Origin of the sequence: Rhizobium sp. BK112 (assembly GCF_014193215.1) — a bacterium.
In the GTDB taxonomy this organism is placed as follows: Bacteria; Pseudomonadota; Alphaproteobacteria; order Rhizobiales; family Rhizobiaceae; genus Rhizobium; species Rhizobium anhuiense.
Genome location: NZ_JACHYZ010000008.1, coordinates 111,085 through 225,331, shown reverse-complemented (window position 1 = coordinate 225,331; position 114,247 = coordinate 111,085). Strand labels below are relative to the sequence as shown.

107 protein-coding genes, 1 tRNA gene and 2 pseudogenes (2 of these 110 running past the window's edge) are annotated in these 114,247 nt (G+C 61.7%); 59 read left to right on the top strand and 51 right to left on the bottom strand.

Annotated elements, in window-relative coordinates; translation table 11 throughout:
- A protein-coding gene (locus FHT75_RS22295) for a DUF982 domain-containing protein (RefSeq protein WP_047616438.1) crosses the window boundary here: on the top strand, positions 1–161 show its 3' portion. The gene continues 73 nt to the left of window position 1, outside the view; only the last 161 of its 234 coding nucleotides appear in the window; its start codon lies beyond the left edge, outside the window; it ends in the stop codon at positions 159–161.
- A 6-nt stretch (positions 162–167) separates the two neighbouring features.
- On the opposite strand, the gene FHT75_RS22290 is transcribed toward FHT75_RS22295, so the two are convergent.
- Positions 168–383 carry a hypothetical protein gene (locus FHT75_RS22290; RefSeq protein ID WP_047616437.1) on the bottom strand — a complete coding sequence of 72 codons (216 nt, stop codon included), beginning with the start codon at positions 381–383 and terminating at the stop codon, positions 168–170.
- Positions 384–882: 499 nt separating this feature from the next.
- Between FHT75_RS22290 and FHT75_RS22285 the strand changes: the two genes are divergently transcribed.
- Positions 883–1,515 (top strand): class I SAM-dependent methyltransferase, encoded by a 633-nt coding sequence (locus FHT75_RS22285; RefSeq protein ID WP_063474285.1) that lies wholly within the window; start codon positions 883–885, stop codon positions 1,513–1,515.
- Positions 1,516–1,711: 196 nt separating this feature from the next.
- Here FHT75_RS22285 and FHT75_RS22280 read toward each other — a convergent pair.
- The 7 genes from FHT75_RS22280 to bcsN all read right to left on the bottom strand — a co-directional run bounded on the left by FHT75_RS22280 (position 1,712) and on the right by bcsN (position 11,750).
- Positions 1,712–1,788, bottom strand: a tRNA-Pro gene (locus FHT75_RS22280).
- Positions 1,789–1,886: 98 nt separating this feature from the next.
- The gene (locus FHT75_RS22275) at positions 1,887–2,555 is read right to left on the bottom strand and encodes an HAD family hydrolase (RefSeq protein WP_063474284.1); all 669 of its coding nucleotides are present in this window, start codon (positions 2,553–2,555) and stop codon (positions 1,887–1,889) included.
- Positions 2,556–2,645: 90 nt separating this feature from the next.
- Positions 2,646–5,021: a hypothetical protein gene (locus tag FHT75_RS22270; protein ID WP_063474283.1), complete on the bottom strand. Its 2,376-nt coding sequence runs from the start codon at positions 5,019–5,021 to the stop codon at positions 2,646–2,648.
- Positions 5,018–6,064: a glycosyl hydrolase family 8 gene (locus tag FHT75_RS22265; protein WP_063474282.1), complete on the bottom strand. Its 1,047-nt coding sequence runs from the start codon at positions 6,062–6,064 to the stop codon at positions 5,018–5,020. Before FHT75_RS22265 ends, FHT75_RS22270 begins: the two co-directional genes overlap by 4 nt.
- A complete protein-coding gene (locus FHT75_RS22260) occupies positions 6,061–8,523 on the bottom strand; it encodes a cellulose biosynthesis cyclic di-GMP-binding regulatory protein BcsB (protein ID WP_063474281.1) in 2,463 nt (820 codons plus the stop codon). Before FHT75_RS22260 ends, FHT75_RS22265 begins: the two co-directional genes overlap by 4 nt.
- Positions 8,520–10,712, bottom strand: coding sequence for a UDP-forming cellulose synthase catalytic subunit (bcsA, locus tag FHT75_RS22255; protein ID WP_047616634.1), 2,193 nt, complete (start codon positions 10,710–10,712; stop codon positions 8,520–8,522). The genes FHT75_RS22260 and bcsA overlap by 4 nt, the downstream gene beginning before the upstream one ends.
- 57 nt (positions 10,713–10,769) lie before the next feature.
- The gene (gene bcsN / locus FHT75_RS22250) at positions 10,770–11,750 is read right to left on the bottom strand and encodes a cellulose biosynthesis protein BcsN (RefSeq protein ID WP_063474334.1); all 981 of its coding nucleotides are present in this window, start codon (positions 11,748–11,750) and stop codon (positions 10,770–10,772) included.
- Positions 11,751–12,064: 314 nt separating this feature from the next.
- Here bcsN and FHT75_RS22245 point away from each other — a divergent pair, with 314 nt between their 5' ends.
- A complete protein-coding gene (locus tag FHT75_RS22245) occupies positions 12,065–12,379 on the top strand; it encodes a DUF1236 domain-containing protein (RefSeq protein ID WP_063474280.1) in 315 nt (104 codons plus the stop codon).
- A 149-nt stretch (positions 12,380–12,528) separates the two neighbouring features.
- On the opposite strand, the gene FHT75_RS22240 is transcribed toward FHT75_RS22245, so the two are convergent.
- Positions 12,529–14,175, bottom strand: a complete 1,647-nt coding sequence (locus FHT75_RS22240; RefSeq protein ID WP_183845215.1) for an ATP-binding protein — start codon at positions 14,173–14,175, stop codon at positions 12,529–12,531.
- Positions 14,176–14,559: 384 nt separating this feature from the next.
- On the opposite strand from FHT75_RS22240, the gene FHT75_RS22235 reads away from it, so the two are divergent.
- Positions 14,560–14,907 (top strand): response regulator, encoded by a 348-nt coding sequence (locus FHT75_RS22235; protein ID WP_018447482.1) that lies wholly within the window; start codon positions 14,560–14,562, stop codon positions 14,905–14,907.
- A 6-nt stretch (positions 14,908–14,913) separates the two neighbouring features.
- Here FHT75_RS22235 and FHT75_RS22230 read toward each other — a convergent pair whose 3' ends face one another.
- The 6 genes from FHT75_RS22230 to FHT75_RS22205 form a co-directional block, all read right to left on the bottom strand.
- Positions 14,914–15,453, bottom strand: coding sequence for a MerR family transcriptional regulator (locus FHT75_RS22230; RefSeq protein WP_047616421.1), 540 nt, complete (start codon positions 15,451–15,453; stop codon positions 14,914–14,916).
- 149 nt (positions 15,454–15,602) lie between these two features.
- Positions 15,603–15,941, bottom strand: a complete 339-nt coding sequence (locus FHT75_RS22225; RefSeq protein WP_047616420.1) for an integration host factor subunit alpha — start codon at positions 15,939–15,941, stop codon at positions 15,603–15,605.
- Between the two features lie 106 nt (positions 15,942–16,047).
- On the bottom strand, positions 16,048–17,019 hold the full coding sequence (locus tag FHT75_RS22220; RefSeq protein ID WP_047616630.1) for a beta-ketoacyl-ACP synthase III: 972 nt from the start codon (positions 17,017–17,019) through the stop codon (positions 16,048–16,050).
- Between the two features lie 20 nt (positions 17,020–17,039).
- On the bottom strand, positions 17,040–18,086 hold the full coding sequence (gene plsX, locus FHT75_RS22215; protein ID WP_047616628.1) for a phosphate acyltransferase PlsX: 1,047 nt from the start codon (positions 18,084–18,086) through the stop codon (positions 17,040–17,042).
- 99 nt (positions 18,087–18,185) lie between these two features.
- Positions 18,186–18,740: a YceD family protein gene (locus FHT75_RS22210; protein WP_047616418.1), complete on the bottom strand. Its 555-nt coding sequence runs from the start codon at positions 18,738–18,740 to the stop codon at positions 18,186–18,188.
- 11 nt (positions 18,741–18,751) lie between these two features.
- Positions 18,752–19,357 carry a ubiquinol-cytochrome C chaperone family protein gene (locus FHT75_RS22205; RefSeq protein WP_052213390.1) on the bottom strand — a complete coding sequence of 202 codons (606 nt, stop codon included), beginning with the start codon at positions 19,355–19,357 and terminating at the stop codon, positions 18,752–18,754.
- A 187-nt stretch (positions 19,358–19,544) separates the two neighbouring features.
- Here FHT75_RS22205 and FHT75_RS22200 point away from each other — a divergent pair, with 187 nt between their 5' ends.
- On the top strand, positions 19,545–20,078 hold the full coding sequence (locus tag FHT75_RS22200) for an outer membrane protein assembly factor BamE (RefSeq protein WP_047616416.1): 534 nt from the start codon (positions 19,545–19,547) through the stop codon (positions 20,076–20,078).
- A 68-nt stretch (positions 20,079–20,146) separates the two neighbouring features.
- On the opposite strand, the gene FHT75_RS22195 is transcribed toward FHT75_RS22200, so the two are convergent.
- From FHT75_RS22195 to ribH, 3 genes are all read right to left on the bottom strand, one after another.
- Positions 20,147–22,285: a sodium-translocating pyrophosphatase gene (locus FHT75_RS22195; protein ID WP_047616414.1), complete on the bottom strand. Its 2,139-nt coding sequence runs from the start codon at positions 22,283–22,285 to the stop codon at positions 20,147–20,149.
- Between the two features lie 198 nt (positions 22,286–22,483).
- Entirely contained in the window at positions 22,484–22,966 is a 483-nt protein-coding gene (gene nusB, locus FHT75_RS22190; protein ID WP_018241520.1) for a transcription antitermination factor NusB, read from the bottom strand.
- A gap of 3 nt (positions 22,967–22,969) precedes the next feature.
- Positions 22,970–23,425 (bottom strand): 6,7-dimethyl-8-ribityllumazine synthase, encoded by a 456-nt coding sequence (ribH, locus tag FHT75_RS22185; protein WP_004674116.1) that lies wholly within the window; start codon positions 23,423–23,425, stop codon positions 22,970–22,972.
- A gap of 345 nt (positions 23,426–23,770) precedes the next feature.
- Between ribH and FHT75_RS22180 the strand changes: the two genes are divergently transcribed.
- The 3 genes from FHT75_RS22180 (at position 23,771) to FHT75_RS22170 (ending at position 25,385) form a co-directional block, all read left to right on the top strand.
- A complete protein-coding gene (locus FHT75_RS22180; RefSeq protein WP_047616410.1) occupies positions 23,771–24,130 on the top strand; it encodes a hypothetical protein in 360 nt (119 codons plus the stop codon).
- Positions 24,131–24,339: 209 nt separating this feature from the next.
- Positions 24,340–24,843 (top strand): cupin domain-containing protein, encoded by a 504-nt coding sequence (locus tag FHT75_RS22175; RefSeq protein WP_183845216.1) that lies wholly within the window; start codon positions 24,340–24,342, stop codon positions 24,841–24,843.
- Between the two features lie 26 nt (positions 24,844–24,869).
- A complete protein-coding gene (locus FHT75_RS22170) occupies positions 24,870–25,385 on the top strand; it encodes a GNAT family N-acetyltransferase (protein WP_063474277.1) in 516 nt (171 codons plus the stop codon).
- A 183-nt stretch (positions 25,386–25,568) separates the two neighbouring features.
- Here FHT75_RS22170 and FHT75_RS22165 read toward each other — a convergent pair whose 3' ends face one another.
- From FHT75_RS22165 to FHT75_RS22135, 7 genes are all read right to left on the bottom strand, one after another.
- Positions 25,569–26,186, bottom strand: a complete 618-nt coding sequence (locus FHT75_RS22165) for a riboflavin synthase (protein ID WP_063474276.1) — start codon at positions 26,184–26,186, stop codon at positions 25,569–25,571.
- On the bottom strand, positions 26,186–27,424 hold the full coding sequence (ribD, locus tag FHT75_RS22160; protein WP_063474275.1) for a bifunctional diaminohydroxyphosphoribosylaminopyrimidine deaminase/5-amino-6-(5-phosphoribosylamino)uracil reductase RibD: 1,239 nt from the start codon (positions 27,422–27,424) through the stop codon (positions 26,186–26,188). Before ribD ends, FHT75_RS22165 begins: the two co-directional genes overlap by 1 nt.
- A 3-nt stretch (positions 27,425–27,427) precedes the next feature.
- Positions 27,428–27,904 (bottom strand): transcriptional regulator NrdR, encoded by a 477-nt coding sequence (nrdR, locus tag FHT75_RS22155; RefSeq protein WP_003547190.1) that lies wholly within the window; start codon positions 27,902–27,904, stop codon positions 27,428–27,430.
- Positions 27,905–27,913: 9 nt separating this feature from the next.
- The gene (gene glyA, locus FHT75_RS22150; protein ID WP_018447470.1) at positions 27,914–29,212 is read right to left on the bottom strand and encodes a serine hydroxymethyltransferase; all 1,299 of its coding nucleotides are present in this window, start codon (positions 29,210–29,212) and stop codon (positions 27,914–27,916) included.
- A gap of 216 nt (positions 29,213–29,428) precedes the next feature.
- Positions 29,429–30,730 (bottom strand): murein L,D-transpeptidase, encoded by a 1,302-nt coding sequence (locus tag FHT75_RS22145; RefSeq protein WP_047616400.1) that lies wholly within the window; start codon positions 30,728–30,730, stop codon positions 29,429–29,431.
- Positions 30,731–31,169: 439 nt separating this feature from the next.
- Positions 31,170–31,685 (bottom strand): transcriptional regulator LdtR, encoded by a 516-nt coding sequence (gene ldtR / locus FHT75_RS22140; protein ID WP_003547156.1) that lies wholly within the window; start codon positions 31,683–31,685, stop codon positions 31,170–31,172.
- A 128-nt stretch (positions 31,686–31,813) separates the two neighbouring features.
- Entirely contained in the window at positions 31,814–32,251 is a 438-nt protein-coding gene (locus FHT75_RS22135) for a DUF6163 family protein (protein ID WP_063474274.1), read from the bottom strand.
- Between the two features lie 230 nt (positions 32,252–32,481).
- Between FHT75_RS22135 and hemB the strand changes: the two genes are divergently transcribed.
- From hemB to FHT75_RS22105, 6 genes and pseudogenes are all read left to right on the top strand, one after another.
- Entirely contained in the window at positions 32,482–33,495 is a 1,014-nt protein-coding gene (gene hemB, locus FHT75_RS22130) for a porphobilinogen synthase (RefSeq protein WP_063474273.1), read from the top strand.
- Positions 33,496–33,586: 91 nt separating this feature from the next.
- Positions 33,587–34,045 carry an RDD family protein gene (locus FHT75_RS22125; RefSeq protein WP_047616624.1) on the top strand — a complete coding sequence of 153 codons (459 nt, stop codon included), beginning with the start codon at positions 33,587–33,589 and terminating at the stop codon, positions 34,043–34,045.
- A 218-nt stretch (positions 34,046–34,263) separates the two neighbouring features.
- Positions 34,264–35,040: an arginyltransferase gene (locus FHT75_RS22120; protein ID WP_063474272.1), complete on the top strand. Its 777-nt coding sequence runs from the start codon at positions 34,264–34,266 to the stop codon at positions 35,038–35,040.
- Positions 35,041–35,925, top strand: a complete 885-nt coding sequence (locus FHT75_RS22115; RefSeq protein WP_063474271.1) for a DMT family transporter — start codon at positions 35,041–35,043, stop codon at positions 35,923–35,925.
- A 57-nt stretch (positions 35,926–35,982) separates the two neighbouring features.
- A pseudogene (locus FHT75_RS22110) lies at positions 35,983–36,201 on the top strand (AbrB/MazE/SpoVT family DNA-binding domain-containing protein); the annotation flags it as partial.
- Between the two features lie 11 nt (positions 36,202–36,212).
- A pseudogene (locus tag FHT75_RS22105) lies at positions 36,213–36,567 on the top strand (type II toxin-antitoxin system death-on-curing family toxin).
- On the opposite strand, the gene FHT75_RS22100 reads toward FHT75_RS22105, so the two are convergent.
- The gene (locus tag FHT75_RS22100; protein ID WP_063474270.1) at positions 36,551–37,009 is read right to left on the bottom strand and encodes an SRPBCC domain-containing protein; all 459 of its coding nucleotides are present in this window, start codon (positions 37,007–37,009) and stop codon (positions 36,551–36,553) included. The pseudogene FHT75_RS22105 and the gene FHT75_RS22100 sit on opposite strands and share 17 nt — an antisense overlap.
- A 152-nt stretch (positions 37,010–37,161) precedes the next feature.
- On the bottom strand, positions 37,162–39,417 hold the full coding sequence (gene parC / locus FHT75_RS22095) for a DNA topoisomerase IV subunit A (protein WP_063474269.1): 2,256 nt from the start codon (positions 39,415–39,417) through the stop codon (positions 37,162–37,164).
- Between the two features lie 234 nt (positions 39,418–39,651).
- Between parC and FHT75_RS22090 the strand changes: the two genes are divergently transcribed.
- On the top strand, positions 39,652–40,839 hold the full coding sequence (locus tag FHT75_RS22090; protein ID WP_063474268.1) for a hypothetical protein: 1,188 nt from the start codon (positions 39,652–39,654) through the stop codon (positions 40,837–40,839).
- 57 nt (positions 40,840–40,896) lie between these two features.
- Here FHT75_RS22090 and FHT75_RS22085 read toward each other — a convergent pair whose 3' ends face one another.
- A complete protein-coding gene (locus FHT75_RS22085) occupies positions 40,897–41,538 on the bottom strand; it encodes a TetR/AcrR family transcriptional regulator (RefSeq protein ID WP_082849681.1) in 642 nt (213 codons plus the stop codon).
- A gap of 66 nt (positions 41,539–41,604) precedes the next feature.
- Here FHT75_RS22085 and FHT75_RS22080 point away from each other — a divergent pair, with 66 nt between their 5' ends.
- Entirely contained in the window at positions 41,605–42,774 is a 1,170-nt protein-coding gene (locus tag FHT75_RS22080) for a serine hydrolase domain-containing protein (protein WP_063474267.1), read from the top strand.
- Between the two features lie 69 nt (positions 42,775–42,843).
- Here the strand turns inward: FHT75_RS22080 and aspS are convergent, their stop codons facing one another.
- Entirely contained in the window at positions 42,844–44,634 is a 1,791-nt protein-coding gene (gene aspS / locus FHT75_RS22075) for an aspartate--tRNA ligase (RefSeq protein ID WP_063474332.1), read from the bottom strand.
- A 252-nt stretch (positions 44,635–44,886) separates the two neighbouring features.
- On the opposite strand from aspS, the gene FHT75_RS22070 reads away from it, so the two are divergent.
- From FHT75_RS22070 to FHT75_RS22055, 4 genes are all read left to right on the top strand, one after another.
- Positions 44,887–46,278 (top strand): multicopper oxidase family protein, encoded by a 1,392-nt coding sequence (locus tag FHT75_RS22070; protein WP_063474266.1) that lies wholly within the window; start codon positions 44,887–44,889, stop codon positions 46,276–46,278.
- Positions 46,279–46,448: 170 nt separating this feature from the next.
- Positions 46,449–47,594 (top strand): ribonuclease D, encoded by a 1,146-nt coding sequence (gene rnd / locus FHT75_RS22065; RefSeq protein WP_063474265.1) that lies wholly within the window; start codon positions 46,449–46,451, stop codon positions 47,592–47,594.
- Between the two features lie 144 nt (positions 47,595–47,738).
- Positions 47,739–48,800: an adenylate/guanylate cyclase domain-containing protein gene (locus FHT75_RS22060; protein WP_025570680.1), complete on the top strand. Its 1,062-nt coding sequence runs from the start codon at positions 47,739–47,741 to the stop codon at positions 48,798–48,800.
- Positions 48,801–48,905: 105 nt separating this feature from the next.
- A complete protein-coding gene (locus FHT75_RS22055) occupies positions 48,906–50,264 on the top strand; it encodes an esterase-like activity of phytase family protein (RefSeq protein ID WP_063474264.1) in 1,359 nt (452 codons plus the stop codon).
- A 267-nt stretch (positions 50,265–50,531) separates the two neighbouring features.
- On the opposite strand, the gene ppx is transcribed toward FHT75_RS22055, so the two are convergent.
- The 4 genes from ppx to FHT75_RS22035 form a co-directional block, all read right to left on the bottom strand.
- Positions 50,532–52,052 carry an exopolyphosphatase gene (gene ppx / locus FHT75_RS22050; protein ID WP_063474263.1) on the bottom strand — a complete coding sequence of 507 codons (1,521 nt, stop codon included), beginning with the start codon at positions 52,050–52,052 and terminating at the stop codon, positions 50,532–50,534.
- A gap of 12 nt (positions 52,053–52,064) precedes the next feature.
- Positions 52,065–54,269 (bottom strand): RNA degradosome polyphosphate kinase, encoded by a 2,205-nt coding sequence (locus FHT75_RS22045; RefSeq protein ID WP_047616369.1) that lies wholly within the window; start codon positions 54,267–54,269, stop codon positions 52,065–52,067.
- A 66-nt stretch (positions 54,270–54,335) separates the two neighbouring features.
- A complete protein-coding gene (gene hdaA / locus FHT75_RS22040) occupies positions 54,336–55,049 on the bottom strand; it encodes a DnaA regulatory inactivator HdaA (protein WP_025570229.1) in 714 nt (237 codons plus the stop codon).
- On the bottom strand, positions 55,042–56,166 hold the full coding sequence (locus FHT75_RS22035; RefSeq protein WP_025570227.1) for an AI-2E family transporter: 1,125 nt from the start codon (positions 56,164–56,166) through the stop codon (positions 55,042–55,044). The genes hdaA and FHT75_RS22035 overlap by 8 nt, the downstream gene beginning before the upstream one ends.
- 245 nt (positions 56,167–56,411) lie before the next feature.
- Here FHT75_RS22035 and purM point away from each other — a divergent pair, with 245 nt between their 5' ends.
- Together purM and purN are read left to right on the top strand one after the other, a co-directional pair.
- On the top strand, positions 56,412–57,485 hold the full coding sequence (gene purM, locus FHT75_RS22030; protein ID WP_025570225.1) for a phosphoribosylformylglycinamidine cyclo-ligase: 1,074 nt from the start codon (positions 56,412–56,414) through the stop codon (positions 57,483–57,485).
- Positions 57,482–58,153 carry a phosphoribosylglycinamide formyltransferase gene (purN, locus tag FHT75_RS22025; protein WP_025570223.1) on the top strand — a complete coding sequence of 224 codons (672 nt, stop codon included), beginning with the start codon at positions 57,482–57,484 and terminating at the stop codon, positions 58,151–58,153. Before purM ends, purN begins: the two co-directional genes overlap by 4 nt.
- A 788-nt stretch (positions 58,154–58,941) precedes the next feature.
- Here the strand turns inward: purN and FHT75_RS22020 are convergent.
- Positions 58,942–60,111, bottom strand: coding sequence for an alpha-D-ribose 1-methylphosphonate 5-triphosphate diphosphatase (locus tag FHT75_RS22020; protein ID WP_025570221.1), 1,170 nt, complete (start codon positions 60,109–60,111; stop codon positions 58,942–58,944).
- Between the two features lie 237 nt (positions 60,112–60,348).
- On the opposite strand from FHT75_RS22020, the gene FHT75_RS22015 reads away from it, so the two are divergent.
- Together FHT75_RS22015 and FHT75_RS22010 are read left to right on the top strand one after the other, a co-directional pair.
- Positions 60,349–60,963: a PadR family transcriptional regulator gene (locus tag FHT75_RS22015; RefSeq protein WP_025570219.1), complete on the top strand. Its 615-nt coding sequence runs from the start codon at positions 60,349–60,351 to the stop codon at positions 60,961–60,963.
- A gap of 10 nt (positions 60,964–60,973) precedes the next feature.
- Positions 60,974–62,272 carry an FAD-dependent oxidoreductase gene (locus FHT75_RS22010; protein WP_025570218.1) on the top strand — a complete coding sequence of 433 codons (1,299 nt, stop codon included), beginning with the start codon at positions 60,974–60,976 and terminating at the stop codon, positions 62,270–62,272.
- A 67-nt stretch (positions 62,273–62,339) separates the two neighbouring features.
- On the opposite strand, the gene FHT75_RS22005 is transcribed toward FHT75_RS22010, so the two are convergent.
- Both FHT75_RS22005 and FHT75_RS22000 read right to left on the bottom strand, forming a co-directional pair.
- Positions 62,340–62,930 (bottom strand): NUDIX domain-containing protein, encoded by a 591-nt coding sequence (locus FHT75_RS22005; protein WP_025570217.1) that lies wholly within the window; start codon positions 62,928–62,930, stop codon positions 62,340–62,342.
- Positions 62,927–65,131 carry a molybdopterin oxidoreductase family protein gene (locus tag FHT75_RS22000; RefSeq protein ID WP_025570215.1) on the bottom strand — a complete coding sequence of 735 codons (2,205 nt, stop codon included), beginning with the start codon at positions 65,129–65,131 and terminating at the stop codon, positions 62,927–62,929. The genes FHT75_RS22005 and FHT75_RS22000 overlap by 4 nt, the downstream gene beginning before the upstream one ends.
- A gap of 16 nt (positions 65,132–65,147) precedes the next feature.
- On the opposite strand from FHT75_RS22000, the gene FHT75_RS21995 reads away from it, so the two are divergent.
- Positions 65,148–66,020, top strand: coding sequence for a 23S rRNA (adenine(2030)-N(6))-methyltransferase RlmJ (locus FHT75_RS21995; RefSeq protein ID WP_025570213.1), 873 nt, complete (start codon positions 65,148–65,150; stop codon positions 66,018–66,020).
- A 153-nt stretch (positions 66,021–66,173) separates the two neighbouring features.
- Positions 66,174–66,770, top strand: a complete 597-nt coding sequence (locus FHT75_RS21990) for a glutathione S-transferase (protein ID WP_063474261.1) — start codon at positions 66,174–66,176, stop codon at positions 66,768–66,770.
- A 99-nt stretch (positions 66,771–66,869) separates the two neighbouring features.
- Here the strand turns inward: FHT75_RS21990 and FHT75_RS21985 are convergent, their stop codons facing one another.
- Complete coding sequence (locus FHT75_RS21985; protein ID WP_025570209.1) at positions 66,870–67,505, bottom strand: outer membrane protein; 636 nt, start codon at positions 67,503–67,505, stop codon at positions 66,870–66,872.
- Positions 67,506–67,870: 365 nt separating this feature from the next.
- Between FHT75_RS21985 and FHT75_RS21980 the strand changes: the two genes are divergently transcribed.
- The 5 genes from FHT75_RS21980 (at position 67,871) to FHT75_RS21960 (ending at position 72,280) form a co-directional block, all read left to right on the top strand.
- Positions 67,871–68,638, top strand: a complete 768-nt coding sequence (locus FHT75_RS21980) for an SDR family oxidoreductase (protein WP_028758703.1) — start codon at positions 67,871–67,873, stop codon at positions 68,636–68,638.
- Positions 68,635–70,677 (top strand): excinuclease ABC subunit UvrC, encoded by a 2,043-nt coding sequence (gene uvrC, locus FHT75_RS21975; RefSeq protein ID WP_025570206.1) that lies wholly within the window; start codon positions 68,635–68,637, stop codon positions 70,675–70,677. The genes FHT75_RS21980 and uvrC overlap by 4 nt, the downstream gene beginning before the upstream one ends.
- 215 nt (positions 70,678–70,892) lie before the next feature.
- Positions 70,893–71,483, top strand: a complete 591-nt coding sequence (pgsA, locus tag FHT75_RS21970; RefSeq protein WP_003574129.1) for a CDP-diacylglycerol--glycerol-3-phosphate 3-phosphatidyltransferase — start codon at positions 70,893–70,895, stop codon at positions 71,481–71,483.
- Positions 71,480–71,734, top strand: coding sequence for a molybdopterin converting factor subunit 1 (moaD, locus tag FHT75_RS21965; RefSeq protein WP_025570203.1), 255 nt, complete (start codon positions 71,480–71,482; stop codon positions 71,732–71,734). The genes pgsA and moaD overlap by 4 nt, the downstream gene beginning before the upstream one ends.
- 84 nt (positions 71,735–71,818) lie before the next feature.
- The gene (locus FHT75_RS21960) at positions 71,819–72,280 is read left to right on the top strand and encodes a molybdenum cofactor biosynthesis protein MoaE (protein WP_025570201.1); all 462 of its coding nucleotides are present in this window, start codon (positions 71,819–71,821) and stop codon (positions 72,278–72,280) included.
- Here FHT75_RS21960 and FHT75_RS21955 read toward each other — a convergent pair whose 3' ends face one another.
- Entirely contained in the window at positions 72,281–73,177 is an 897-nt protein-coding gene (locus FHT75_RS21955) for a branched-chain amino acid ABC transporter permease (protein ID WP_025570200.1), read from the bottom strand. It lies immediately after the preceding gene.
- 65 nt (positions 73,178–73,242) lie between these two features.
- Between FHT75_RS21955 and FHT75_RS21950 the strand changes: the two genes are divergently transcribed.
- Both FHT75_RS21950 and FHT75_RS21945 read left to right on the top strand, forming a co-directional pair.
- Positions 73,243–73,788, top strand: a complete 546-nt coding sequence (locus FHT75_RS21950) for a CGNR zinc finger domain-containing protein (protein WP_025570198.1) — start codon at positions 73,243–73,245, stop codon at positions 73,786–73,788.
- A complete protein-coding gene (locus FHT75_RS21945; protein ID WP_025570196.1) occupies positions 73,785–74,285 on the top strand; it encodes a hypothetical protein in 501 nt (166 codons plus the stop codon). Before FHT75_RS21950 ends, FHT75_RS21945 begins: the two co-directional genes overlap by 4 nt.
- An 89-nt stretch (positions 74,286–74,374) precedes the next feature.
- On the opposite strand, the gene ndk is transcribed toward FHT75_RS21945, so the two are convergent.
- On the bottom strand, positions 74,375–74,797 hold the full coding sequence (ndk, locus tag FHT75_RS21940) for a nucleoside-diphosphate kinase (RefSeq protein ID WP_004680549.1): 423 nt from the start codon (positions 74,795–74,797) through the stop codon (positions 74,375–74,377).
- Between the two features lie 81 nt (positions 74,798–74,878).
- Complete coding sequence (locus tag FHT75_RS21935; RefSeq protein ID WP_025570192.1) at positions 74,879–75,568, bottom strand: glutathione S-transferase family protein; 690 nt, start codon at positions 75,566–75,568, stop codon at positions 74,879–74,881.
- 139 nt (positions 75,569–75,707) lie between these two features.
- On the opposite strand from FHT75_RS21935, the gene FHT75_RS21930 reads away from it, so the two are divergent.
- The 13 genes from FHT75_RS21930 to FHT75_RS21870 all read left to right on the top strand — a co-directional run bounded on the left by FHT75_RS21930 (position 75,708) and on the right by FHT75_RS21870 (position 90,546).
- Entirely contained in the window at positions 75,708–76,217 is a 510-nt protein-coding gene (locus FHT75_RS21930) for a DinB family protein (RefSeq protein ID WP_025570190.1), read from the top strand.
- A gap of 207 nt (positions 76,218–76,424) precedes the next feature.
- Positions 76,425–77,474, top strand: coding sequence for a GGDEF domain-containing protein (locus FHT75_RS21925; protein ID WP_029875843.1), 1,050 nt, complete (start codon positions 76,425–76,427; stop codon positions 77,472–77,474).
- 70 nt (positions 77,475–77,544) lie between these two features.
- Positions 77,545–79,428: an ABC-F family ATP-binding cassette domain-containing protein gene (locus FHT75_RS21920; protein WP_025570187.1), complete on the top strand. Its 1,884-nt coding sequence runs from the start codon at positions 77,545–77,547 to the stop codon at positions 79,426–79,428.
- A 178-nt stretch (positions 79,429–79,606) separates the two neighbouring features.
- Positions 79,607–80,452, top strand: a complete 846-nt coding sequence (locus FHT75_RS21915; protein WP_025570186.1) for a polysaccharide deacetylase family protein — start codon at positions 79,607–79,609, stop codon at positions 80,450–80,452.
- Between the two features lie 466 nt (positions 80,453–80,918).
- Positions 80,919–81,749 (top strand): transporter substrate-binding domain-containing protein, encoded by an 831-nt coding sequence (locus FHT75_RS21910; protein ID WP_047616335.1) that lies wholly within the window; start codon positions 80,919–80,921, stop codon positions 81,747–81,749.
- A gap of 24 nt (positions 81,750–81,773) precedes the next feature.
- On the top strand, positions 81,774–82,520 hold the full coding sequence (locus tag FHT75_RS21905; RefSeq protein ID WP_025570181.1) for an amino acid ABC transporter permease: 747 nt from the start codon (positions 81,774–81,776) through the stop codon (positions 82,518–82,520).
- The gene (locus FHT75_RS21900; protein ID WP_025570179.1) at positions 82,517–83,299 is read left to right on the top strand and encodes an amino acid ABC transporter permease; all 783 of its coding nucleotides are present in this window, start codon (positions 82,517–82,519) and stop codon (positions 83,297–83,299) included. Before FHT75_RS21905 ends, FHT75_RS21900 begins: the two co-directional genes overlap by 4 nt.
- An 11-nt stretch (positions 83,300–83,310) precedes the next feature.
- Complete coding sequence (locus FHT75_RS21895; protein WP_028758454.1) at positions 83,311–84,093, top strand: amino acid ABC transporter ATP-binding protein; 783 nt, start codon at positions 83,311–83,313, stop codon at positions 84,091–84,093.
- A 9-nt stretch (positions 84,094–84,102) separates the two neighbouring features.
- Complete coding sequence (locus FHT75_RS21890) at positions 84,103–85,461, top strand: MmgE/PrpD family protein (RefSeq protein ID WP_028758453.1); 1,359 nt, start codon at positions 84,103–84,105, stop codon at positions 85,459–85,461.
- 14 nt (positions 85,462–85,475) lie between these two features.
- Positions 85,476–86,780 carry an LLM class flavin-dependent oxidoreductase gene (locus FHT75_RS21885; RefSeq protein ID WP_028758452.1) on the top strand — a complete coding sequence of 435 codons (1,305 nt, stop codon included), beginning with the start codon at positions 85,476–85,478 and terminating at the stop codon, positions 86,778–86,780.
- A 54-nt stretch (positions 86,781–86,834) separates the two neighbouring features.
- The gene (locus FHT75_RS21880) at positions 86,835–88,877 is read left to right on the top strand and encodes a prolyl oligopeptidase family serine peptidase (protein ID WP_028758451.1); all 2,043 of its coding nucleotides are present in this window, start codon (positions 86,835–86,837) and stop codon (positions 88,875–88,877) included.
- Between the two features lie 165 nt (positions 88,878–89,042).
- Positions 89,043–89,969 carry a Gfo/Idh/MocA family protein gene (locus FHT75_RS21875; RefSeq protein WP_028758450.1) on the top strand — a complete coding sequence of 309 codons (927 nt, stop codon included), beginning with the start codon at positions 89,043–89,045 and terminating at the stop codon, positions 89,967–89,969.
- A 73-nt stretch (positions 89,970–90,042) separates the two neighbouring features.
- A complete protein-coding gene (locus FHT75_RS21870; RefSeq protein ID WP_028758449.1) occupies positions 90,043–90,546 on the top strand; it encodes a hypothetical protein in 504 nt (167 codons plus the stop codon).
- A 66-nt stretch (positions 90,547–90,612) separates the two neighbouring features.
- Here the strand turns inward: FHT75_RS21870 and FHT75_RS21865 are convergent, their stop codons facing one another.
- Together FHT75_RS21865 and FHT75_RS21860 are read right to left on the bottom strand one after the other, a co-directional pair.
- On the bottom strand, positions 90,613–91,062 hold the full coding sequence (locus FHT75_RS21865; RefSeq protein WP_028758448.1) for a DNA polymerase III subunit chi: 450 nt from the start codon (positions 91,060–91,062) through the stop codon (positions 90,613–90,615).
- Positions 91,062–92,552, bottom strand: coding sequence for a leucyl aminopeptidase (locus FHT75_RS21860; protein WP_028758447.1), 1,491 nt, complete (start codon positions 92,550–92,552; stop codon positions 91,062–91,064). Before FHT75_RS21860 ends, FHT75_RS21865 begins: the two co-directional genes overlap by 1 nt.
- A 144-nt stretch (positions 92,553–92,696) precedes the next feature.
- Here FHT75_RS21860 and FHT75_RS21855 point away from each other — a divergent pair, with 144 nt between their 5' ends.
- From FHT75_RS21855 to rsmA, 7 genes are all read left to right on the top strand, one after another.
- Positions 92,697–93,470, top strand: a complete 774-nt coding sequence (locus FHT75_RS21855; RefSeq protein ID WP_028758446.1) for a phosphatase PAP2 family protein — start codon at positions 92,697–92,699, stop codon at positions 93,468–93,470.
- 100 nt (positions 93,471–93,570) lie between these two features.
- Positions 93,571–94,752 carry an LPS export ABC transporter permease LptF gene (gene lptF / locus FHT75_RS21850; RefSeq protein ID WP_028758445.1) on the top strand — a complete coding sequence of 394 codons (1,182 nt, stop codon included), beginning with the start codon at positions 93,571–93,573 and terminating at the stop codon, positions 94,750–94,752.
- On the top strand, positions 94,749–95,837 hold the full coding sequence (gene lptG, locus FHT75_RS21845) for an LPS export ABC transporter permease LptG (protein ID WP_028756981.1): 1,089 nt from the start codon (positions 94,749–94,751) through the stop codon (positions 95,835–95,837). The genes lptF and lptG overlap by 4 nt, the downstream gene beginning before the upstream one ends.
- Entirely contained in the window at positions 95,837–98,164 is a 2,328-nt protein-coding gene (locus FHT75_RS21840; RefSeq protein WP_028756980.1) for an LPS-assembly protein LptD, read from the top strand. The genes lptG and FHT75_RS21840 overlap by 1 nt, the downstream gene beginning before the upstream one ends.
- 183 nt (positions 98,165–98,347) lie before the next feature.
- Entirely contained in the window at positions 98,348–99,295 is a 948-nt protein-coding gene (locus FHT75_RS21835; RefSeq protein ID WP_047616325.1) for a peptidylprolyl isomerase, read from the top strand.
- 6 nt (positions 99,296–99,301) lie between these two features.
- Positions 99,302–100,330 carry a 4-hydroxythreonine-4-phosphate dehydrogenase PdxA gene (gene pdxA, locus FHT75_RS21830; protein WP_063474259.1) on the top strand — a complete coding sequence of 343 codons (1,029 nt, stop codon included), beginning with the start codon at positions 99,302–99,304 and terminating at the stop codon, positions 100,328–100,330.
- On the top strand, positions 100,330–101,184 hold the full coding sequence (gene rsmA, locus FHT75_RS21825; RefSeq protein WP_028756977.1) for a 16S rRNA (adenine(1518)-N(6)/adenine(1519)-N(6))-dimethyltransferase RsmA: 855 nt from the start codon (positions 100,330–100,332) through the stop codon (positions 101,182–101,184). Before pdxA ends, rsmA begins: the two co-directional genes overlap by 1 nt.
- A 98-nt stretch (positions 101,185–101,282) precedes the next feature.
- On the opposite strand, the gene gmk is transcribed toward rsmA, so the two are convergent.
- The 7 genes from gmk to fabD all read right to left on the bottom strand — a co-directional run bounded on the left by gmk (position 101,283) and on the right by fabD (position 107,867).
- Positions 101,283–101,945, bottom strand: coding sequence for a guanylate kinase (gene gmk / locus FHT75_RS21820; RefSeq protein WP_028756976.1), 663 nt, complete (start codon positions 101,943–101,945; stop codon positions 101,283–101,285).
- 3 nt (positions 101,946–101,948) lie between these two features.
- Positions 101,949–102,836, bottom strand: a complete 888-nt coding sequence (locus FHT75_RS21815; protein ID WP_028756975.1) for a YicC/YloC family endoribonuclease — start codon at positions 102,834–102,836, stop codon at positions 101,949–101,951.
- An 18-nt stretch (positions 102,837–102,854) separates the two neighbouring features.
- On the bottom strand, positions 102,855–104,093 hold the full coding sequence (mltG, locus tag FHT75_RS21810) for an endolytic transglycosylase MltG (protein ID WP_028756974.1): 1,239 nt from the start codon (positions 104,091–104,093) through the stop codon (positions 102,855–102,857).
- 182 nt (positions 104,094–104,275) lie between these two features.
- Entirely contained in the window at positions 104,276–105,538 is a 1,263-nt protein-coding gene (gene fabF / locus FHT75_RS21805) for a beta-ketoacyl-ACP synthase II (RefSeq protein WP_028756973.1), read from the bottom strand.
- A gap of 93 nt (positions 105,539–105,631) precedes the next feature.
- Positions 105,632–105,868: an acyl carrier protein gene (locus FHT75_RS21800; protein WP_003547058.1), complete on the bottom strand. Its 237-nt coding sequence runs from the start codon at positions 105,866–105,868 to the stop codon at positions 105,632–105,634.
- 286 nt (positions 105,869–106,154) lie between these two features.
- The gene (gene fabG / locus FHT75_RS21795; RefSeq protein ID WP_028756972.1) at positions 106,155–106,892 is read right to left on the bottom strand and encodes a 3-oxoacyl-[acyl-carrier-protein] reductase; all 738 of its coding nucleotides are present in this window, start codon (positions 106,890–106,892) and stop codon (positions 106,155–106,157) included.
- A gap of 30 nt (positions 106,893–106,922) precedes the next feature.
- Positions 106,923–107,867 carry an ACP S-malonyltransferase gene (gene fabD / locus FHT75_RS21790; protein WP_097595056.1) on the bottom strand — a complete coding sequence of 315 codons (945 nt, stop codon included), beginning with the start codon at positions 107,865–107,867 and terminating at the stop codon, positions 106,923–106,925.
- Positions 107,868–108,068: 201 nt separating this feature from the next.
- Between fabD and FHT75_RS21785 the strand changes: the two genes are divergently transcribed.
- From FHT75_RS21785 to FHT75_RS21760, 6 genes are all read left to right on the top strand, one after another.
- A complete protein-coding gene (locus FHT75_RS21785; RefSeq protein ID WP_028756969.1) occupies positions 108,069–109,112 on the top strand; it encodes an aldo/keto reductase in 1,044 nt (347 codons plus the stop codon).
- 306 nt (positions 109,113–109,418) lie between these two features.
- Complete coding sequence (gene rpsF / locus FHT75_RS21780; RefSeq protein WP_003547040.1) at positions 109,419–109,886, top strand: 30S ribosomal protein S6; 468 nt, start codon at positions 109,419–109,421, stop codon at positions 109,884–109,886.
- Positions 109,887–109,900: 14 nt separating this feature from the next.
- Positions 109,901–110,149: a 30S ribosomal protein S18 gene (gene rpsR / locus FHT75_RS21775; RefSeq protein ID WP_003547038.1), complete on the top strand. Its 249-nt coding sequence runs from the start codon at positions 109,901–109,903 to the stop codon at positions 110,147–110,149.
- A gap of 156 nt (positions 110,150–110,305) precedes the next feature.
- Complete coding sequence (locus FHT75_RS21770) at positions 110,306–111,292, top strand: DUF2232 domain-containing protein (protein ID WP_047616315.1); 987 nt, start codon at positions 110,306–110,308, stop codon at positions 111,290–111,292.
- 22 nt (positions 111,293–111,314) lie between these two features.
- Positions 111,315–111,893, top strand: a complete 579-nt coding sequence (gene rplI / locus FHT75_RS21765; protein ID WP_028756952.1) for a 50S ribosomal protein L9 — start codon at positions 111,315–111,317, stop codon at positions 111,891–111,893.
- Between the two features lie 398 nt (positions 111,894–112,291).
- Positions 112,292–113,788: a replicative DNA helicase gene (locus tag FHT75_RS21760; protein ID WP_025393962.1), complete on the top strand. Its 1,497-nt coding sequence runs from the start codon at positions 112,292–112,294 to the stop codon at positions 113,786–113,788.
- 24 nt (positions 113,789–113,812) lie between these two features.
- On the opposite strand, the gene FHT75_RS21755 is transcribed toward FHT75_RS21760, so the two are convergent.
- Both FHT75_RS21755 and FHT75_RS21750 read right to left on the bottom strand, forming a co-directional pair.
- Positions 113,813–114,115, bottom strand: a complete 303-nt coding sequence (locus FHT75_RS21755; protein WP_063474257.1) for an AzlD family protein — start codon at positions 114,113–114,115, stop codon at positions 113,813–113,815.
- A protein-coding gene (locus FHT75_RS21750; RefSeq protein ID WP_063474256.1) for an AzlC family ABC transporter permease crosses the window boundary here: on the bottom strand, positions 114,112–114,247 show its 3' portion. The gene runs 584 nt beyond the window's last position; 136 of the gene's 720 nt are visible here — the last part of the coding sequence; its start codon lies beyond the right edge, outside the window — the gene reads right to left on this strand; its stop codon occupies positions 114,112–114,114. Before FHT75_RS21750 ends, FHT75_RS21755 begins: the two co-directional genes overlap by 4 nt.

The window sequence follows — 114,247 nt, the reverse complement described above, 5'->3', positions numbered from 1 at the left end:
GGGAGGCCGTCGAATATCTGAAACGGTGGCCGAGCAAGCGCGGGCGCGATTATCGCGTTGCGCGCCAGCATTGCCTGGATGCGCTCGACGGACTGCGCAGCCCGCGCGCAGCGCAGGCTTCCTTCGTCACGGCAGCCAAAGCGGCAGGATTGCTGGTGTGAATTGCTCTAGCTGCTACGGCCGCTGGCGGCGAACTGGGGATGGATGGAGCCTTCCGTGATGACCTTGGCGGTCACCTCGATCACCTGCTCCTCGGCGAGTTCAGCGAGCGCGAGGGCGACATCGCCCTCCGACCAGCCGGCTTTGACGGCCTCTTCCGACAGAGCTTGGAAAGCGGCTGCGAGGGCCTGCCTGCAAGTGAGATTCTGCTTCATATCCGCCATGCGCTCGCACTAGGCTATTTCTGACAGGGATAATGTTAATCTACACATATTCGCCAGAAAGCGAAGAGGGTTCAGATCTTTTTCAAATCAAAATTGGACTCTTAACTTCAAAGCTCGGTATAGCCTTAACAAAATGCAACAATCATCACCTCTCCCAACTGAGGGAGTACCAAAAAGAACTACAGCAACTATTTGCGACACACTCCCAAAGGGTATTCCAGCGCGTTATTTATTTTAAATGGTCGAAACGGCTGGAGCCGATACAGCGGCCCTTTGGTCCGCGAGAATGCGGCAACCTCAATTGCGGCCCGTTTTCAGCATCTTCCTGGCACCCTGTCAATCAGCTTCGCGGACTTCCCCGAGACGAGCGCCGGGACCGCTGGAGATCCCTTGGCAGCCGCGAACGCCTTCGGCGTTTATCACCTTAATACCACAACGACACCACACTGCCGTCAAAGTCCGCCGTACCATTGCGGCGGCTCACTTATCAGGAGGTAATATGTCTATCGAACTGGACGCGACTACCTATGTCCACGCCAAGCCGGCGACCGCCCATTCCTATATCTTGCCGGCCGTTGTCGATGTTCTCCAGAATAATTTTCAGGAGGCAAACGAGACTGCGGTCTTCGACCTCGGTTGCGGCACCGGCGGTGCTGCCGCCGTGCTGGCAAAAAAAGGTTACGACGTCGTCGGTGTCGATCCGTCCGAGGACGGCATTGCGAAAGCGAGAACGGCTCATCCCGATCTTCCGCTGGAGATCGGCTCTGGTTACGAAGATCTCTCCAGCCGGTACGGGACCTTCGATGCGGTGATAAGCCTTGAAGTGGTGGAGCATGTTTATGATCCCAAATCTTTCTCGGCCACCATTTACGATCTGGTCAAGCCCGGCGGCATCGCGGTCGTGTCGACGCCTTTTCACGGCTACTGGAAAAATCTGGCGTTGGCCGTAAGCGGAAAGATGGATGACCATTTCATGCCGCTCAAGGACCATGGCCATATCAAATTCTGGTCTCCCGAAACGCTCAGCACGCTGCTCGTCGAAACAGGCTTCGAAGACGTCGACTTCGAATATGTCGGGAGGATTCCGCTGCTGGCGAAGTCGATGATCGCGATCGCTCAGAAACCGCACTGAAGACGGCGTAAGGCCCGCCGTGTTTTCAATGACGGCGTAGCAACTCGTCTGCAACATCAACAAATGACGTTTTCGTTCGGGACTTTTCCGGGGTTTTCGGTTCCCGTTTCAGCACTACTGGCCATGTCTCGTTCCGTTTTCCGCCGCCGGCGGGACGAAGAAAGTGACATTCTGACTGGGATTTCAAGGGGATAAATGGTCGGGGCGACTGGACTCGAACCAGCGACCCCTTGACCCCCAGTCAAGTGCGCTACCGGGCTGCGCTACGCCCCGACCTGCCGAAACGGCTTGCTTCGTTTAGTTTTTCAGCGCGTGCAATGCAAGCGGAAAAACCTTGCCTCCCACAAAAAGGAAGCGGTTTGTGCGAATGCTCAGATCGCGGCGAGTGCCAATCGGCCTTCAGCGGTTTGAATGGGCTGCCATGCCTGGTAGTTGGCGATCGAAAAATGCGGTGTTTCGAATGGAGTGGCGTGGGTTTCGGTGATGACGGTGACGTCGGCGCCGGCGGCTTCACCGGCGAGGATGCCGGCGACGGCATCTTCGAAGACCAGGCATTTCGCGGGATCGACGCCGAGGCGGCTTGCGCCGAGCAGATAACCTTCGGGGCTGGGCTTGCCTGATTTGACCTCCTGGCCGCTGACGATGACCTTCGGCATCGGGATGCCGGCGGCAGCCATGCGGCGCCTGGCGAGCTCGATCGGCGCCGAGGTGACGATTGCCCATTTGCCATCGGCAATGGCGGAGAGGAAGCGGATGGCGCCCTGGATTTCGACGATGCCGGAGACATCCTCCATCTCCTCGGCGAGCAGCAGATCCGACTCGTGGGCCGGATCGACGCCGGGCAGGCCGAGCCCGCGGATGACGTCGGAGGCACGGATGCCGTGGATGGTCTTCAGGAAAACCTCCGGTTCGAAGCCGTGGCGCCTTGCCCAGTCGCTCCAGACGCGTTCGACGACGGCGATGGAATTCAGGAGGGTTCCGTCCATATCGAAGAGGAAGGCATCATAGGACCTGTCGAGGACGTCATGGCGAGCGGGCACGGGCTTTTCCTTGAAGCATGAGGCCGGGAAGCATGAGGCCGCGGCGGCCCCTGCGCAGGCGAGTAGCGGAGAGCGGCGGCGGCGTCAACGTCAGTCGTTGACGTCCGGATGGGTGACGTTGCGGACGTCGGCAAGGCCGCGGGCGGCATCACGGCTGCCGGTCGCGGCAGCGGCTTCGAAGATACGGGTCGCATCGCCGTACATTTTGAGATTGAGGTAGCAGTAGCCGCGCAGAACCATCAGGTCGATACGTTCCTGCTGCAGCTGGGCACGCTGATCGAGATAGATCAGGGTTTCGCGATAACGGCCGGCATCGAAGGCCGAAAGCGCCCGGTCGGCGAGGATCGCCACCTGAAGCTCGGCGGCGCGCTGTCGGTTCTGTGGCGCCTTGGTGGCCGCGACGGCAGCATTGCCGGAAAGGCCGGCGCGCAGATAGGCAAGACTCTGGCCGTAGGCCGCGTCTTCACGGACCTTGCGGGCCGGGCTCTGCAATGCCGCCTCGAAGGCCGAGATCGCCTCCATCGGCCGGTTGATATCCATCAGGCACCAGCCGCGCGACAGGGCGTCGGCCGGGCTGAGCTGCCCTGCATCGATGGTCGTCGAGCAGCCGCGTGTCTGGCGCGGACCGCGCTGGACGGTCACCGTCTGCAGCGAAGGCCTTGCCGCGCCAACGGCGACTTCCGGCTCCGGCTGCTGTGCAGGTCCCTGCTCGGCTGGGAGCGGTTGAGCGGCGGTCGGACGCGGCGGCTGCGTCGGCTGAACCGGCTGCTGCGGAGCGAGCGTCCCCTTCTCTGTCGCGACCGCATTCGGCGTCAGCGAGGAGGTATCTTCGAGTTTGGTGATCCGGGTCGACCGGCCGGCCCAGGCGCGCTGGAGGTCGAGCACGCCCTTGCGGTCGCTCAACTGCTCGCGGGTGATGACAAGGCCATAGGCGGACGGTTCGTCATCAGGTTTCCAGGCAAGAGCCGTCTCGAACCAGCGTGCGGCGGTCTGGAACTGATTGAGTGAACGGGCATACCAGCCGAACTGCTGCGCCGTCGGCGCGTATTTGCGGGCGATGACTTCGGCGGCGACGCGATGCAGCACATCCTCGGCCAGATCGGCCGGCGGCTGCAGCGCCATCAGATTGGCGGTGGCGGCGAGATAGGTTGATGTTGCATCCTCGGAATCGGCGCGCCAGCGGAACATCACCTCTTCGGCTTCCTGCGGCGCCTTGCGGGCAATCAGCGCCAGCGCCAGCCCCTGCGAAGCGGCCGCCGAATCTTGCTTGGCGCGGGCGGCGCGGAACCACTTCTCGGCATCGGCATCGTTGTTGCGGCGAAGCTGATACCAGCCGAGCAGCAGCGCATCCGAGGCAAGCCCCTGGGTCGCGGCGAGCTTTTCGAGACGTGCGACATAATCGGGCGCGATGGCGAGATTCGGATCGTCATTGCCTTCGGCCATGAAGCGCCGGGCGAGGTTGTCGCGGATCGCATCGAATTCGCTGCTGCCCTCACTGGCAGGCCTCTCCAGCGCGAGCAGCGCCTGCATCGGCTGGTAGGCAAGCAGCGTCGAGGCTTTTTCGACCGTCGCCTGCCGCTCGGCCGGATTGGGGCAGTTCTTCAGGATATAGGTGTAGGCGTCCTGGCCGCGCTGCGTCCTCTCGGTCCGGATGAAGGCTTCGGCCACGCGCCAGAGAATATCGATCTCGCTGCAGGTGAGCAGGCTCGGCGTTGCGGCAGCGGTATCGACCACCGTCGCAAATTGCTTGAGGTCGGACGCATTGATGAGGCGGGCGCGGGCCTCGGCGACATCAAGCCGGTCGAGCAGATCGGCCGGCGGCTGCCATCCGGCATCGGCTGCCTGGCGGTCGGCGATCGCCTTGCGCAGCTCCGCATAGCGGCCATCGGAATAGAGTTGCCACATGGCCTCGAGCTGTTTGTCGCCATTCTGCGGCACGGCGAGCGGATCGGCCGGCGGAACCCAGTTGGGGTAGAGCGCCTGAAGGCGGGAGATTTCGGCCTGCAGGCGCAGCTTGTCGCCGCGGCTGGCGAAATAACGAAGCGCACTTTCATCGACGGCGGGCGGCGGCGGCGCCGCAGCCTGTTGCGGCGTGGGCGGCTCGGAAACGATGGGGGGCGTGACCGGCGCCGGCGGGGCGGCCGTCTGCGGTGCCGCAGGTTGTGATGCCACAGGTGGAGGGACTTCGGGCTGCTGTGCTGCGGCATCCGGCGCGGATGTATCCGGTGCCGGCGGCGGCGAGGAAGTGATTGCCTCGATCTTGTCGGCGACGAGCTGCGCGTTGAATTCGGAATTGCCGCCGGGAGCATCGGCCGGCTTGATGCGGCCCATCATCATCAGCTCCGGCACCGGCTTGCCGGCAGGCCCAAGGCCGAACCGTTCCTGCAGAGCGGCACGATCCTTCAACCCGGTGACGAGGGTCGCCACCACGACTGCCGCTGAAACCGCCACGAGGGAAGACTTCACAGACACTCCGGATGCTTCTCCCCGATATAGGCCAGCCCCAGCAACTGGAGCGTAGACGGATAATAGAGTGCGGGCGCAAATTGCAGGGCCGAGCCCGGCAGCTTGGTCCCATCGATTACACAGGCCACAACATCGTTAACAATTCTATAACCCGGATCCGGCAACACGGCCTTCGGCCGGCCGGTGGTCAGATCGAAGGTGGCGGGAACACCGTCTTTCGACATCCCTTCGCGCAGGTGGGTCAGCAGCGCCTTGTCGGTGACGCCGCCGCGAACGAGATAAAGCGGAATGCGAATGGCGTTATAGGCAAATTCCGCGTCGAAACCCTGGGCCGGCTGCGGCTGACCGCGCAGGCTCACCCATTCGGCGGGAAGCTTGCGCGGGCCGAACTGCATCGTCTTCAGCAGCGCCACGCCATCTTCCGACAGTTGTTTCCAGGCATCCGACGGAGCGAGCGCCGCCATCACCGGAATAGCCTCGTAAATCCAGTAGGACGGGTTGACGACGGGACCGTCGTCACGGTCGCTGCCGGTAAAACCCTCGCTTCCCGGCAACAGGAGCGTCCGGCCAGCCGAGCGCACGACGGTTTCGGCAAGCAGCGCCTGCGCCATGCGGGAGGCGGCAAGGATATAGTCCTCGCGTTTCCACGCCGTGCCGGCCAGCGCCAGCGCATAGGCGATCAGCATGTCGCCATCCGAGGCGTTGTTGGTGTCGGTGACGTGCGGCTTGACGTTCGGATCCCATTTCCAGACGGCCAGGCCATCGTCGCGCAGCAGCAGTTCGGTGCGGGTAAAATACCAGATCTGCTCGAAATCGGCGGGGCTAGCGGCGAGATAGGCGAGCAGCATGCCATAGCCCTGCCCTTCGCTGTGGCTGATATTGCCGTTGCCGTTGTCTACGATACGGCCGCTCGCATCGAGAAACTTCGCCTTGTATGCCGACCATGCGCCGGCATTGATCATCGCCTGCTGCGCAACGGCGGGCGCTCCAGCCGGAGCGAGCGCGACCGATGCCGCAAGCAGGAGCGCGCGTAACCGTCTCATTTCGACCGACCCAGCCTTCCGAGCATGCTTGAGGTGGTGACCCCGATCAGCAGCACGAAGACGACCAGCAGGAAGGCATAGGAGAGGATATTCGTCGACAGCCAGTTGGCGGCGATCAAGCGGTAATTGGAGATCGACCAGGGGGTGGACGGCACGAAATCGAAACGGGTGACGGGCACGGTCTCGATCTTGCCTGTCTTGCTCGAGTAGGTGGTGATGTGGCCTGATATCTGCGGCCAGTTCAGCTGCGCGGTCAGAACCTCCAGCCCTTCGCGCAAATCCTTCGCCGACGGCGCCGTCACCACGGTCCACGCGCCCGCCCCCGCGGGACTGGAGCCCTGGGCCACCAGGAGCGTGTCGACGTTGGACGGCGTGAAAATCTCCTCGGCGCCGGGCACGAATTGCAGCGAACTGCGGGAGATATCGAAATTGCGCGACACCCATTCGCGGAAAGCCGTGATCCGGTTGTGCAAGACACCGCCGCTGACCTTGGAATTCCATTCCTCAAAGGCCGTACCGGTATCGACGACGCTCGCCTGCGTATCGGCCACCGGACGCCACGAGGCCTGGCTCTCCGTCGAAATATTGGCCTGCGACAACGCGGTGGCCGGCATCTGCGAGACGGAGCCGATGAAGATGGCGTCGCGATCGCCGATCATATTCGGCGAGGCGACGGTGTCGACGTCAATCGGATGGCCGGCCGTGATCGCCATCTGGCCGAGCAGCGTGGCGGCGGCCGAAAGCGTATCGGCATCGACGCGGTCGATAAAGAGCGGCGTCGGCTCGGTGGCCCGACCATAGGGATAGGCGGTGCCGGACATTGCCGCCAGATTCGGACGCTGACCGACGCGGGCAAAATCCGGAATCTGCAGCTCGGATGTGTCGAAAAGGGCAAAGCGCGGCGTCGCACCGGCCGTGGCGCCCGGCGCGCAAGCCGCATCGTCCTTGGTCATCAGGATCGCCTCGATCGCCACCGAATTGAGACCGGGCTTGAAGTGCCGCATCGTCACGCGGATCGGCAGATGACGGAGAATGCCGCCGGTGGTGGTGGTAATCGGCACGGTGGAGGCGATGTTGTCGTTGACGTAGATATCGATGTGGCTGCCGGGCAGCACGTTATCGGTATAGGCGGCGTCGAGCAGCACCTTCGCCTCGCCGTAGGCATTGGCATAAAAATCGGCCGGCACGGCAACATTGAAACTGGTCCGCAGCCGCCGGCCGGAGAATTCGGTGGTCTTCACGCCGAGTTGGGACAAGGCGATGTTCGTATCGGAAAAGACCAGCGGCGCGTTCGGCGCGCTCCAGCGCTCGGTCGTCAGCACGTCGCGGCGGACATCCGAGGACCTGTCCGTCGGCGAGACGATGGTATCGATCGCCGAGGAGACCGCCTGCCAGGAGGGGCCGCTGATCAGAAGCACCGGCGAACCGCTGCGCGGATCGGTGGCGAAAGCGGCGAATGCCGCACTTTCGGCGCCGGGCGGCAGGCTGGGAAAGAGCGGCCGCAGCTCCGCCGCGGTACCGACGAGCACGCTGAGTTTACCTGGCCCGGCGGCCGGAAGCGAAGCGGTGCTGAAGGCAAAGATCTGGTTCGGCATGCTGCTCAGCACCGACAGGCCCTGCGCCAGTCGCAGCAGCGGCTTGGTGGTTCCCGGCTGCTCCAGTGCCGGGACGACGATGTCGAACTCGGTCTTGCCGGCGCCGTTGACGCCGATGGCGCGGATCGCGTCGGCGCTCGACAGCTGGGCGGCATCCCTGCCGGCAAAGCTCAGATAGGTTCCGGCCGGATCGATGTTCGACCACAGCTCATAAGTGGACTGGATGCTGCAATCGGTGCGGTGGCGCTGGGCGGCCTCGAAGGTGACGAGATTGGCGCCGGGCTGCAGCAAACCGGGCGGAACCTGGAAGGTGACGGCCGACGGTCCATCCGGCGAGCCGACGCGCTGTTGGCCGATCGGGCGGTTGTTGAGATAGACGGTCACCGCCGATGCCTCAGGCGCGACGACGATCGCATTCTGGTAGGCGAAGGTAAAGCTTGCCTTGGCCGCCGCCTGTTCCGGCGTCAGATAGACCGACCATGACCGGCGATCGTATTCGCCACTGAGATCCAGTTTCGAAAAGGGCACGACATAGCGACGGACATCGCCGGAGCGCGGCGGCGCTGCGGTATTTGCCGCCGCGGCTGGCTGGAGCGCGGGTGCTGCCAGTTGCGGCTGGACGACAATCGTCAGAGGAACGGCTGCGGGAGCAGGAGCGGCCGGCGTTGCAGGTGCGGGTGTTACGGAAACCGGAGGCGTGCCGGGAGCGGGTGCAGGGGCTGTCGGCGGCGTGGGTGGCGTCAATCTCGGGGTAACGGATGCCCCGGGTGGCCGCTCGCCGGACATGTCGAAGGGCGCCGTCTGCGCCTGGGCAAAGGCGGAGGCACTCAGCAGGAGAAGCGAGGCGGCGACGATCCTTCTCATCCGGCATTGACCTTTGCCGCCCGCTGCTGGGCTTCCCGCTCCGGCCGCATGCTGCGGAAGAAGTAAATGAGGCCCCGGCTCGTCTGGTAGAACGACAGGCCGAGGAACCAGATGGTGCCGCGGATCAGGCCGGGATTGCGGCGGCGCGAGGCCTGAAACTCGGTCCACTGACCGGAATTGGCAAACATCAGGTCGGCGATCAGGCGATGGTCGAGCGCGCTTTTCGGCACGTACTGGCAGCCGACATTGCTGATGTCGCCCGACGGCTCGATGTTGCGGACGATGAGCGGCAGGGTTTCCAGATCGGCGCCGCTATAGGGCCGGAAGCGGATTTCGCCGAGTGCGCCGACCAGCATCTCGTCGAGTTGCTTGTTGAAGATGTGAAGCCTCGCACCGTGGACGGAAACGTCCTCGATCGAAGCCGCGTACCACTTGCCGTTGGCGCCGAATTCGCAGCGCCGGTTGACCCGGACGCGGCGGGACAAGGCGCGCTCGCCGCGTTCCGACACGACACCCAGCGCGCAACCGGCCATGATCAGGTTGATGAGGTTCCAGCCGCCGACGACGAGCGTGACGTCGGCCTTATAAGGCTCGGCATAGATCCTGTAGATGGTGATGATGAGCGCGACGATCTGTACCGCAAAGATGACGAAGAACGGACGGCTGATCTCCGACAGACGGCTGACGGCGATCGATTCATCCTTGGCGGTGACCTTGAAGGTCGGCTTCCTCGGATTGAGCATGACGGAGACCACGGCCGGCAGCAGATGTACGGTCTGGACATATTCGTACAGCTCGGAAATCCAGGGCCAGCGGAACGACCCGTAGAGGTAGTTCTGCATCATCAGGTTCACGAGCATGTAGGCCAGCGTATAGGCAAGGAACTCGCCGCCGGAGGCGGTGAAGATCTCCAGATCGAAGAACAGGTAGAAGAGCGGCGCAAACAGGAAGATCGTCCGCGGGAACGGGAAGAGCCAGAAAAGCGTAGACGACATGTAGCAGAAGCGCTGCGGGATCGTCAGGCCGCGCTTCAGAAGCGGGAAGCGAAAGCGCAGGATCTGCATCATGCCCTGCGCCCAGCGGCTGCGCTGACCGATGAAGCTTGCGAAGGTGGCCGGCTGCAGGCCGGCGATCAGCGGCTTGTCGACATAGATGCTGTTCCAGCCGCTGCCATGAAGCGCCAGCGCCGTCTCGCAATCCTCGGTGATGCTGATGCCGGAAAAGCCGTTCTGGGATTCGAGCGCCTTGCGGCTCAGAACCGCCGCCGAGCCGCAGAAGAAGGCGGCGTTCCATTTATCGAGGCCGCGCTGGATGATGCCGTAGAACATCTCGTTCTCGCTCGGCATCTTGTCGAAGGTGCGCAGATTGCGCTCCAGCGGATCGGGATTGATGAAGAAGTGCGGGGTCTGGACGAGGAAGAGCTTCGGATCGTCTTCGAAATAACCGACGGTCTCGAGCAGGAAATCGCGAGCCGGCGCGTGGTCGGCATCGAAGACGGCGATGAGTTCGCCGGTCGAATGTTTCATGCCGTTGTTGAGATTGCCGGCCTTGGCGTGCTCGTTGCGGTCGCGCGTGAGGTAGCTGACGTCGAGATCCTGACAGAGTTGCTTCAGCTCGATATGGCGGGCGGCAGCCGCCTGGGCTTCGAGCAGCTTGCCGGAATTGCGCTTCTGCAAGGTGCCGCCGTCGTCGAGCAGCCAGACATGCAGCTTCTCGGCCGGATAATCCATGGCCTTGGCGGCGGCGAGCGTGTTTCCAAGAAGCCCGGCATCCTCGTTATAGGACGGTACGAAGACATCGACATGCGGCAGACGCCCGGGATTGGCGGCACGCGAGGGGCGCGGCGGCAGCGGTGTGGCGACGATGAAAAGGCTGAGCGCCAGCATCGCGACGCTATACATTTCGGCGAGATAGAGCAGCAGGCCGGGAATGAAATTCTCAGGCTGGTTCATAGGCGGCAGCGTATTGGTGGTGCGCCAATAGACATAACGCAGCACGATCGAAGTGCCGAAGGCAAGCGCCACGAGGCGCCACGTCCCCTCGCCCTTCAAGACCTTGATCACCGCCATGACGGTTACCACGGTGATGCTGGTGATGAGCTGGGTCTGCAGGTTGACCGGCAGCGTGATCAGCACGATCAGGCAGAGCGAAACCACGGCCCATATGATGACACTGCGGGCTTTGCGCATCGTCGTTCCTTCGAAGTTGCTCAACCAGGGCGCCTTCCGGCGCCCCTGGCATGCTCACTATTTCCGGCAGGCGGCCGTCATGGCCGCGTCGCCTATACAGTCCGGCGAAGGCACGGTGACGCCGATCGCCCTTGCCGATTGTTGGTTCGGCGCAGGCGCGGCATCCGGCTTTGCGCTCGTCTGTGGCGCCTCGCCCGGCAGCGGCACGCGCGGGCCAATGGGCGCGGGCATAGGTGCTGCGCCTTGAGCCGGTTGCGAGGTCGGGGTCTTGCGAAGAGGCGTTGCCCGCGGCCCGCTGACAATCGCGGGCGCCGGCTCATAGCCGATCGGCATCGGACTGGCGCGATAACCGCCCTCGTCGGGATAGATCGGCGCGCCGCTGCGCCCGAGCGCACCATCGGCGGGCGGCGGATTGCCGTAAGGATTCCAGATCTCGCCGTCGAACGTGCCTGATACGGTGTAGCCGTAGACAATGCCGAGCAGCTGACGCTCGGTAGCACTCGCATCGCAGAGACGCAGACGCAGCTGGATCATGCCGAAATTGCGCGCCTGGGTATTGGCGGCGGCACTCGACCGGATCTGTTGCCAGGCATAGATGCAGGTGTCGCCTGCGCGGCTGCGGCCGGCGGCATAGCCGAAGGGCCCATAAGCGTTTTGCAGGAAGGTCGCCGAGGTCGCCATCGGCACACCGGGGGCCGAGCGGGCCACCTCGCGGGTAATGCCGCTCTCGTTGATCATGCTGAAGCCGGCATTGCCGGTGCCGGGATTGGCGCCGGAAGCGCCGAGGAACTGGACCTTGAGGAAATTCTGACCGGGCACGGCGGATGAGGTAAACAGCGAGATCGTCTGCTCGACGCCGTTGCCGCGCTTGCGCTCGACGACGCTGACGATCGACGGGCCGCCCGGCGGCGGCAGGACCAGCGCCTTTTCAGGCGCCACGGTTTCCGGCCCGGAAGGCTGATGCACACCGCCGGTCGACGTGCAGCCGGCCATCACGCCTGCCACGGCCATCAGCGATATCGTCTTCCGCAAACGCATGTTTCGAGCCGCCGCAATCGTCTTTTCAGATATCCATTCGCGAACCGAAACGCGACGGACCTTCGAATCAACGACCACCCGGCCGTTCATCCGACATAAACCGCCAGCATGGTTAATGAAGAGTAAAAAAGAACGAGCCGCTGATATCACCGGAGGGAATCACACTGGACGTTATTCGGACAGCTCAACCGTATGATGCACAAACCAGTTTCGCAACACCTCAACCGCTCTCATTGCGCGTGTCTCCGTCCGGCAAAAGTCAGCCGCATGGCCGGCGTTGCGTTGATGTCTGGGTAGGAAAAGGAGAATATCCCATGCGCAAGATCATGCTGGCTGCGGCCGCCATGCTGACCATCAGCTCCGCCGCCTTCGCGCAGAGCACCGTCATCGTCACCGATCCCGCACCGACCGGCTCCGTGGTATTGCCCGGCGAAGTGCGCACCTATGTGATGGAGCAAACCGCGCCGTCCGTCGTCTATGAAGGCGATATCGCAGTCGGCGCGACACTGCCCGATACCGTCGAAGTGCATACCGTGCCCAACGTCGACGGCTACGGCTACACCGTCGTCAACGAGCGGCGCGTGATCGTCGAGCCGAAGACGCACCGCATAATCCAGGTCCTGGAATAATCTGATCTAACCGTGGACGTGCGGCCGTCTAGAACAGGATGATTTTAGGCCCGGCCAGCCTAAAATCTAAATCCTGTTCTAAATTAAGGAGTAGAACATGATGTCGTGCGAAAACCGCACACACTTTTCGGCATTATGATCTAGCGGCTTCACGTCCGCTCATCTTCCATCCTCACCGGCACATTCAGAAGTTCACGAATCTTGTGGGCGAGCTGCTCCAGGCTGAAGGGCTTGGCGAGCAGGGAAACGCCGTGATCGAGCACACCATTGTGGACGATGGCATTGCGGGTGTAGCCCGTCGTGTAGAGGATCCGGATCGCCGGCCATTTTTCCTGGACGACATCGGCAAGCTGGCGTCCGCTCATCTGCGGCATGACGATATCGGTGAAGATCAGGTCGACTGCCGCATTCTCCTCCAGAAGCAAAAGCGCCTCCATACCGCTTGCCGCCTGCAATACGGTGTAACCGAGTTCATGCAGGCTTTCTGCGGTCATGGTGCGGACGTTCTCATCATCCTCCACCACCAGGATCGTATCGTTGAAGCTGCCCTGAGGAATCGGCTGAGCGCCGGCGGCGCTCAAACGGGCGTCCGTCGCGCCGACATGACGGGGAAGATAGATCTTCACCGTCGTGCCCCTGTCGATTTCCGAATAGATCTTGATGTGGCCGCCGCTCTGCTTGATGTAGCCGTAAACCTGGCTAAGGCCGAGACCGGTGCCCTTGCCGGGTCCCTTGGTCGTGTAGAACGGGTCGAAGGCGCGCTCGATCACCTCCGGCGACATGCCGGTGCCGGTATCGGTGATGCTGATCATCACATACTGGCCGGCCTCCACCTCCGAATGCATGCGCGAATAGCGCTCGTCGAGTTCGGTATTGGCGGTCTCGATCGTCAGATTTCCGCCGCCCGGCATGGCATCACGGGCGTTGACGGCCAGGTTCAGAATAGCGTTCTCGAGCTGGCTCAGATCGGCAAAGCTTGGCCAGAGGCCACCGGCGAGCACGGTCTCGATCCGGATCTGCTCGCCGAGCGTGCGCCGTAGCAGCTCGGACATGCCGCCGACCAGCTTGTTGAGGTCGATCACTTCAGGCGCGAGCGGCTGCTGGCGCGAGAAGGCGAGAAGGCGCGCGGTCAGAACGGCCGCCCTCTGCGCGCCGTCTTTGGCGTTCTGGATGGAATTCAGCAGCCGGGGATCCTCGTTGCCGGTCAGGCGCCGCTGGGCGAGATCGAGGTTACCGATGATGATCGCCAGCATGTTGTTGAAATCGTGAGCGACGCCGCCGGTCAGCTGTCCGATCGTCTCCATCTTCTGCAACTGGCGGACCTGCGCCTGAGCGGCAGCATTCTCTTCCATCTCGTGCCGGAGCTCGGCCGTGCGCTGGACCACCGTCTCTTCGAGGCGCGTGTTGAAGCTGTTGAGCTCGTTGCGAAGGCGGCTCTGCCGCTCATGGGCGATAATGATCATCTCCATCAGGCCGACGATGATCGCGGCATTGATGAGATAAGTGGAAAGACCGACCCATTGGCCGGCGCTGACCGGCCAGAAAATATTGTGCGGCTCGACGAAAAATTGCTGGACGATGAAAGCGGCAAGCATGGCCGCGACAAGGCCCGGCCCGGCGCCGCCGATGAAACTTGCGAGCAATATCGCCGGAAGGAAGCTCAGAAAGGGAAAGCCGGAGAGATAGTCGCTGGCGGCAAGCCTCAAAAGAAACGTCAGACCAACGAAGGCAACGGCAAGCGGGTAGGTAAAACCCGGCCTGTGACGCAGCCAATCCGTGGCACTCAGCAAATCCATCCGACACCCCTTCTTACAGCACCGCCATGTCTTTTCAGACGCGCAAAAGACGCTGTAACACTTTGGATTTCTGCATAATTTTATCCCGAAATCGATTCGGATTTCAGGAATTATGCAGCAAGTGGCCGTTGCGCGGCCGGCATCCCAGCTTTTGCACATCGAATTTCAACCGGCAATATGCTGTTTCTCACACTGCCGGGCACGACGTCTTGACGAGCCGTGCAAGCGGTCCACATAAACCATCATGCCTACGCATCGTGCTTTCCGAAAATCAGAATCGATTTTTGGAAAGCACGATGCGTAGGTTTAAAGTGTCGGAGCGTCCTTTGTGCATCCGAAAGGACGCACGGCGCTCTAGCAAGGGGGCAATGGGTGGACCGGATCATGAAAGACATATTCATCGTCGAAGACGACGCGCTGATTGCCATGCTGCTCGAGGACATGCTCGCCGATCTGGGTTACCGGGTCTGCGCCAGCGCGCCCGATCTGGAGCGAGCGCTGGCAACCGCCAGGGATACGGAGTTCGACGCTGCCATACTCGACGTCTCGCTGGCCGGGCAGAGTTCACTACCGGTCGCAAAGCTGCTCGACGAACGCGGCAAACCCTATCTCTACGCGACGGGATACGGCACCGCGCCTGATGGCAGCAGCCCCAGCACATTGCCCGTGCTGCAAAAACCCTTCCAGCTTAGCGAACTCGAACAGGCGATGAAGCGGCTGACCGAAGCCTGAAGCGGTTCAGCGCACCTGGTCGAGCAGGCGCTTGCATTCCAGGAGATCGTAGAGCGCCTCCTGCAGTAGCGCTCTGTCTTCCTTGCCGACGCTCGACTTGCCGATCGAAACTTCCTGCTCGTCGTCTCCAGCGACGAAATTGAAGAATCGGCGGGTGATCGGCGGCTTGGCGCGGCCGACGATCTGATCTTCGTCGGCCATGCCGACGCGCGGTTCGCCGGCACCGGCATCCTGCACGCCCGAGGCAAGCGCCTCGACGCTGGCGAGATCGCCGTGGCCGACCGATATGACGAACTTGTTGCCGTTGGTCTTCAGAAGCTTCTGCACACCCTTGATCGTATAGCCGTGATCATAGAGCAGATGCCGGATGCCCTTGAGGAGATCCACGTCCTCCGGCCGGTAATAACGACGGCCGCCGCCGCGCTTCATCGGCTTTATCTGGGGAAAACGCGTTTCCCAGAAGCGCAGCACATGCTGCGGCAGATCAAGATCGTCTGCGACTTCGCTGATGGTGCGAAAGGCATCGGGGCTCTTGTCCAACGTCATACTGCTACGCGACCTCGCGGCTCGATCCAACGGCGACTCATCATATTTCAACGGTTTGGCGTCGACAATTCAAGTCATGTCTCGACGTTGCGCACAACGTTGGACAGTGCGAAAGCAAAAAACGCTGCTTAGAAACGGGAAGCCGATGATCAGGGAGCCGGATTCTGCGGCTTCAGCTTGATCTTGCGAGCGACATGCGCCTTGAGGATGCGCGTCTTCAACACGTTCGACGCCTTGAAGGTCATGACACGGCGCGGGGAAATCGGAACCTCCTCGCCGGTCTTCGGGTTGCGGCCGATCCGCTCGTTCTTGTCGCGCACCTGGAAAGTGGCAAAGGAGGAAAGCTTGACGGTTTCACCGCGCACGATCGCATTGCAGATCTCGTCGATGACGGTTTCGACGAGTTCGGCAGATTCGGTCCGGGAAAGCCCGACCTTTCGGAAAACGGATTCCGCCAGGTCTGCTCGCGTCACTGTTTTTCCGGTCATGGTTTCCCCGCCCACTACAAACTATTTTGTGAAATCGCACGAAGAGTATTTGTCTTGCGCCTTACGGTCAAGCTCTTGTTCGCCGCCAGTTTTTTAGGATTCCTGCCTACCAGCGCAGCAGAACGGCGCCCCAGGTAAAGCCGCCGCCCATCGCTTCGAGCATCACCAGGTCGCCCTTCTTGATGCGGCCGTCGCCGGCAGCGGTCGCCAGTGCGAGCGGGATCGAGGCGGCCGACGTGTTGCCGTGCAGGTCGACGGTTACGACGACTTTCGCCGCGTCGATGTTCAGCTTCTTCGCCGAACCATCGATGATGCGTCGATTGGCCTGGTGCGGCACCAGCCAGTCGAGATCATCGGCAGTAGTGCCGGTCGAATCGAAAGCCGCCTGAATGACATCGGTGATCATGCCGACGGCATATTTGAAGACCTCACGGCCTTCCATGCGCAGCTTGCCGACAGTGCCGGTCGTCGACGGTCCGCCATCGACATACAGCTTTTCCTTATGCGAGCCGTCGGAACGCAGATGCGCGGTCAGCACGCCGCGGTCGGCAACGGTGCCCTCGCCTTCGGTCGCTTCGAGTATGATCGCGCCGGCGCCATCGCCGAAAAGCACGCAGGTGGTGCGGTCGTTCCAGTCGAGAATGCGCGAAAAAGTTTCGGCGCCGATGACGAGAACGCGCTTGGCAAGCCCGCCGCGGATATAGGCATCTGCTGTGGTGACCGCATAGACGAAACCGGTGCAGACGGCCTGGACGTCGAAGGCGAAGCCGTGGCTCATGCCGAGACGGTTCTGGATGTTGACCGACGTTGCCGGAAAGGTGTTGTCCGGCGTCGAGGTGGCGCAGATGATGAGATCGATGTCGGCGGGCGTCAGACCGCCATTGGCAAGGGCTGCACGCGCGGCGGCCTCGCCGAGCGACGCCGTCGTTTCGTCATCACCGGCGATATAACGCTGGCGGATGCCGGTGCGCTGGACGATCCATTCGTCGGATGTGTCGACGATCGCCTCCATGTCACCATTGGTCATCACGCGCTTCGGAAGTGCGGCTCCGAACCCGCGAACCACTGAACGGATCATATTTGACTGAACCCTATCGCTCATGCCGCTTCCGGGCCCATTGGGGGCAGCCGTTTGGCATGATATTTCTTAAGATCGTTTTCTATTTTCTGATTGAGGCCGTTCTTGGCCATGTCGTAGCCGACTTCGATGGCGGCTGCGATGCCTTCGGCATTCGCTCCGCCATGGCTCTTGATGACGATACCGTTCAGGCCGAGAAACACGCCGCCATTGACCTTGCTCGGATCGAGCTTCTCACGAAGCATGTCGAAGGCGCTTTTGGCAAAGAGGTAGCCGATGCGGGCGAGCAGCGTGCGCGACATGGCGGCACGCAGATATTCGCCGATCTGCTTGGCGGTGCCCTCGGCGGTCTTGAGTGCGATGTTGCCGGAGAATCCTTCGGTGACGACCACGTCGACCGTGCCCTTGCCAAGGTCGTTGCCCTCGACAAAGCCGGAATATTCGAGCGAATCGATATTGGCCTCGCGCAACAGCCGGCCGGCTTCCTTGACCTCCTCCTGGCCCTTCATCTCCTCGACACCGACGTTCAGAAGGCCGATCGTCGGGCGTTCGACTTCGAACAGCGCGCGCGCCATGGCGCCACCCATCAGGGCGAAATCCATCAGCTGCTGCGCATCGGCGCCGATCGTCGCACCGACGTCCAGGACGATGCTCTCGCCCTTCAGCGTCGGCCAGATCGCAGCGATCGCCGGGCGCTCGATATTGGCCATGGTGCGCAGACAGAACTTCGCCATCGCCATCAGCGCCCCGGTATTGCCGGCTGAGACCGCGACATCGGCCTCCCCCGTCTTCACCGCCTCGATCGAACGCCACATGGTGGAGATATAGCGGCCGCGGCGCAGCGCCTGGCTCGGCTTCTCATCCATAGCAACGGCAAGTTCGCAATCGTGAAAGAGCGATTTTTCTTTGAGTTTCGGAAACTTGGCGAGAACCGGATCGCACTGTTCCTTGAGACCGTAGAAAACGAAGGAAATATCCGGATGCCGATCCAGCGCCTTGGCGGCGCCGGGGATGACAACCTGGGGACCAAAGTCGCCACCCATGAGGTCGAGAGATATTCTGATCACGCGTCCCTGATCCTTCTTTTCGCCGAGGGGCGAAATTTCGGCCAAAATACCGGTTTTGGCGTCGCTTACAACTGAATTGTGTCAAATGCCAGAGACGCTTCAGTCCTTTTTCCAGTCCTTGAGGACCGCGAAAGCGGAGGGTTTTTTATCGTCCTCGCCGCTATCCTCGATATGACCTGAGAATTCGATACCCTCCTTGCGCGGATAGGGATCAATCGCCAAAGCGGCGAATTCTGCAACCACCTCGCCGGCATCGATCGTATCGCCGACAAAGGTTTCGGGCAGATCGGGACCGTCGGGATCGAGCAGCATCTCGCCGGCGTCGCTGCCGGGCTGGCGCGCAAGCTTGGAGCCCTCCGGCACGAAGATCTGCTCGAAGCTCTCATCGATGGCGGATTCGACCGGTTCCAGCGTCACGACGCAGGACTGGACGATCTTCGCCTGCACGCGGCCCTTGATGCGCACGCCGTCGCGCTTCCAGCGGGCAATCTGCAGATCGGCGCTGAGATCGTCGACGGAAACGACGTTCCAGGTCTTGGCAAGCGCCGTGAGTTCGCTGGCGTCGGCCTCGACATGGACCTCGACGGGGTTGGCCGAAATATGGCCGACCTTGACATGATAGGAGAAGGGAACATCGTCCCGATCATTCTTCATCGTTTCCTCCTTCAGGCAACCGGTGGGCTGGCGACCGGCGGAAGCGTTGCCGAGCCGGTGGCGATCACCTCTTCGGCTAGAGCGGACAGATGCGCTTCCGCGGTGATCATCCATCCGGCGAGGCCGGACATATCGGCCGGCGCTTCGGTTTCGGGGTAGATATTGCGTTGAAGAGCAAGAGCCAGGGCTTCGGCATCGCCGGTGTCCATCGCCTTCGAATAGGCTTCGAGCCGGCCGTAAAACATGCCGGCAAGCTTCTTCATGCGCTTCGGCACGCTGTTGTCGCCGATGCCGAGCTCGCGGATCGAATAGTCGATATCCTGGAAGAAGGCGTCGACGATCTCCTGGGCGATCTCCTGACCGCTGGTGGCGGAAGCGCGCGTGCGGCGAAAAAACAGAATCATGGTGATCGACAGCATCTCGAAACGGCCCATGACCGTATCGGGCACATTGAGCTGCTCGTAGAGTTCCGGCATGCGCGCGGCCGCCGCCAAGGCCGCATATTGCCTGTCGACGATCGCCTGATTGTTGTTTTTCTTACGGAAGAGCCCGAAGATCATTGTTTTTTCCGGAAATGCCTCATTCTTCATGCCGGCTGGCGTCTGGCCTTGTTGCATGATTTCGAAAGCTGGTTTACCGAAGCAGGCGCGAATTGCAATGCTGATCGTGGCCAGTTTCGGGACAATGCCTTCAATGCGTCTACGAAGCGAATTCGGGACATTCGACTCGGAATGGCCACAATGGTTTTGCAGGAGGAAAGCGTGCAAGGCCCAAAATGGCTGCTATCGACACTCAAGGGAGTAGATGTCGTTGAAGAAACGGTATTTCAAGTCTGACATGAAATTCTTCAGCAGTGCGGCCATTGCCTTCATAATCGCCTCCACATCAGCTCTTTCCGGCTGCCAAACCAGCACCGTGCTCAACGGCGGTTATGTCGCCGACCAGCAGTCGCTGAACCTCGTTCCGGAGGGTTCAAGCCGCGAGCAGGTGCTGCTGTCGCTCGGCACCCCCTCGACGACGGCGACCTTCGACGGCGAAGTCTTCTATTATATCTCGCAGCGACGCACGCGTGCCGTCGCCTTCCAGAAGCTGAAGGTCGTCGACCAGAGCGTTCTGGCAATCTATTTCGACAAGGACAACGTCGTCAGCCGCCGTGCCAACTATACGCTGCAGGACGGCAAGGTGTTCGACACGATCGGACGCGTCACGCCGACCGGCGGCAAGGAACTCACCTTCCTGCAGCAGATGCTCTCCGGCGGCAGCGCCGCGAGTGCTGCCCGCAGCCTGTTCGGCGGCGGTGCGGGAGGTACGCCGCAGAACCCAAGCAGCCTGCGCTGATCGGACATACCTCATACGAAAAACCCGCCGGATCGCTCCGGCGGGTTTTTTAATGGTCTCTGATCTGTCTAGCCAGCAAGAACGGCGAGCAGCAGAAGTGCGACGATATTGGTGATCTTGATCGCCGGGTTGACGGCGGGGCCGGCGGTATCCTTGTAGGGATCGCCGACCGTATCGCCGGTGACGGAGGCCTTGTGCGCATCCGAACCCTTCATGTGACGCACGCCGTCCTTGTCGACGAAACCGTCCTCGAAGCTCTTCTTGGCATTGTCCCAGGCGCCACCGCCCGATGTCATCGAGATGGCGACGAAGAGGCCGTTGATGATGACGCCGAGCAGCGATGCGCCGAGCGCGGCAAAGGCGGAAGCCTTGGAGCCGGAGATGAGCAGCACGCCGAAATAGACGACGATCGGCGCCAGCACCGGCAGCAGCGACGGCACGATCATCTCGCGGATGGCGGCCTTGGTCAGAAGGTCGACGGCCCTGCCGTAATCCGGCTTTTCCGTGCCCTGCATGATGCCGGGCTTTTCCTTGAACTGACGGCGGACTTCCTCGACGATCGCGCCGGCCGCACGGCCGACGGCGGTCATGGCAATGCCGCCGAAGAGGTAGGGAACGAGACCTCCGAAGATCAATCCCGCCACGACGTAGGGGTTGGAAAGATCGAAGGAAATTTCGCCTATGCCCGCGAAATAAGGGAACTTGTCGCCATTCGCCGCAAAATATTTGAGGTCGTAGGAGTAGGCGGCGAAGAGAACCAGTGCGCCGAGACCGGCGGAACCGATGGCATAACCCTTGGTGACGGCTTTGGTCGTATTGCCGACAGCATCGAGCGCGTCGGTGGATTTGCGCACCTCCGGCGGCAGATGCGACATTTCGGCGATACCGCCGGCATTGTCCGTCACCGGTCCGAAGGCGTCGAGCGCGACGATCATCCCGGCAATGCCCAGCATCGCCGTGACCGCAATGCCGGTGCCGAACAGGCCGCCGAGCTGGTAGGTGGCGAGAATGCCGCCGACGATGACAATCGCCGGCAGTGCCGTCGATTCCAGCGAGACGGCCAGACCCTGGATGACGTTGGTGCCGTGACCGGTGACCGAGGCCTGGGCGATCGAAACGACCGGGCGCTTGCCGGTGCCTGTATAATATTCGGTGATCACCACGATCAGCGCGGTGACGACGAGGCCGATGACGCCGCAGAAGAAGAGGTGCGCGCCCGAGATATCGGCGCCGCCGACGGAGCCGATCGAGCCCCAGCCGATGGTCAGCGAGGTGGCAGCGCCGAGACCGACGATCGACAGCAGGCCGGTGACGATGAGGCCCTTGTAAAGAGCGCCCATGATCGAGCCGTTCGCACCGAGCTTGACGAAGAAGGTGCCGATGATCGAGGTGATGATGCAGGCACCGCAGATCGCCAGCGGATAGACCATCGCAGACTGGAGGATCGGCGCGCCGGCAAAGAAGATGGCGGCGAGAACCATGGTGGCGACGACCGAGACCGCATAGGTCTCGAAGAGGTCGGCGGCCATGCCGGCGCAGTCGCCGACATTGTCGCCGACATTATCGGCAATCGTTGCCGGGTTGCGCGGATCGTCTTCGGGAATGCCGGCTTCCACCTTGCCGACGAGGTCGCCGCCGACGTCGGCGCCCTTGGTGAAGATACCGCCACCGAGACGGGCGAAGATCGAGATCAGCGAAGCGCCGAAGCCGAGCGCCACCAGCGCATCGATGACTTCGCGCGAGCCGCTCTCATGGCCGAGCCCGATGGTCAAAATAGTGTAGTAGATGGAGACGCCGAGCAGCGCCAGACCGGCCACCAGCATGCCGGTGATCGCACCCGACTTGAAGGCGATGTCGAGGCCAGCGGAAAGGCTGATGGAGGCTGCCTGGGCGGTGCGCACATTGGCGCGGACGGAGACATGCATGCCGATGAAACCGGCAGCGCCTGATAGTACGGCGCCAATCAGGAAACCGATGGCGGCCGTGGCGGAAAGAAGCAGCCAGGCTGCGATGAAAACAACAACGCCGACAAGGGCAATGGTTCTGTACTGGCGCGTCAGATAGGCTTGAGCGCCTTCGCGGATGTAACCCGCGATCTCCTGCATGCGGCTATTGCCCTGATCGGCGGCAAGCACCGACCGGGTTGCCCAGGCGGCATAGACCACCGAGAGCAGACCGCATGCGATTACGCATAAAAGAATGGTCATTTCGCTCGTTCCTCCCATAGGCCGGAGATCACTCCTTCTCCGGCAGATACGCCGCCGAATCGCCTTCCTCTCCACAGAAATGCCACAGCTAAGCGGTGCGGAGATTGCGTGGTCGATCACGTTGCGTCAAGACCGCAACGGGCGAAAACCATTGCAGTGCGAAGAAAGACGCAGGGAGATTGTTTGGCGGCTAAGGAGTTATTTCTTCGCCTCGCCGCGGACCTGCTTGGCGATGCGGTCGAGCACGGCGTTGACAAGCTTCGGCTCGTCGTCGTCGAAGAAGGCCTGGGCGATCTCGACATATTCGGTGACGATGACCGCCACGGGAACGTCCTTGCGGTCGGTGATCTCGAAGACGCCGGCGCGCAGAATGGCGCGCACGGTGCTGTCGAGGCGCGACAAGGCCCAATCATCCTGCAGGGCCGCGGCAATCAGCGGATCGAGGCGGACCTGATCGCGCACGACGCCGGAGACGATGGAACGGAACCAGGCGGCATCGGCCTTCAGATAGGTCGCGCCGTCGAGTTCCTGGCCAAGACGGTGCGCCTCGTATTCGGCGACGATTTCCAGAACGCCGGTGCCGCCGACATCCATTTGATAAAGTGCCTGAACGGCAGCAAGACGGGCAGCGCCCCGCTGGTTTGCAGTCTTGACCGGCCGTTCCGTCTTGTCGTCGTTCATTCGTTATGCACCCAGTTTCTGCTTCAGCTCGATCATCGTCAGAGCTGCACGAGCGGCAAATCCGCCCTTATCCTTATCCGAGCGGCGCGCGCGCGCCCATGCCTGTTCATCGTTTTCGACGGTCAGGATGCCGTTGCCGATGGCAAGGGACTCGCTGACCGCAAGATCCATCAAGGCGCGCGAGGATTCGTTCGACACGATATCGAAGTGATAGGTCTCGCCGCGAATGACCATGCCGAGGGCGACATAGCCGTCATAATGCGTGCCGCCATTGTCGTCTCCATCGAGCGACATGGCAATCGCCGCCGGAATTTCCAGTGCGCCGGGAACGGTGACCACCTCGAAGGTGGCGCCGGCTTCTTGCAATGCGAAGGTCGCGCCTTCGAGCAGGGCGTCGGCCATGTCGTCGTAGAAGCGGGCCTCAACGATCAAAATATGGGGAGCGGTCTCTCTCGGCATGGTTCACCTTCGGTTGGCGGGACATTTCCCACTCGGCAGCCCGCGGTCAAAACATGCCTTCGTCCGAATGGCAAGCAATTTCGCCCGATGCCCCAATGCCAAAGAAGAAATATCTGCAAGGGGATAGCCGCGTCCTGCCTGCACTGCTGGGCAAGCCTTTCAAATCAGCTTTCCCGGATGCCTTGAAAACGGCAATTCGAAGGCGGTTTTCATGAACAATTCTTAATGGATTTTCAGTGGCTTAACCCATTGAATCGCGAAGGGGGCGACGCCAATTCCATGTCGTGACGCAGACGATCCCCTGCAACGACAGTCGACCGTCAAAGCAGATGAAAGGATACCATCATGAACCGCGTTGTCACCATCACCCTCGCCGCAGCCCTGTCCTCGCTCGCATTTGCCGGCGTCAGCCGGGCCGAAAGCCTTGGAATGAACACGGCCCAGGGCATCGAACAGACACTCCGGACCTTCCACGGCAATGATTTCAATGTCGAGCAGGTCCATAACTGGCGCAATCTCGACGACGAAACGACCGGTCCGCGCTCGGCGCCGGAACGCTCCGGTCAGGCCGTTCGCGGCATCCAGGCCTCGATCGACGCCAACAGATCGCTGGCCCACCGGCTCAACAATGAAGGCGTCGACGTCCGCAACATCGTCAACGCCGAGCAGGCAGCCGACGGAAGCTTGACCTTCTACGTCCGCTGACGCTCCAGCGCATACCCCCGAGATCGGAATCGATCTTCGGGGGTATGCGTGGGTTGAAGTGATCGAGCGTCCCTAGCGTGTTCCATTCCATGCGCGGCCGCTCACAGCATGGGCGGCGGTCTCCTCTCCGCCCATGCCGGGGATTTCCGAGATAGGCATTGAATTTTCCGGCGCGATGATAGTTTCTCTTCCTGCAACAGGAGAACATCATGGCGATGGAACCGAAGGCGGTGATCAATACCGCCGATCTCAAGCTCGACCATTGGAAACAGGGCGAGTTCTATGAAAGCGTCGACACCTCGTTCGGCACGCTTCTCGGCCTCGTCGGACTCGGCGTCAGCTACAACGAGGTACCGCCAGGCAAGTCGGGCTGTCCCTTCCACAATCATCATGTCGAAGACGAACTCTTCCATATAATCGCAGGCACCGGCGAATACCGCTTCGGCGACGCGCGCCATCCGATCAGGGCGGGCGACGTGCTCGGCGCGCCGGCTGGCGGGCCGGAAACGGCGCACCAAATCATCAACACCGGCACGACGACGCTTGTCTATCTCGGCATCTCGACGATGGCGAAGACCGAGATCGTCGAATATCCCGATTCCGGAAAGTTCCTTGCCAAGACCAACAGGGACGGCACAAAAGCCGGGCGCTTCCGCCACATCGGACGGCCGGAAGGTGATCTCGATTATTGGGACGGCGAGCCCGGCGCCTGAGGGCGCGATTTCCATAAGGACCTGATGTGACCGACATTCCGACCTTCGAAACGGCGCGGCTGACGATGCGCCCTCACCGCCTCGACGATTTCGAGGCGCATGCGGCATTATGGGCAAACGAGGACGTCGTTCGCTTCATCACCGGCGTGCCATCGACGCGCGAGCAGAGCTGGAGCCGCATGCTGCGCCTCGCCGGCATGTGGCATCATATGGGCTTCGGCTTTCTGGCGATCATCGAAAAAGAGAGCGGCCGGTTCATCGGCGAAGCGGGCTTCCTCGAAGCCCGCCGCGAGATGGAACCGTCGATCGAAGGGACGATGGAAGTCGGCTGGGCGCTGATGCCCTTAGCACACGGCCGCGGTTATGCCACCGAGGCGCTGGCAATCCTGATCGGCTGGGCGGAGGTGCATTTCCCAGGAAAACCAATGAGCTGCATCATCAGCCCCGAGAATGAGGCTTCGTTGCGGGTGGCAGCCAAGCTCGGTTTTCGCGAGACGGCGCGGACGCAATACAATGGCGAGATTATTCAGTTTTCGCGGTAGCGGCCCCTCATCCGCCTGCCGGCACCTTCTCCCCGTAAACGGGGCGAAGGGAATATGCGGCGACCTCTCCGTCCTTCGCCGGCGTCTCGCATGGCACGTCCCCTCGCCCCGCTTTTACGGGGGTCCGAAGGACGGGGCGATACGAGTGGCTCGACCCCGGCAGGTTAGGGTGAGGGGCACATTTCAGGCTGAGGCGCTGGGGAATTCGGCCAGCCGGGCGGCGTAACGCGCCATGGTATCAACCTCGAAATTGACGAAATCGCCGGCCTTGCGGTCGCCCCAGGTGGTGACTTCGAGCGTATGGCGGATGAGCAGCACGTCGAAATCCGTGCCGTCGACCGCATTGACCGTCAGCGAGGTGCCGTCGAGTGCGATCGAACCCTTGGGGGCGACGAATTTTGCGAGGTGTCCGGGCGCACGCAGGCGGTAGCGCGTGGCGTCACCCTCCGATGTCACCGAGAGGATTTCCGCCTTGCCGTCGACATGGCCGGAAACGATATGGCCGCCGAGCTCATCGCCGATCTTCAGCGACCGTTCGAGATTGATGCGGCTGCCTTCCCGCCAGGTGCCGATCGTCGTCAGCCGGAGCGCCTCCTCCCAGGCCTCGACCTCGTACCAGCGGCCGTTGCTGCCTTCGGCCGGCAGGGCGGTGACGGTCAGGCAGATGCCGGCATGCGAGATCGAGGCGCCCATGTCGATGGTCGCGGGATCATAGGCGGTCGCGACCCGCAGGCGGATGCCTTCCTTCAACGGGGAAACGGATTCGACCGTGCCGACATCGGTGACTATTCCGGTGAACATCAAAACCCTCTTTCATATTCGTCCAGGCGATCTTCGCCGAACATCCGCGTGCCCCTATGGGCAAAACCCGATGGTATGTCGGTTGCATCAAGCGGCGATTCAATACCGCGCTGGCCGATAACGACAGGCGCCTGATAAAGCTGGATACGGTCGACGAGGCCAGCCTCGAGGAAAAGCCGCGCCGTCTTTGCGCCGCCCTCGACCAGAAGCGAGGAAATACCGCGTGTTGCGAGTGCCGGCAGCAGGATTTCCGGATGGTAAGGATTGCAATAGACGATCTCGACGCCGGCGGCTTCGAGTGCGGCGCGGCGCGAGTCCATGTCGGTAGCGTCTGTGGGTGGGGTACCGCCTTCTGCCCTGCCGGAGTACCGGGGCCGAGCCACAGGTCTCGACCCGTCCTTCGGACCCCCCACAGGTGGGGAGGTGTCCGGCAGGATAGAGGGGGGTAGCCCCTCCGCATCCGCCGACAAAGGCCACACTTCCTCACTCGCCACCACGATGACAGGCACGTCCCGCGCCGTCAGGGCGAGCTTGCTGGTCAGCGGCAATGCCAGGGTGGGATCGAGAACGATGCGGATCGGGGACTGGGCTTCGAGACCTGGTGTTCGCACCGTCAGCAGCGGATCGTCCGCAATCGCCGTGCCGATGCCGACGAGGATCGCATCGGTTTCGGCGCGCAGCGCATGCACCTGCGCGCGGGCAAGCGGGCCGGTGATTGCCACCTGTCCCTCCCCCTGACGGCCGACCATGCCGTCGGCGGAAACGGCAAGCTTGAGAGTCACATAGGGCCGGTTCTTCGTCTGGCGGGTGAGATAGGCGGCAATCGAACGCCGGCCCTCTTCCTCCAGAGCACCGGCATCCACCTGTATGCCGGCTTCACGCAGCATGGCGATGCCGCGGCCCGAGACACGCGGATCTGGATCGGTGACGCTGATGACGACGCGGCCAACGCCAGAGGCGATCAGCGCCTCGGAACAGGGCGGCGTCTTGCCGTGATGCGAGCAAGGTTCGAGCGTCACATAGGCGGTGGCGCCGCGGGCGAGCGCGCCGGCTTCAGCCAGCGCCTGCGTCTCGGCATGCGGGCGGCCCCCGAGCGCCGTCACCGCCCGGCCGACGATGACGCCATCCCTGACGATCACGCATCCGACGGAGGGGTTGGTAGCGGTGCGGCCGAGATGCCAGCGCGACAGGCGGATCGCCGCCGCCATGAAACGTTCGTCATGCGGCGTGATGCTCATGGCTCACCTGTCCAGCGGGTCGCGGGCAATCTTGGCGTTGATTTCCGAAATGACCTTCTCGAAATCCTCGGCAAGCGAGAAATCCCGATAGACCGAGGCGTAGCGCACGAAGCCGACATCATCGAGGCTCTTCATCGCCTCCAGCACCTGCAGGCCGATCTGCTCGGAAGAGATCTCGGTTTCGCCGGAGCTTTCAAGCCGGCGGACGATGCCGGAGACGGCGCGCTCGATCCGATCCCGCTCGACCGGGCGCTTGCGTAGCGCCACCTCGAAAGAGCGCACCAGCTTGTCGCGGTCGAATGGCACCTTGCGGCCGGTCTTCTTGATGACCATCAGCTCGCGCAGCTGCACGCGCTCGAAGGTGGTGAAGCGACCGCCGCAATCCGGACAGATGCGCCGCCGGCGGATGGAGGTGTTGTCCTCCGCCGGGCGCGAATCCTTGACCTGAGTATCTTCCGAACCGCAATAGGGGCAGCGCATCCCTACTCCTTATCCCATGTAGCCATACATGGGGAAGCGGTCGGTGAGATTGACCACCTTGCCGCGCACGGCGGCTTCGACGGCGGCATTGCCTTCATCGGAATTGGCGACCTTCAGGCCGTCGAGAACCTCGACAATGAGATTGCCGATTTCGCGGAATTCCGCTTCCTTGAAGCCACGGGTGGTGCCGGCCGGTGCGCCCAGGCGCACACCCGAGGTGACGAAGGGCTTTTCCGGATCGAAGGGAATGCCATTCTTGTTGCAGGTGACGTAGGCACGGCCGAGCGCTGCCTCGGCGCGCTTGCCGGTGGCGTTCTTCTTGCGCAGGTCGACCAGCATCAGGTGGTTGTCGGTGCCGCCGGAGACGACGTCGAGGCCGCCTGATATCAGCGTTTCAGCGAGCGCCTTGGCATTCTTGACGACCTGAGCGGCATAATCCTTGAATTCCGGCTGCAGTGCCTCGCCGAAGGCAACGGCCTTGGCGGCGATGATGTGCATCAGCGGACCACCCTGCAGGCCGGGGAAAACGGCCGAATTGAACTTCTTGGCCAGATCCTCGTCATTGGTGAGGATGACGCCGCCGCGCGGGCCGCGCAGCGACTTGTGGGTCGTCGTCGTCGCGACATGGCAATGCGGGAACGGCGACGGATGAACGCCACCGGCGACGAGGCCGGCAATATGGGCCATGTCGACCATCAGATAGGCGCCGACGCTGTCGGCGATCTCGCGGAAGCGCTTCCAGTCCCAGATGCGGGAATAGGCAGTGCCGCCGGCGATGATGAGCTTCGGCTTGGTTTCTTCGGCCTTGCGGGCGACCTCATCCATGTCGAGCAGGTTATCGCCTTCGCGCACGCCGTAGGAAACGACGTTGAACCACTTGCCGGACATGTTGACCGGCGAACCATGCGTGAGATGGCCGCCCGAATTCAGGTCGAGACCCATGAAAGTGTCGCCGGGCTGCAGGAGCGCCAGGAACACGGCCTGGTTCATCTGCGAACCGGAATTCGGCTGGACGTTGGCGAAATTGACGCCGAACAGCTTCTTGGCGCGCTCGATCGCCAGTTCCTCGGCGATATCGACGAACTGGCAGCCGCCGTAATAACGCTTGCCGGGATAACCCTCGGCATATTTGTTGGTCATGATGGAGCCCTGGGCTTCCAACACGGCGCGGGAGACGATGTTCTCAGAAGCGATCAGTTCGATCTCGTGCCGTTGGCGACCGAGCTCCTTTCCGATCGCGCTGAAAATGTCCGGATCGACGTCCGCAAGCGAGCGATTGAAGAAGGATTCGGTGGAAGCATTGGTCATGGGCGGGCTCCTCAACTGGAATGCGCTGAGGTATTAGCCTTCCGCTGTGGCAAGGGCAATACGAAGAACGACATTTGCTGAGCAAAGCGCGCGCTCACGCTCTTTTCCGGCCGCGCCGCGCCGATGCCTGGCGGCCATTTTATGGAGAGCCCCTCCCGGCATAAAAAAACCGCGCCCGAAAGCGCGGTTCTCAAATTGCGATGCAGAGCTTGCCGCTTACTGAACCGGCTGTTCCATGCCAGCCGTGGTGTCGAGCGCCAGCTCGGCATTGCCGTCCATCTGATAGATGTCGTCACGGAACTGGACGATGCCGTCGGGCATGCCCCAGGCAGAGATATAGACGAAGTAAACCGGAACTTCCGCCGCGAGTTTGATCGGCGTGTTGACGCCGGTGGCGATCACCTGCTCCATCTGCTGGCGGCTCCAGCCGGGGGTCTCGCGCAGCAGCCAGTTGGTCAGGTCGCGCACGTTCTGCACGCGGACGCAGCCCGAGGATTCGAAGCGCATCAGCTTGTTGAACAGGCCCTGCTGCGGCGTGTCGTGCATATACTCGCCGTTCTTGTTGTAGAAGTTGATCTTCGTCGACGCCATGGCGTTGATCTTGCCGGGGTCCTGTCGGAACATCAGGTTCGGCGCCTCGCCGTTCCAGTCGACGGTTTCGGGGGCGACTTCGTTGCCCTTGCCGTCGATCAGGCGGATGGCGTTCTTTTCGAGATAGGTCGGATCCTTGCGCATCAGCGGCATGATGTCCTTCTCGACGATCGAGCGCGGCGCCGTCCAGTAAGGATTGAGGATGACCTCGTAGATCTTCGAATTGACCAGATGCGTCGGGCGGCTCAAGCGGCCGACGACCGCGGTGTGACGCGTCGCGACACTGCCGTCTTCGACGGCCTCGACATAGGCCGCCGGAATATTGACCATCAGGTGACGGCGGCCCAAGTCCTCGGGGAAGGTCTGCAGACGGACGACATTGGTGTTCAGCTGCTGCAGGCGAACATCGGCGGGGATGTTCATCGCCTTCAGGGTGAATTCGCCGAGAACGCCATCGGCCGGCAGTCCGTGACGCGCCTGGAAGCGCTTGACGGCGCCGTCGACATAGGAATCGAAGGCGTTGGACAGGCCGGCCTCGCGCGGCAGATCGCCGGTGATCGCGAGACGCTGGCGCAGCGCCTGGACGGCGGGAGAGCTGACGCCGAGCTGCAGGCGCTGGTCACCGGGATTGACCTCGGGCCAGCCGCCGGCTGCGGCGATCTGCTGATACTGCATGATTGCCTGCTGGGCGCTCGCGACCGATTGGGGCCCGAGGATCGGCGTGTTGGAAACCATGGCGGTCGCCGTGCGCGACGCCGCCTTGGCGTCGAACTGGTCGTCCCAGTTGCCGCGGCGCGGCGCGTTGATCAGCGTATCGAGCGCCGATTGCGCAAATGCCGGCGCCGCGATCGCGCTGGCGCCAACCGTTGCCGCGGACGCAAGGAAAGCGCGGCGAGAGAGAGCTTCAATTCCGTTTTTCTTCGACATAGTCCCAACCACTCAATGCCGCCATAAGAACAAGCCGCGGCTCTTTGCGAAATCACTGCGCTTTAACGCAGATCCCTGTCCATTCGTTGTCCCGGCGTATCAAAAAACTCCGCCTCCCCCATCACAAGATTGCGATGAGAAAGCCTGAACTCTGATCGGTCCATTGAAAGCGCCGGTTGTTAAGCCTTCCGCTGCCACACCAATATGGCCAATTCGTGTTGCCAGGTCGGCAGAAGGACTGTCGGCTGCCGGGAACACGACGCAACGAACCATATGACGGGGTAAACCGTGCCGGTTAATAACGGCTAAAAAACGGCTTGAATACCGGGCTTTGCGCTTGTCTGCCCTGCGTTGCAAAGATGCCACGCGGATCAAACGGCAAATCGGACGTGCAGGGAACACGTCCGATTTTCTGCAACCCTGAAAGGAGGTCCGGGTTTTAGAGACGATAGAGGATCTGATCGTTCCAGAAACGGTCCAGACGCTGGAGCAGCTTGTTCATCTGGGTGAACTCGTCGGTGCCGATGCCGCCGACCTTGTCGATCGAGGCGATGTGGCGTTCGTAGAGCTTGGCCACCGTTTCGGCGATGTCCTGGCCAGTTTCGGTCAGGCTGATGCGGACCGATCGGCGGTCGATGCGGGAGCGCTGGTGGTTGATGAAGCCGAGATCGACCAGCTTCTTGACGTTGTAGGAAACGTTGGAGCCGAGATAGTAGCCACGCGAGCGCAGCTCGCCGGCGGTCAGCTCGGAATTGCCGATGTTGAAAAGGAGCAGCGCCTGAATGGCGTTGACGTCGCTGCGACCCTGACGGTCGAATTCGTCCTTGATGACGTCGAGAAGACGACGGTGCAGACGTTCAACGAGATGAAGGGATTCCATGTAAAGATCACGGATGTCATGATCCTGCTGGTCACGGAAGGTCGATACCGCCTGCGGCTTGATTTTCGTATTCATATTGACTGCCTCACTGTTTGTTTGGCGGTGTGTTTTCTTCCCGCCTTGAGTGAGACCCTATCGAATACATATAAAATTCGACTTAAACCGCAGGCTTAACGGAGCCTTACCGGTAACTCCACGTTGTCTCAGGGTAAATCAACGCTTACCTGGCGGCGATGCCGGCGCTTTTCCAGCCACAGCAGCAGGCGGAAAATCCAGTAAACGACGGCGACCATGACATGCAGCAGGATGATCAGCTGGTTGGGGCCGAAAATATCGGGCAGCAGGCCATACATCAGGATCTGCCCGCCGGCAGCGAGCACCCAGATCACCGGTCCCCAGGAAACGGTGAGCCAGAGACCGAGGGAGGCAACGGGGAAAAGCACCGCGAGACTGGTGCTCGCCACCTTCCATGGCAGGCTCAAAAGATCGAAGCGGCCGGCGCCGACCAGCGAATAGCCGACGAGCATCGCCCAATATTGCAGGCCGAACCAGAAGCAGGAGACGGCAACCAGCCTCAGGAAGAGAATGAAGAGGATATCCGCCAGCGTGCGTTTCGGTATCGTCGGGGAATCGGTTTCCATAGCGCAGACATCGGTTTGGGGTTGCATCTTCACAAAGGCGCCCGCGCATCAGACAAGACGGGCTGAGGACGCTCTATCACATTGCGTTGGCGCATAACCCTGAAAATCGACTCCAAATTTCGCGGTTATGCGCCGGAGGTTTTCCGCCGCGGCCAATCGTCCGGTTTGGATTTTCCGGGCGCCATGATAATGAGCGCTCGGATAAATGGAATGGGCTTGGGACAGATATCATGCAGGACAGGACTCATCTCGTCGACGAGATCACCGGCCATCGCCGCATGCGGCGCAACCGCAAGGCGGATTGGACACGCCGGCTGGTGCAGGAGAACCGGCTGACGGTCGACGACCTGATCTGGCCGATCTTCATCGTCCCGGGTTCCGGCATCGTCGATCCGATCCCGGCCATGCCCGGCGTCAACCGGATGAGCATCGACAAAGCCGTGGAAGCCGCGCGTGAAGCGGCCGGCCTCGGCATTCCGGCACTTGCCACCTTTCCGAATATCGAGATGGAATTGCGCGACGAGACCGGCTCGAACAGCCTCGAAGCCAACAATCTGATCAACCAGGCGACGGCAGCGATCAAGAAGGCGGTGCCCAATATCGGCGTCATCACCGACGTCGCGCTCGATCCCTTCACCAGCCATGGCCATGACGGTATTCTCAGAGACGGCGAAATCGTCAATGACGAAACGGTCGACCAGGTGGCGCGCGCCGCCGTGATGCAGGCGGATGCCGGCGCAGACATCATCGCACCGTCGGAGATGATGGACGGGCGTATCGGCGCGATCCGCATGGCGCTCGATGCGGCCGGCCACCAGAACGTCGGCATCATGAGCTATGCGACGAAATTCGCCTCCGCCTTCTACGGTCCCTATCGCGAGGCGATCTCGACGGGCGGGCTGCTGAAAGGCGACAAGAAGACCTATTATCTCGACCCCGCCAACGGCACCGAGGCAGTCCGCGACGCGGCCCTCGACGTCGAGGAAGGCGCCGACATGCTGATGGTCAAGCCCGGCCTGCCCTATCTCGATATCTGCTGGCGGATAAAGGAGGCCTTCGGCTTGCCGACCTTCGCCTACCAGGTTTCCGGCGAATATACGCAGATCAAGGCTGCGGCGATGAACGGCTGGATCGACGGCGAGCGGGCGATGCTCGAAACGCTGCTGTCGTTCAAGCGGGCAGGATGCGACGGCATCCTCACCTATTTCGCGGTCGAGGTGGCGAGGATTCTCGCGAAGCGGTGATTTCAAGCAGATTGGCGATTTGGGGGCAGATTATTGCATTTTGCCCTGCCGATACCATATCAGCGGCATCGTTTTTCCGCAGGAGATTGAGATGAGCTACAACCCCAATCCGCTTTATGCCGCACCGGAGGACTGGCGCGCCTATAGCGGCGTGTTGAGCCGCCGTGTCCTCGCCTTCATCCTCGATTACGTCATCGTGGCGCTGCTCTGCATTCCCGCGGCGATCGTACTGTTCTTCCTGTCGATCGTCACGCTGGGGCTCGGCTTCTTTCTCTACCCTGCCCTCTTCGTCATCGTCGCCGGCATTTACTTCGGCCTGACGGTGGGCGGACCGAGCCAGGCCTCGCTCGGCATGCGCGCCATGGGAATCGCAATCGTGCGCGTCGATGGGCGGCCGATGGATTTCATGACGGCGATCGTGCATCTGGCGCTGTTCTGGATCCTCAACTCGGTGCTGACGCCGCTCATCCTGCTGGCCGGCCTGTTCATCGAGCGCAGCCGTCTCGTCCACGACCTGCTGGTCGGCACGGCAACGGTGCGCACAGCCTGAGACCCTGGCTCAGAGCCTCATTGCAACTTTGGGCTTTTTGGGAGGGCGGAGACGAAATAAAGTCTCCGCCTTGCCTTTGCCGGGAACTTCGGACGCTCCATATCTAAAATTAGAAGACTGAAATGAAGGGCGAAACCCGCCCCGCTGTTGACGTTTTCTATTCTTAGGTCATGCTGTCTGAAAACGGCACTGTCTCGACAAGGAAATTTCCGCGACAAATGAATACGCAGACCACGCCATCCCCGCAGTTTTATCTGACGGCTCCGGCTGCGTGTCCATATTTGCCGCATGAGATGGAGCGCAAGGTGTTCACCCATCTGGTCGGCCCGCGTGCCGCCGAGATGAACGACATCCTGACGCAGGGCGGTTTCCGCCGCTCGCAGAACATCGCCTACCGCCCGGCCTGCGAATCCTGTCGCGCCTGCGTTTCCGTGCGCATTCTCGCCCAGGAATTCGAGCCGACGAAATCGATGAAGCGGGTGCTTGCCGCCAATTCCGACGTCATGGCCACTGAATTCCCCGCCCAGCCTTCCAGCGAGCAATATTCGCTCTTCCGGCGTTATCTCGATTTTCGCCACCAGCAGGGCGGCATGTCCGACATGACCGTGCTCGACTATGCGATCATGGTGGAAGACACGCACGTGAATACGAGAATCATCGAATACCGCCGGCGCGAGGAAGGCTCCGGACTGGAGCAGCGGCCGAAGGGCGAACTGCTTGCCGCAGCGCTGACCGATACGATGAGCGACGGGCTGTCGATGGTCTATTCCTATTTCAATCCGGCGCTCGATCGGCGTTCGCTCGGCACCTTCATGATTCTCGACCATATCAGGCGCACGAAAGCGCTGGGACTGCCGCACGTCTATCTCGGCTACTGGGTTCAAGGGTCGCGGAAAATGGACTACAAGACGCGCTTCCAGCCGCAGGAGCATCTGACGCCGCGCGGCTGGGAACGTTTCGATCCCGCCTCCATGCCCGAAAGCACCCACGACTGAATGTTCCCCACCGCTCTTTCCGATCATCGGAAGGGTCTGCTGCTGACGGCGATCGGCGGGCTGGCGCTTTCGATGGATATCCCGCTCGTCCGTCTTGGCAATGGCGACATCTGGTCGATCCTGGGAATACGAAGCGCAGCAACGATTCTTGCGACGCTCGTCATCCTTGGAGCAATGCGCCTTGCCTCGGGCAAATGGCCGGTCCTCATTCCTGGGCGAGCAGGCCTATTCGCCGGCCTGCTTTACGGCCTCTCCTCCCTCACCTTCGTGCTTTCAGTCTTCAATACGGCCACAGCCAATGTCGTCTTCATCGTCGCCTTCAACCCGATGTTCGCTGCCCTGCTTTCCTGGATTTTCCTGAAGGAGAAGCCGCAGGCCGCGACGCTGATCGCCATGCTGTTCATGATCTTCGGCGTCGGGCTGATCGTGCGCGAAGGGCTTGCGAGCGGCCATATTTTTGGCGACGCCATGGCGCTTCTCAGCGCGCTTATTCTTGCCGCAGCCATCACCATCGGACGTGGCTCGCGCCGGGAAATGGGCTTCGTGCCGCTGCTTGCCGCCATCCTGCCGGCCGCCCTCGGCCTCGCGCAAGCTCTGCCCTTGGGATTTTCCATCGCCCATCCCGGCTGGATCCTCTTGAATGGCGCCATCATGATGCCGGTCGCCTTCTGGTGCCTTGCAACGGGGCCGCGTTATCTTTCCGCGCCTGAAGTCGGCATGTTCTATCTGCTGGAGACCGTGCTCGCGCCGATCTGGGTTTGGCTGATCTTCGCCGAAACGCCGGCGGCGATGACGCTGGTCGGCGGCGGCATCCTGGTGACGGCGATCGCCGGGCATTGCTTCTGGATGGTGCGGGAGAAGAGCATCAGGCAACCAGCGGAATAGGACGTTGCCGCCGGATCGGACCGATGTTGTAACTCCGTTATTACAGGGGATAAAATGATGAAGGGCACAATCCGCAAGGTCGGCAATTCCCAGGGCGTTATTATCCCTAAAGAGGTACTGCAGCGGCTGGGCTTGAGCCGCGGCGACAGCCTCGAATTGCGAGAGGTCGAGGGTAATATTCGGCTCGTGCCGGAATCGGCGGACCTTGCCGAGCAAGTGCGGGCAGCCCGCATCGGCATGGAAAAATATCGAGTGGCGCTCCGCGAATCCGCCAGGCGATTGAAAATATGCATGACGAGCAGATCGCCGAGCACGGCGGTCTGTCTGGCCTCCGGGATGCCAACGCATTGGAAACCAGTTTGGCACGGCCGCTCGACAAGGCGGCACATGGCGAAACCGATATCTTCGTATTCGCCGCAGCCTATCTCTACGCCATTGTTAGAAACCACCCATTCAAGGATGGAAACAAGCGTACCGGCTATCTCGCGGCGTTTACGTTTCTATATCAACCGCTACGTCATCAATGCCGATAACGCGCAGGTTATTGCATTTGTACTCGACGTCGCCGCCGGCGAGATCGACGAGGAAGGCGCGACCCGCTTCCTTCGGGATTTCAGCATAGCGCTCAACCCGTCGCCTTGAACTGCTGCTGCTCCAGTTCCCTGCCAAGCCCCTCGATCACATGCGCCCAGCCTTGCCGGGTCTTTTCCTCGTGTTCGGCCCATTCGGCGCACATTTCGTGGGTCAACGTCAGGCGGCTGCCGCCGCCAAGAGGCTCGATCTCGATTTCGACGCGGTCGCAATTGTGATCATGCTCCTCGACGGAGAAGCTGAAGACCATGCGTCGTGGGCGCTTCAGTTCCAGGAAGACTCCCTGGTGGAAGGCGTCGCCGGTCGGGCGGCGGTCGACCACGAAGAAACGGCCGCCGACATGCGGATCGATCTCAGCGCGGATGACATGGCCATCATCGGTGGCAAACAGGAAGCGGCGGGCGATTTCGGGATTGAGCCAGGCGTCGTAGACGACAGCAGGCGGCACCCCGTAGGTGCGGCTGACATGCAATTTGATGGTGCTGGCGGGCATCGATTTTCCTCCGGTAGTGCGCGCACACTCCTTCCGTGCGCGGCCTGCGGCCATTCCGTCCGCCTCCGGAGCCGGCCTTTCATATTTTTGGTAACAGCAATGAGATAGAGGAGTTGCCGCGCCCGCCAAGAGACAAGCGCGGAATTTATGCCTCAGCCGGCGAATCTACCGCTGCGCGGGAAGCCCTTCGGCACGGTGCGGCCGGCGGTGGCGCGGTCTGCCAGCCATTCGGCAAGCTCGTCCTTGTTCTTCGTGAAGGTGCGGCCGGCACTGTCTTCCCAGACGAGGCCGTCTGATATCGCGAAGCAGCGGACGTCGGAAATACCGCCATCCTTGTAACGCTGCAGGCGCACGCCCTTGCCGCGCGACATTTCCGGCACCTGCACCAGCGGAAAGACCAGCAGCTTGCGGTTTTCGCCGACGACGGCGACATGGTCCCCGCTGACGGGCACGAGCAATTGCGTTTCCTCGGGCAGCGCGACGTTCATGATCTGCTTGCCCTTGCGGGTGTTGGCGACCAGCTCGGCTTCCGCAACGACGAAACCGTTGCCGGCTGTGGAGACGATCAGCTGCTTGCGCGAGGGATCATGGACGAAAGCGGTCAGCACCGCCTGGTCGTTGTCCATATCGACAATGATGCGCAACGGCTCGCCGTGGCCGCGGCCACCCGGCAGCTTGTCGCCGCCGAGTGTGAAAGCCTTGCCGCCGGTCGTGACGATCAGGATCTTGTCCGTCGTCTGCGCCGGGAAGGCTATCTTCAAGCCATCGCCTTCCTTGAAGGTCAGCGTCGCCGTATCGGCGATATGGCCCTTCAGCGCGCGGATCCAGCCCTTTTCGGAAATGACGACAGTGATCGGTTCCTTCTCGATCATCGCCTGCTGGATCGCTTCCTCGTCGGTCTCAGGCGCATCGGCAAACTGGGTGCGGCGGCGGCCGACCTCGGTCGCCTTGGCGAATTTCTTCTTCACTTCGCCGATTTCCCAGGCGACCGTCTGCCACTGCTTGTCGTCGGAGGCAAGCAGCGTCTCGATCTCGCCCTTTTCCCTGGTGAGTTCGTCGAATTCCTTGCGAATCTCGAACTCTTCCAGCTTGCGCAAGGCGCGCAGCCGCATGTTGAGGATCGCCTCGACCTGATTGTCGGTCAGATCCCAGCGCGCCATCATGACCGGCTTCGGCTCATCCTCCTCGCGGATGATGCGGATGACCTCGTCGATGTTGAGATAGGCGACCAGAAGACCGCCGAGGATTTCGAGGCGCCTGTCGATCGCCGCCAGGCGGAAGCGCGAGCGGCGCTGCAGGACTTCGCGGCGGTGGTCCAGCCACTCCTTCAGCACTTCGTTCAACGCCATGACCCGCGGGATGCGGCCCATGGACAGCACGTTCATGTTGAGCGGGAAGCGGCTCTCGAGCTCCGTCAGCTTGAACATCGATTCCATCAGGATCGTCGGATCGACGCTGCGGGTCTTCGGCACCAGCACAACGCGGATGTCCTCGGCCGATTCGTCGCGGATATCTTCCAAGAGCGGCAGCTTGCGGGCGATCAGCAGCTCGGCGATCTTCTCGATCAGTCGCGATTTCTGCACCTGGAAGGGAATTTCGGTGATGACGATCTGGTAGCCGCCGCGGCCGAGATCTTCCGTCTGCCATTTCGCCCGCACGCGGAAACCGCCGCGGCCGGTACGGTAGCTCTCGATGATGCTGTCGCGGTTGTCGATGATGATGCCGCCGGTCGGAAAATCCGGGCCGGGAATGAATTCGACCAGCTTTTCGACCGTCGCATCCGGATGCTTGATCAGATGCAGGGCGGCGTCGCAAAGCTCGTGGGCATTGTGCGACGGGATCGAGGTCGCCATGCCGACGGCGATGCCGGAGGAGCCGTTGGCGAGCAGGTTCGGGAAGGCGCCGGGAAGGACGACCGGCTCGGTATTCGATTCGTCGTAGGTGTCACGAAAATCGACGGCATCCTGATCGATGCCTTCGAGCAGCAGTTCGGAGACCGCCGTCATCTTCGATTCGGTGTAACGCATGGCGGCGGGACTGTCGCCGTCGATATTGCCGAAATTGCCCTGGCCGTTGACCAGCGTGTAGCGCTGCGAGAAATCCTGGGCGAGACGGGCAAGCGCATCGTAGATCGACTGGTCGCCGTGCGGATGGTAATTACCCATCACTTCGCCGACGATCTTGGCGCATTTCCTGAAGGCTGTATTCGGCCTCAGCCCCATCTCGTTCATCGCATAGACGATGCGGCGATGGACGGGCTTCAGCCCGTCGCGCACGTCAGGCAAAGCGCGATGCATGATGGTCGATAGCGCATAGGCGAGGTAACGCTGCTCGAGCGCCGCCTTGAGGTCGACCGGCTGGATGTTGTCGTCGTCTCCGCCGGAAGGCGGCAAAATCTCTTGTCCCATGGGTCTTGACTAACTCAGAAGAGCCCGGCGGGCAAGGAATCCAGGCCATTGCAGCTGTGGATGAAGTCTTCCGACTGACATCAAAGGATGAGACAAACGTTCCGCCGCAATTTGGACTTCGTTTGCCGTTCCTTTCAACGGAAATTTAGAAGTCCGCAAATATAAAGCTGGCCCAATCCGTAGTAGCGTAACTGCAGATTCAAAACCGCCACACGCCACCAGAGGAAACACCCCATGAACTTTTACCGGACAACGCGGCTGATGCTGTCGGGCGCCGCCTTTTTCTCGCTCGCCGGCTCGGCTTTTGCTCTCGACGGCACCGATCTGCTGAAGAAGATCAATGCCGCCTATGCGGCCCAGGGCGTAGCGATTGCGGCTGAGAACATCGATATCGACGGCACCACCGTGACCTTGAAGAATGTCACCGTCAAACCGACCAGCGGCGAAAGCCTGCCCATCGGCGAGATCACCCTTTCCGGCGTCGAAGAAGACGAGGACGGCGGCTATTACATCGAAGAAGCCGCCTTCCCCGACATCAACAAGACGGAAGACGGCGCCACAGTGACGGCGGAGGGACTGACGCTCGGTGGCATCTCGGTCCCGGCAACGGCGGGCGGCGATACGCTCGATACCATGATGCTCTACGAAAGCGCCCATACCGGCCCGCTGAAGGTGGTCAAGGACGGCGCGGAAATGTTCTCGCTGCTCGAAAGCAACATGAACCTGACGCTGCGCGAGGACGAATCCGGCTTCGATTTCGACGGCGCCGTCAAAAGCCTGAAGGTCGATCTCACCAAGGCTGAGGAGCCGAAAAGCAAGGACGCGCTCGAGAAGCTCGCCCTGCAGCACGTCCAGGGCGACATTACCATGAAGGGCGCCTGGGAACTTGCCCCCGGCACGATCGACATTTCGGAATTCGCCCTCGACTTCACCAACATCGGCAAACTGAGCCTCGGCTTCAAGATCTCGGGCTACACGATGGCCTTCATGAAGTCGATGCAGGATGCGATGAAGGAATCCGAAGCCAATCCAAACAAGGAACAGTCGGACCAGGCGCTCGGCCTTGCCATGCTCGGCCTGATGCAGCAGCTGTCCTTCGAGGCGGCGCAAGTGCGTTTCGAAGATGCTTCGATCACCAAGCGCGCGCTGGATTATGCCGGTTCGCAGCAGAACATGTCCGGCAAGCAGATGGCGGATTCGCTGAAGGCGATGACGCCGATCATGCTGGCGCAGCTCAATATCCCGGAACTGCAGAACGCCGTTTCGGCCGCCGTCAACACCTTCCTCGACGATCCGAAGAGCCTGACGGTCAAGGCCGCGCCTGAAAAGCCGGTGCCGTTCCCGACGATCGTCGGCGCCGCCATGGGCGCTCCGAACACATTGCCGCAAGTGCTCGGCGTCAAGGTTACCGCCAACGACTGATCGCTTCGATCTCATGACGAAAGGCCCGGCAGCGCATTCTGCCGGGCCTTTTCGTTTTCAGGCGCGGTGGCGGGCGACCTCGGCAATGGCGAGGGCTGCGATATCAAGCAGTTCCTCAAGAGGCGCCCCGTCCCTCGCCTGCACCGACATGCCCTGGATGATGGCGCCGAGGAACCGTGCGAGTGCGCGAGGGTTCGACCCGGCCTTGATATCGCCCTCGCGGATGCCGCGCTCGATCCTCGCGGTGAAAGCATCCAGCGACCGGCGGCGCATCGCCGCAACATGGTCGGCGATGACCTCGTTTTCGCTGGCGCAGTTCAGCGCCGCGGTGGAGATCATGCAGCCTTTCGGATGCTCCGGTGCCGAGAAGATCGCCGCCGAGCCCCGCAATATGCGCTCGAAGGCGGAGACGGTGTCGATCGGCTCGCCGAGCGCGGAAAACGTATCGGCGCCCAGCCCGCGATATTGCTCGAGCGCCGCGCGATAGAGATCGGCCTTCGAGTGGAAGGCGGCATAGAGGCTTTGCGGCGTGATGCCCATGGCGGCGGTGAGATCGGCGATCGAGGCGCCCTCATATCCATGCGCCCAGAAGGTCTCGCGCGCCGCCGAGAGAACGGTCTCGCGGTCGAAGGCGGGCGGGCGGCCGCGTCGGCGGGCGGCGGGATTTTTCGTGTCAGCGCTATTTTTCACAATGATCACTCTAGAAATTCGAAGCGTCCTGCTATATTCAGGAACGGTCATTGTGATTATAGGAGATTTAATCTGATGAGTCTTCCCCTCGAAACGGCGGATGCCGACAGGAATTCATCCCTTGCCGCAGCGGTCGATGCGGCAATCACAAGCGCGCTTACCGAACAACGGCTGGTTGGAACGGTGGTGCTTATCGCCCGCGACGGAGAGATCGTCCATCGCCGCGCCGCCGGCCTTGCCGATCGCGAAAACGGTTTGGCCATGCGCGAGGACACGATCTTCAGGCTCGCCTCCATTACCAAGCCGATCGTCACCATCGCCGCGATGCGGCTCGTCGAGCAGGGAAGAATCGGGCTCGACGACGCGGTGACGCAATGGCTACCGGACTTCCGTCCAAGGCTGCCCGATGGTGGCGAAGCAACCATTCGCATCCGCCACCTGCTGACCCATACATCAGGGCTCGGCTACAGCTTCTCCGAAGAGGATGGCGGCCCTTATATCAGCGCCGGCGTTTCCGACGGCCTCGACGAACCGGGACTGCCGCTGGCCGAAAACCTGCGGCGGATCGCCAGCGTGCCGCTGCGCTTCGCGCCGGGCAGCGACTGGCAATATTCCGTCGCCATGGATGTTCTCGGCGGCGTCATCGAGGCGGAAACCGGCGTGCCGCTCGGCGACGCCGTCGCTGATCTGGTGACGAAACCGCTCGGTCTTGCCGATACCGCGTTTTCGGTTCGCGACCGCAGCCGGCTGGCGGCAGCCTATATGGATGCGTCACCGGAACCGGCGCTGATGGGCGAGAATGCGCTGGTGATGTCGCTGATGGGTCCCATCCGCTTCGCGCCGAACCGCATCTTCGACCCCGCCTCCTATCATTCAGGCGGCGCCGGCATGGCGGGAACGGCGGGTGACGTGCTCGCCATCCTCGACGCCATCCGCAGGGGCGGCGTCCCGCTGGTCTCGAGCGAAACCGTAGGGATGATGACGACCGACCAGGCCGGCGGGCGCCGCCAGCAGCACGAGCCCGGTTCCGGCTTCGGTTTCGGCTGGTCCGTTATCACCAATCCGGCCGAGGCAGGCGTCCCCTTCCCCAAGGGCACGCTGAAATGGGGCGGCGTCTACGGCCATAGCTGGTTCGTCGACCCGGTCAACCGGCTGACCGTCGTGGCGCTGACCAACACGACGCTGGAGGGCATGTGGGGCAAGTTCACAGTCGATCTTCGCGAGGCGATCTACGCGGCATTGTGAGCGAGTGAAACAAGCAAAAAGCCCGGCAGTTGAAGCCGCCGGGCTTTGCATGCGAGCCGAGAAGAACTCTCAGTCTTTCTTCACCGGCGGGATCGGCCGGATCGAGAGTTCGCGCAGCTGTGTCGGGGTTGCCGGGCTCGGCGCCCCCATCAAGAGGTCCTGGGCCTGCTGGTTCATCGGGAACAGCGAGATCTCGCGCAGGTTCTTCGCGCCGACGAGCAGCATGACGATACGGTCGATGCCGAAGGCAGCGCCGCCATGCGGAGGCGCGCCGTACTGGAAGGCGCGGTAGAGGCCGCCGAAACGGTCTTCGACATCCTGCTGGCTGAGGCCGACCTTCTCGAAGGCGGCGACCATGGTTTCCGGCGACTGGTTGCGGATCGAGCCCGAGGCGATTTCGAAGCCGTTGCAGACGGCATCGTACTGGAACGCCTTGATCGTCAGCGGATCCTGGTTCTGCAGCGCTTCGAGACCGCCCTGCGGCATCGAGAACGGATTGTGGGCGAAGTCGACCTTCTTGTCTTCCTCGCTCCACTCGAAGAAGGGGAAGTCGACGATCCAGCACAGTTCGAAGCGGTCGCGGTCGACGAGGTTCAGTTCTTCGCCAGCCTTGGTGCGCGCCTCGCCGGCGAACTTGTAGAATTTTTCCGGCTCGCCGGCGACGAAGAAGCAGGCGTCGCCATCACCGAGACCGAGCTGGGTGCGGATCGCGTCGGTGCGCTCCTCGCCGATGTTCTTGGCAAGCGGACCTGCCCCTTCGAGCTTGTCGTTCTCGCTGCGCCAGAAGATGTAGCCGAGGCCGGGCTGGCCCTGGCTCTGCGCCCAGGCGTTCATGCGGTCGCAGAAGGCGCGCGAGCCGCCGGTCTTTGCCGGGATCGCCCAGATCTCAACCTTCGGGTTGGAGGCGATCATGCCGGCGAAGACCTTGAAGCCGGAGCCGGCAAAATGCTCGGTCACCGCTTCCATGACGATCGGATTGCGCAGGTCCGGCTTGTCCGAACCATATTTGCGGATCGCCTCGTCATAGGGAATGCGCGGCCATTCCTTGGTGACCGGCTTGCCTTCGGCGAATTCCTCGAAAATGTTGGTCATCAGCGGACCCATCGTGTTCCAGACGTCTTCCTGGGTCACGAAGCTCATTTCGAGGTCGAGCTGGTAGAATTCGCCCGGCAGGCGGTCGGCGCGCGGGTCTTCGTCGCGGAAGCACGGCGCGATCTGGAAGTAGCGGTCGAAGCCTGCGACCATCAGCAGCTGCTTGTACTGCTGCGGCGCCTGCGGCAGCGCGTAGAAGGTGCCGGGATGGATGCGCGAGGGCACGAGGAAGTCGCGCGCGCCTTCCGGCGAGGAGGCCGTCAGGATCGGCGTCGTATATTCGGTGAAGCCGACATTGCCCATTTCGCGGCGCATGGCGGAGATGACCTGGGTGCGCTTGACGATGTTCCGGTGCAGCGTTTCGCGGCGAAGATCGAGGAAACGATACTTGAGGCGGACGTCCTCGGGATAGTCCGGCTCGCCGAAGACCGGCAGCGGCAATTCCTTGGCGGCGGAGAGGACTTCGATCTCCTGCGCGTAGAGCTCGATCTCGCCGGTCGCCATGGTTTTGTTGACGGTGTCTTCGGTACGGGCCTTGACGAGACCGTCGATGCGGATGACCCATTCGCCGCGGACGGTTTCCGCCATCTTGAAGGCCGGGCTGTCGGGATCGGCGACGACCTGGGTGATGCCGTAATGGTCGCGAAGGTCGATGAAGAGAACGCCGCCATGGTCGCGAACGCGGTGGACCCAGCCGGAAATGCGGACGGTCGAGCCGACATCCGTCTTGCGGAGTGCGGCGCATGTGTGGCTGCGATAGCGATGCATGATGTCAAATCCTGGCATGTACTGAGACGGCAGCAAGGGTTTCAGGACCCTCAAGCGCCGACAAGAAAATCGGGCGGAAAAGCGCATGGACGCTCCGATTTGTCAAGGCTTGGCGCACGCGGCCGGGCGTTTGACACGCGTTTATGGCGAGGCGGCGGCCGCCATGCTGCGGCAGTTTGGCCGCGCTTGCCGTATTGCTGAAGCTACCGGTCAACTTTAAAAGGATCGGCATTCTGACCGTGGAGCGTCCGCATGCCTCTGCTTACCCGCCGCAACCTCTTGAAGGCATCCGCCGTCGCGGGCGCTTATGGCGCCGGCATTGGCATTGCCGGCAAATTCGGGCTTGCCGAGGCAGCTCCCGAGCCGCAGTTGCTGACGGCGGTAAAGACCGAGGCCATGCTGACCGAGGCGGGACCGACCAGGGATATCATGAGCTGGGGCCACGACGGCATGCCGCCGGTTTTGAGGATGACCAAGGGACGCCCTTATGCGGCGCGGCTGAAAAACGGGCTCGACGAGCCGACCACGATCCACTGGCACGGGCTTCGCATCGACAACCGCATGGACGGCGTACCGTTCATGACGCAGCCCTACATCTATACCGGCGACAGCTTCGATTATGCCTTCACGCCACCCGATGCCGGCACCTTCTGGTATCATCCGCATTGCAACACGCTGACGCAGATGGGGCACGGCATGACCGGCGTCATCGTCGTCGAGGACCCAGCCGATCCGGGGTTCGATGCCGAAGTGGTGCTGAACCTGCGTGACTGGCGGCTCGGCGGCGACGGGCAATTCATCGCTCCCTTCCGGCCGCGCGACGCGGCCAAGACCGGCACCTACGGCACGGTGCGCACGGCCAACTGGCACCAGGAACCGCAATATGACGCGCCGGCCGGCGGGCTGGTGCGGCTGCGCATCGCGGTCACCGACGTGACGCGGATCTTCTCGCTGAAGATGGAAGGCGCCGATGCGACGGTGATTGCGATCGACGGCAATCCGGTGCCGACGCGTTTTCCCCTCGACCTCCTGCAGATCGGGCCGGGTCAACGGCTCGATCTTGCCGTGCGCATGCCGGATAGCGAAGGCGCGGTCGCGACGCTGGAAGATATCCGCGGCACGACGCCGAAGACGATCGCCAGCCTGCGCGCGGTCGGATCATCATTGAAGCGCGATATCGGCGATCTCGGGCCGCTTGTCGAAAATCCGGTGCCGAAGGCCGATCTTTCCACCGCCGAACAGATCCCGCTGGTGCTGAGCGCCACCGCCGAGAATGCCGCCGTCGAAAGCATCTGCGGCACGCTCGGCTACAGTTTCTGGGCCATCAACAAGGTGCCGTGGCCGGGCGACACGCCCGATCCGACGGCGCCGCTTGCGGAATTGAAGCTCGGCAGGAGCTATGTCTTCAATCTGGAGAACACCACGCCGCATACGCATCCGATCCATCTGCACGGGATGAGCTTCACGGTGATCTCCTCCTCGACGCGGGAGGTGATGCCGCTCACCTCCGATACCTATCTCATCCAACCGGACGAGAAGGTGCAGCTCGCCTTCGTCGCCGACAATCCCGGCGACTGGCTGCTGCATTGCCATATCATCGAGCATCAGAAGACGGGGATGACGAGTTATCTCAGGGTGAGCTGAGACCGCGCGCCTTCACGATCGTGGCCGCGCGTCGCGCCGTGGTTCGCCCTTGCCTCAGTTTGGACGTGATTCTTCGCCAGCAATGCTCGAAGCGTATGCTGTTGTATTGACATATCGAACCGAAAGGAGAAGGAAGGTTCAACCGACCTTTTCCTTGCGAATGAAATGATATGATCGAAACCACCGCCGATTTGGCGGCCGCCTGCAAAGAGCTGGCCAAGTCCGACTTCATCACCATCGACACCGAATTCCTGCGCGAGACGACCTTCTGGCCGGAGCTCTGCCTGATCCAGATGGCAAGCCCGACGACCGAAGTTCTCGTCGATCCGCTGGCCAAGGGCATCGATCTCGCCCCCTTCTTCGAGCTGATGGCCGATACGAAGGTGCTGAAGGTCTTTCATGCGGCGCGCCAGGACATTGAAATCATCTTCAATCGCGGCAATCTCATTCCGCATCCGATCTTCGACACGCAGGTCGCCGCCATGGTCTGCGGCTTCGGCGACAGCGTCTCCTACGATCAACTGGTCAGCCGCATCAAGAGTGTCCATATCGACAAGTCGTCGCGCTTCACCGACTGGAGCCGCCGGCCGCTCTCCGACAAGCAGCTGGAATATGCGCTGGCCGACGTCACCCACCTGCGCGACGTCTACCTGTCGCTGAAGGCGGAGCTCGATCGCGAAGGCCGCACCTCCTGGCTCTCCGAGGAAATGGACATTCTCGAGGCGCGCGAAACCTACGACATGCATCCCGACGATGCCTGGCAGCGATTGAAGATGCGCCTGCGCAAGCCGCAGGAGCTGGCGATCCTGAAATATGTCGCCGCCTGGCGCGAACGCGAGGCCCGCGCCCGCAACGTGCCGCGGTCGCGCGTGCTGAAGGACGATGCGATCTACGAGATCGCCCAGCAGCAGCCCAAGGATACCGAGGCGCTGGGCCGGTTGCGCACCATTCCGAAAGGCTGGGAGCGCTCGACTTCCGGCGCCGCTGTTATCGAGGCCGTCAACGCGGCGCTTGCTCTTCCGAAGGCCGATATGCCGCACGCACCACGCCAGGCGCAGGCGCCCGAAGGGGCCGCTGCCGCCGTCGAACTGCTCAAGGTGCTGTTGAAGCTGATTTCGGAAAAACACGGCGTGGCGCCGAAGGTGATCGCCAACAGCGAGGATCTCGACAGGATCGCCGCCGAGGGCGAAAAGGCCGATGTCGCGGCCCTCAGCGGCTGGCGGCGCGATCTTTTCGGCGAGCCGGCGCTGCGGCTGATCCAGGGCGACATCGCTCTGCGCTTCGTCGACCGGAAGGTCGAAACCGTCAGCCTCTGAGGTTGGATAGATTATGCAGCACTTCCAAGGGCTGCATCGTGCTTCACGCGTCCGAACGACGCGGCGCCGTCGTTTCGAATTCGCTTGACGGTTGGTTCCGGCCGGAAACAATGGCTGGGTGAAACATCACGGCGCAGAGGCGGCATGCGGGAAATATCTCCGACGCAGAATTGGATCCTGATCGCGATCGTCCTCGCGGCCAGCGGCGTCATCTATGATTCCATGTTCTATTCCAACCAGACGCCCGTCATCGGAGCGATCTTCGCGCTTTTCATCGGCATGCCGATCATCGCTTTCGAGCGTAAGGTGCTGTTGCGCACGCTCTACAGGCGCATCCAAAAGCTGCCGACTTTCGCCTTCATCATCACCGAGCTGGTGATCTATGAGATCCTGATGAGCATCGGCTTTGCCTGCGCGGGCCTGCTGCTCTGGTCGGTCGGCATGCTGAAGCCGCCGTCGCTCCTCGATCTCGTCATCATGCCGTTCGAGGTCTTCCTCTATGCGCTGGCGGTCTGCGCCTTGATGATCTTCGTCCTGCGTGTGCGAGAACTGCTCGGCCGCGACGTTTTCCTCAGCATGCTCGTCAGCCGCTACCGCAATCCGGTCAGGGAAGAACGTGTCTTCCTGTTCATCGATCTCGTCGATTCGACGGCCTTTGCCGAAAAGCACGGTGACCTCAGGGCGCAGCAGCTGCTGAGCTCGCTGTTTGCGACCTTCGCCGAGCCCGTCAGGCGTCACAAGGGCATGATCAACGACTATGTCGGGGATGCCGCGATCATCACCTGGCCGCTTGCCCGTGGTGTCAAGAATGCGCGCTGCGTGCGCTGCATCTTCGACATTCTCGCCGATATCGACGCCAATGCCGCCGGCTGGCGGAAAAATTACGGCCAGGTGCCGAAGCTGCGCGCCGCCCTTCACGGCGGCGAGATCATCACCGCCGAAGTCGGCGTCGACCATCACAAAATCAGCTATTTCGGCGATACGGTGAACACCACCGCTCGGCTGGAAACCCTCTGCCGCAGTCTGAACCGGCCGGTGCTGATCTCCGCCGAGCTTGCCCGGCGCATGGAGTTTCCCGACAACATCTCCTGCGAAGATCTCGGCACCCATGCCGTCAGGGGCCGCGGCCAGGCGCTTGGCGTCATGGCGCTTTCCTCACGCGCGGTGACCGTCCTGAACACGCCCGCCGTCATTCTGCACGGCTGAGCAGCGGTTCGGCCGCACGTCACCAAAGCTTCACCCAACCGTCAATTCGCTGACATCAAAGCCCTGCTAAGCGGAAAGCATTCGCATCCGTTCCACGGGGATATTATGAAGACCGTCCTTTTTGCTTCCGTATCGCTTTTCATCCTGGTCGCGACCTCCGCTGCGGCCGACCAGCAGCAGTTTCCGGCCAAGCTCGCCGGCCAGGCGATCCTGCCTGCCAACACCATGGTTCCGGCACCGGCCGATGCCCCCGAATTCCTCAAGCATTCCGGCAAGTTCACGACGGCGGACCGCAAGCGCACCGAAGCGCTCGGCACCGTTCCCGGCAAGGACGGCGCCCGCATCACCGATCTGAAGCTTCCCTTCAACGGCCAGCCGATCCAGGGTTTTTCCGGCATCAAGACGATGACCGACGGCACCTTCTGGACGCTCTCCGACAACGGCTTCGGCTCGAAGGCCAACTCGTCCGACTCCATGCTCTTCCTGCACCAGATGAAGTTCGACTGGGCCGGCAACAAGGCTGATGTCGTCAAGAACCTCTTCCTCTCCGACCCCAACAAGATCGCTCCGTTCCCGATCGTGCTCGAAGGCACCGACACGCGCTACCTCACCGGCGCCGACTTCGATATCGAATCGATCCAGCCGGTTGCCGACGGCTTCTGGCTCGGCGACGAATTCGGTCCCTACATCCTGAAATTCGACCCGTCAGGCCGCCTGACCGACGTCATCCCGACGACGCTCGACGGCAAGCCGGTGCTTTCGCCCGACAATCCGCTGATCCAGCTGCCGGGCAACCCGGCCGCGAAGATGCCGGTCTTCAACCTGAAGCGCTCCGGCGGCTTCGAAGGCCTCGCCATGTCGAAGGATGGTTCCAAGCTCTACGGCCTACTCGAAGGCGCCATCTACAAGGATGACGGCACGATGGAAACGGTCGATGGCCACACCGCCATCCGCGTTATCGAATTCGACGTCGCCGCCAAGAAGTGGACCGGCCGCAGCTGGCTCTATCCGTTCGAAGACAAGGGCGTGTCGATCGGCGACTTCAACATGCTCGACGACACGACCGCTCTCGTCATCGAGCGCGACAGCGGCGCCGGCGCCAAGGACAAGGCCTGCGCCGACCCCAAGCAGCCGAAGCCGGATTGCTTCGAGGCTCCGGCCGAACTGAAGCGCGTCTACAAGATCGAGTTCAACGATGCCAATGTCGGCAAGGCCGTCCGCAAGATCGGCTATATCGACCTCCTCAATATCCAGGACCCCGACAACAAGAAGAAGGCCGGCAGCAAGGACGGCGTCTACGACATGCCGTTCGTGACGATCGAAAACGTCGACCGCGTCGACGCCACGCACATCATCATCGGCAACGACAACAACCTGCCCTTCTCGGCCGGCCGCGCCGTCGACAAGGCCGACAATAACGAGTTCAGCCTGCTTGAGGTCGGCGAGTTTTTGAACGCGAAGTAATTCGGGTTTGATGTGAGATAGAGAGGGCGGTACGTAAGCGCCGCCCTTTTTTATCTGGTCGTGGGCATCTAAGTTTCTCCCTCATTCCTGTGCTCGTCACAGGAATGCAGTGCGCCCAAGTCGTTGGGCGCAAGAGACTTTTTCAACCCTCGCATTGAGTCGTTCACCGAGCGGACGCGCGGTGGCTGGATTCCTGTGACGAGCACAGGAATGAGGGAAGGCGGAGGGACGGCACGGTCAAAACAGCCCGCCGTAAAGATGCCTACCCTACTCGAACAGAAACGCCAGCCGCTTGTTGGTCAGTCTCGACAGCTGCTGCAGGCGACCGTCCAGGCGTTCGCCGGCGAAATCGCGGTACTCGGGAGGCACGACGAATTCGAGGTCGAGGTCCGGGTTCGGCGATTTGCGGAAGGTCAGGTTCTTGACGATGCCGGGCATCGAGGCCGAGAAGAGGTAGACGACACGCAGCATGCCGCCGAGCAGCTTGGCGCGCTCGATGAGCTGAGGCGTGGCGATCTGGGCCAGCGGGCCGGTGGCGCCGTCGTCATGCAGGCCTTCGAAACGGTAATAGTTGGAAAGCGCGATAAAGGCGCGGCCGGGATGACTGATGCCGACGAAGGAAGAGTGAGCGATGACGTTCAGCGCCTGCAGCCCTCGATAGTCAGGATGGGCGCGCCAGCTGATATCGGCAAGCAGACAGGCGGCCTGACGGTAGCGGCTTTCCTCTTCGGTTTCCTGGATGCCGAAGAGGGGCATCATGCGGCCGGTCCATTCGGCCAGCTCGCGAGCATGCTCCGGCGAGCGGGCACGCAGGATCGCCAGCTCGCCGGCAGCGGCAAGCAGCGGATCGGCGCGGCGCTCGGCCTCCGACAGCAGCGAATAGAGATATCCCTCGCGCACACCTTGCGCCGAGAAGGAAATCATCGACGGCTTCATCGCGCTCAGCACTTCCTTCATGGCGACGGCGCCGAAGGGCAGCAGCGACCGACGGTGCTTGGAAACGGCCTGCAGCGCCGGCTCCCTGGAGTCGCGCGCGGCCACCACCTGGTCGAGGAACTGCATCATCGCTTCGAGCGACACCTCATAGCCCTGCATCATGTGCAGCGGATAATGGGTGATTTCCATGTGCAGCTTGGCGATGTTTCGCCAGGTGCCGCCCACGGCGTAGAAGGTACGCCCCTCGCCTTTCGACAGCAGCTTTGCCGTCTTCAACTGCTTGCGGGCAAAGCTCTGGGCCTTGGAGAGCGAACCGCCTGCATATTCCGACAGGCGCAGGCCGCCGAGCGGCAGAGTGATGCCCTTGCCGAATTCCTTACCCTTGATATCGATCAGCTCCAGCGAGCCGCCGCCAAGGTCGCCGGCAATGCCGTCAGGATTGTAGAAACCGCTGATGATGCCGAGCGAGGCGAATTTCGCCTCTTCCTCGCCCGAAAGCACGCGGACTTTGCGGTTCAGGATGGTTTCTGCCTGGTGGATGAAATCGGGACCGTTGCTCGCCTCGCGCGCGGCTGCCGTTGCCAGCACATACATGGTGGCGGCGCGCGCCTGGTCGGACAGAGCCTTGAAACGATGCAGCGCCGCCAAAGCCCGCGCGACGCTGTCTTCATCCATCTTGCCGGTAAGGGCGACGCCCTTGCCAAGGCCGCAGAGGACCTTTTCGTTGAACAGGACGGTCGGCGAACGGGACATGCCTTCGTAGACGACTAGACGAATGGAATTCGATCCAATATCGACGACGGAGACCGGAGCGATCCCCGGAAGGCGCCCCTGGGCTTCAGATTCAACCATTTAGGTCCAGTTTTACTTGTTGTTGCGGCCTTCGAGCAGGCCGGCGATCAGCTTCGGCGCACTGGACTTCAGAGCTTCACCACGGCCCGACAGGCTCGGATTGGTCATGAAATACTGCTGCGCATTGAACGGTTCTTCGCCCCTGCGCACTTCCATGCGTCGCGACGTACCGTCGGGCAATATCTCGTAGCTTTGTTGATTGTCAATCACGTTGCCGAGCATAATCTGTGACAAGACTTGCTCGTGAACGGTCGGATTCGTCAGCGGAACCATGGTTTCGACGCGGCGATCGAGGTTTCGTGGCATCATGTCGGCCGAACCGATGTAAACCAGCGCCTTATCGGACGGCAGGCCGTGGCCGTTGCCGAAGCAGAAGATGCGGCTGTGTTCGAGGAAGCGGCCGACGATCGACTTGACGCGGATCTTCTCCGAAAGGCCGGGCACCTGCGGGCGCAGGCAGCAGATGCCGCGCACCACCAGATCGATCTCGACGCCGGCATGGCTGGCGCGATAGAGCGCATCGATGATGTCGGGATCGACAAGCGCGTTCATCTTCATCCAGATCGCGGCCGGCGCGCCGTTCCTGGCATGCTGGATCTCCTCCTCGATGTGGCGCAGGATGCGCGGGCGCATCGTATAGGGCGAGATGGCGAGCTGCATGCCCTGTTCGGGCTCGCCGTAGCCGGTGATGAAGTTGAAGATATTCGCCATGTCATGGGCGATGACGGGATTGCAGGTAAAATAGGAAAGGTCGGTATAAATCTTCGCGGTGATCGGGTGGTAGTTGCCCGTTCCGAGGTGGCAATAGGTGCGCAGCTTGCCTTCCTCGCGCCGGACGACCATCGACATCTTGGCGTGGGTCTTGAGCTCGATGAAACCGAAGACGACCTGCACGCCGGCGCGTTCGAGATCGCGCGCCCAGCGGATGTTCGCCTCTTCGTCGAAGCGGGCCTTGAGCTCGACCAGCGCCGTCACCGACTTGCCGGCTTCGGCGGCGTCGATCAGGGCGCGGACGATCGGGCTGTCGTTGGAGGTACGGTAAAGCGTCTGCTTTATCGCCAGGACGTCAGGATCGCGCGCAGCCTGGAGAAGAAACTGGACCACCACGTCGAAAGATTCGTAGGGGTGATGGACGACCATGTCCTTTTCGCGGATGGCGGCAAAGCAGTCGCCGGCATGTTCGCGGACGCGCTCGGGAAATCGCGCATTGTAGGGGGCAAACCTGAGATCCTCGCGCGGCGCCTTGGTGATCTCGGACAGGGTGTTCAACGCCAAAAGACCCGGCAGAACGGCGACGCGATTGTCCGGGATATTGAGGGCCTGAACGACGAACTGGCGCAGCGAGGCCGGCATTTCCGAGTCGGTCTCGATGCGGATGACCTTACCGCGGCGGCGGCGCTTCAGCGCCGTTTCGAAAAAGCGGACGAGATCCTCGGCCTCTTCCTCGACTTCGATATCGCTGTCGCGGATGACGCGGAACGTACCGGAACCCTGCACCTCGTAACCCGGGTAGAGCCGATGGATGAAGATGTTGGCGACATCTTCCAGCGTGATGTAGCGGATCGTGTTTCCATCATCCGGCAGACGAACGAAGCGGTCGAGCGCCACCGGCAGGCGCAGCAGCGCCGTCATCGGCTCGCGGCCGTTCTTGCTGACGAGCTGCAGGCCGATCGAGAAGCCGAGATTCGGAATGAAGGGGAACGGATGGGCCGGATCGATCGACAGCGGCGTCAGGACCGGGAAGATCGCCTGTTCGAATTCGGCGGCCAGCCACTGGCGGTCGGCATCGCTCAAGGCGCCGGGGCGCACGATCAGGATGTCTTCCTTGGCGAGATATTGCTGCAGGACGGCGAGCGAGGCCTGCTGCTCCATCTGCAGATGGTCGATCTCCTGCAGGATCGAGTCGAGCTGCTCGGCCGGCGTCTTGCCGTCGGGGCTGCGGATGGCGATGTTCTGGCGCACCTGGCCCTCGAGGCCGGCGACACGCACCATGAAGAATTCATCGAGGTTGGCGGCTGAGATCGACAAGAAGCGGACGCGCTCGAGCAGCGGATGCTCGGTATTCAGCGTTTCTTCGAGGACACGGCGGTTGAACTGCAGCCAGGAGAATTCTCGGTTGATGAAGCGCTCGGGGCTCTTGAGCAGCTCTTCCAGCGGGGGAGTGTTGTCGTTGATCTCGGGAGCGAGTTCTTGATGTTCTGCGACTGCACTATCCATTGTCCGCTTACCCCGTTCTCAATCGCCAAAGGCAATTATATCAGTTTGACGACGGAACTGTGACAGTCAATCGGCCGGTTCTGAATTTCCCAATTCATTCAATACTTCGGCCGCAAGAGACCGGGTGATTTTCGTACCCCGCGACAGGGCCAGCCGGTCGAGCCTTTCGACGATCGTCTGGGCCGCGTTCAGCGACCGCTCCATCCGGTTGACGATATAGAGCACGAGTTTGTCATCTATATAAAGCTGCCGGTCGGCGAAGAGCTTGACGATCACCTGCGACAACAGCGCCTCATCGGGTTCGCCGATCTCGACGACGGTTGCCGCTTTCAGGCGTGAGCGCAGATCGGGCAGCGAAACCGGCCATGACATCGGCCAGAGACGGCTGGTGATCAACAGGCTGGTGCCGTTTTCGCGCACGCTGTTGATGACGTGGAATAGCGCGTTGTCATCGAAGCCGAGGCGATCGGCGTCCTCGAACAGCACCGGGCCGGCGGCGGCGGCAACGGCGGCATCCGAGCCGAGCTCGGGATGGATGTCGACGGCGCCGCTCAAGTCCCGCCAGATGCGGGCAAGATGCGATTTACCCGAGCCGACCGGGCCGGCGAGCACGACGACCGGCGATGGCCATGCGGGCCAGGCATCGACGATCGAAACGGCGGCGGCGAGACGCTCCGAGATCAGGAGGTCGTCGCGCCCGCTTGCGGCATCGTGCGAAAAGACCAGCGGCAACTGCTCTCCGGCCTTGCGCTTCGGATCAGCGTTCTTGACGTCATTCATTGGGAACTGATTTCGTCTTCCTGGCGCGGCCGCTTGATGACCCGCCAAAATAAAGATCGCTCTGAAGGTAGCGTGAAAGCGCGAAGCGAACAAGGACGCCGACGGCTGCGGCGGCCGGCACGGCGACCAAAAGACCGACGAAACCGAAGAGCGCGCCGAAGGCAAAAAGCGCAAACATCAGCCAGACCGGATGCAGGCCGACGCTGGAACCGACGAGCTTCGGCTGCAGAATGTTGCCTTCCAGGAACTGACCACTGAAGAAGACGACGAGCACCAGCCCGATCCACGGATAATCCGGCCAGAACTGCACGAGCGCCACGCCGATGGCGAGGACGAGGCCAACCATCGAGCCGACATAGGGAATGAAACTGATCATGCCGGCGAAGAGGCCGATCAGCAGGCCGAAATTCAACCCGACGAGAGAAAGGCCGACGGCATAATAGATGCCGAGGATAAGGCAGAGCGAGCCCTGGCCGCGGATGAAGCCCGCGATCGCCTGGTCGATCTCCTTGGCGATCTGGCGGACATCGCCGACATAATCGCGCGGGATCCACTGATCGACCTTGGCGACCATGCGGTCCCAGTCGAGCAGGATATAGAAGGCGACGACGGGGGTGACGACGAGCAGCGATATGACGTCGACGATCGCCTTGCCGGAATTCCAGATCTGCGCGAAGAGCCCGGTGAGGAACCCCATACCCTCCGACAGGATGCCGGAGAGATTGTCCTTGATCGCGCCCATCTGGTTCTCGACCCAGTCCGGCAGCAGCGAATTCTGCGCCTGCGTGATGAACTGCTGCAACTGACCGATATAACCCGGCAGACGCTCGGCAAAATCGTTGAACTGGCTGATGAGCACCGGAATGAGGATCATCAGCGCTAAGGCGAAGACGATGACGAAGGCGACCAGAATGCCGATGGTCGCCATCATGCGGCTCAGGCCCAGGCGTTCAAGCCGGTCGGCCACCGGATCGAGGAAATAGGCGATCGCCATGCCGGCGATGAAAGGCAGCAGGATCGAGCTGAAGACATAGAGAAAGACGATGAAGAAGACGAGCACTGCCAGCCAGAAGAAGATCTGACGCTTGAGACTGTTGCCGCTGACATGCTGTGGCATCGCTTCCCCGTTGATTGCTCGCCGCCGCCAAACGCCGCATCCGATCCGAAGCGGCCATTCAGCACATAGGATGCAGGCGCAAAGATGGTCAACCCTGTCGCGTCAAATCCCGGAAAGGGTGGAGGGAGACGCGGGAAATTGGGGGCTTTTGCCATGCAACGCTTGCATAAACGCCCCTGTCATGCAATTGCGACCGGCAGATGACGCGGCACGTTTGCCGCCTGAAATAGCCATCGGAGACCAGCATGAGCCAGTCTGGGAAAAACGGCCTGACATATAGCGATGCAGGCGTCGATATCGATGCCGGCAACCTCCTCGTCGAGAAGATCAAGCCGGCAGTGCGTTCGACGCGCCGTCCCGGCGCCGATGGCGAGATCGGCGGCTTCGGCGGGCTCTTCGACCTCAAGGCGGCGGGCTTCAGCGATCCGGTTCTGGTCGCCGCCAATGACGGCGTCGGCACCAAGCTGAAGATCGCCATCGATGCCGACTATCACGACACCGTCGGCATCGACCTCGTCGCCATGTGCGTCAACGATCTCGTGGTGCAGGGCGCCGAGCCGCTGTTCTTCCTCGATTATTTCGCGACCGGCAAGCTCGACCCCGACCAGGGCGCAGCCATCGTCGGCGGCATTGCCGCCGGCTGCCGCGAGGCCGGCTGCGCGCTGATCGGCGGCGAGACCGCCGAGATGCCCGGCATGTATTCCTCCGGCGACTACGATCTCGCCGGTTTTGCCGTGGGTGCTGCCGAACGCGGCAAGCTGCTGCCCTCGGGCGATATCGCCGAGGGTGACGTGATCCTCGGCCTCGCCTCCTCCGGCGTCCATTCCAACGGCTTTTCGCTGGTACGCAAGATCGTGGAACTGTCCGGCCTCGACTGGAGCGCCGCCGCACCTTTTGCCGAAGGCAGGCTGCTCGGCGAAGCGCTGCTCGAGCCGACCCGCATCTATGTGAAGCCGCTTCTGAAGGCGATCCGCGAGACCGGCGCCATCAAGGCGCTGGCGCACATCACCGGCGGCGGTTTCCCGGAAAACATTCCGCGCGTCTTGCCGAAACACCTAGCCGCCGAGATCGATCTTGATGCCGTCAAGGTTCCAGCGGTGTTTTCGTGGCTCGCCAAGACGGGCGGCGTCGAATCCAGGGAAATGCTGCGCACCTTCAATTGCGGCGTCGGCATGATCGCCGTCGTTGCCGTCGAGAACGTCGCGGCCGTTTCGGCCGCCCTCGAAGCCGAGGGCGAGACTGTGATCACGCTCGGCCGCATGATCGCCCGCGACGAAGGCGCTGCCGGCACGGTCTACAAGGGCACGCTTGCGATATGAGCGCACCGCGCAAACGCGTCGTCGTCTTCATATCAGGCAGCGGCTCCAACATGATGGCGTTGGTTGCGGCGGCGAAGGCCGCCGACTATCCGGCCGAGATCGTCGGGGTGATCTCCGACAAGGCGGATGCCGGCGGGCTTGCCAAGGCTGATGCCGAAGGCATCGCCACCTTCGCTTTCCCCCGCAAGGACTACGCCAGCAAGGACGCGCATGAGGCGGCGATCTTTTCGGCGCTCGACGAGCTTTCGCCCGACATTCTGTGCCTGGCAGGCTACATGCGGCTACTGACGGCAACTTTCATCCAGCGTTACGAAGGCCGGATGCTCAACATCCACCCTTCCCTGCTGCCGCTGTTTCCCGGCCTGCATACGCATCAGCGGGCGATCGACGCCGGGATGCGGATCGCGGGCTGCACGGTGCATTTCGTCACCGAGGGCATGGATGAAGGGCCGGTGATCGGCCAGGCGGCCGTACCGGTTCTCTCGGGCGACACAGCCGAAAGCCTTGCCGCGCGTGTGCTCACCATCGAACATCAAATCTATCCGCAGGCGCTGCGGCTGTTTGCCGAAGGCCGGGTGACGATGGAAGGCGGCAAGGCCGTCGGCGCGGAGGCCTCGACCGCCGCACCCAAGGCACAGCTGATTTCGCTGATCGGCGACCGCGCTTAGATTGCTGCGCTATTTTCTGAAAGCCGGTAACTTTATCAGGTCTTCCCTACTGATCTGAACACCGGAGCTTTCGGAAAGAATTGAGCAGCGCCCGCCGCTATGACCCCAAAATAATCACAGAGGTCAGCCAACTGATTCCATCCTGTGGTATCAGGTATTCTTGATTCTCCTTCTGAGCCATCGCTTGGCCACCAGAACAATATTTCCAATGATTACGTAAGAGGACAAAAACAATAGAGGAAGGTGAATCGCGACCGAGCCGTAACCTCCCCTCTCACACAGCGTCTCTACCGAAGCTTGACTTAAAACAATCTTGGATCCGCTCAATATCGTAGCAAATGGATAGTTGAATATTACAAAATATATTACAACAAAAACAAATATTCCCCTGTCGTATATATAACAAAAAACAACAGAAATCAAAGAAATAAATATCAGAACAAATCATGGATACTTATATACAAATATAATCGCATTCAATAAGGAAGCAGCCGATTTTTTGCATTGTATATATTTGCCACCTATATAGACGTTCGGGATACCATATTGGTTATCGTAGTAAATTGACACAACAATTACACATATTGTCGCGATTCCACTTAAAACGAACGGCAGCAGCCCCCACTCCTTGTGCAGCAATCTCGGCTCAGATGACATCTTGACTCCGCATCGTTGGCGTCTTGTTCCGGAGTTATGTGATAGTCGGGGTACCGTCGACGAGAAAGCCAGCTTAGCCGGGATCTCGTCATTCTGTGGTGGAGGGATTATTTCGACGCTCAGACGTGCAGCTAAGCCGCCAAAGCCCGCAGCGGATGCAGCGTGCCGTCGCTGTAGACGAAGCGGCCGGCGCGGAAAGTGGCGCGGATGCGGTTGATATCGCCCGGTTCGACCACGACGAGATCGGCGCGCTGACCAAGGGCGATCTCGCCACGATCCGACAGACCGGCCGAACGGGCCGCATTGCCGGTCGCCATGGCAACGGCTGCCGGCAGGCCGCCTTCCACCATGTCGGCAAGCTTGAAGATGCCGGGCACGAAGGCGGCCGGATGATAATCGGCGGCGATGACGCTGAGCAGGCCGGCCCTTGCGGCATCGAGGGCGCTGAGATTGCCCGACATCGACTGGCCGCGCAGCGCGTTCGGCGCGCCCATCAGCGTCCAGAGGCCACGGCGGCGCGCCTCTTCCGCCGCAGGCGCCGTGACCGGAAACTCGCTGATGGTCACGCCGAGATCATGCATTTCGGCGACCTTTTCGACGCTGTCATCGTCATGCGAGGCAAGCGACAGCTTGTGCTTCAGCGACAGCGCGACAATCTCCTTCAGCTTGGCCTCGATGTCAGGATTGTTGCGCATGGCGATGCGCTTGGCGACGATCTCCGCCGCCATGTCCTCTGAGATGGCGCGGCGCTCGGAAATGCTGAGGATGTAGCTCTGCAGATTGTTGTATTGGCCCTGGCCCGGCGTGTGGTCGGTCAGCGACACCATGTCGATCTGGTCGGCATTCAGCAGACGCTCGAGTGCCGGGGCTGCACCGACATTGGTGATTTCGTAGCGGGCATGGACGCGGTGGTCGATCAGCAGATCATCGCGCAGACGGTTGATGCCCTCGATCACTGCCGAGGTCGTCTCCAGCGAACGGACATGGCCGTAGACGCTCTCGGTCGCAAAAGAGACGGCGGCAAAGGCGGTCGTGACACCGGCGGCGGCAAGCTTCTTGTCGAGTTCGTGGATGCCGAAATCGATCGGCATCGTCGCGTTCGGCCGCGGGGCGATCTCGCGCTCGATCATGTCGCCGTGCAGATCGACGAATCCGGGCATCAGCAGCCGTCCGCCGCCATCGACGGCAGCGGCGGCGACCGGCTCCGGCCTGATCTCAGCGATGACGCCATCCTCAACACGCACGGCACCTTCACTCACCACCTCGTTTGGGAGAACGAGGGTGAAATTGCTGAGCCACATGGGCTTTCTCCTGACCGCATCCGATGATTGACAAGCCGCAGCGGATAAAACCGCTTCGTGACAGTCGTATGAAATTTCGAGCGCGATCACCTTAAAGCGGAAACTTGCGCTTTGGAATTGGTTGAATGCGCTCGCCGCGCGGATTCACGACCATCGTTTCAAACAGCGCGAGTCTCGAATCCAGCGACCTGGAGCTTCGAATTGACTAGTTATAAATAAACTAGTAGTATTATTACTATGACATCTATCAAACGCTCTCCAGTCGCGCTCGCCGTCCTTGCAATGCTCATGGAAGAGCCAATGCATCCTTACCGAATGCAGCGGCTCATTAAGGAGCGCGGCAAGGACGAAGTGATCAATGTCACGCAGAGGGCGAGCCTTTATCAAACAATCCAGCGGCTCGAACGCGAGGGCTTGATCATCCCGCGGAAAACAGTCCGGGACGACAAGCGTCCAGAGCGAACCGTGTACGAGATAACTGAGAAGGGCCGCGAAATCGCGCTTGAATGGATGCGGGCGATATTGTCGACCCTGACGCGAGAATATCCGGAATTCCCCGCGGCGATGTCATTTCTTCCGCTGCTTACGCCTGATGATGTGGCGAGCCAGCTTGAGCTCAGAGCAAAAGCCATCGAGTCGGAACTTCGCAGGATCGACGACGTCTTGCAGGAAGCTCAGGCTGTTCCAAGGCTCTTCCTTCTCGAGATGGAATATCTCCGAGCGATCCACGCAGCCGAATTATCCTGGGTCAGTGGCATTGTCGGGGACCTCAGCGCCCAGCGTATCACCTGGACAGAGGAGTGGCTGAGACAGATCGCCGCCAAATTCTCCATCGCCCCCAAACTCGACTAGGACCAACACCATGAAGGTTTTGATTATCGGCGCCGGGACCGGCGGTTTGGCACTCGCACATCTGCTTAAGCAGGCTGGGGTTTGCATAGCGGTATATGAGCGCGACTTTGCGCCGAGCGCCGACAGTGGTGGTCATCGCGTCGGCATCAGCCCGGCTGGAAGCCGCGCGCTAAAAGCCTGTGTCCCCGGCGAACTCTACGATCTCTATGTCGCCACCTGCGCCAGGTCGCCACGCTATTTCAACATGCTCACTGAACAACTGGGCGAAGTCCTGAGCTTCGATATCGATGATGCAGGCCCGAACGCTCTCGACGGTGAAAAGAACGTCATTCGAAAGACGCTGAGGCGGGTTCTACTCAGAGGACTTGAAGACGACGTCTTCTTCGGGAAGACGCTTCAAAGTTACACAAACAGTGCCGACGGGTCGGTCATAGCTTGCTTTCAGGATGGAAGTCTCGCGACGGGAGATGTGCTGGTGGGCGCTGACGGCACGAATTCGACTGTACGCAAGCAACGTCTGCCGGAAGCGCGTCTGGAAGACACGGGGATCGTGTCGCTCGGGGGCAAAATTCCGATGACGGTCGCGACGAAAGCTCTGCTGTCGGACAAAATGTTTCAAGGCATGTCGCTGATCATGGCGCCGATGGGCTTCGGCGCAATCATTCACTCGCTCGAGTTCGCCGGCACTAGAAGCGACCCAGATTTTGTTGCTCGTTGGCCGGACTTCGTCGAAGCACTCGACGAGGACAGCGTCGGTTGGGGGGTATGGGGCGCTCGGCAGAACTGGCCGCGGGACCCGACCGGTCTGAGCGGCGAACAATTGAGAGAACTGGGCTTGAAACTCACCCGGGACTGGCATCCGCACTTACGTGCGCTCATTCAGATGACGGAGCCCTCGACGATCCACGATATCAGGATGAGAACCGCCGTCCCGCTGACGCCTTGGGCGAGTTCGAATGTCACTCTGCTCGGTGACGCCGTCCATACGATGACGCCAGGACGAGGCGCGGGCGCCAATACCGCGCTTCGCGATGCCGCACTGCTCGGACACATGCTGGTTGAAGCGAACCAAGGGCGAAAACCGCTTGTCGAAGCCATACATGCCTACGAAGTCGAGATGCTTCGCTACAGTACCGAAGCGATCCGAGAATCGAAAAAGCAGATGGATGCCAGCGACCTGGTCCATCGGCCGATTGTCGGCAGACTTCAACTCGCTGTCACGCGCGGCGTAATGCGCATCATCAATGCGGTACCTGCACTGAAGCAGCGCGCCTTTCAGCAGATGATGCGAGTTCGCGGAGAAAACTAAACGGGTCGCGGATCATGTCGATCCGCCCGAAGTAACTTGACGAACCAGGTCTCGATCGCCTTACCCGCTAACGAAGTTTGCCCCTGTTCAACAGCGCCCATTGCAACAGCACGATCGTCTTGGCATCGAAGATCTCGCCAGTTTCGATCATTGCCGCGGCCGCGTCGAGCGGGACTTCGAGGACCTCGATATCCTCGTGCTCTTCGTCCAGGCCGCCGCCTTCCGCCACGCGGTCGGCAGTGTCGATGAGGGCTGCGAAGAAGTGGACGACCTCGGTGACGGCGCCCGGCGAGGTATAGGATTTGAACAGGAAGCGCGCGTCGCGCAGCCGATAACCGGTCTCCTCCATCGCCTCGCGGCGGATCGCCGCCTCGGGATGATCATCATCGAGAAGGCCGGCCGGCACCTCGATTGTCCAGGCGGGATCGCCATTGAGATGAACAGGGAGGCGGAACTGGCGAACGAGCACGACAAGGTCGCGCCTGGGATCATAAAGCAGGATGCAGGCGGCGGGCGTGCGGTGGTAGACCTCCCGCTTCAACCGCTGGGTTGCGCCCTTGCGGTCTATATAATCGAGCAGGTAGCTGGAGAGCCGCGTCCAGCCATTCGACAGGATTTCTTCGCTGACGATCTTCACGCGTGATGTCGGCTGCATCATGCTGCGTCCCTGCGAAGCCAGACCTTGTTGTCGTGAACGGCCGCCCCGCCATAGGGTGCGACGGGGTCGGCGCCGGTCAAGACATTGATGCCCTCGCCATCGACATGCGCCTTGTTCGGCCAAAGCCCCTCGGCGATCAGCACGCCGGATTTCACTTCGGTGGTGATGCGGGCGTGGATGCGCAGATCGCCGCGGCTGTTGCCAATGCGAACGAGATCGCCATGGGCGATGCCATTGGCTTCGGCGTCGGCGGGATTGATCATCACCTCGGGGCGCCCTTCCTTTTGGCGAGAGGTCTTGGTCTCGGAGAAGCTCGAATTCAGGAAGTTGCGGGCGGGCGACGTGGCCAGCCGGAAAGGATGCTCGGAATCGGCGACTTCGATGACATCGACCTGATCAGGGAAGGCCGGAAGCTCGGCATGCGGCCCGAGCACCCCGATGGCGGCCGGCGGCTTGTTCGGCGCCGGCTGATTGATCCAGTCCGGGCGAAAGTGGAACTTGCCATCCGGATGGGCAAAGCCGTTCAGATAATGCGCCTCCTCGAAGGCGGGCTGGCGATCGAACCATTTGTGTTCGAGGAAATGCTCATAATCCGGCAGGCCACTCGATTCGAGGATGCGGTCGACCATCTCGCGGGCGGTGAAGCCGAAGCCGGGACGATCGGCGACGCCGAGGCGTTTGGCCAGTTCCTCGATGACGAAGAGATTGGTGCGCACGGTCGGCGGCGGCTCGACCAGCTTCGGCCCCAGCAGGATATGGTTCTGGCCGCCGGCCCGGTAGATATCGTCATGCTCGACGAACATCGTCGCCGGAATGACGATATCGGCGATCTCAGCCGTTTCGGTCATGAACTGCTCGTGGACGGCGACGAAGAGGTCGTTGCGGGCAAAGCCGCGTCTGACGAGGCGCTGCTCGGGGGCGATGTTGGCGGGATTGGTGTTCTGGATCAGCATCGCCGTCACCGGGCCGCGATGACGGAGCGCCACCGCATCACCGGTCAGCACCCGGCCGATCTGCGACTGGTCGAGCATGCGGATATCGGCATCCTTCATCGACCGGCCGGTCAGTTCGGCGCTGTTCATGCGGAAGATATCGCTGTTCGAATGGAAGGCGCCGCCGCCTTCATATTGCCAGGAGCCGAGAACGGTGGCGATCGAGGCGGCCGCATGCATGGCGACCGCGCCGTTGCGCTGGCGGGTGAAGCCATAGCCCAGGCGGAAGAAGGTCTTCTTCGTGGTGCCGACGAGGCTGGCGAAGGCTTCGATCTCCTCGACCGAAAGACCGGTGATGGCGGCGGCCCATTGCGGCGTCCTGGTTTTCAGATGCGCTTCGAGACCCTCGGGATCGTCGGCATACCGCGCCATATAATCACGGTCGGCATGGCCGTCGCGGAAGGCGATGTGCATGACAGCGCACGCGAGTGCTGCATCGGTACCCGGCCTGACGATCAGCGCCATGTCGGCCTGCTTCATCGTCGGATTGTCGTAAATGTCGATGACGACGATCTTGGCGCCGCGCTCCTTGCGCGACTTGATGGCGTGGGTCATCACATTGACCTGCGTCGAGACCGCGTTGGTGCCCCAGATGACGACGCAATCGGTGCGGCCCATCTCGCGCGGATCGGGACCACGCAGCGTGCCGGTCGCCATGGTGAAGCCGGTCCAGGCGGGGTTGGTGCAGATCGAGGAGAAGAAGCCGGAGTAACGCTTGGCATGACGCAGACGATCGATCGAATCGCGCTGCACCCAGCCCATGGTGCCAGCGTAGAAATAGGGCCAGATCGCCTCGCTGCCGTCCCTCGCCTCGGCCTTCACAAAGGCTTCGGCGATCTCATCCAGCGCATCGTCCCAGGAAATCTGCTGCCACTGCCCTGCCCCCTTGGCGCCGGCGCGGCGCAAGGGATGCATCAGGCGGTCGGGATGGTAGAGCCGCTCGGCATAACGGGCGACCTTGGCGCAGATGACGCCTGACGTGTAGGAATGGTCATTGGCGCCGCGCACACGGCCGATGCGGCCATCCTCTGATATATCGACCTCCAGCGCACAGGTGGAGGGACAGTCATGCGGACAGGCGGTGTGGCCCACCCTGTTGGCCGGCTTTTCTGATTTGGCGTGGATGGGGGTCGCAATGTTCATGGCATTTGTATATTCCAAGGCTTGCACGGCCAAAAGCCACAAAAGCTCGCCATGACGCGAATTCATACGGACATCAGCGAAAATGAACTACCGCCATATCTACCACGCGGGCAACTTTGCCGATGTGCTGAAACATGCCGTGCTGGCGCGGCTGATCCGCTACATGCAGAAGAAGGATGGGGCGTTCCGCGTGCTCGACACGCATGCCGGCATCGGCCTCTACGACCTCTCCTCCGAGGAAACGCAGAAAACCGGCGAATGGCTCGAGGGCATCGGCAAGCTGATGGAGGCCGAGCTCGGACCTCAGGTTTCCGAACTGCTCGAGCCCTACCTCTGGGCAATCCGCGAACTCAACCCAGAGGGCGGCATCCGCTTCTATCCTGGATCGCCGAAACTTGCGCGCATGCTGTTCCGCCCGCAGGACCGGCTGTCGGCCATGGAACTGCACCCCGAGGACTTTATCAGGCTGCACCGGCTGTTCGAGGGCGATCACCATGCCCGCATCACCGAGCTCGACGGCTGGCTGGCGCTCGGCGCGCATCTGCCGCCGAAGGAGAAGCGCGGCATCGTGCTCGTCGATCCGCCCTTCGAGGAAGAGGATGAATATCAGCGTCTGGCCGAAGGGTTGGAAAAGGCCTATCGGCGTTTTCCCGGCGGCACCTATTGCCTGTGGTATCCACTGAAGAAGGGCGCGCCGATCAAGGAATTCCACGAGAGCCTGCAGGCGCTCGACATCCCGAAAATGCTCTGCGCCGAGCTCGTGGTTCGCAGCGACCGCGGCACTACCGGATTGACGGGCTCAGGCCTCGTCATCGTCAACCCGCCCTTCACGCTGAAGGACGAGTTGCACCAATTGCTGCCCGCATTGAAGGACCATCTGGCGCAGGATCGTTTCGCCTCGCACCGCGCCTTCTGGCTGCGCGGCGAGAACAAGGCCATAAAGGACGATAGCTAACTACAGCACCGCGCGTCTTTTCAGACGCGCAAAGACGCCGTAGCACTTTGAATTTGCGCATAATCCTTTCCGAAAATCGATTTCGATTTTCGGGGTTATGCGCTAGCTTCGCGGATAGTCCGCGCCGCAATCCACAATCTCATCAGGTGTCCCATGAAGCTCCTTTGTTCGCCCGCCTCGCCCTATTCCAACAAGGTGCGGATGGCCGCGCATTTTCTGGAGCTGGAGTTGAATGCCATCCGGGTCGACACCAATACCGGACCGGCGATCCTGGTGGATAACAATCCGCTCGGCAAGATTCCGACGCTTCTGACCGATGACGGGCTTTCGATCTATGACAGCGTGGCGATCATGCATTATTTCGACCGGCTGACGAAGGGTGGGCTCTACCCCTCCAAGAAGGGCAAGCGCACGGATGCGGAAATCCTCGAGGCGCTCTGCGACGGCATCTGCGACTGCCTGCTGGCGATCGTCTATGAGCGGCGCTTCCGCGACGAGGACAAGGTTCACCAGCCGTGGATCGACCGGCAATGGAAGAAGGCGACGAGCGGGCTCGCTCATCTGAGCGCCAATCCGCCGAAGCTCGGCAAGAAGCTCAGCGGCGGGCATTTCGCGCTGGCCGCGACGCTCGATTATCTCGAACTGCGCTTCAAGGACCAGTGGGAGGCCGATCATGCGCCGCTGACCGACTGGCTGCAGCAGTTCGGCAAGAAATTCCCTGCCCATAACGAGCTCAAATCCCAGGGCTGAGTGTGCTCAAAGCGCACGGCTGAACGACCGGACCAACAAGCGGACAGCAAAAAGCCGGGCGATGAGCCCGGCTTTTCATGCTTGAACGGTTTGTCCGGCTTAGAACTTGACGCCGATACCGAGCTTGACGCTGTTCTCGTCGTAACCGCGCGAGAAGCTGCCGGAGTCGAGGTCGTAGTCCTTGCTCTGGTAGTCGGTGTAACGATATTCCAGGCGCGTCGTGATGTTGTTGGTCACGAAGGCTTCGACGCCGGCGCCGACCGTATAGCCGAAGTTCGTCTTGCTTTCGTCCGAGGTGTCGTCGGAAACCTTGACGTCGCCGATCGCCAGACCGGCCGTGCCGTAGAGCAGGAAGGGGTTCATGTCGTAGCCGACGCGGCCACGGACGGAGCCGTTCCAGCCATACTTGTTCTTGACGCCGCCCGAGGAGACGTCGTCGCCGCTGTAGCCGAGGTCGGATTCAACGCCGTAGACGATCTGGCCCGCCTGCCAGTTGTAGCCGGTGAAGACCTGGCCGCCGAAACCATAGGTGTGGCGGTCGGAACCGAAGTCACCCATGTTGTAGGTGCCGGCGCCGCCGAGATAAAAGCCTTCCCAGTTTCCTGCCGGCTTGACCGGAGCGTCCTGGGCAACCGGCGCTTCCGGAACCTGGTCGACGGCATCGGCCGCCTGAGCTGCCGAGACGCCCGCAATTGCAAAAACGGAGGCCATGAGGCCAGCAATGAGTACACGCATACTTAGTCTCCTTTCAGTCCCGCGCCGCTTGTCATCTGTCTATCAGTGAAGCATTGGCGGGATATTGCCAGATGTCCCTTCCGGATCGAGACTGAAATTGGAACTCAAATGCGGATTTGAAAGAGCCAAATTGTGATATCATTGTGGCAGCCGCATGGCTGAAATTCGATGTTGCTTTGACGCAACATACACTTCATTAACCATACCGAAGAGTTAAACTTAAAATACTTATTTTAGTAAATCGCATTCTTAAATAATACATAGAATATCTCGCTCGGGGACGCAACCGCAACGGCCTATTTATATAATCTCCGCCGGCCCCTATATAGTCTGCAGGCAGACTCGCGGGATCAGAAAGCAAGATTTTGAACGACGAAAGACTTCGCACGGCCCTTATAACAGGGTCAGCTAAGAGAATAGGACGGGCAATCGCCGAAGACCTTGCTGCAAATGGCTTTTCCGTCGCGATCCACGCGAACGGCTCCATTGGTGAAGCCGAAGAGCTGGTGGCGGAATTACGGCGGAAGGGATATCGGGCAGCCGCCTTGCAGGCCGACCTGACCGATATCGGCGAAACCGGCGCGTTGGTCGCGAAGGCGTCGGAAGCACTCGGGCCGCTCGATCTGCTCGTCAACAATGCGTCGGTCTTCCAGCATGATTCAGCGCGTAGTTTCAATGCCGCCACCTGGGCATTGCACTTCGACCTGCATGTACGTGCGCCCTCTATCCTTGCGGCGGCCTTCGCGCAGCAGATGCCCGCTGCGGCATCGGGGCTGATCGTCAATATCATCGACCAGCGGGTTTGGGCGCTGAGGCCCAGCTTCTATTCCTATACCCTCTCCAAATCCGCTCTGTGGACGGCGACGCAGACGCTTGCACAGGCATTGGCGCCACGCATCCGCGTCAATGCCATCGGCCCCGGCCCCTCGATGCCGAGCGAGCGGCAGGCGATGGAGGACTTCCAAGCGCAGGTCTCAGCCCTTATCTTGCAGCGAGGGCCGGCGCTGAAGGAATTCGGACAAACGATTCGCTTCCTTTACGACACGCCCTCGATCACCGGCCAGATGATTGCCCTCGACGGCGGCCAGCACCTCGCCTGGCAGACGCCCGATGTGGCGGAGATTACGGAATGAACGGACGAAAGCTGCCGGATGGCGGCGTTCTCTACGACGAGACGGATGAGAGCGAAGACGATATCGAGGTGGAAGGCGATGTTTCCGCCGCCGCCCCGCTTGCCGCAGCCGTCGACTGGAACGCCGGCAGCCTCAATGAAACCGGGCTCATCGGCGCGGAACTGATCGGTGAATTCGTCAAGCGGCTGCCGAACAGCCCCGGCGTCTACCGCATGTTCAATGCCGAGGGCGACGTACTTTATGTCGGCAAGGCGCGCAGTCTGAAGAAGCGCGTCGGCAATTACGCCGTCGGCCGCGTGCATTCCAACCGCATCGCCCAGATGGTACGCCAGACGGCGAACATGGAATTCGTGACGACGCGCACGGAAACCGAAGCGCTGCTTCTGGAAGCGAATCTGATCAAACGCTTGCGGCCGCGCTTTAACGTATTGCTGCGCGACGACAAGTCCTTCCCCTACATCCTCATCACCGGCGACCACCGGGCGCCTGCGATTTTCAAGCATCGCGGTGCGAGAGCGCGAAAGGGCGACTATTTTGGACCTTTCGCTTCGGCCGGCGCTGTCGGGCGGACGATCAATTCGCTGCAGCGCGCCTTCCTGATTCGCACCTGCACCGACAGCGTCTTCGAAACGCGGACGCGACCCTGCCTGCTCTACCAGATCAAGCGCTGTTCCGGGCCCTGCACGCATGAGGTCAGCGACGAGGGTTATGGCGAACTGGTGCAGGAGGCGAAGGACTTCCTGTCCGGCAAGAGCCAGAAGGTGAAGTCGCATATGGCCGAGGCCATGAACCAGGCGGCCGAGGACCTCGATTTCGAGCGGGCGGCGATATATCGTGATCGCCTGGCGGCACTTTCGCATGTGCAGAGCCACCAGGGCATCAATCCGGCCGGCGTCGAAGAGGCTGATGTTTTCGCCATCCACCATGAGGGCGGCGTTTCCTGCATCCAGGTGTTCTTCTTCCGCACCGGACAGAACTGGGGCAATCGCGCCTATTTCCCAAAGGCCGATCCGCAGCTTTCGAGCGCCGAAGTGCTGAACTCCTTCATGGCGCAGTTCTACGACGACAAGCCGGTGCCGAAGCAGATCATGCTGTCGGAAACGGTCGAGGAGTTGGAACTGCTCGCTGCCGCACTCAGCGAAAAGGCCGGCCACAAGGTTTCCATCCTCGTGCCGCAGCGCGGCGAGAAGCGCGATCTGGTCGATCATGTCGTCGGCAATGCACGCGAGGCGCATGGGAGAAAGCTCGCCGAAACGGCGTCGCAGTCGCGGCTGCTCGAGGGTTTCAAGGAAACGTTCGGGCTTTCCTATGCGCCGCAGCGCATCGAGATCTACGACAACTCGCATATCATGGGCACCAATGCCGTCGGCGGCATGGTGGTCGCGGGGCCGGAAGGCTTCGTCAAGAACCAGTACCGCAAGTTCAACATCAAATCGACCGACATCACGCCCGGAGACGACTTCGGCATGATGAAGGAGGTGATGACACGGCGTTTCTCGCGGTTGATCAAGGAGGAAGGCATTCCAGACCGGACGGTGCAGGCGGCCACACCCGACGCCGCCGACATGCCCTTCCCCACCTGGCCCGATGTGATCCTGATCGACGGCGGCCAGGGGCAAATGACGGCGGTGCGCGCCATCCTTGCCGAACTCGGCATCACCGACAGCGTCACGGCGATCGGCATCGCCAAGGGCGTCGACCGCGACGCCGGGCGCGAACGTTTCTTTCCGCCGGGGCGCGAGAGCTTCACGCTGCCGCCGCGCGATCCGGTGCTCTACTTCATCCAGCGCCTGCGCGACGAAGCGCATCGTTTCGCGATCGGCTCACACCGGGCGCGGCGCAAGAAGGAAATGATCAAGAACCCGCTCGACGAGATCGGCGGCATCGGCCCATCGCGCAAACGGGCGCTGCTCCAGCATTTCGGCACGGCGAAGGCGGTTTCGCGCGCCGCCCTGTCCGACCTGATGGCGGTGGAAGGCATATCGGAAGCGGTCGCCAAGCAGGTCTATAATCATTTCCACGACGACGCCGCGAAATAACCGGCCTCCGTCGCAAATTCCACGCAAAGGCGGTGAAAAGACAGAAAGAATGTTGACGGTCCGCGGCCAAAGCCGTCATCTACCGCATCGGCCCGAAAATCGGACTCGATTTTCGGAAAGCACGATGCGCAGGTTCAAAATGTTACAGCGTCCTTTGCGCGCCTCAGAAAGACGCGCGGCGCTGTAACGGCGTATCAATTCAGAGAAACGATCCCATGGCATCGCGTGCGTACAGCATTCCCAATCTTCTGACCTACGGCCGCATCCTCGCCGTGCCGCTGATCGTTCTCTGCTTCTTCATCGAGGGCAGGCTGTCGATCAGCAACACGGCGCGCTGGGTGGCGCTGTGGATCTTCGTCATCGCTTCGCTCACCGATTTCCTCGACGGCTATCTCGCACGCATCTGGAATCAGACGTCGAATATCGGCCGCATGCTCGATCCGATCGCCGACAAGCTGCTGGTCGCCTCGATCCTGCTGCTGGTCGCGGCCGACCAGACGATTGCCGGCTGGTCGATCTGGGCGGCGATCACCATTCTTTGCCGCGAGATCCTGGTGTCGGGACTGCGCGAATATCTGGCGGCGCTGAAGGTCAGCGTACCGGTGACACGGATCGCCAAATGGAAGACGACGCTGCAGCTCGTCGCCATCGCCTTCCTGCTCGCCGGCCCGGCCGGTGACGAAATTTTTCCCTATACGACGCAGACCGGCATCGCGCTCTTGTGGATCGCCGCACTGCTGACCATCTATACTGGCTATGATTATTTCCGCGCCGGGCTGAAACATATCGTGGATGACGAGGAATGACGCGGCTTGTCTATTTCGCATGGGTGCGCGAGCGCATCGGCAAGGGAGAAGAGGAGATCGACCTCCCCTCCTCCGTCGTCACCGTCGCCGATCTTCTGAATCATTTGAAGACGCTCGGCGAAGAATATGAGACCGCACTTCAATATCCCGAGGTGATCCGCGTGGCGCTCGACATGGAGCATGTCGAGCATGACGAACCGATCGGCGCCGCACGGGAGATCGGGATATTTCCGCCGATGACGGGGGGATGAAGCGGTGATGGTGGTGTCGTATCGATACCCCTCCGCCCTCTCCATACCTCCCGCTACGGCATCAAAACAGTCGGGGATGTTATCATGACCGTTACCCCCACCATCCGCGTTCAACACGAAGACTTCGACCTGCAGACCGAGGTCGATCTGCTCTCCAAAGATAAAGCCGGTATCGGCGCCGTCGTCACTTTTTCCGGTCTCTGCCGCGATGAAAGCGGTACGCTGGCGGCCCTCGAACTGGAGCATTATCCCGGCATGGCGGAGGCGGAGATACGGCGCATCGGCGATCTTGCCATAACGCGTTTCGGACTTCTCGGCCTGACCGCCATCCACCGCTACGGCAAGATCGCGGCCGGCGAGAATATCGTCCTGGTCGTCGCAGCCGCACCGCACCGGCAGGCGGCGTTCGACGGCGCCAATTTCGTCATGGATTTCCTGAAGACCGCCGCCCCCTTCTGGAAGAAGGAACATGGCAAGGATGGCGCTACGGGCAACTGGGTCGCGGCGAAAGACGCCGACGATACGGCGCGCGACAAGTGGAAATGATCAGAGCACGACGCGCTCCCTGCGGCTCATGACCAGGAGCAGGACGAGCAGCGAGAAGATGACGAGATCCCGCCAGACGAAGGGGCCGTAGGCGCCCCACAAGGTTTCGACGACGGCAAGCCCGGCAGCGCCACCGGCCGAGCGCAGCGGATCGGAGTAGCCGCCGACGGCAGCGATCAGCAGCACCTTCAGCCCGAACATCAGGCCGGCGCCAAAATCCATCGAGCCGTAATAGAAGGTGGCGAGGATGCCGCAGAGGGTGGCGACGAGGGCCGCGGCCGCATAGGCGCCGAGAAAGACGCGATCGGCGCTGGTGCCGCAGAGTTCGGCGGCCAAGGGATCGTCGGTGACGGCGCGCCAGACGCGGCCCCAGGCCGTGCGCCTGAGGATCAGCGCACCCACCGCGACGATGGCGCACATCAGCGCGCTGTCGATCAGCTGGATATAGGTGAGCGTCACCTTGAACAGGCCGTCGCTCCAGAAGACGACCGTGTCGTTCAGGAACGGCGGCAGCCAGATGCCGTGGCTATTGGCGGCAAGCCGGGCTGTCTCCATCAGCACGATCATCATGCCGAGGGCGGCGACGATGACCGTATTCGGCGATTTGCTGACCAGCGGCAGCATGATCGAGCGGCCGATCCAGAGGCCCGCCGCCAGCGAATAGACGATGGAAGCGCCGGCGCCGATGGCAAGAGCCGCCGGCAGCACCAGCCAGAACCTGACATAGGCGAGTTCGGTGAAGAGCAGCAGAATCTGGCCGGCGAAAGCAAAGATCGCCCCATAGGTGATGTCGGCCCGCTTCGTCACGCCGAAGGCCACGGCATAACCGAAGGCGAGCGCGGCATAGAGGGCAGCGAGCGGAACCGCATTCGCCAGCTGCTGCAGAAGATAGGCCATTCCAGACACTCCGCGTCCGCAAAATTATAACTGGTAAAACCTATTTTGCCAGTTATAATTTCAATATGAGCTTTTCCTGGACCCCTCACCGCTTTGCCGGCGGCGCACTGGCGCTCGATGTCGCCAACAGCGTCGTTCTGCGCCACGATGCTACGCGGCGGATCGATCGCTTCGCAGTCAGCGATCAGATGCGGAGTTTTCCGCGCGCGGCCGCCGAATTCTGCGCCGAACGCGCCCTCTTCGGCGACATCGCGCCGGTGGCGGCGGAAAACGAGGCGGATTTCATCGCGCTGCGGGAAGAGATCGACCTCTATTTCCGCAAGCGTATACTCGATGGCGGCAACGACCAACTGCTGGCCGGGCTGTTGGAAGCCTTGGCGAAGACATTGCGCGACCCAAGCCCCGGCAGCCTGGCCTCGGCTACTGCCCATTCGGTGCTACGGCTGATCGCCATGCCGGATCCGGAGCGGATGAAGATCTGCGGAAATTGCGGCTGGCTGTTCATCGATCGCAGCAAGAACCGGAGCCGGGCCTGGTGCGACATGGCGGTCTGCGGCAACCGCGCCAAGGCCAATCGGCACTATCGCCGCAAGAAGGAGGAGACGCCATGAGGAATTATTGGATCGTGATGGCGGTCACTGTCGGGCTGCTGTCCGCCTGCCAGCGCCAGGCGGAAAATCTGGTCGAGGTCACCGGCCATCTCTTCGTCTTCAACTATCGGGTGGCGAGCGCCACCTATCTGCTGACGCTGAAGAAGATAGGACCCATTCCCGACGGTTCGGTGATCATCGCCGAATTCGAAAATCCTGAAGGTGGCGATCCGCTGGTACTGAATCAGAAGATCTACCCGATCGACGACAAGATCGCGCTGCAGAGCGAGAACCTGCACTGTGTGCGCAAGGACCGCCCCTATTCCGTGAGTGTCCGGCTGGTCGACAAGGACGGCAAGGTGCTGCAGGAATTGAAAACGCAGTTCCGTTCCGACCTCGACCAGACAGTGCTGCCGAGCAAACCGCTCGTTATCGGCGCGCTTTATGAAAAGAATCCTGAGGTCTTCAAGCCTGACGGCAGCGTCGATTTCTCCAATACCGATAAATGCCCGGCATAGAAACAAGGGCACATAGAAAAAGCCGGAGCAGAGCCCCCGGCTTTCAAGAGTCAATTCAAGGTGTTCGGCACGAATGCCGACGTCAGGCCTCAGCCGACGATTTCGGTGTCGGAGAACCAGTACTTGATTTCCTGGGCGGCCGTTTCCGGAGCATCCGAGCCGTGAACGGAGTTTTCGCCGATCGACAGGGCGTGAACCTTGCGGATCGTGCCTTCGTCAGCGTTTGCCGGGTTGGTCGCGCCCATGATCTCGCGGTTCTTGAGGATCGCGCCTTCGCCTTCCAGCACCTGGACGACGGTCGGGCCGGAGGTCATGCCTTCGACCAGTTCGCCGAAGAAGGGACGGTCCTTGTGAACGGCGTAGAAGCCTTCGGCTTCGCGACGGCTCATCCAGACGCGCTTGGAGGCGACGACGCGCAGACCGGCATCTTCGAGCATCTTGGTGATGGCGCCCGTCAGGTTGCGCTTGGTTGCATCCGGCTTGATCATCGAGAAGGTGCGTTCAATCGCCATAGTCAAATCCTCTGTTTTCTCGGGAAAAGTGGGCGGTCTTTACCCGCCCCAACGCCCGAAAACAAGGGGTCGGCGGCAATTTCACGCCGCTGTCACAGTCCTGCCGCGGCTTTGGTGAAGATCGAGGCAGCGTTCGAACCAGCCCATGACCGGATCGGCGGCGGCCAGCATGGCGAGACCGGCGGAGACACGCAGCCATTGCAGCGCGCCGAAGACGATATAGTCGGCAAACAGCGGCGTCTGCCCGCCGATGAAGGGCTGGAACTTCAGCATGTGGCGGAGCGGCTCCAGCTTGGCGCCGAAGGAAGCCTTCTCCGCTTCGCTATCGGCGGCAACCACTTCCAGCGGCTTGCCCAGCCTGACCTCACGGCTTTCGCGGAAATAGGCCTTGTCGCCCTCGTCGAGGTTCGCGTGGATATCGAGAAGGGCAATGCGCATGATCGCCGGATGGATGATCATCTGCGAATAGCCTTCGACCATGCGCGACAGCGCCTTGCCGCCCTCGCCGCCAAACAACGACGGCCGCTCGGGATAGGCCTCCTCCAGATAGAGGGCGATGTCGAAACTGTCGGGGATCAGCCGGCCGTTGTCATCGAGCACCGGCACGGTCGGCGACACGCCGCCGCCGATCGCGCGGATGCGGGCGTAGGTCGTCGGAATCTCCTCGAAATCGAGCCCTTTATGCGCCAGCGCCATCACCGCCTTCCAGCAATGGGGAGAAAAGAAGCGCCGCTCGTCGGCACCGCAGAGGGAATAGAGGGCTCTGGTCATGACAGTCCTTTCGAGATCACGGCTGCATCCATTCCACGACAGAAAGCGCCGGCGATCAAATCAGGAAATTTCATGGGCATATCACTGCGATTTCGGGGAAACCGGGCTAGACTGCAGCGACCAATCCGGGAGGAAGTGAATGCTCAGACATTACAGGATGTTCGCCGCCTATAATCGCTGGGCCAACACGCAAGTCTACGCGGCCGCGGCCGAACTCAGCGATGCAGACTTCCGCAGCAATCGCGGCGCCTTCTTCGGCTCGCTGCATCGCACGCTCAATCATCTGCTCGTCGCCGACCGAATATGGATGAAGCGCTTCACCGGCGCCGGCGAAGCGCCGACGACACTCGATGCCGTGCTCTTCGAGGATCTGGATACGCTGGCCGCCGCCCGCAAAGCGGAGGATGAGCGGATCATTGCCTGGACGAGCATGCTGGACGAGAAAACCCTCGCCGGCGACTTCACTTATGTCACGGTGGTACAGCCGGTCGAGATCACCCAACCGCTGTCGGCAGCGGTCGCGCATTTCTTCAACCACCAGACCCATCATCGCGGCCAGTGCCATATGACGCTGACGGCACTCGGCAAGCCGAGTCTCACGCTGGATCTCATCTACTTCCTGCGCAACGAGGGCCGCGAGTGGATGTAAGATCCGATCCAAATTAAAAGCGAGGACATGATGTCATCCAAAACCGCTCGCACTTTCGGCATCATGCTCCGGCGATCAACACTGAATTAACCGCCTTTGCCGGTTCCGCCGCCGATCCATAGCTTTCCGATTGAAAATTCAGCCTCTTTTAAAAGCTTGCGGGCATAGCGGGATGTGAGAGATGTGGCCGGGCTGCGAGGGATCGTCATGCAGAATGCGAACGCAAACGCACTGGTGCCGCGCGAGACCGCGCGTCCGGCGCCGATGGCGGATATTCAGAAGATTGCCCAGCACATGGCGCGCCTCAACGTTGCCGCGCTGCCGCGCAACTATGAACTCTTCCATGAAGCGATCGTCGGGCTCAATGCCGGCCTTGCGCAGGATATCGCAGCACTCGGGCCGCAACCGCAGCAGCCGATGCTCGATGAACTCGGCCTGAAATACCGCCTCGTCGGCCATTGCGGACTGGCGGGGGAGACCTCACGCAACGAGGCGAGCCGGATGCTGCGCGAGGTGGCGGAAAGGCTTGCCGAAGGGCTGAAGCACAAGAACGCCTTTGCCCGCGCCTGCGGGACGATCCTGAAATCCGTTTCCGGCAACGACGACCAGAGCCTTGCCGCCTTCCTCGGCGAGATCGACTATCTCACCGCCTCGCTGACGACAGTGCTGTCGGCCGAGATGGAAATCGGCGTCAGGCTGCAGGATGACATCAGGGTGCTGGAAACGCTGGAACGCGGCATTTCGGCGATGCAATCGGCCACTGTGGCCGACAGGATCACCGGGCTTCCGAACCGCATCGCGCTGAACCGGACGATATCAGATCTCTACGCGCGCGAAGAGGGTGCCGCCGGCAGCGCGCTGATCATGGTCGATATCGACAATTTCAGCGATCTCAACGACAGATACGGGACCCAGGCGGGCAACAAGCTTCTGAAGAAGCTCGCCGGCCTCTTCCGCAAATGCGTCAAGAAGAACGATTTCATCGCCCGCACCGAGGCCGACGAATTCGCCCTGCTGTTTTCCCATGTCGGCATGCAGGATGCGATCACGATCGCCGAGCGCCTGCGCACCTCCGTCGAGGACAATCTCGTCTTCGCGACATCCGACAAGGCCGATCCCGGCCGGCTCACCATTTCGATCGGCGTGGCGCTCAGCACTGATGCGGCAACGCCCGGGCAGTTGCAGGCCAATGCCCGTGTGGCGCTTCTCGCCGCGCAGTCGAACCCCCGACAACCGGTGCAGGCTTTCGGCCGCTGAGGCGTACAAGTCTCTTGCGGCAGGCAAAGCACTCTTGCCTTGGCGAGCGCTTTCGGCCAAAACGCCGGCCATGATCACGCTCACCGACATTTCCGCCCGCATTGCAGGCCGCCTGCTTCTCGACAATGCCAGCATTTCGCTGCCTTCGGGCACGAAGGCAGGGCTGGTCGGGCGCAACGGCGCCGGCAAGTCCACGCTGTTTCGCGTCATTACCGGCGATCTCGGCTCGGAGACCGGATCGGTGTCGATCCCGAAGGCCGCACGCATCGGCCAGGTGGCGCAGGAAGCACCGGCGACCGAAGACGCGCTGATCGAGATCGTGCTTGCCGCCGACAAGGAACGCACGGCCCTGGTGACCGAGGCGGAGACGGCGACCGATCCGCACCGCATCGCCGAAATCCAGATGCGTCTCGTCGATATCGACGCGCATTCGGCCGAGGCGCGCGCAGCGAGCATTCTTGCCGGCCTCGGTTTCGACCAGGCGGCGCAGGCCCGCCCCGCCTCCTCCTTCTCCGGCGGCTGGCGCATGCGCGTCGCCCTTGCCGCCGTGCTGTTTTCCGAGCCGGATCTGCTGCTGCTCGACGAGCCGACCAACTATCTCGACCTCGAAGGCACGCTGTGGCTGGAAGATTATGTCCGCCGCTATCCGCACACCGTCATCATCATCAGCCACGATCGCGACCTCCTGAACAATGCGGTCAATGCGATCGTCCATCTCGACCAGAAGAAGCTGACCTTCTATCGCGGCGGCTACGACCAGTTCGAGCGGCAGAAGGCCGAAGCCGACGAGCTGCAGACCAAGGCGAAGGCCAAGAACGACGCGGCCCGCAAACATCTGCAGAGCTTCATCGATCGCTTCAAGGCCAAGGCTTCCAAGGCACGGCAGGCGCAATCGCGCGTCAAGGCGCTCGAGCGCATGGGAACGGTCGCCGCGGTGATCGAGGACCACGTCCAGCCGATCACCTTTCCCGAGCCGGAAAAGCAGCCGGCCTCGCCGATCGTCGCGATCCAGAGCGGCGCCGTCGGCTACGAGCCCGGCAATCCGATCCTGAAGAACCTCAATCTGCGCATCGACAATGACGACCGCATCGCCCTGCTCGGCTCGAACGGCAACGGCAAATCGACCTTTGCCAAATTCATCTCGGGGCGACTTGCACCCGAGAGCGGCGAGGTGAAGCTGGCGCCGAGCCTGAAGATCGGCTTCTTCGCGCAGCACCAACTCGACGACCTCATTCCCGAGCAGTCGCCGGTGGAACATGTGCGCCGGCTGATGCCCGGCGCGCCGGAGGCCAAGGTGCGCGCCCGCGTCGCCCAGATGGGGCTTGCGACCGAGAAGATGGCGACGGCCGCCAAGGATCTTTCCGGCGGCGAAAAAGCCCGGTTGCTGATGGGGCTTGCCGCCTTCCATGCGCCGAACCTGCTGATCCTCGACGAGCCGACCAACCACCTCGACATCGACAGCCGCCGCGCGCTGATCGAGGCGCTGAACGATTACGAAGGCGCCGTCATCCTGATCTCGCATGATCGCCATCTGATCGAGGCGACGGTCGACCGGCTGTGGCTGGTCAATGGCGGTACGGTGACGACCTTCGAAGGCGATATGGACGAGTATCGCGACCTGATCGTCACATCCGGTAAAAAAAAAGAAGAAAAGCCGCAGCTAACTGAAGAGGCGACGTCGAAGGCCGACCAGCGCAAGCTCAATGCCGAACGTCGCGCCTCGCTGACCCCACTCAAGAAAAAGATCAACGAAATCGAATCCTTGACGGCGAAACTGGAGAAACAGATTCAGGCGCTTGACGCGGAACTTGCAGATCCCGCCCTTTATGAAAAGACACCGGCCAAGGCCGCCGAGAAGGCAAAACAGCGCGGCGAAGCGGCGGCAAAACTGGCTGCCGCCGAGGAAGACTGGCTGATGCTTTCGGCCGAATACGAAGAAGCGATGGCGGGATAGCCACAGGCCTTAGAACAGGATGTCGTCCGAAAACCGCGCACACTTTTCGGCATCATGCTCTGGCGAAAGCGTGGCGAAGTGCCGCGCATCGGCACAATTCCCGCCTGCATCAACCGATCGTTAACCATAATTCGAAAGGTTGTCTCAACATTCGTTACCGATTTGTTGAGCCCTTTCCATGTACCGTTTTTTCGTTCTGTCCTGCATGGCCCTCATGGCCACTCTTTCTGCCTGCAGCACCACCAGACAATCCGCGCCGGACACATCGATCAAGACCTCCTCGGTGATCGCACCCGAGGAGCGGAAGCTTGCCTATACCGGCGACGCTGCGGCGCCGCGCATGACCGGCTGGCATCATCTGGCCGGGCGGACGCTGGAGGTTTCCTCGCTCGCCGATCTCAAGCTGCAGGACAAGGAAGTGATCCTGAGCTTCGACGACGGCCCGATCCCCGGCCGGACGGACAAGGTACTGGCGATCCTCGACCAGTTCGGTGTCAAGGGCGCCTTCATGATGGTCGGCGAAATGGCCGAGATGCATCCGGCGCTGGCGCGCAAGGTCGCCGAGGACGGCAACACGATCGGCAGTCACACCTATGACCACGCCAATTTGAGTTCGCTGGATTTCGACGCGGCGATGGCCGAGGTGATCAAGGGCGAATTGGCGGTGACCAAGGCGACCGGCACGGATGTCTCCTTCTTCCGCTTCCCCTATCTAGCCGAGAGCCACAGGCTGCGCGCCGCGATCGCCATGCGCGACATGGTGGTCATGGATGTCGACATCGACAGCAAGGACTATTTCAACACGACGCCGGTCTCCGTGACGCAGCGGACGATGGACCTGCTGCACAAGCGCGGCCGCGGCATCATCCTGATGCATGACATCCACAAACGCACGGCGACGATGCTGCCAACCTTGCTTTCGGAACTCGAAACCGAAGGCTACAAGGTCGTGACGCTGAAATTCAAGAAGACGCCGATGCCGAACAACGTCCTTGCCTCGGCCGATTTCGTGACGATCCGCTAAGGCGGGTTGCCAAGTCGGGATTAGCCGCAAGACGGCAGGAATTCGGCCGAGCAAAATCCGTTTTTTGATGCCATTACCGGGCGGGAAGGTTGCCGATCAGCAACCCTCTCGTGCACAAGATTTTTCAACGAACGCGCCTATTTCAGAAAATAAAATCTACAAAATCCATCACAATGATGATTTTCTCTGAGACAGAACGTTCCTTCTCTCTCATCGGTTCCCTATGCCTTTCAAAGCCGTCCAGTTGCCGATTCGCGCAGGAAAGCGATGCGGTCAGCGTCCTTTTCTATCAGCGCGGAGAAGCATGGCCAATATTGCGCGGGAAGCCGACGTCCATCTCATCACCAGCCTTTCGGCCTCACCTCGAAGTGGCGCACATCCACGCCATAGCAGTCGAGCCAAAGAGCGCTGCAATTGCTCGAGGACCTGAACCGGTCCCTCCACCTTCCCAAGACGGAGCTCAAACATGTCACGCAAATTTCTCCCGAAGGCGCTGCTCGCCATGTCGATTGCCTTGCTGGCGGCAACGCAGGCATCGGCGGATGCCACGCTCGACCGCATCAAAGCCCGCGGCACCCTTACCGTTGGCGTCATCCTCTCGGGGGCGCCCTTCGGCTATATCGATCCGACATCGCAAACGCAGAAGGGATACAATCTCGATATTGCAAAAGCGCTCGCGGACGATCTTGGCGTCAAGCTGGAAACAGTCACCGTCACGCCCCCGAACCGGGTGCAATTTCTCCAGCAGGGCAAGGTCGATATCCTGATTGCGAACATGCAATATACCGAGGACCGCGCCAAAGTTCTTGATTGGGTGGCGACGCCGTATGATCGCAGCGGCGGTGCTGCCGTCGGACGCAAGGACAGCGGCCTGAAGGACTGGGCAGATCTCAAGGGAAAGCCGGTCTGCGTTTCGCAAGGGTCGAACTTCACGCAGCCGCTCATCGAACAATACGGCGCCGAGGTAAAGGGCTTGCCGAGCCAGCCGGAATCGCTGCTGGCGCTGCAGGGCGGCAATTGTGTCGCCGCCGTCCATGTCGGCGCAACCGTCGGCCTTCTGCTGGAGGACCGGCCCGAGGAGTGGAAGGACTACACTATTCTCTTCCCGACCGAACTGCTCCCTTCCGACTCGGTGATCTGGGTGCGAAAAGGCGAAAAGGAGACGGCCGAGGCACTCGATAAGTCGATCCGGCAGCTCCATACGTCAGGAAAGCTCCTGGAATTTGCGAAGGCAAACCGGCTCCGCAATACCGACTATCTCGAACAAGAGCGCAAGACCCTGTCGGCTGGCAAGTAAGACAGGCTACACTGGCGGATCGACATGCAGGACACCAGCATGACCGGCCTGTTCGTCAACCTGACGAACAGGCTTGGCCTTAACTACGAGTTCCTGGCGACGGGGTACGAGGCGCAGATATGGCGTGATGGTTTCATCACCACGCTCTATCTGATTGCCCTCTTGATCCCCGTCAGCCTGATTGCCGGGCTGCTGTTTGCCGCCTGCCTGACATCCGGCAAGCCCTGGCTATCGACGCCGGTCCGCGCTTTCGTGGAAATCACCCGAAACACGCCGACGCTGGTACAGTTGATGTTCAGCTTCCTCGTTCTCAATACATTCGTATCGAACCTGGTCGGCGGGACGCAGAACAATCCGCTCACACCCTTCTTCTGGGTGGTGGCGGTGGTCGGACTGCACATCGCCGCCTTGCATGCCGAGGCGATCCGCGCAGGTATCGAGGCGGTGCCGTCGGCCACGGTGGAAGCGGCGCGCGGCATCGGCTTCAGCGCGCTGCAGATCCTGCGTTACGTCGAAGTTCCCCTGGCAATGAGGGCATCGCTGCCCGCGATCGTCAACAATCTCATCAATCTCGTGAAGTTGACGACGGTGGGCAATGCGATTGCAGTCAGCGAGATTACCTATGCCTCGATCATGGTCTGGACGCAGCGCGACAACGTGGTGTCACTGATGATCGTCATTCTGCTGTTCTTCAGCATCATCAACCTTGCCGTTGCCCGCATCGGCCTGTGGGTGGAGCGCAAGCTCGCCATTCCGGGGTATGGCCTATGACGACTGCGGTACTTTCCGAGCAGCGCAGGAATGGTCGCCTGCTGCGCAATATCGGCTTTACGGCACTCCCGCTTGTTATCGTCCTGTGGTCGCTGACCGACCTGACGCTGGGGCGCGAACTGGTGACGTGGCTTCCCTATCTCGGCTCGGGCTTCATGATGAACGTCATCATCAGCCTGTGCGCGATGACGCTTGGAACGACCGTCGGAGCCGTGTTCGGCATACTGGAACTGGTTCCCTTCAAGCTGGTGCGCTACCCGGTCGTGGCCTATGTGCAAGTCTTCCGCAATGCCCCGCATCTCGTGCTGATCTTCGCGACGACTTACATCTTTCCCTTCGAAATCGTGGTGGCCGGCAACTATCTGCCCTTCCCGGATTGGCTGAAGGCGGTGATCGGCCTTGCCATACCGGCCAGCGCCTATGTGGCCGAGATCACCCGCGGCGCCGTCCTTTCGATCCCGACCACGCAATGGGAAGCGGCAAAGGGGCTCGGTTTTTCGCGCGGCCAGGCCTTGCGCTGGATCATCCTGCCGCAATGCCTGCGGCGCTCGCTGCCGCCATGGATGAACATATTGGCCTCCATTACCATGGGCACGTCGCTCGCCTCGCTGGTTGGCGTGCACGAACTATTGCATGCCGCAACCGATGCCAGCACATCCGTGCGCCGCCTCGATTTCACGATCATCGCCTATATCGTGGTGATGGCCGCCTTCTTCACGCTTTGCTACCCGATCGCCCGCCTGACCCGACGCCTCGAGCGGCGTTTCAAGACGGCCTGAGGATTTGAATGATGAACGCAAAAACCGACGAAACGATCGTGCGACTGGAAGACGTGCACCTGTCCTTCGGCCAGACGGAGGTGCTGAAGGGCATAGACCTCACCGTCAACAAGGGCAATGCGGTTTCCATCATCGGCCCGTCCGGTTCGGGAAAGTCGACGATCCTGCGCTGCATCAACGCATTGGTGGCGCCGCAGCGCGGCCGCATCACGGTCGACGGCACCCGCGTCGATCAACTGGCCAAGGAGAGCGAACGCATCGCGCTGCGCAAGCGTATCGGCATCGTCTTCCAGCAGTACAATCTCTTTCCCCACCTGAGCGTGCTGGACAATATCATGCTGGCCCCGACCCGCATCCTCGGCGTCGAACGGCGCGAAGCGGAAAAACTCGCACGCGAACTGCTCGACAAGGTCAGGCTTTCGGAAAAAGCCGGCGCCTATCCCGGCCAGCTTTCCGGTGGTCAGCAGCAGCGCGTCGCGATCGCCCGGGCGCTGGCGATGAAGCCGGAACTGGTGCTGTTCGACGAAGTCACCTCGGCGCTTGACCCCGAGACGGTGGGCGAAGTGCTGTGGGTGATCCGCGACCTCATCCGCGACGGCATGACTAGCATCCTCGTGACCCACGAAATGCGGTTCGCCGAGGAGATCAGCGACATCGTTGTCTTCACCGAGAACGGCCGCATCGTCGACCAAGGCTCGCCTGAACAGATTTTCCACACCTTCGACAATCCCCGCATCCGCCAATTCGTCGGCGGTCTCGCCGGAGGGCGCGGGCCAGTGCGCGAAGGCATCTAGGATTTTTTCATGACGAGCACATTCGCGCCCCTGACGTCGGCATTCGCCCAGGCGATCATCTCCTCGGATCCATCGAAAGATCCCGTGGCATTGGACGCGGCGCGCAAGGCGATCATCGATTTTCTCGCCTGTGCAATCGCAGGCGCCGGCGACCGCACGACCGGCATTCTGGCAGATACCGTCGGCGCCAATCTGCCGGGCGACGCGATCCTGCTCGGCAGCTCGCGCCGAACCGATCCGCTGGTCGCGGCGCTCGTCAACGGTCATGCCGGCCATGTGCTCGATTATGACGACGTGCATGCAAGCGTGCGCGGCCATCCGACGACCGTGATCATCCCGGCCCTGCTGGCGTTCGCCGCCGAGCGCGAATTTTCCGCAGATGCGCTGATCGCCTCCTATATCGTCGGGCTCGAAGCCATGGCGCGGCTGGGGTTGTCGCTCGGCTCAAATCACTACGAGAACGGTTTCCACGCCACGGCGACGCTCGGGACGATCGGCGCGGCGGCGGCAATCGCCCATCTGAGGCGCGCCTCCATCGACGAGACCGCCGTCGCGCTGGGCCTTGCGGCAACGCAATCGTCCGGGCTGCGGCTGCAATTCGGCACGGACGCCAAACCTTTCCACGCCGGCATGGCGGCGCGATCCGGACTCCTTTCGGCGAGAATGGCAGCTGCGGGTTTCGGCGGCGCTCCCGATTTCCTCGACAATCCGGTCGGCTTCCATTCGGTCTATGCCTTCGGCGCGGAACGCCCGTCCGCCGTGACCGAGAACTGGGGTTCGCCATGGCAGATCGTGGCGCCCGGGCTGACGCTGAAGGCCTATCCCTGCTGCACCGCCAGCCATCCGGTCGCGTCTCTCGGCATCGGCCTCAACCGGGAAGGTCTGGAGGCTGACGCAATCGAGCATATCACCTTCACCTACCCGCCCGGCGCCGATGCCGCCCTGGTGGTGAGCAAGCCCGGCAATGGGATCGAGGCGCGCTTCAGTCCCGAATACGTGTTCGCCGCCGCCCTCATCGACGGGGCTCTGCGGCTCGACCATTTCGACGAGCGGCCTGTATTGCCGCGCCTGATGGACCTTGCCCGGCGCGTCGGCCGCCGCCATGACGAGACTGCGCCGCGCATGTCGAGCGATCCCCGCACCCGCTTCGTGATCGTCGATATCGTGCTTCGCGACGGCAGCGCGATACAGCGCCGCTTCGACGGCCTGCCGGGGCTGAGCGATCCGGCCGAAAAATTTCGCGACGCAACCGCGCGCGATCCCGCCTTCGCGGATGTCCCGTCGCTCGTCCGGACAATGAGCAGCACGGCCGACCTTCGCCAACTGCTGGCGCTGCTCAACCAGGATGCCGCCCAAAATCCAGAATGACGAAGGATATTGTCATGACCCGCAAAAGAGAAATCCACCTGGGCCTGTTTCTGCAAGGGGCCGGTCACCACGTCTCCGGCTGGCGTCATCCTCACGCCGAGGCGGGAAGCGAGAATTTCGACTTGCTGAGACGCGTGTCCCAGATCGCCGAAGCAGCGAAATTCGACATGGTCTTTCTGGCCGACGGATTGACCAGCGGCATCGATGCTCATCCCTCGACGATCGCGCGTTTCGAACCTTTGACGCTGCTTTCAGCACTCGCCGTGGTGACGGACAAGATCGGCCTCGCGGCAACCGCATCCACCACCTATGGCGAGCCCTATCACACCGCCCGCGCCTTCGCTTCAATCGACCACCTGAGCCACGGCCGCGCCGCCTGGAACGTGGTCACGACATCCTATGCCCGCACGGCGAACAATTTCTCCAAAGCGCACCCGGAGCACGATGAGCGTTACGCCGTGGCCGAGGAATTCGTCGACGTCGTGCGCGGGCTCTGGGACAGCTGGGACGACGACGCCTTCGTCAAGGACAAGCAGAGCGGCGTTTATGCCGATCCGGCCAAGCTGCATGTGCTCGATCACAAGGGCAAGTATTTCTCGGTCAAGGGGCCGCTGAACATTCCGCGCGCACCGCAGGGCCATCCGATCCTGATCCAGGCCGGCTCATCCGGCCCCGGCCAGGATCTTGCCGCCCGCACCGCCGACGTGGTGTTCACCGCCCAGCAGAGCCTTGAAGAGGCGCAGGCCTTCTACAAGAGCGTCAAGGAGCGCGTCGCGCGCTTCGGACGTCAGCCGGACGAGGTCGCCATCATGCCGGGCTTCCTGCCGGTGATCGGCCGCACCGCCCAAGAAGCCGCGGACAAGCTTGCAGAACTCGACAAGTGGACTGACATCAAAAGCGCCATGCCGCTTCTGGAAGAGCGCATCGGCCACAGCCTTGCCGATTACGATGTCGACGGCCCTCTGCCGGACCTCCCGATCTCCGACCAGTTGCGCAGCCGCGCCGAATTGCTGACCGCGCTTGCAAGGCGCGAGAACCTGACCATCCGCCAGTTGGCGCTGCGCGTTGCCGCCGGCCGCGGCCACCATATCGTGCTTGGCACGCCGGTCGAGATCGCCGACCGGATGCAGCAATGGTTTGAAAGCCGCGCCGCCGACGGCTTCAACGTCATGCCGCCGTTTTTTCCCGAAGGGCTCGAAGACTTCACGCAGATGGTCGTGCCGATCCTGCAGGAACGCGGCCTGTTCCGCACCCAATATGATGGCTCGACACTGCGCGAGCATCTCGGCCTTGCGCGGCCGGCACTAATTTCGCCCTAACTCTGCGAAATATTGGCTAAACATACGACGTCAATGGAATCAGGCAGGTCGGACATGAACCTTCATCTCGAAACGGACGACGATCCGCGTACCCGCCAGTTCATCGACGAGCATAACGGGCTTTCCGACAAGGCGCTGAGAACACCGGAATTCGCGAGGGATCGCGACGCGATAAAAGCATTGATCGAACGGCAGGACAGGCTGATCGTCCCGATGCGCCGAGGCGGGTGGCTGTTCGATTTCCGGCAGAGCAAGGACAATCCGCTCGGCGTCTGGCTCCGCCTGCCCGCGGATCAGAGGCCTTTGCCCGATGCCGGCTGGGAACCGGTCTTCGATCTCGATGCCTTCTGCGTCAGCGAAGGCAAGCGCTGGAACTGGCGCGGCGCCGTCACCTGCCCATGGGAGCCGACACGGGTATTGCTCACACTTTCGGACGGTGGCTCCGATCTTCTCCGGCTGCTCGAATTCGACGCCGAGAGCAAAGAGATCGTCGAGGGCGGCTTCGATACGCCGGCCGCGCGATCGCATGCCAATTGGCTGAGCCCTGACGAAATCTGCTATTTCGGTTCCATCGACCGATTTTCGGCGACCCGTTCGGGATGGCCGCGGGTCGGGCGGCGACTGAAGCGCGGGCAGCGACCGGAAGAGGCCGCCGTCATGGTCGAAGCCGCCGACGAGGATGTCTACGGCTTCAATCTCGTCATCGACCCGGCCCTGTCGGGCGCTTCGGCCGATGCCGGATTGATCGACATTTTCGTCGCCGCCCATGAGATCGGCGTCGCCAGCGCGTTCCTGATCGCCAATGACGGCACGCAGCGGCGCATCGATCTGCCTCAGGAGGCCGATTTCCAGTTCAATCACGATCATTGCCTTTGGCGGGCAAAGACCGATGAGCGCGTTGCGTCCGGCAGCCTCGTGCTGCAACGCTTCAACCCCAACTCGGAGACGGCTCTGCTCGGGCCGGAGCGGATTCTGTTTCAGCCTGCCGAGGGCCAGTCCATCTCGCAAATGATGCTGATGCGGGAGTGGTGCGTCTTCATCATCTCCGATCGGCTGCGTCCGCGTCTCATGGTGCTGGACCTGACAAGGCCCGATGCCGAACAGCGCGAAATCGCGCTGCCGGCGGACATGCAGACGGCCCATTTCAGGCCGCTGCATGCCGATCTGCATCTTGGCGACGATACGCTCTGCATCGTCGGCCAAGGCTTCCTGCAGCCTCCGGCCTGTTATCGCCTCGATTTGTCGGATCGCAGCAGAGAGGCCGAACCGATTTTCGTCGCCGCGGCGCCAAGCTATTTCGATGCGACCGATATGTCATCCGAACTGCTGGAGACTGTTTCCGAGGACGGGACGAAGGTTGCCTATCGGCTGATCCTGCCGAAGCAGTGGATCAAGGGGGCGCTGCCGGTGCTGCTTTACGGCTATGGCGGCTTCGATGTTTCGCTGTCGCCGAACTATTCCGGCGTGACGGGACGCTGGCTGGAGCAAGGCGGCGCCTATGTGCAGGCCTATATCCGCGGCGGCGGCGAATTCGGACCCGACTGGTATCGCAGCGCCAAGCGGCAGGGGCGAGACCGGGCCTTTGCCGATTTCGTCGCCATTGCCCGCGATCTCGTCGCCCGCGGCTACACCGTGCCGTCGCGGATCGCCTGCCAGGGCGGCAGCAATGGCGGTCTGCTGACCGGCGTGATGCTGACGCGCTACCCGGAGGATTTCGGCGCCGTCTGGTGCCAGGTGCCGGTCCTCGACATGACACGCTTCCACCTGTTCAGCGCAGGACAAGCCTGGATGGACGAATACGGCGATCCGGAGACGCCGGCGGACCGGGATTTCATGCTCGGTTATTCGCCGCTGCACAATGTCGGGCCGGCGACCGAGGTCAGCTATCCGCCGATCTATATCGAAAGCTCCGCCAATGACGACCGCGTGCATCCCTCACATGCGCGCCGCTTTGCCGCGCGGCTGGAGGAAGCGGGACACCGTCCGCTCTTCCATGAATTCGGCTCCGGCGGGCATGGTGGCGACGGCAATTCCAAAGAGCGCGCCGCCCGCGCGGCGATGGGTTACAGCTTCCTTCGCCAAACCATCATGCGCTAAAGCTCTTTGTTTTATACATGTCGTTATCCCGGAACCGCTGCACACTTCCGGGCGACATGTATTAGGATACAACAGAATTGGAGGAGGAGAGCTTGTCGGCGCGCCTCTTTCTGCTACAAACAGGCTCAATAAATCATACTTTTTAACAGGCTCGAGCGAAACACCATGTCCCCTATCAACCTCGCCATCGTCGGCGTCGGCAAGATCGTCCGCGACCAGCATCTTCCCTCCATCGCCAAGAACCCGGATTTTAAGCTCGTCGCCACGGCGAGCCGCCACGGCACGGTCGAAGGCGTCACGAGCTACACCACGATCGAGGCGATGCTCGACGCCGAGCCGTCGATCGATGCGGTTTCGCTCTGCATGCCGCCGCAATATCGCTATGAGGCAGCCTACAAAGCACTCGTCGCCGGCAAGCATGTCTTCCTGGAAAAGCCGCCCGGCGCCACGCTGAGCGAAGTGGCCGATCTCGAGGCGCTTGCGAGCAAGCAGGGCGCGTCGCTCTTTGCCAGCTGGCATTCCCGCTATGCGCCGGGCGTCGAGGCCGCGAAGGCGTTTCTTGCCTCGACGACGATTGAAAGCGTGCATGTGATCTGGAAGGAGGATGTCCGCCACTGGCATCCGAACCAGGATTGGATCTGGCAGGCCGGCGGCCTCGGCGTCTTCGATCCCGGCATCAATGCGCTGTCGATCGTCACCCATATCCTGCCGCGGCCGATCTTCATCACCGAGGCCGTTCTCGAGTTTCCCGAGAATCGCGATGCGCCGATCGCGGCCGACATCCACTTCCGCAATGCCGACGGCCTGCCGGTTCATGCCGAATTCGACTGGCGCCAGACCGGCAAGCAGAGCTGGGACATCGTCGCGGAGACGGCCGCCGGCCAGATGGTGCTTTCCGAGGGCGGCGCCAAGCTTTCCATCAACGGTGCGCTGACATTCGCCGAACCGGAGCAGGAATATCCTTCGCTCTACCGTCGCTTCGCCGAAATCGTCAAAGCCGGCAGATCGGATGTCGACCTCGCGCCGCTGCGCCACGTCGCCGACGCCTTCATGCTCGGCAAGCGGAAGTTCGTCGACGCCTTCCACGACTGAGGGTCGCAATAACGTCATAGAAACCGGCAAGATTTGCCGGCCTATGTGCAATAGTGTTCGGGGGCAGCCGCTCATGAGCAACAAAATCCGCCGCAAGGGCCGATTTTTCCGCGTGTTGAAGATTGGCATCCTTGTGGTGCCGCTTCTCGGCCTTGCAGCCTGTTCGGGCGAACAGGTCGTCATGCCTCCTGATGCACCGGGCGTTTCCCGATCCGAGGAATATTCCTTCGGATCTGCGACCCAGGCCCAGGATTGGCAGGCCACCAAAAAGGTACTGGACCAACTGGAAGGGCGGTTCGGAGAGAAATCCGTGCGTGTCCTGGCGCGCAATCTCGCCAGCACCACCAGCCCGCAAAGCATCAAGGCCTATTATGCCGAACGCCTTGTCCATCAAGCCGGCTGGGCGGAAATGCCGGTCAGCACTTTTGCCGACAGCGCATGGGCATTCGCTTTTGTCAGTCCGAGCGGCAAGCGGGTTTTGGCAGTGGAGGCGCTCAATCCGTCGGAAGATGCGGGAGGGATCGTCCCCCTCAACATCCTGACGAACCTCGACGAGGACAAAGGGTCGAAAGGATAACGGCTTCCGACGGCCGCTGAGAACGACGTCGGAAGACTTCATACAGCAATTCAAGATCTTACAGCGTCAGGCCTTCTTCTCCCACCGCCCCTCCGGCGTCTGCTGCCAATAGGTGAGGTTATGCCCCTCGCCTTTCAGCTTCTTCCATTGCGCACGGGCGGCTTCCAGTTGCTCCTGGTCATGACCGTCGAACATGAAGACGATGCGCTCATAGGCATCGGCCGGCGGCGGCTCGGCGCCGTCGACGATGAAACGCACGGTCGCCGCATTGGCATTGTCTGACGTCACCGTCAAAAGCACAGGCTGGCTTTCGGCGAAATCGGCCTCGTCGGTGCCGTGCGGCAGGAAGCTCTCCTCGCGGAACGTCCAAAGATGCTGATCGAGAGCATCGCGCCGCGCCGGCTCACGCGTCTGGACGGCAACGCGCCAGCCGCGCTCGACGCTTTTGTCGATGAGCGGCGGAAGCGCGTCCTCCAGCCGGCTTTCGGTCAGATGATAGAAGAGAACGTCCGTCATCAGGATTCATAATGGGCGCGGACGAGCTCATCGAGCAGGCGCACACCGAAACCGGAACCCCAGGACTGGTTGATCTCGTCCTGCGGCGAGCCCATCGCCGTGCCGGCAATGTCGAGATGCGCCCAGGGCGTGTCCTGCACGAAGCGCTTGAGGAAATGCGCCGCCGTGATCGAGCCCGCCTGCCGGCCGCCGGTATTCTTCATGTCGGCGAACTTGCTGTCGATCAGCTTGTCGTAGTCCCGGCCGAGCGGCATGCGCCAGAGCTTCTCATTGCTCGAAAGGCCCGCTGCCGTCAGCTGGGCGGAAAGCTGGTCGTCATTGGAGAACAGCCCGGCATGCACGTTGCCGAGCGCCACGACGATCGCGCCGGTCAGCGTGGCGAGATTGATCATGAACTGCGGCTTGAAACGATCGTTGCAGTACCAGAGCGCATCGCAGAGCACGAGGCGGCCCTCGGCATCGGTGTTGATCACCTCGATCGTCTGGCCGGACATCGAGGTGACGATGTCGCCCGGACGCTGGGCGTTGCCGTCGGGCATGTTCTCGACCAGGCCGATGATACCGACGGCGTTGACGGCGGCCTTGCGCGAGGCGAGCACATGCATGAGGCCGGTGACGGCTGCCGCCCCGCCCATATCACCCTTCATGTCCTCCATGCCGGCGGCCGGCTTGATCGAAATGCCGCCGGTATCGAAGACCACGCCTTTGCCGACGAAGGCGACGGGACGATCCTTGGCCTTGCCGCCCTTCCACTGCATGACCGCCAGGCGCGGCGGGCGCACGGAGCCCTGGGCGACGCCGAGAAGGGCGCCCATGCCGAGACGGCGCATCTCCTTCTCGGTCAGGATTTCCACTTCGACGCCGAGCTTTTCCAGCTCTCTCGTCTTGGCGGCGAACTCGACGGGCCCGAGCACATTCGGCGGTTCGTTGACGAGGTCACGGGCCAGATTGACGCCGCCGGCAACCGCTTCGGAATCGGAAAACGCCTTCTTGGCACCAGCCGCATCGGCGGTGACGATCGTCACCTTGACAGATTTCGCCGGCTTCTCCTCCTCGTCGCCCTTCTTCGTCTTGTAGGTATCGAAGCTATAGGCGCGCAACAGCATGCCGAGCGCGAAGTCGGCGGCGGCCCGCGCGCTCGTCTCGAGCCCAGGCACGTCGATGAAGACAGCGGCCTTGTCGGTATTCTTGATTCTCGATGCCGCGGCACCGCCGGCCTTCAGCCAGTCATGGGCGGTGAGTTCGGCGGCCTTGCCAAGCCCGATGACGACGATCCGCTCGACGGCCGCGCCTTCGGGGGCGACGATATCGAGAGCGCTCATGGATTTCGCGGAGAATCGGGCGATCCTGGCAGCCTTGACGATCACGCCTGCCGGGTCGACCGTTTCGGCGCCGGCAGCGCTGTCGGCCTCCACGGTCTTCAACAGGATCGACAGGCCGCCATTGAGCTTTGCCGACTTTGCGAATGAAATTTCCAACTTTGCTGACATGTCTTCTCCGCTGGGATTCTTTGAAATCCGTCCCTGGCGGATAATTTCGCGTTTGGCGGGTCTGTCAATGGCTTGCGACAATTGTTATGGTCGCCCGCGGCCATCACGGCCCTCATGTTTTCGTCAGTTTCGTAGATATTCGCGTTGACAGTTTTTTCGAAAAATCGATGGCGGGGGCTCGCAATCCGCCTGCCGAAAACGACTTTCGGCGCATTCATGCTGCTGTTCTGGACGTGGTGGGCGCTGCTTGCCGTCTTCCGCGCATTCCCCGGAATAGACATCTATTTTTCCCAGCTTTTTTTCGTGGCCACAGATTGCGGTGCGACTGCCGCCGCCGGGAGCATCTGCGGCGGCTTTCCCTATCGCGACGTCGCGACCTTCGATCTGCTACGCACCATCTTTTTCCGCCTACCCTATGTCGTCGCGATCGTGATGGTGTGGAAAATCATCGAATGCTACCAGCAGCATGGCGCGACCTTCAACGCAGATCGGGCCCGCAAGCTCAAGGTCGCACTCGGAACGCTGCTGATCGGACCGGTGCTGCTCGTCAATGTCGTGCTGAAAGAACATTGGGGCCGGCCGCGGCCGATACAGACGGATATTTTCGGCGGTGCGCTGCATTTCGCCGAGGCGGGTTCGCTTGCCGGAAAATGCGTTTCGAATTGCTCGTTCATATCAGGCGAGGCAGCAAGCGCCGGCTGGCTCTTCTGCCTTCTGATCTTCGTTCCGAAATCCCTGCGTTACGCGCTGGTGCCGCCGGTGGCGGCGATCTCCATCCTCACGCCGGCGATGCGGCTATCCTTCGGCGCGCACTACCTCTCCGACGTCGTTCTTGGATGGCTTTCCTCGCTGGTCGTCTTCGCCGCACTGCTGGCGTTAACTGAGTCGCAACAGCATCAAAAAAATTCTGAAATTTGAATGAATTTTTGACACCAGCTTGTCGCAAAAGCGCGACAAAGAGCGTAGAGGGATTCTCCTGCAAAGCCGTTTGGGCGTGCAGGTGCTTTCAAGGGCAGGCATGAAACTACTCGAGACATACATATTGCGGCGCGTCGGCCAGATGTTTCTCGTGGCGCTCCTGCCCGTTCTGGCGATCATTTGGACGACACAGGTTCTGCAGCGCATCAACCTGGTCACCGACAGCGGCCAGTCGATCGGCTCGTTCGCCAAGCTCGCGACGATGATTCTGCCGTCGATCATTCCCGTCGTGCTGCCCTTCGCACTCGTCATCGCGGTCACCCAGACGCTGACGACGATGAACAACGATTCCGAGCTCACCGTCATCGACGCGGCCGGGGCGCGGCGCAGTGTGCTGATCCGCCCGATCCTGCTGCTTGCCGCCGTCATCAGCGTCTTTTCCTTCTTCGTCGACAACGTCGTCGAGCCGCGTGCAAAGACCGTCGTGCGCCAGATGATCGCCGAGACCTATGCCGACCTGCTGTCTTCGGTGATCGAAGAAAAGACCTTCCGCAAGCTTGATGAAGGTCTTTATGTGCAGATCTCGAAGCGGATGGCGGGCCGCATGCTGAAGGGCCTGTTCGTCGCCGACGAGCGCGATCCGGCCTACGAACTGATCTATTATGCGAAGGAAGGCGCCGTCGACGATACGGGCACGACGCTGATCATGCATGAGGGCGAAGTGCACCGCAAAACGCCCGATGGCAATGTCTCGGTGATCAACTTCGATTCCTATTCCTTCGACCTCTCCGACATGACCGAGAATCGCGGCCAGGCGACGCTGCGTGCCAGCGACCGTGACCTGTGGTTCCTGTTCAACCCGGATCCGGCCGACAAGGACTATACGATCCGGCCGCAGAGCTACCGCGCCGAACTGCACCGCCGGCTGACGGACTGGATCCTGCCGGTCGTCTTTGCCCTGTTTTCGCTGGCGATCGCCGGCGACGCGCGCTCGCACCGCGAAGCGCGGCTGCATCCGATGGTGAGCGCGCTTGCCTATGCCTTCGCGATGCGATGGGCGGCCTTCTACGCGGCCAATCAGATCGACACCGACCCTGAATATATTGCCGTCCTCTACGCCATCCCGATCGTCAGCAGCATCATCTCGATCGTCTTCCTCGGCCTGCACAAACGACTGGTCATGCCGTCGTTCGTTCGGGACCGGATGTCGTCCTTCTGGAGACGAACGCAGGAAAGACTGCTTGCCGCCACCGGCAGGACCGGCGGGGGCACTGCCCAATGATGTTCGGGACATTGTCGCGTTATTTCTTTCGCCGCTACCTGGCGACGACGGGCTGGTTCCTGATCGGCGTCTCGGCGATTTCTTTCCTGCTCGATTTCAGCGAGACGGCGGGCCGCATGTCCGGCCTGCCCGGCTACACGATCAGCGGCGGCATCCTGATGACCGCCGTGCGCCTGCCGCTCATCCTGCAGCAGACCGTGCCGTTCATCGCGCTGTTCGTCGGCATGACGGTGCTGATCGGGCTCAACCGCAAATATGAGCTGGTCGTCACGCGCGCAGCCGGCATTTCGGTCTGGCAGTTCATGTTCCCCTTCATCGCCGGCTCGCTGGCGCTCGGCCTGCTGACGATGACGGCGCTCAATCCGCTCGCGGCCTGGGGACAGCGCCAGGCGCTGCTGGTCGAATCCGACTGGCGCGGCGAGAACGCGGTCCTGCGCAAGGCGCCGCAGATTCCGTGGCTGCGCCAGATCAGTGGCCGAGACGATGTCATCATCGGCGCTCAGACGGTTCAGGAGAACGGAACCAAGCTGATCGACGCCGTGCTGATCCATTTCGATTCAGGTGGTCAGGTCATTCTGAGACAGGATGCCGCCACGGCAAAATTGGAAGATGGTTACTGGCAACTTAACAACGTCGTCGAGCGTAAGCCTGGCGAAATCCCCCTGCGTAAAGCTTCGGTTCAACTTCGCACCAATCTGAAACAGGATTTCGTCCAGGAGCGGCTGACAGCGCCGGAAACAATTGGTTTCTTTGACCTTTCCAACCGGATTGCGGCTGCCAAATCCTTCGGTATTTCAACCAAGGCGTTGGAGACGCAATTCAACTCCCTGTTGTCCCAGCCATTGCTGCTGGTGGCCATGACTCTCATTGCTGCAACAGTGTCCCTAAAATTTAGCCGGTTCAACCAATCCCGCTCCGTGATTCTGGGTGGCATCCTCTCGGGCTTCATGCTTTATGTCATCACCGTGCTTGTAAAGGCATTCGGAAGCAGTGGAGTCGTGCCTCCCTTCGTGGCGACGTGGATACCGGTGGTCGTCGCGCTGGCCTTGGGTGCGACTATTCTGCTTCATCAGGAGGACGGCTAGTGGCGGCAGGCGACCGCAAGTATTTTAGTAAACAGCTGGTTGCCCTGCTTGTCGGCGCGACTGTATCTTCCTATTTCGGCAGTGCCCCGGCCTCTTACGGCCAGGCCAGCGCGCCCGAACAAACGATAAAGAATAAGATTCCTGAAGGGGCGAAGCTTCTGCTTTCGGCCAACGAACTCCTCTACAATCGCGACGCCCAGTTGGTGTCGGCGGTCGGCGGCGTTCAGATCAATTATGGCGGCTACAAAATGGTCGCACAGAAGGTCGAGTACAATCAGAAGACCGGCCGGATGATGGCGCTCGGCAATGTCGAGCTGGTCAGCCCCGACGGCAACCGCATCTATGCAGACAACCTTGACGTGACCGACAATTTCGCGGACGGGTTCCTGAACGAACTGCGCATCGAAACGGCTGACAATACGCGTATCGTCGCCGAGAGCGGCGAGCGTGTCGGCGGCACGCAGATGATTCTGAACAAGGGTGTCTACACGGCCTGCCTTCCCTGCGCCGAAGATCCGAAACGCGCGCCCTTCTGGCAGGTCAAGGCCAAGCGCGTGATCCAGAACGGCGTGACGCACACGATCCGCCTGGAGCGCGCGCGCTTCGAACTGCTCGGTTATCCGATCGCCTTCGTGCCGGTCATGGAAGTTCCCGACAATACGGTGAAGCGCAAGTCCGGCTTTCTCTTCCCGACGATGAGCCTGTCGCAGAATCTCGGCTTCGGGCTTTCCGTTCCCTATTATTACGTGATCTCGCCGAGCATGGACGCGACGGTCACCGCCACCGGCTACACGGCCCAGGGCTTCCTCGTCGAAGGCGAATTCCGCCAGCGCTTCGAAAATGGCACGCATATCCTGCGCGTCGCCGGCATCGACCAGGCAAAGCCGGACAATTTCAGCTCCGGCACCAGCGATGCCGAAGCCGGCCAGCGTGGCATGGTGGCGTCGAAGGCCGAATTCCGCATCAATCCGCGCTGGACGTTCGGCTGGGACGTCATGATGCAGAGCGACAACAATTTTTCACGCACCTACAAGCTGCGCGGTCTGAGCAGCACGGATCGGACCAACCAGATCTACCTGACGGGGCTTGGAAAACGCAATTATTTCGATATGCGGGCGTTCTATTTCGACGTCCAGGATGCCGACCGGACGAACACGGCCGAGAAAAAGCAGGCGATCGTCTATCCCGCGATGGACTATCACTATGTGGCGCCGCAGCCGCTTGCCGGCGGCGAGCTTTCGGCCGATGTCAACCTGACGAATATTTCGCGCACCCATGACGACTTCTATACCGTCGACGGCTTCGACCGCTTCCGCGGCCTGAAGGGCCAGACCTCGCGGCTGACTGCCGAGCTGCAGTGGAAACGCACCTACGTCACGCCGACCGGCCTGGTGATCACGCCGCTGCTGGCTGCGCGCGGCGACGCCTTCGCGCTGAACATGGACGATCCCACGGGCTACACCGGCAACTATGTCGACGGCAATTCCGCCACCCGTTCGATGTTCACGGCCGGGCTGGAGATGCGTTATCCGATCCTGATGACGACGGATAACAGCACGCATATTCTCGAGCCGATCGCACAGATCTATGCCCGCCCCGACGAGCAGCTGGCAGGCCGCCTGCCGAACGAGGATGCGCAAAGCTTCGTCTTCGACGCCACCTCACTGTTCGACCGCGACAAATTCTCGGGCTATGACCGCGTCGAAGGCGGGACCCGCGCCAATGTCGGCGTCCAGTACACCGGTACGTTCGACAGCGGCTACAAGCTGCACGGCATTTTTGGCCAGTCCTACCAGATCGCCGGTCAGAATTCGTTTGCGACCGATGATCTCGTCAATGTCGGCGCGGATTCCGGCCTTGAAACCACGCGTTCCGACTATGTCGGCCTCGGCGGCGTCGAGACACCGTTCGGCCTTTCAGTGACCGCCTCCTACCGCCTCGACGAGAAGGATTTCGATTTCCGCCGCGGCGACCTGACGACGGCTTACCAGAACGACACCTTCTCGACGCAGGTGACCTTCACCCATCTCAGCGCCCAGCCGGAATATGGCTTCGACGAAGACAATGACGAGATCCAGACCAGCAGCAGAATCAAGTTCAAGGATTACTGGGCGATTTTCGGCGGCATCGCCTGGGATCTGAATAATGATGTGATCAGCCGCCGGACGCTTGGTCTCTCCTATGACGACGAGTGCACGATCTTCACGATCGCCTACACCGACAGCAGGGATTCCGACGACGAGACGGCAAGCGACTGGACGATCGGCGCACGGCTGACCTTCCGCACGCTCGGCGACATCAAGATCGGCACCGACAGCCTGGAGTGACGGCAGGCGGGCGCAAACATCGCCTGAAGCCATTCTTTCGCCGTAAGCCTGTGCAGGACATTGCCGCCAGTCGATATCTGAGGCATAGGGGTTTCGCGCCGTGACGGGAGCGATTTCTGCATGTCTCGCACTGTGGTAAGGACGCCGCGAACACGTCTCGCGGCGCTATTGGGAGGTCAACAGATGATTGACGCGAAAAAAGCCATAACCACGTTCCTCGCCGGGGCGGCGCTTGCATTGCTGACAAGCCTCGCCGGTCCCGCGCTTGCGGCAAGCGAAGTCAAGGCCGTGGTCAACGGCACCGCCATCACCAGCGGCGATGTCGCCAAGCGCCAGGCCTTCCTGCGCCTGCAGCACACGAAGGCCGATGCGAAGACTGCGCAGGAGCAATTGGTCGACGAGACGCTCAAGCGGCAGGAGGTCTCCCGCGTCCATATGTCGGTTTCGCAGCAGGACGTCGATGCGTCTTTCGCGCGCTTTTCGAGCGGCAACAAGCTTTCCGTCGAGCAAATGTCGCAGATCCTCGATCGCGCCGGCGTCGGCGTCGATCATTTCAAGGCTTTCATCGCCGTACAGATGAGCTGGCCGCGCGTCGTCAACGCGCGCTACGGCTCGACCTCGCGGCTGTCGAACTATGATCTCGTCTCGCGCATGATGCAGAACAACAAACAGAAGCCGGTGACGACGGAATATATGCTGCAGCAGATCATCTTCGTCATTCCGCAAGCCAAGCGCAGCGCCATCACCGGCAAGCGTAAGGGCGAGGCCGAGGCGTCGCGCTCGAAATTTCCGGGCTGTGATCAGGCAAAGGTCTTTGCCGCGACGATGCGCGACGTGTCTGTGCGCGATCTCGGCCGCATGCTCGCCCCCGAGATCCCGCCGGATTGGAAACCGCTGGTCGAGCAGGCCAAGGGCAATACGACGGGCACCCGCGTCACCGACAAGGGCGTCGAATATCTGGCGATCTGCAGCCAGCGCCAGGTCTCCGACGACCAGGCCGCCGAAATGGTCTTCCGCCAGGAGGATCTCGACAAGTCCAAGGCCGGTAAAAAAGATGCCGGCCCGGAAAATGAAAACAGCAAGAAATACCTGGATGAACTGCGCAAAAAGGCGCAGATCGCCTACCGCTGACCGACGATGGCGACACCGTTTTCGCGACCGCTTGCGCTGAGCCAGGGCGACCCCGCCGGCATCGGGCCGGATATTACGCTGATGGCGTGGCTGCGGCGGCGCGAACTCGGGCTGCCGCCTTTCTTCCTGATCGGCGATCCTGATGTTCTGGCGCTGAGAGCCCGCCAGCTCAATCTGGCGGTTTCGATCCGCGAGACGGACACGGCCAGCGAGGCTGCCGGCCTATTTGCCGACGCGCTGCCGGTCATGACCGTCCCGGCCGGCATCGAAGTGGTGGCCGGCGAGCCGCATGCGGCTACGGCGAAGGGCACGATCGCATCGATCGAGAAAGCCGTGTCGCTCGTCATCAGCGGCGAGGCGGTCGCGGTCGTGACCAACCCGATCGCCAAGGCCGTGCTCTACGAGGCGGGTTTCCGGTTTCCCGGCCATACCGAATTTCTCGCCGATCTCGCCGCCAGGGCGACGGGCCGGCCGGTGACGCCTGTCATGATGCTGTCCGGTCCGAAACTGCGGGCCATTCCCGTCACTATCCACATTCCAGTCCGGGACGTGCCGCAGGCGCTGACCGGCGAACTGATTGTGGAAACCTGCCGGGTCGCCCATGAAGACCTCAGGCACCGCTTCGGCATCGAGGCGCCGCGGCTCGCCGTTGCCGGCCTCAACCCGCATGCGGGCGAAGGCGGGACGATGGGCCGGGAGGACGAGGACATTATCCGTCCGGCGATCGAGCGCCTGCGCGACGAGGGCATCGATGCGATCGGCCCCCTGCCCGCCGATACGATGTTCCATGACGAGGCGCGGGCGCGTTACGACGTCGCCGTCTGCATGTATCACGATCAGGCGCTGATCCCGGCCAAGGCACTCGGTTTCGACGACAGCGTCAACGTGACGCTCGGGCTTCCCTTCGTGCGCACCTCGCCGGATCACGGCACCGCTTTCGGCATCGCCGGCAAGGGACTGGCGCGCGAGCAGAGCCTCATTGCCGCGCTGAAGCTCGCCGCCCAGCTTGGCCGCAGCGCCGAAAGCCGCCGCTGATGGCTGCACTCGACGGTCTGCCACCGCTTCGTGACGTCATCCAACGCCACGGCCTCGATGCGCGCAAGGCGCTCGGGCAGAACTTCCTGCTCGATCTCAACCTCACCCAGAAGATCGCCCGCACGGCGGGGACGCTCGACGAGGCAACCGTCATCGAGGTCGGCCCCGGCCCCGGCGGGTTGACCCGCGCGATCCTGGCGCTCGGCGCCAGGAAGGTTATCGCCATCGAGCGGGATACACGCTGCCTGCCGGCGCTCGCCGAGATCGCCGATCATTATCCCGGCCGGCTCGAGGTGATCGAAGGCGACGCGCTGAAGACGGATTTCGAGACATTGGCGCCGGAAGGCCCGATCAAGATCATCGCCAACCTGCCCTACAACGTCGGCACGCAGCTTTTGGTCAATTGGCTGCTGCCGAAAGCCTGGCCGCCGTTCTGGCAGTCGCTGACGCTGATGTTTCAGAAGGAAGTCGGCGAGCGAATCGTCGCTGGCGAAGACGATGATCACTACGGCCGTCTCGGCGTGCTCTGCGGCTGGCGGACAGAGGCCCGCATGGCTTTCGACGTGCCGCCGCAAGCCTTCACACCGCCGCCGAAGGTGACGTCGACGGTCGTGCATCTCACACCCCGCGAAAATCCCATCCCCTGCGCTGTCGCCGATCTGGAAAAGGTGACGCAGGCCGCCTTCGGGCAGCGCCGCAAGATGCTGCGCCAAAGCCTGAAACCGCTCGGCGGTGAGCGCCTGCTCATCAAGGCCGGGATCGATCCGGCGCGGCGAGCCGAGACCCTTTCCGTCGAAGAGTTCTGCCTGTTGGCGAACAGCCTTCAAAGCTCGGCGAAAAGCCAGCCGTTCTAGAGCATTTCCGTTTTTCTTCGAATCACGAAAATGCTCTATCTCTTTGTTTTCACGCAATTCCGGACGCAAAACCGCTGTGCACTTTTGCTGGAATTGCTCTAAAGCGACGGCGTTTCTTCCAGCAGTCCGCGGACGAAGTCGAACATGCCATGGCGGCGGTCGCGGCGCAGGCGTTCGGCCTTGACGATCGACTGAACGGCGTCGAAGGCGGTGTCGAGGTCGTCGTTTACGATGACATAGTCATATTCGCGCCAGTGGGCGATCTCGGCGCGGCTGTTGGCGAGGCGCGTCTGGATGACCTCTTCGGAATCCTCGGCGCGGCGATGCAGCCGCGACTGCAGTTCGGTCATGGTCGGCGGCAGCACAAAGATCGAGACGACGTCGGCCGACATTTTCTCCTGCAATTGCTGGGCGCCCTGCCAGTCGATATCGAAGAGCATGTCGCGGCCTTCGGCCATGGCCTGCTCCACCGGCTCGCGCGGCGTGCCATAGAAATTGCCGTGCACCTCGGCCCATTCGAGTAGCGCATCGCTGTCACGCAGCCGCTCGAACTCACGCACGCTCTTGAAGTGGTAATGCACGCCCTCAACCTCGCTCGGGCGGCGCGGGCGCGTGGTAACGCTGACGGAAAGGCCGATATTCTTGTCGATCCCCAGCAGCGTGCGCGCGATGGTGGACTTGCCGGCGCCCGACGGCGACGAAATGACAAGCATCAGACCGCGGCGGGCGATCTGCACGGGCGAAGTTTTCGCCGGTTTCATGTCTTACTCCAAATTCTGGACCTGCTCGCGGAACTGGTCGATCACGACTTTCAGCTCGATGCCGGCAGCGGTGACCGCCGAGGCATTCGACTTCGAGCAGATGGTATTCGATTCGCGGTTAAATTCCTGTGCAAGGAAGTCCAACCGGCGCCCTGCAGGGCCACCTTTCACCAGAAGATCGCGCGCGGCGGCGATATGGGCCTTCAGACGATCGATTTCCTCGCGCAGATCGGCCTTGGTCGCCAGCAGCGCGGCTTCGGCATGCAGCCTGTCGCGGTCGAGCGCGGCCATGCCGTCCATCAGCAAGGCGACCTGCCCGGCAAGCCGCGCAGCGATCTCCTGCGGCGAGCGCGACGGATCGGCCTCGATCGTCCGTGCCAGGCCATCGATCGTCGCGACATGGTCGAGAAGAATGCGGGTCAGCGCCGCCCCTTCCTGTTCGCGCATCGCCCTCAGATCGGCAAGCGCGGCCAACAGACCGGCAGCGATATCGGCGTCACGGGCGGCAAGCGCCTCCTCGCCATCCTCGCCTTCGCGGAATTCCACGATGCCGCGCACCAGGAGCAGCGTATCGAGCTTCAGCGGCGACGGATCGATCACCCCGTCCAATTGCTCGCGCATGGCCAGCACGGCGGCGAGCGCCTCCCTGTTCAGCACCGCCTCGAAGCGGTTCTCGTCGGCGGTGACGGATAGGGATGCCTGCAGGTTGCCGCGGCTGAAGCTTTCGCCGGCGAGGCGGCGGACCTCCGCCTCCATGCGTTCGAGGCCGGGCGGCAGGCGCAGGCGCAGATCAAGGCCCTTGCCGTTGACCGAGCGCAGTTCCCATGCCCAGCGCCAGCGGCCGCTCGTTCCCTCGCGCCGCGCAAAACCGGTCATGGACTGCAAAGCCATGCGAACCTCCCGAAGGTATCAGTTGATCTTCTTTTTCTTCGGCGGCACGACGGTCGCGCCACTATCCGCCGGCTGCTCTTCCGGCTGGCCGTCGACTGCGATGTTCGGATCCGAACCCTTGTCGGCTTCGAGCTTGCGCCAGCGCTTGACGTTGGCGTTGTGCTCCTCGAGCGTGGCGGCAAAGACATGGCCGCCGGTGCCGTCGGCAACGAAATAGAGATCCTGCGTCTTCCAGGGATTGGCGACGGCTTCGAGCGCATCCTTGCCGGGATTGGCGATCGGCGTCGGCGGCAGCCCCTTGATGACATAGGTATTGTATGGCGTGTCCCGCTTCAGGTCCGACTGGTAGATCGGCCGGTCGGCCGGTTTACCCTCGCCGCCGAAGAGACCGTAGATGATCGTCGGATCGGATTGCAGGCGCATGCCCTTGCCGAGCCGGTTCAGGAAAACGGAGGCGACATGCGCACGCTCGTCGGGAACGCCGGTTTCCTTTTCGACGATCGAGGCGAGCGTCACGAACTCCTCCTTGGATCGCAGCGGCAGCGAGGAGTCGCGCTTGTCCCAGATCTGATCGACGAGCTTCTGCTGCGCAGCCGCCATCTGGTCGATGATTTCCGAGCGTTTGGTGCCGCGCGAGAATTTGTAGGTATCCGGACGCAGGCTGCCCTCGGTCGGCAGGGCGGCCGGCAAGTCGCCTTCCAGCACAGTATCCTGCAGCATGCGGTCAAACATCTGGCGGACCGTCAGGCCCTCCGGGAAGGAAACGGAATAGAGAATGGACTTGCCCGATTTCAGAAGCTCCATGATATCGCTCATGGAAGCCCTCGCCTTGATCTCGTATTCACCCGCTTTCAGGCTCTCACCGGCAGAAAGATGCGTTGCCGTGAGATAGCGGAAGATGCGGGCATCGCTGATGATCGCATTGCGCTCGAGGTTCGAGGCGATTTCGGCCAGACCAGCGCCGTTGCGGACGATGAAATTGGTGTTGGTCTGCAGCGGACCGGGGTTTCGATAGGTCGATGTGGCATAGTAGAAGCCGATGACGGCGACGACGCAGACCAGAACCGCCATGGTCATGATGAAGTTCAGGAAAAGAACCACCTGTCCGCGGGCTTTCTTGGACCGCTTCGGCGGCTCCGGAACGCGCTCCGGACGCAGGGCTTCGCTCGGCGACTTCGGGATGATCGGTCCCTTCTGTGCCTGCCGGTCGTTCTCGCCCTGCGGGGTATCGTTGCTCTGGTTCGTCGTATCGCTCACCGGCAATCCTCTAAAACTTGACCCTCACTTCGCTATTTCGCGAAGCAATGCGGCAAAAGCAGGTTCTGCCGCCGTTCAACGGCGCCGCTGCCGGTCGTTATGCTCCCGCACGTCCCGCTACGCAACGTAGGGAACGGCCGCCCTGCGGCGCAAGGGACACCCGTTACGCCGCGTAGAGGCCCTTATTGTGCGTAGCGGCGCAGCACGAGCGACGCGTTCGTGCCGCCGAATCCGAACGAATTGGACAGCGCCACATTGATTTCTCGCTCGCGCGCCTTGTGCGGCACAAGATCGATCGCCGTCTCACGTTCGGGATTGTCGAGATTGAGCGTCGGCGGCGCGATATTGTCGCGGATGGCGAGCGTGGTGAAGATCGCCTCGATAGCGCCGGCAGCACCGAGAAGGTGCCCTGTCGCCGACTTGGTCGAGGACATCGAGATCTTCGACGCCGCATTGCCGACCAGCCGTTCGACGGCGCCGAGTTCGATCGTATCGGCCATGGTGGAAGTACCGTGGGCGTTGATGTAATCGATATCGGCCGGCGTCAGCCCGGCCCTCTTCAGCGCCATCGCCATGCAACGGCCGGCGCCCTCGCCGTCCTCGGACGGCGCGGTGATGTGATAGGCATCGCCCGACAGGCCGTAGCCGACGACTTCGGCGTAGATCCTGGCGCCGCGCGCCTTGGCGTGTTCCAGTTCCTCGAGCACGACGATACCGGCGCCCTCGCCCATGACGAAGCCGTCGCGGTCGCGGTCATAGGGGCGCGAAGCCTTTTGCGGGTCGTCATTGTGCTGGGTCGACAGCGCCTTGCAGGCGGCAAAGCCGGCGAGCGAAATGCGGCTGACCGGGGATTCCGTGCCGCCGGCGACCATGACGTCGGCATCACCCAACGCGATCAGCCGCGCGGCATCGCCGATCGCATGCGCGCCCGTCGAGCAGGCGGTGACGACCGAATGATTGGGGCCGCGCAGCTTGTGGCGGATCGAGACCTGGCCGGAGACGAGGTTGATCAGGCGGCCGGGAATGAAGAAGGGAGAAATGCGGCGCGGGCCCTTGTCGCGCAGGGTGTAACCCGCCTCGACGATGCCTTCGATGCCGCCGATGCCGGAGCCGATCAGCACGCCGGTGGCGATCTGGTCCTCATCGGTTTCGGGGTGCCAGCCGGCATCGGCAAGCGCCATGTCGGCGGCGGCCATGCCGAAGATGATGAAGGGATCGACCTTGCGCTGTTCCTTCGGCTCCATCCACTGATCGACATTGAAGGTGCCGTCGGTGCCGTCACCGACAGGGATACGGCAAGCGATCTTGGCGGGAAGGTCGTCGACTTCGAATTCGGTGACGAGGCGGGCGCCGTTCTGGCCGGCAAGCAGCCGGGACCACGTCACCTCTGTTCCGCATCCCAAGGGTGATACCATGCCGGTACCGGTGATGACGACACGTCTCATCGCGTGCTTCCCCCCGTCTCTTATGTTCTATGGAGAAATATGCCGAAAAGAAAAGGGCGGACTCCAGGCCCGCCCTTTCTCAAATGCACAGGATCAGGCCTGGGCCTTCTCAATAAACTTCACGGCATCGCCGACCGTCAGGATCGAGTCGGCAGCGTCGTCAGGAATTTCAACGCCGAATTCTTCTTCGAAAGCCATGACAAGTTCGACCGTGTCGAGCGAGTCAGCGCCCAGATCGTCGATAAAGCTGGCGCTCTCGACGACCTTGTCGGCATCGACGCCAAGATGATCAATAACAATTTTCTTTACGCGTTCTGCGATATCGCTCATGTCGGTTTCCTCGACCTTATGTCCTGATCGGAATGCCATTGCGGCACCCTTACCCTGTTTCAGCCTGCGATGTTTTCAGACATCCTCGGCAAACTCGTTTACCCGGCTTCAGAGATGTCCCAGGCTTGCAAAAAGCCCGCCGGTCCGTCTGCTTTCTCGGGACGACTGTTCACAGTCATGGCCCGCTTAACATGCTTTATGTCTGCCGCAAAGCCAGAAAATCAACGGTTCGTGATTGCTCAACATGCTATTGGCGGAATTATACCCATGCCAACAGTTTGTCGTTTCAGATCATCGCCATGCCGCCGTTTACGTGCAGCGTCTGGCCCGTCATGTAAGCAGCCTCGGAGGAGGCAAGATAAGCGACCGCCGAAGCGACCTCGCCGCCCGTACCCATGCGCTTCATCGGGATCGCTCCCATGATCGCTTCCTTCTGCTTGTCGTTCAGCTTGCCGGTCATGGCGCTCTCGATAAAACCGGGCGCCACGCAGTTGACCGTCACGTTGCGGGTGGCAATTTCCTGCGCCAGCGACTTGGTGAAGCCGATCATGCCAGCCTTGGAGGCGCAGTAATTGGCCTGGCCCGGATTGCCGGTGACGCCGACGACCGATGTGATGTTGATGATGCGGCCATAGCGGCGACGCATCATCGGATGCGTCAATTCGCGCGTCAGGCGGAAGGTCGACGTCAGGTTGACTTCGAGCACGCTGTCCCAGTCCTCGTCGCTCATGCGCACGAACAAGCCGTCGCGGGTGATGCCGGCATTGTTGACGAGAATGTCGACGCCTTCGAGGTCGGCCTCGGCCTTCTGGCCGAGCGCCTTGACCTCATCGCGGTCGGAGAGGTTGGCCGGGAAGATCTTGACGCGCTCGCCGAGTTCGGCGGCCAGCGCTTCCAGCTTCTCGACGCGGGTGCCGTGGAGGCCGACGATAGCGCCCTGCTTATGAAGAAGGCGGGCGATTTCCTCGCCGATACCACCCGATGCGCCGGTGACGAGAGCCTTGCGGCCGGAAAGATCGAACATGGAAACGTTCCTTATATCTGGAGATACCAATCAGGCCATGAGGGCGGCGACGGCCGCGTCGATATCCGCCGGACCGTTGACGGAGATGCCGTTGATCGTTTTGTCGATGCGACGGGCAAGGCCGGTCAGCACCTTGCCGGAACCGAGTTCATAAAGCGTCGTGACGCCATTTCCGGCGAACCATTCCACCGTCTCGCGCCAGCGGACCTGGCCGGTGACCTGCTCGACCAGGAGGCCGGCGATCTCGTCGGCGCCGGTCACGGGGGCGGCACGCACATTGGCAATGAGGGGCACGACCGGATCGGATTTCGAAACCGTTGCCAGTGCTTCGCGCATGGCGTCGGCGGCCGGCGCCATCAGCGTCGAATGGAAGGGAGCGGAGACCGGCAGCAGAATGGCACGCTTGGCGCCCTTGTCGGTCGCAAGGCCGGCGGCCTTTTCGACGGCGGCCTTCTCACCAGAGATGACGATCTGGCCGCCGCCATTGTCGTTGGCGATCTGGCAGGCGCCGACGGCAGCCGCTGCCTCGCAGACGGCAACGACGTCGGCGTGTTCGAGGCCGATGATCGCGGCCATGGCGCCGACGCCGACGGGGACGGCCGCCTGCATGGCATTGCCGCGGATGCGCAAAAGCCGCGCAGTATCGGCGAGCGAGAAAGTGCCGGCGGCGCAAAGTGCCGAATATTCGCCGAGCGAGTGGCCGGCGACATAGGCGACCTTGGACTTCAGATCCAGCCCCTTGGCTTCAAGAACGCGGACGACCGCGATCGAGACGGCCATCAGCGCCGGCTGGGCGTTCGCCGTCAAGGTCAACGTATCCTCGGGACCATTGAACATGACGTCCGAAAGCTTTTCACCGAGTGCCTCGTCGACCTCGTCGAAGACGGCGCGGGCTTCGGCAAAATTCTCGGCGAGATCCTTGCCCATGCCGACGGCCTGACTGCCCTGGCCGGGAAAAGTGAAAGCGATGGTCATTTTCATGTCCCTGATTGCGCCCCTTGAGGCTGTTTTGCCTCCAATTGACATTCTTTCCGGCAGAGTCAAGTGGCGGCCCCTTCTGCGCAAAGCCTTTCGCACGCGCGCAAAAGCCCGGTTTTTGCTCTTGCGCTCCGCCAAATCCAGCCTAGATTTGCGCGGACCCTCCCAAGGCTTTCACCTCTCTTCCAAGGTTTTTCCATGAAGTACAATTCACTAGGCCGCACCGAGATTTCCGTTTCAGAGATCTGCCTTGGCACGATGACCTGGGGTTCGCAGAACAGCGAAGCCGACGCGCATGCGCAGATGGACTACGCCGTCGAAAAAGGCGTCAATTTCTTCGACACGGCCGAGCTTTATCCGACCACGCCGGTTTCGGCCGAAACGCAGGGCTGGACCGAAGACTATATCGGCAGCTGGTTCGAAAAGACCGGCAAGCGCGGGGATATCGTGCTCGCCACCAAGGTTGCAGGCCGCGGCCGCGACTATATTCGCGGCGGCCAAGGCGCCGATGCAAAGAATATCCGACTGGCGCTCGAGGCCAGCCTGGCGCGGCTGAAGACCGATTACGTCGATCTCTACCAGGTCCACTGGCCGAACCGCGGCCATTTCCATTTCCGCCAGAACTGGAGCTACAATCCCTTCAACCAGGATCGCGACAAGGCCGTCGCCAACATGCTCGACATCCTGGAAACGCTCGGCGCGCTGGTGCAGGAAGGCAAGATCCGCGCGATCGGCCTTTCCAACGAAACCACCTGGGGCATACAGAAATATCTGACGCTTTCCGAACAGAAGAGCTTGCCGCGCGTTGCCAGCGTCCAGAACGAATATAACCTGCTCTACCGTCATTTCGATCTCGACCTCGCCGAACTCTCGCATCACGAGGATGTCGGGCTGCTCGCCTATTCGCCGCTTGCCGGCGGCATCCTGTCCGGCAAATATGTAGATGGCGGCAGGCCGAAGGGTTCGCGCGGTTCGATCAACCCCGATATCGGCGGTCGCCTGCAGCCGTTGCAGGAACCGGCGACCAAAGCCTACCTACAGATCGCCGCAACCTTCGGCCTCGACCCGGCGGCCATGGCGCTCGCCTTCTGCCGATCAAGGCCGTTCATGGCCTCGGTCATCATCGGCGCAACCTCGATGGAGCAGCTGAAAGTCGATATCGGCGCGGCCGAACTGACGCTCTCTCACGAAGTCCTGGCGGAGATCGCCAAGGTGCACCGCCAGTATCCGCTGACGCTTTGATCATCTTGCCGTAACGCCCCCCGACGCCGACCATCGGTTTGCGTCGGGTCCGATTGCACTTGCCTTTGCCCAAAAAATCCGTATAAGCCGCCCTGTTCGTTAACCCGGTCTTCTGGCTGGTGGCTGAACGGAGGGCCGGTTTCTTTTTGGAAATCGTTCGGAACGGAAGCGTTCCAGCCTCCCGTGTCTCCGCTCTCGACCGTCTCGGAAACGCTTTCTTGCCTGGGTTTACCCAATCAGGAGCAGTCGTTGAGGCTTAGCCGCCGAATATCGGGTTGAACCAAACGCAAGAAAGGCAAAGCTGTCATGGCTCTTTATGAACATGTATTCCTTGCCCGGCAGGATATTTCCGCTCAGCAGGTCGATGCCCTCGTAGAACAGTACAAGGGTGTGATCGAAGCAAACGGCGGTAAAGTCGGGCGTATCGAGAATTGGGGCCTCAAGTCCCTCACCTACCGCATCAAGAAGAACCGCAAGGCGCACTACGCCCTGATGGACATCGATGCACCGGCTGCTGCCGTCCAGGAAATGGAACGTCAGATGCGCATCAGCGAAGACGTTCTTCGCTACATGACGATCGCCGTCGAGAAGCATGAAGAAGGTCCGTCTGCCATGATGCAGAAGCGCGACCGTGACGACCGTCCGCGTGAAGGCGGCCGTGGCCCGCGTGAAGGCGGCTTCGGTGATCGCGACCGTGGCCCGCGTCCGCCGCGTGAAGGTGGCTTCGGCGACCGTGACGACCGTCCGCGCCGTCCGCGCGAAGACCGTGTATAAGGGAGATCCGAGATATGTCTGAAACTTCCTCCGCTCCGGTCCGCCGCCCGTTCCATCGCCGCCGCAAGACCTGCCCGTTCTCCGGCGCCAACGCGCCGCGGATCGACTACAAGGACGTACGCCTGCTGCAGCGCTACATTTCCGAGCGCGGCAAGATCGTTCCGTCCCGCATCACGGCGGTTTCCCAGAAGAAGCAGCGCGAACTCGCCCAGGCGATCAAGCGCGCCCGTTTCCTCGGCCTGCTGCCCTACGTCGTCGCCTGATCGGCCGACACCAATACCGTTGAGGGAAGGCATTCGTGCCTTCCCTTCTCCCTTTCGCGATGGGCGCGGATCGGAACTCTTAAAACCCATGTTGAGACGTTTCTGAATTCGATTCAGCAACATCCTCTAACTGCTTGATGAAGCAGGACAGCGACCTTGAAACGACTAAACATTAGAACGCTGCTGATCGGCGCACTCGCCGGATTGACCGCCGCCCTGCTGGTGCTGGGCGCGAGCATGCAGCCGTCGTTTTTCAGCGCGCTTCTCTACACGGCTTCAGCGCTGCCGATTCTGATCGTCGGGCTCGGATGGGGCAACGCCGCGGCGATCTCGGCCGTCACCACCGCTGCCGCACTCGGCGCGATCTTGATCTCGCCTTCCTTCGCGCTGATCATGACGCTGGTGACGCTTCTGCCGGCCGGCTGGCTGAGCCATCTCGCCAATCTCGCGCGTCCCGCCTCCGAACTCGGTGGCCCCGACCACCTGCTTGCCTGGTATCCACTCTCCGATATCCTGCTGCATCTCTGCGGCCTGGTGACGCTTGCGGTCATCGTCATCGGCGTGATCATCGGCTACGGGCCTGAGATCACCGATCCGATCGTCGACCTCCTGATCACCTCGCTCAAACAGCAGCAACCGGAATTCATGCCCGATCCGGCCGCGACCGCGCAGACCAAATCGCTGATCCTGCTGATGCTGCCGGCTTTGCAGGGCGGCATGTGGGTCTCCATGCTGTTTGCCGCCTATTATTTTGCGGTGCGCATCGTCTCAGCCTCCGGCCGCGGCCTTCGCCCGCGCGAGGACATTCCCTCGTCGCTGCGCATGAACCGCAACTCGATCTTCATCTTCCTGGCCGGGCTTGCCGCCTGCTTCTTCGGCGGCGTTCCGGCGCTGGTCGGCGCGACCGTGATCGGCACCTTCGGCGCCGGTTTCATGCTCTCCGGTTTCGCCTCGCTGCATTTCCGCACGCGCGGCAAGGACTGGCGCATGCCGGCCCTCATCCTTAGCTACCTGGCTTCGATGCTCATGCTGCTGCCAGCTCTCCTCATCCTCGTCCTTGGTCTCAGCGATACGCGCAAGGCGATCGCGCTGACCCCGACGAAAGATGCTGATGCCCCCAAACAACCCGATACGAAAATCTGAGACACAAGAAAGGAAAAAGAAAATGGAAGTCATTCTTCTCGAACGCATCTCCAAGCTCGGCCAGATGGGCGAAACCGTCAAGGTTCGCGACGGCTTTGCCCGCAACTACCTGCTGCCGCTCGGCAAGGCGCTGCGCGCCAACGCCGCCAACAAGACCCGCTTCGAAGCCGAGCGTGCGACGCTCGAAGCCCGCAACCTCGAGCGCAAGTCGGAAGCCCAGAAGGTCGCCGACGTTCTCGACGGCAAGTCCTTCATCGTCGTGCGTTCCGCCGGCGAAACCGGCCAGCTCTACGGTTCGGTCGCCGCCCGTGACGTCGTCGAGATCCTCGCCGCCGAAGGCTTCAACATCGGCCGCAACCAGGTTCACCTCAACACGCCGATCAAGTCGATCGGCCTGCACAAGGTCGAGCTGCAGCTGCATGCCGAAGTCGAAATCCACGTCGAGCTCAACGTTGCCCGTTCTGCCGAAGAGGCAGAGCGCCAGGCCAAGGGCGAAGAACTCACCTCGGTCGACGCGATCTACGGTGTCGACGAAGACGCACTGCGTCCGGAAGACTTCTTCGATCCGGAAGCCGACGGCGTCGACGAAGACGAAGCATAATTTTCGTCGGAGCGATCCACGAGAGGGAAAGCCCGGCCATCGCGCCGGGCTTTTTCGTTTACACACCTTCGACAGACCGTTTTCCACCCCTTCGACAGGCGCGGCCGATCGGGGTCGCTTTTTTAAGGGGATTTCCCGGATGTTTTTGCTGCGCGCCTTATCGCGCCACGCTAAAATACCCTTCTCCGAAACGGATGGGCTGAGTCGGCGCCAGACCGTGTCGTGCGGGTGACACTGCCAGTATTTCTCCTTTGTGTCGCCCAAGACTGTGGAGAAGTCGAACAACGTGCACAGCGTTCAGGATTTAGGCGAAGAGAGCCCCCGCTCCTTTCGCAGCCTCTTGATTTTCGCGTCCGGAATTGCAAATCCGGAGCTGGAAAAAGACAGAACGGATGATGATGAACGACGCCGCTCGAAAGATTGCAGCCGTTGCTCCGTCGGAGCAGCATTATCGCGAAGCACCCAACAATATCGAAGCCGAGCAGGCGCTTCTGGGCGCGATCCTGATGAACAACGACGCCTATTACCGGGTGTCGGACTTCCTGAAGCCTATCCATCTCTATGAACCGCTGCATCGGAAGATCTTCGAGGTTGCCGGCGATATCATCCGCATGGGCAAGATCGCCAATCCGGTGACGATCAAGACCTTCCTGAAGGCCGACGAGAAGGTCGGCGACATGACGGTTTCGCAATATCTGGCGAGCCTCGTCAGCAACGCCGTCACCGTCATCAATGCCGAGGATTACGGCCGGGCTATCTACGACCTGGCGCTACGCCGGGCGCTGATCACCATCGGCGAGGACGTCGTCAACATCGCCTATGACGCGCCGCTCGACATGCCGCCGCAGTCGCAGATCGAAGATACCGAACGCCGCCTCTTCGAACTGGCGGAGAACGGCCGGTACGACGGCGGATTCCAGGCCTTCAACGATGCCGTTGCGCTGGCGATCGACATGGCGGCCGTCGCCAAGGAACGCGATGGCGGGCTTTCCGGCATTTCCACCGGCATCCATTCGCTGGATTCCAAGATGGGTGGCCTGCAGCGTTCGGACTTGATCGTGCTGGCCGGACGTCCCGGCATGGGCAAGACCTCGCTTGCCACCAATATCGCCTATAATATCGCCGCCGCCTACGAAGGCGAAGTCCAGTCGGACGGCAGCATGAAGGCGAAGAACGGCGGCGTCGTCGGCTTCTATTCGCTCGAAATGTCGTCCGAACAGCTCGCCACCCGTATCATCTCCGAGCAGACGGAAGTCTCCTCCTCGAAGATCCGCCGCGGCGACATCAACGATGCCGATTTTGAAAAGCTCGTCGCCTGCTCGATGATGATGCAGAAAGTGCCGCTCTATATCGACCAGACCGGCGGTATTTCGATCGCCCAGCTTTCGGCGCGCGCCCGCCGCCTCAAGCGCCAGCGCGGCCTCGACGTGCTTGTGGTCGACTACATCCAGCTGATGACCGGCTCGGGCAAATCCAGCGACAACCGCGTCCAGGAAATCACCCAGATCACCACCGGCCTGAAGGCGCTCGGCAAGGAGCTCAACGTTCCGATCATCGCGCTGTCGCAGCTCTCGCGTCAGGTCGAAAGCCGGGACGACAAGCGCCCGCAGCTTTCCGACCTTCGCGAATCCGGCTCGATCGAGCAGGACGCCGACGTCGTGTTGTTCGTGTTCCGCGAGGAATACTACGTCAAAAATTCGGAGCCGCGCGACATCCACGATCCGAAATATCCGGAATGGGAAGCGCTGTTCGACAAGGTAAAAGGTACGGCCGACGTCATCATCGCCAAGCAGCGCCACGGGCCGACAGGCACGGTGAAGCTCGCCTTCCAGTCGGAATTCACCCGCTTCGCCGATCTCGCCGATCCCTCCTTCACACAGTACGAGGAACATTGACACGGTTTTCCGGGTCAATTTCCCCTAGAAACCTGCGCCCCGCAACAAGGCCACCGTTGCAACGCCGACGACGATGCTGGCAAGCATCGGCAGGCGGCGGGCGGCCAGTGCCGTTGCGGCACATGCCAGTGTCTCCGCCCAGCCGGTCGCAAAGGCGGTCGGAGCGATCACCGCCATCAGGACCGCCGGCGGGATCGCCTCAATCGCAGTTTTCCAGCGCTCGTCCAGCTGCACATGACGGATGAGGACGAGACCGCTGATGCGCGTGAAAATCGTCGCAAATGCCATCACGAGGATGGCAAGCAGGGTATTGATATCAAGCGTCATGCGGCCTGCTCCTGGACCCGACCCTTCCAGAAAGCCATCACCAGTCCGGCCAAAGCACCGGCTGCGATATACCAGACGCCCGGCACGAAATGATGGACGACAACGGCTGCAATTCCGCTCGCGGCCAGAATT

Coding starts and splice junctions, on each gene's coding strand:
- FHT75_RS22290 (WP_047616437.1), bottom strand. CDS start 383: ATGGCGGATATGAAGCAGAATCTCACTTGCAGGCAGGCCCTCGCAGCC.
- FHT75_RS22285 (WP_063474285.1), top strand. CDS start 883: ATGTCTATCGAACTGGACGCGACTACCTATGTCCACGCCAAGCCGGCG.
- FHT75_RS22265 (WP_063474282.1), bottom strand. CDS start 6,064: ATGAGACGGTTACGCGCGCTCCTGCTTGCGGCATCGGTCGCGCTCGCT.
- FHT75_RS22260 (WP_063474281.1), bottom strand. CDS start 8,523: ATGAGAAGGATCGTCGCCGCCTCGCTTCTCCTGCTGAGTGCCTCCGCC.
- bcsA (WP_047616634.1), bottom strand. CDS start 10,712: ATGCGCAAAGCCCGCAGTGTCATCATATGGGCCGTGGTTTCGCTCTGC.
- bcsN (WP_063474334.1), bottom strand. CDS start 11,750: ATGCGTTTGCGGAAGACGATATCGCTGATGGCCGTGGCAGGCGTGATG.
- FHT75_RS22245 (WP_063474280.1), top strand. CDS start 12,065: ATGCGCAAGATCATGCTGGCTGCGGCCGCCATGCTGACCATCAGCTCC.
- FHT75_RS22240 (WP_183845215.1), bottom strand. CDS start 14,175: ATGGATTTGCTGAGTGCCACGGATTGGCTGCGTCACAGGCCGGGTTTT.
- FHT75_RS22235 (WP_018447482.1), top strand. CDS start 14,560: ATGAAAGACATATTCATCGTCGAAGACGACGCGCTGATTGCCATGCTG.
- FHT75_RS22230 (WP_047616421.1), bottom strand. CDS start 15,453: ATGACGTTGGACAAGAGCCCCGATGCCTTTCGCACCATCAGCGAAGTC.
- FHT75_RS22225 (WP_047616420.1), bottom strand. CDS start 15,941: ATGACCGGAAAAACAGTGACGCGAGCAGACCTGGCGGAATCCGTTTTC.
- FHT75_RS22220 (WP_047616630.1), bottom strand. CDS start 17,019: ATGATCCGTTCAGTGGTTCGCGGGTTCGGAGCCGCACTTCCGAAGCGC.
- FHT75_RS22210 (WP_047616418.1), bottom strand. CDS start 18,740: ATGAAGAATGATCGGGACGATGTTCCCTTCTCCTATCATGTCAAGGTC.
- FHT75_RS22205 (WP_052213390.1), bottom strand. CDS start 19,357: ATGCAACAAGGCCAGACGCCAGCCGGCATGAAGAATGAGGCATTTCCG.
- FHT75_RS22200 (WP_047616416.1), top strand. CDS start 19,545: ATGTCGTTGAAGAAACGGTATTTCAAGTCTGACATGAAATTCTTCAGC.
- FHT75_RS22195 (WP_047616414.1), bottom strand. CDS start 22,285: ATGACCATTCTTTTATGCGTAATCGCATGCGGTCTGCTCTCGGTGGTC.
- nusB (WP_018241520.1), bottom strand. CDS start 22,966: ATGAACGACGACAAGACGGAACGGCCGGTCAAGACTGCAAACCAGCGG.
- ribH (WP_004674116.1), bottom strand. CDS start 23,425: ATGCCGAGAGAGACCGCTCCCCATATTTTGATCGTTGAGGCCCGCTTC.
- FHT75_RS22180 (WP_047616410.1), top strand. CDS start 23,771: ATGAACCGCGTTGTCACCATCACCCTCGCCGCAGCCCTGTCCTCGCTC.
- FHT75_RS22175 (WP_183845216.1), top strand. CDS start 24,340: ATGGCGATGGAACCGAAGGCGGTGATCAATACCGCCGATCTCAAGCTC.
- FHT75_RS22165 (WP_063474276.1), bottom strand. CDS start 26,186: ATGTTCACCGGAATAGTCACCGATGTCGGCACGGTCGAATCCGTTTCC.
- ribD (WP_063474275.1), bottom strand. CDS start 27,424: ATGAGCATCACGCCGCATGACGAACGTTTCATGGCGGCGGCGATCCGC.
- nrdR (WP_003547190.1), bottom strand. CDS start 27,904: ATGCGCTGCCCCTATTGCGGTTCGGAAGATACTCAGGTCAAGGATTCG.
- glyA (WP_018447470.1), bottom strand. CDS start 29,212: ATGACCAATGCTTCCACCGAATCCTTCTTCAATCGCTCGCTTGCGGAC.
- FHT75_RS22145 (WP_047616400.1), bottom strand. CDS start 30,730: ATGTCGAAGAAAAACGGAATTGAAGCTCTCTCTCGCCGCGCTTTCCTT.
- ldtR (WP_003547156.1), bottom strand. CDS start 31,685: ATGAATACGAAAATCAAGCCGCAGGCGGTATCGACCTTCCGTGACCAG.
- FHT75_RS22135 (WP_063474274.1), bottom strand. CDS start 32,251: ATGGAAACCGATTCCCCGACGATACCGAAACGCACGCTGGCGGATATC.
- hemB (WP_063474273.1), top strand. CDS start 32,482: ATGCAGGACAGGACTCATCTCGTCGACGAGATCACCGGCCATCGCCGC.
- FHT75_RS22125 (WP_047616624.1), top strand. CDS start 33,587: ATGAGCTACAACCCCAATCCGCTTTATGCCGCACCGGAGGACTGGCGC.
- FHT75_RS22120 (WP_063474272.1), top strand. CDS start 34,264: ATGAATACGCAGACCACGCCATCCCCGCAGTTTTATCTGACGGCTCCG.
- FHT75_RS22115 (WP_063474271.1), top strand. CDS start 35,041: ATGTTCCCCACCGCTCTTTCCGATCATCGGAAGGGTCTGCTGCTGACG.
- FHT75_RS22100 (WP_063474270.1), bottom strand. CDS start 37,009: ATGCCCGCCAGCACCATCAAATTGCATGTCAGCCGCACCTACGGGGTG.
- parC (WP_063474269.1), bottom strand. CDS start 39,417: ATGGGACAAGAGATTTTGCCGCCTTCCGGCGGAGACGACGACAACATC.
- FHT75_RS22090 (WP_063474268.1), top strand. CDS start 39,652: ATGAACTTTTACCGGACAACGCGGCTGATGCTGTCGGGCGCCGCCTTT.
- FHT75_RS22080 (WP_063474267.1), top strand. CDS start 41,605: ATGAGTCTTCCCCTCGAAACGGCGGATGCCGACAGGAATTCATCCCTT.
- aspS (WP_063474332.1), bottom strand. CDS start 44,634: ATGCATCGCTATCGCAGCCACACATGCGCCGCACTCCGCAAGACGGAT.
- FHT75_RS22070 (WP_063474266.1), top strand. CDS start 44,887: ATGCCTCTGCTTACCCGCCGCAACCTCTTGAAGGCATCCGCCGTCGCG.
- rnd (WP_063474265.1), top strand. CDS start 46,449: ATGATCGAAACCACCGCCGATTTGGCGGCCGCCTGCAAAGAGCTGGCC.
- FHT75_RS22060 (WP_025570680.1), top strand. CDS start 47,739: ATGCGGGAAATATCTCCGACGCAGAATTGGATCCTGATCGCGATCGTC.
- FHT75_RS22055 (WP_063474264.1), top strand. CDS start 48,906: ATGAAGACCGTCCTTTTTGCTTCCGTATCGCTTTTCATCCTGGTCGCG.
- ppx (WP_063474263.1), bottom strand. CDS start 52,052: ATGGTTGAATCTGAAGCCCAGGGGCGCCTTCCGGGGATCGCTCCGGTC.
- FHT75_RS22045 (WP_047616369.1), bottom strand. CDS start 54,269: ATGGATAGTGCAGTCGCAGAACATCAAGAACTCGCTCCCGAGATCAAC.
- hdaA (WP_025570229.1), bottom strand. CDS start 55,049: ATGAATGACGTCAAGAACGCTGATCCGAAGCGCAAGGCCGGAGAGCAG.
- FHT75_RS22035 (WP_025570227.1), bottom strand. CDS start 56,166: ATGCCACAGCATGTCAGCGGCAACAGTCTCAAGCGTCAGATCTTCTTC.
- purM (WP_025570225.1), top strand. CDS start 56,412: ATGAGCCAGTCTGGGAAAAACGGCCTGACATATAGCGATGCAGGCGTC.
- purN (WP_025570223.1), top strand. CDS start 57,482: ATGAGCGCACCGCGCAAACGCGTCGTCGTCTTCATATCAGGCAGCGGC.
- FHT75_RS22020 (WP_025570221.1), bottom strand. CDS start 60,111: ATGTGGCTCAGCAATTTCACCCTCGTTCTCCCAAACGAGGTGGTGAGT.
- FHT75_RS22015 (WP_025570219.1), top strand. CDS start 60,349: ATGACATCTATCAAACGCTCTCCAGTCGCGCTCGCCGTCCTTGCAATG.
- FHT75_RS22010 (WP_025570218.1), top strand. CDS start 60,974: ATGAAGGTTTTGATTATCGGCGCCGGGACCGGCGGTTTGGCACTCGCA.
- FHT75_RS22005 (WP_025570217.1), bottom strand. CDS start 62,930: ATGATGCAGCCGACATCACGCGTGAAGATCGTCAGCGAAGAAATCCTG.
- FHT75_RS22000 (WP_025570215.1), bottom strand. CDS start 65,131: ATGAATTCGCGTCATGGCGAGCTTTTGTGGCTTTTGGCCGTGCAAGCC.
- FHT75_RS21995 (WP_025570213.1), top strand. CDS start 65,148: ATGAACTACCGCCATATCTACCACGCGGGCAACTTTGCCGATGTGCTG.
- FHT75_RS21990 (WP_063474261.1), top strand. CDS start 66,174: ATGAAGCTCCTTTGTTCGCCCGCCTCGCCCTATTCCAACAAGGTGCGG.
- FHT75_RS21985 (WP_025570209.1), bottom strand. CDS start 67,505: ATGCGTGTACTCATTGCTGGCCTCATGGCCTCCGTTTTTGCAATTGCG.
- uvrC (WP_025570206.1), top strand. CDS start 68,635: ATGAACGGACGAAAGCTGCCGGATGGCGGCGTTCTCTACGACGAGACG.
- pgsA (WP_003574129.1), top strand. CDS start 70,893: ATGGCATCGCGTGCGTACAGCATTCCCAATCTTCTGACCTACGGCCGC.
- moaD (WP_025570203.1), top strand. CDS start 71,480: ATGACGCGGCTTGTCTATTTCGCATGGGTGCGCGAGCGCATCGGCAAG.
- FHT75_RS21960 (WP_025570201.1), top strand. CDS start 71,819: ATGACCGTTACCCCCACCATCCGCGTTCAACACGAAGACTTCGACCTG.
- FHT75_RS21955 (WP_025570200.1), bottom strand. CDS start 73,177: ATGGCCTATCTTCTGCAGCAGCTGGCGAATGCGGTTCCGCTCGCTGCC.
- FHT75_RS21950 (WP_025570198.1), top strand. CDS start 73,243: ATGAGCTTTTCCTGGACCCCTCACCGCTTTGCCGGCGGCGCACTGGCG.
- FHT75_RS21945 (WP_025570196.1), top strand. CDS start 73,785: ATGAGGAATTATTGGATCGTGATGGCGGTCACTGTCGGGCTGCTGTCC.
- ndk (WP_004680549.1), bottom strand. CDS start 74,797: ATGGCGATTGAACGCACCTTCTCGATGATCAAGCCGGATGCAACCAAG.
- FHT75_RS21935 (WP_025570192.1), bottom strand. CDS start 75,568: ATGACCAGAGCCCTCTATTCCCTCTGCGGTGCCGACGAGCGGCGCTTC.
- FHT75_RS21930 (WP_025570190.1), top strand. CDS start 75,708: ATGCTCAGACATTACAGGATGTTCGCCGCCTATAATCGCTGGGCCAAC.
- FHT75_RS21925 (WP_029875843.1), top strand. CDS start 76,425: ATGCAGAATGCGAACGCAAACGCACTGGTGCCGCGCGAGACCGCGCGT.
- FHT75_RS21920 (WP_025570187.1), top strand. CDS start 77,545: ATGATCACGCTCACCGACATTTCCGCCCGCATTGCAGGCCGCCTGCTT.
- FHT75_RS21915 (WP_025570186.1), top strand. CDS start 79,607: ATGTACCGTTTTTTCGTTCTGTCCTGCATGGCCCTCATGGCCACTCTT.
- FHT75_RS21910 (WP_047616335.1), top strand. CDS start 80,919: ATGTCACGCAAATTTCTCCCGAAGGCGCTGCTCGCCATGTCGATTGCC.
- FHT75_RS21905 (WP_025570181.1), top strand. CDS start 81,774: ATGCAGGACACCAGCATGACCGGCCTGTTCGTCAACCTGACGAACAGG.
- FHT75_RS21900 (WP_025570179.1), top strand. CDS start 82,517: ATGACGACTGCGGTACTTTCCGAGCAGCGCAGGAATGGTCGCCTGCTG.
- FHT75_RS21895 (WP_028758454.1), top strand. CDS start 83,311: ATGAACGCAAAAACCGACGAAACGATCGTGCGACTGGAAGACGTGCAC.
- FHT75_RS21890 (WP_028758453.1), top strand. CDS start 84,103: ATGACGAGCACATTCGCGCCCCTGACGTCGGCATTCGCCCAGGCGATC.
- FHT75_RS21885 (WP_028758452.1), top strand. CDS start 85,476: ATGACCCGCAAAAGAGAAATCCACCTGGGCCTGTTTCTGCAAGGGGCC.
- FHT75_RS21880 (WP_028758451.1), top strand. CDS start 86,835: ATGAACCTTCATCTCGAAACGGACGACGATCCGCGTACCCGCCAGTTC.
- FHT75_RS21875 (WP_028758450.1), top strand. CDS start 89,043: ATGTCCCCTATCAACCTCGCCATCGTCGGCGTCGGCAAGATCGTCCGC.
- FHT75_RS21870 (WP_028758449.1), top strand. CDS start 90,043: ATGAGCAACAAAATCCGCCGCAAGGGCCGATTTTTCCGCGTGTTGAAG.
- FHT75_RS21865 (WP_028758448.1), bottom strand. CDS start 91,062: ATGACGGACGTTCTCTTCTATCATCTGACCGAAAGCCGGCTGGAGGAC.
- FHT75_RS21860 (WP_028758447.1), bottom strand. CDS start 92,552: ATGTCAGCAAAGTTGGAAATTTCATTCGCAAAGTCGGCAAAGCTCAAT.
- lptF (WP_028758445.1), top strand. CDS start 93,571: ATGAAACTACTCGAGACATACATATTGCGGCGCGTCGGCCAGATGTTT.
- lptG (WP_028756981.1), top strand. CDS start 94,749: ATGATGTTCGGGACATTGTCGCGTTATTTCTTTCGCCGCTACCTGGCG.
- FHT75_RS21835 (WP_047616325.1), top strand. CDS start 98,348: ATGATTGACGCGAAAAAAGCCATAACCACGTTCCTCGCCGGGGCGGCG.
- pdxA (WP_063474259.1), top strand. CDS start 99,302: ATGGCGACACCGTTTTCGCGACCGCTTGCGCTGAGCCAGGGCGACCCC.
- rsmA (WP_028756977.1), top strand. CDS start 100,330: ATGGCTGCACTCGACGGTCTGCCACCGCTTCGTGACGTCATCCAACGC.
- gmk (WP_028756976.1), bottom strand. CDS start 101,945: ATGAAACCGGCGAAAACTTCGCCCGTGCAGATCGCCCGCCGCGGTCTG.
- FHT75_RS21815 (WP_028756975.1), bottom strand. CDS start 102,836: ATGGCTTTGCAGTCCATGACCGGTTTTGCGCGGCGCGAGGGAACGAGC.
- fabF (WP_028756973.1), bottom strand. CDS start 105,538: ATGAGACGTGTCGTCATCACCGGTACCGGCATGGTATCACCCTTGGGA.
- FHT75_RS21800 (WP_003547058.1), bottom strand. CDS start 105,868: ATGAGCGATATCGCAGAACGCGTAAAGAAAATTGTTATTGATCATCTT.
- fabG (WP_028756972.1), bottom strand. CDS start 106,892: ATGTTCGATCTTTCCGGCCGCAAGGCTCTCGTCACCGGCGCATCGGGT.
- fabD (WP_097595056.1), bottom strand. CDS start 107,867: ATGACCATCGCTTTCACTTTTCCCGGCCAGGGCAGTCAGGCCGTCGGC.
- FHT75_RS21785 (WP_028756969.1), top strand. CDS start 108,069: ATGAAGTACAATTCACTAGGCCGCACCGAGATTTCCGTTTCAGAGATC.
- rpsF (WP_003547040.1), top strand. CDS start 109,419: ATGGCTCTTTATGAACATGTATTCCTTGCCCGGCAGGATATTTCCGCT.
- rpsR (WP_003547038.1), top strand. CDS start 109,901: ATGTCTGAAACTTCCTCCGCTCCGGTCCGCCGCCCGTTCCATCGCCGC.
- rplI (WP_028756952.1), top strand. CDS start 111,315: ATGGAAGTCATTCTTCTCGAACGCATCTCCAAGCTCGGCCAGATGGGC.
- FHT75_RS21760 (WP_025393962.1), top strand. CDS start 112,292: ATGAACGACGCCGCTCGAAAGATTGCAGCCGTTGCTCCGTCGGAGCAG.
- FHT75_RS21755 (WP_063474257.1), bottom strand. CDS start 114,115: ATGACGCTTGATATCAATACCCTGCTTGCCATCCTCGTGATGGCATTT.